The organism is Rossellomorea sp. DUT-2 (assembly GCF_052665285.1).
In genome coordinates, this window is record NZ_JBQPEO010000001.1 from 977,657 (window position 1) to 1,092,482 (window position 114,826).

Here is a 114,826-nt window from a genome sequence, read left to right on the forward strand (position 1 = left end):
AGAGGCTTATCTTGTAGGAGAACCGAACCGGGGCATCTACTATATGATGGAAGCCCTCAATTTATCCCGTGTCTGTAATGCGATTGCATCGATTGGCATTATGAGGAGAGCCTACATGGAAGCTCGGAATTATGCTTTCTATCGGGAAGCATTTGGGCAGCCATTGACTCAATATCCGATGATCAAAGAGACACTGTCTCGTCTTGCAGCCAAGCAAGAGGTAGAAACAAGTGCAGTATTTCATCTCGTCCACCTGTTCGATCGTGTCGTTTCAGACGATACCCCGACGTCAGAAGAAGAAATGATCCTAAACAGATTACTTATTGCAATTTTGAAAAAGGAATCAGCAGAACAAGCGATTCATTTCTCACACGAAGCCATTGAAATGCACGGAGGAAATGGTTATATCGAGGATTTTGTTTTGCCTCGCTTACTTAGGGATGCCCAGGTATTGACGGTGTGGGAAGGAACAGCAAATATTCTAGGACTCGAAGTACTAAGATTAATGAATAAGCACCGGGCTCATGAGTACTTTTTGGTCAAAATGAAAGAAGAGTTATCCAATTTGCCAGATGAGCTCCTGTTGTTTAGCACCCCAGTTACAGAAGGTATCGAAAAACTAGAACAATTGTTGGAAAAAGTAGCAGTGGGAGATATCGACACGCAAACGTATCATTCAAAACGAATCGCTGTGTTAATGGCCAATATATTCGAAAGTGTCATCGCACTTAAGGATGCCCATACAATGGGTGGAGGTAGGAAGCGAATGATCGCTGAAGTGTTTATCGAGCATACATGGAAACAAACCGAATGGATTGATGAGGAAATGAAATCAGTACAATATTTCGATGAAATTGTTGGTGTAAGTGTAAGAGTGTAACAAATAATTGGCCCCTAAGCTCGGTTGGAGTTTAGGGGCTTATATTATTTTTCGCAACAGCAGGGACAATCACATTCTTTTTTCGTCTTGCATGTGCAGCGTTCACATGAACACTCTTTTTTAACCAAGAAAAGCACCCCCGATATGACTTTTGTTAATAATCATCGTAACCAAAAATTTAATATTAATACATTCAGGTTGGGAATAGGGTGAATTTAGAATGAGTTTTAGATATTTTATGTAAATCAGGTTATCTCTTTATCTCTTACTATAAATTAGATCATAGATTGAAATAACTCACTATACTATTGTTATGGTAACTAATCATTCTGACAATAATTGAGTTATTTACAAATAATACAATTTAATATCCATATGTTTACATATTAAATTAATTAAGGTAATATATGTAATTGGAGTGACTCATAAAAAAAGGGGAGGAAATGTCGATGAAAAAATTATTGTTACCATTTATCTTGTTATCTATGAGTTTATTTATTGCTGCCTGCAACAGTGATGAAGGTAGTACAGAGGAAACAGACAATGAAACGAACACTGAAGCAACAGAAGAAACAACTAAATCAGATGAGATGGAAATGAAAAGCGCTCTATTAGATTATCAAATGGAGATCATCAACACAGTAAATGCGAATGATTCGGCTATTTATGCCTTTGAAGCTGCTAAAGCAAAGGAAGAAGATAAACCTTCTGATGAAGAAATTGCAAAACTTAAAACTGATGCAGAAGCTGCAGCTAAAACCGTAGCAGAAGACGTTCATGCTCTTGAAGTTCCTGCTGCACTTGATGCTAAAAATGAAGAAATCCAAGGGGCTTTGGATGATCTTGCAAAATCTTATGAAACTAGAGCTGCTAACCTTTCAGATGAAGCAAACGCGGAATATACAGAATCAGATGAACAATTCGCTGCGTTTGAAGAAAAAATGGCCGCAGTTTATGAAGAAGCAGGCTTAACGAAGCCTAGTTTTTCAGCGGATATTGTAGATTAATAACGAAAGATTCATAGGCAAAACAATTTCAAGACCAAAAAGGACAGCACTCGCTGTCCTATTTTTTATGGGTTCATAAAAGTTTGCTCAACAAAACATTTTTAACCTGTTCACAATAAGATAGCTGAACTAAAGAAGGTTGCTATAGACCCACATGAATGTGGATTGATATGATAAACACAATTAAAGTGTGGAGGATTTAACCAGTGGATCAAGAAAAATATGAACAGTTAAAATTAGGTGAACGCGGAGCTATCATCAGTATCCTTGCATACATCGTATTATCCATAATAAAGTTTATCATTGGCACCACGGCCCATTCAGAAGCATTGCAGGCAGACGGCTTGAACAACGCAACAGACATTGTGGCTTCTGTCGCTGTACTTATTGGACTGAAATATTCCAGAAAGCCTGCAGATCAGGATCATCCTTATGGTCACTGGAAAGCAGAAAGCGTAGCGTCTCTAATTGCCTCACTCATCATGATGATTGTAGGGCTTCAAGTACTATATAATGCTATACAGTCTGTATTTGATGGAAAAACTCAATCACCTGACCTTCTTTCAGCATGGACTGGGGTAGGTGCAGCTATCGTCATGTACCTGGTTTATCGCTATAACAAAAGATTGGCTGAAAAAATAAACAGCCAATCCCTTATGGCTGCTGCAAAGGATAACCTTTCAGATGCATGGGTGAGTATCGGAACAGTAGTCGGAATTCTTGGGGCTCAATTCTACCTTCCCTGGTTAGACCCTCTGACGGCCGTTTTTGTAGGTCTCTTAATTTGTAAAACCGCATGGAATATTTTCCGGGAAGCTTCACACTATTTAACAGACGGATTTGATGAACAATTGATTCAAGCCTACGAAGAGACCATTCAAACCATACAGGGTGTAAAAGGGGTTAAGGATATTCGCGCGAGAAACTACGGTAACAACACTGTCGTGGATGTGGTTATTTTAGTAAGGTCAACACTTGATATTAAACAGGCACATGACATTTCAAGCGTTGTAGAGGAAGAATTGATGAAGAAGCATGAAGTGTACGATGTGCATGTACATGTGGAGCCGAATTAAAAGGTAGAAGGATTTACTTATGTTATTTATAAGTTGCAATTAAAAACTCCTGGATGAATTAGTAATCACCAATTGAGAATCTAAAATCCAGTTGAGTCTGTCCGGCTAAAAATACATTTCCCAAACAGAAAAAATCCAATTAATTTGAAAATTAGGTAAAACACCTATTGCATAAAATAACCAATTGATGTTAAAATTCATTCACACGGTAAAAATAATTTTACCGTGTGAATCCACATAACAGGTGATACAAAATGAAACCAATGTTCATCATTAAAGAATATGATCAACTCAAAGCACTCAGCGATCCGTTTCGAGTCAAACTTATGATTCGATTAGTTGAAAAGCCCTATACCGGTCAACAATTATCAGAAATTCTCGATCTCTCCAGAGCTCGCATTCATTATCATCTAAAAGAATTAGAGAAGCTCGGTTTGATTGAAATTGTTAAAACGGAAGAAAAGAACGGTATCGTCCAAAAATTTTATCAGTCCGTTGCCAGTGGTTTTTATCCGGATTCAAGCATGCTTCCGCATAAAGAAGAAATTACCGAAACGAAGAGGCATTTAATGTATGGAATGCTTGACAGAACAATGGCAAGGGTATTATCAGCACCACCAGAAGCCTTTGAGCAAGCAGGTCCCGAAGATCCGTCTGAATGGAATATTCTTGCTACTTCCTTAGAACTAAAAGTGACAGAAGAACAATTTAAGTCTTTTATTCATGGATATTTGAAACTAATAAAAGATTATCAAATCATCGCAAAAGATAATAAATCGAATCCTGATGCCAACTATTATTATCTCACAGCTTTTGGATTCCAAGTTGATGAATCTGAGTTTGAAAAGAGAGTAATGAAAGAAGAAAAAGACCGTTAATGGTTTTTTTTTAGACTAACGGTAAAATTAATTTTACTGATTAGGAATATTTTTTGCTTAGGCGGTTAAAAAAAATTTACAGTCTGAAGGAGAGAATTAGTATGAAAGAATTATTAATGAAAAACCGTAATTTTGCCTCATTGTTTTTTGGGAGATTGGTGACGAATATGGGGGATAGTATCTATTATGTGGCTGCCATGTGGCTTGTTTATGAGCTGGGAGGAAGTGTCTTTTACACAGGGTTAGCCGGATTCCTTACCTTATTGCCCGGAACATTACAGTTTCTTGTAGGTCCTCTGGTTGATAAATGGCCGATTCAGAAAATGCTGGTCAGAACCCAAATCATTCAAGCATTCCTGGTTATGTTAATTCCATTGACACATTTTATGGGGCTTTTAACTGTTTCGTTCATACTCATCATCATGCCGATCATTTCTGCTCTTAACCAATTCACCTACCCTGGGCAGGCAGCCATCCTTCCAAGAATCGTCAGAAAAGATCAACTTGTCAAAAGTAATTCCCTGTTTTCCTTTGCTTTTCAGGGGGTGGATCTTGCCTTCAATGCCCTTGCCGGAATCCTCATCACCATATTTGGCGCCATTACACTCTATATGATCGACGTTGTCACGTTTATTGCAGCAGCCATATTGTTCAGTCTTCTCCAAATGAAATCCGAAACGAAATCAAAAGAAAAACAAACTGTAGGCGTAGCCTATGCAGAATACAAGAAAGATCTAATAGAAGGTTTTTCAATCGTATTCAAATCCCATCTCGCAAAATTTTTATTGGGGTCAATCGTAGCAAATTTTGCCATCGGGTCCATCTATGCCATTTTGCCGGCATTTGCTGATGACAGAGGTGGCTCAGAATTATATGGTCTTTATTTAGCAGCCATATCAGGAGGTGCGTTGATCGGAGCCATTGGAGCAACCTGGTTTGAGCGCTATCCATTAGGAAAGCTTACGATTGTATTATTCTTCTTGGGTGGCACTACTTGGATGATTTCAGGTTTAATTCCTATGAATAGCTTAAGTATTATATTATTCGGCTTGTCATGGATTCCCATTGGTGCCACCAATGTCATCATAGGGGCCGCTCTTCAATCAATCGTTCCACAGCATCTGCTCGGAAGAATTTTCTCTGTCACATCATCTTTAGGGGCAATGGCCATGCCGTTCGGATCCCTTATTGGCGGCTATCTTGCTGAAATATTCAGTAGCACGTCTGTATACATCGGGAGTGCTGGGGGGATTTTATTTATTTCGCTCGTATGGATCTTAAACAAAACATTACGTTCCCTTCCACACACCTCAATGCTTAATCCAGAGGAAGTAGGCTTGGCAGATGAGAATGTAACGGCTTCCTCTTAATAAAAGCAAGATCCCTTCACAAAGAATTTCTATGAGGAGGGTTCTTGCTTTCTGATAAAATACTTTAGTATTACATGAAAGTATTGGATGATAATGGTAAACTAGAAGAGTAGTACATTCTATGCCGGCAATCAGATTAAATTCTGGCATATTCGTATTCTCTTTGGATTCCCAGGGTGAACCAATTTGGATTTTCCAATCATGCAGGTCATTATGCTGAAAGTCAAAAAACAGTAAATAAGGAGATGAACATATAATGAAATTTCGTTCTAAGATTGATCGATTTTTTATTTCTGTGATTTTCATATCATTGCTTCTTATCTCTATTGTGTATTTGATTCCACTTATTTTATTAGGTCGTCCCACCATATTAAACATCATAGTCGTTGTAAGCTTATTTGCTATTTCAGCAGGCATCATAATATGGACAGGATTCTTTCAGCATTATGAGATGTGCGAAGACTTCCTATATATTAAAGGAGGTCCGTTCAGGAGCCGAATTTTCTATGGTGATCTTACCAGAGTGAGAGCTACCCGGGATATTTCCACTGGATACAGAGTCTTGTCTTCCAGGGATGCCCTTGAGATCTATTACCGAACCGGGTTATGGGGGAGTGTTAAGATATCACCTCGGGAAAAGGAGCTTTTTTTATCTGAGCTGGATAAACGCTGTTCCCATTTGTTCATTCAAAGTCCACCCCAAATCAATTCTAAATAATCTGAAACCTTCTGTAAATCAAAACCGTATACAATAGCAAGAGGTGATGAACTTGACAGGAATATTATTCATTATACTAATCCCAATTGTCTTTACAATCATTGCTTTAAATCTTTCCGATTCGTCAAAAAGAGGCTACAGAAGTGGGGATGGGGGCTATTATGGTCCTTATGACGGAGGGCATGATTCAGCAGGCAGCTGCGACACCGGGTTTGGCGGTGGGGATTGTGGAGGTGGAGGAGGAGGCGAATAACTCGCTTCCTTCTGTTTTTTTGCTCGTGACGACATTCGCAACACATAGGAGATGAACACCTTTGAAGCGTTATTTTATTCAGCACCGGAACCTGGACATTCATATTACAGAATGGGGAGCCACTACTGATCCCGTAATCTTTTGCCTGCATGGACTTGGAAGTACCAGTCTCAGTTTTATGGAAGCGGCAGAGGAATTAAAAGAGGATTACAGGATCATTTCAATTGATGCACCTGGCCATGGTAAAACCCCTCCTTTTGATAAAGGTGAAGACTATGAAATGGCTAAAATGGCAGATTGGATAAATGAAGTAATTGAACTTCTTGAAATAGATTCTTTTTACTTCTTATCTCATTCATGGGGGAGCTTTGTCGCTCTTTACTACGCTGCAAAATACCCCAAAAGGGTACGCGATATCATATTAATTGATGGAGGCTACCAGGGGAAACGTCATTCGAACCAAACCGTAGAAGAGGAAGTCGATTTTTATAACAAAGACTTTGAACAGGTTTGGGAATCATGGGAAGACTTCCTGGCCCTCGTCAAAAGTGAAACATTAAACTGGAACCCCATTAAGATGGAGGCTGCGAAAGATCTATGTCTTTATAAAGATAACCGATATTATTGGCATGCACGTGGTAGTACTTCCGGTCACATCATAAGGGCCATGCACAAGGATGAAACAGAGGACATCTATCATATGCTAGACAGTTCCATTTTATTATTAAAAGCTACTCTTCCTCAAAGCATGGAGGAAAGCCGAAATAAGACCGCGGCCATTTTCAAGGAAAAAACCAGGGGTGAGGTAAAGTCGATTCCCGAAACCACTCATCTACTGCATTGGGACCGTCCTGAGACTGTAGTGAGGGAAATCAGGAACCGCTGGAAATAGAAAAAAAGAGGAGGCACTCAATCAATGATTCGATTACAACCAATGCAAGACTACGAATATACTCTTTGGATCCAAGAATCCATTAAAGAGTACGCAGAGGAAAAGACGAAAGCCGGTAACTTCCAAAAAGAAACTTCATTAGAGCAAGCCGAAAAAGAATTTAATCAATTACTGCCGGATGGACTGAAGTCAAAGGATCATTATTTATTTACTTTAATTGATGGTGAAAACCAGGAAGACGTAGGGACATTATGGATTAATGTACAGGAGGATGGTAAAGAAGCATTCATTTATGATATTAAGATTCATGAAAGCAAAAGAGGGAGGGGGTATGGAAAAGAAGCCTTAAAGTCCCTGGACTCTTATGCGAGGGAAAAAGATATATCAAAAATATCCCTGCATGTTTTTGGTCATAACAAAGTCGCTCTTTCCTTATACCAGAATACAGGGTTCGAAGTGACTAATGTCTTAATGTCTAAGACTCTTTAAGTTCAAACAAAGGGCACCACTCCAATCCGGTGCCTTTTTCTATGAAAAGGAGGACATGCAATTTGACTGCATCAAGTGAAAAATACAGTTATTATGACAGTTATTTTTCAATAGGAAATACAGGAATACTAATCATTGGAATGGTTGTACTAATCCTGATCATCGTATTCCATTCCATATTTTTAAAGAAAAGAAAGTAGGAGCCCTATGAGAATCGTAGGATATGCACAAATAGACGATTTGGAATCACTTATACAAATAGATTGTCAAGTGATGGGAAACGAAAGCAGGTATGAACAAATCCAGGAGGCAATAGTAGAAAAAAGATGTTTAGTCGTTAGAGAAGGAGAGACTACTGCCGGGTTTCTTATATTCAACAACCACTTTTTCGGAAACACTTTCGTTTCTCTCATCATTGTTTCACCAGAGGAAAGAAGGAAGGGCAATGCCTCTTTACTATTGAAACATGTTGAAGAAATTTCTCCGTCAAATAAAATTTTCTCGTCCACTAATCAATCAAATCGGCATATGCAAAAAACCTTTCAAGTAAACGGCTATTCTCAAAGTGGAAAGATCGAAAACCTGGACCCAGGGGACCCGGAGATTGTTTACTATAAACAAAGAAGATAAGAAAGGGAGGTCATGGTGTGGTTATCATTTTAGCCATTTTTCTATTAATCTTTTCATTTGATTTCACCAAATTCAGAAAGCAAAATCAAACCATGATTGAGCAAAATGAGAGAATTATCAAGCTTCTCGAGGAAATCAAGAATAAATAATACATATGGAGGAAGGCTCCCTAATAAGGAGCCTGGCTTCAATCGATTGTAATGTAATCCTCATCCAGGCTTTCTACACCCTGATCGAACGTCAGCTTCGTTTTAAAAAGGTAGCGAACCCCGTTTTCTTCAGAGTATGGCAGAGATTTAGGAATCCGGTAGGTGAAGGATAATTTGTTTCGTTCCTCAGCCTTAATGCTATCTGATTTTAAAACCGTAGTTGAATCAATGATTTTTTCTTCCTTTCCGTTATTATCAAGCATCACCAAGTCACATTCCACCCGCCTCAGCTTTTGTTCGATAATACCCCCTTCTAAAAAGAAGTATCCTTGTAAAAGTTCTCCTTGCTTGAACGAGTTTTTAGGTAAAACTAGATCAATCTTGGCAGATCCTATACCAAAGAGAGACATATATTTACGTAAAATCATTAGGCATTCTCCTTTTTTGATGAAGTATATTTATTATCTATTTTAGCTTCGATTTTGTTCATCTCTTTTTTATCGTTTAAAATTTCATTTTTGTTCTGTTCTATTAGTTGAGAGAGGTTTGTTTTTAATTTTTTCATTGTTGATTTCTTCCTTTCAAATTAGAGTGATATAGAAAAAGACCTTTACCGGAATTGGTAAAGGTCTTTTTAGACATATATAAACCTTCACCAACTGGTAAAGGTCTCGCTAACAACATGGTTGTCAATAAAGCCGAGAGTGAATCACTCTGTAATGACGACTTTACTGTTACAGCTACTCCCCTTTAGGAGAATATTAAATTATGAGACTATCATAATCGATGGGTGGAGAGTTGTCAATGAATTTGGATGTCGGGGTGAAGTCGCGAAATTTTATGTCCCCTTACCTAGTCAATGTTTTTACTCAACTCTTCATACCACTCCTTGGTTTCCCCAGGGTTTCCACCATTCAAAAAGATATGTTGATCATTTACACGGATATAAATATAAGGAGCTTCCTTGTGTATAAACAACAAGCTTTTCCCATAACCTTTCACTTTGAATTGTCCTTTAGACATGGTGGAAAGACCGAATCCGTTGATTTTCCAGGTGACTTCAGGCATATCTTCCATTAACTCAACCTCTTCAACCTCTTCAAGTGGCCACTCTTCTCCATACAAACCAGTGACCTCAAATTCCTCATCCTTAACAATCAGAACATATTTTTCATACCCGAGATAAGTGAGCACACTCACAAATCCTAAAACGACCACAAACAATGTAGAACTAATCCAAAAACTTCTTTTACTTTTCCCTGAAACCTCATATTTAGATAGATATATGAAACCACCCATTAAAAAGACAAGCATAAAGACAAATTGAACTTCAATTACAAATGGAAAAGAGGTGAAAGCAAGGGGAAGAAGGATAAGCATTCCGACAGCTGTATAAATCAATAGGGATCCTGTCTTTTGAGGATAACCATTTTTGATCAACTCTTCTTGTTCTGTCATACTTCGCGCCGCAAACCCCGAAATAAGCCCATAATTTTTTTTAATTCGAATTGCCCACCCTAATAATGAAAAAAGAACTATTACAATTAGTTGAATCCCAATCAGGATTCCCATGCTCGTACCTCCACTCAGTTTATTAATAGTATATTTACGATTATTTATTGGAATGGTTTCAATTATTTGGTGATTATCTAGTCGATAAAAGAAGTATTGTCTAATGAATTCCTTTTTTACTTATCCAATCCCGTGCATGATATATTCTTAACTTAACGCAGGAATCAAGCTGTAAAATAGAGAACTATGTGGGTAGAATAAAATATGATAATCAGAAAGGGGCAGTCGAATGTATGAATTGAAAACAAGACAAAATGACAGTAGTGTGATTGAATTTATCGAAGCATTAGAGAACGAAAAAAAACGCGAGGATGCCTACAAATTGCTGGATATTTTCACAGAGACGACGGGGTTTGAAGCGAAAATGTGGGGACCGAGTATTATCGGGTTCGGTTCTTATCATTACAAATATAAAACCGGGCACGAAGGGGATGCACCGTTAGTCGGATTTTCACCGAGGAAAGCGAAAACAAGTCTATATTTTGCCCCAGGGGACCCAGAGAGGGAAAAGGTATTGGATTCATTCGGTAAACATACAACAGGAAAAGCTTGCGTGTACATAAACAAAGTAGCAGATATCGATCAAGACGTGTTGAAACAGTTGATTAATCAATCTGTGAACTTTCTTCAAAAAACATATCCCAATCCTTAATGAGGATAATAAGGAGGAATTAGTCTAATTTCTATGACTAATTCCTTATTTTTTTTTGTTGAAGCTTTATATTTGATATTAAAGAAAATATCCTATAATATTAATCTCGAATTAAAAATATTTCAGTTCGAGGCAATCAAGTTGGTATCATTGAACTGGATGAAGAAATTCACAATCAGAAAGGGACGATTCAACATGACAAAGGTTTTATACATTACAGCACATCCGCATGATGATACACAATCCTACAGCATGGCAGTAGGAAAAGCATTTATTGACACATATAAAGTGTCAAATCCAACTCACGAAGTTGTGAATGTAGACTTATACAAAGAAAACATTCCACAAATTGACGCTGACGTATTCAGTGGCTGGGGAAAATTGCAATCCGGGCAAGGATTTGAAGAACTTTCACAAGAAGAACAGGCAAAAGTTGGCCGACTTGGTGAATTATCAGATCAATTTGTTGAAGCTGATAAATATATCTTCGTTACTCCATTATGGAACTTCTCCTTCCCTCCAGCAATGAAGGCATATATTGATTCTGTGTCCGTTGCCGGAAAAGCATTTAAATATACAGAACAGGGACCTGTTGGGCTATTAACTGACAAAAAAGCTCTTCATATTCAAGCTCGCGGAGGCATTTACTCTGAAGGCCCAGCTGCAGCAATGGAAATGGGGCACCGCTATCTTGATGTGATGATGCAATTCTATGGAGTTCCTTCATTCGAAGGCTTATTCGTTGAAGGACATGCAGCAATGCCTGACAAAGCTGAAGAAATCAAAGCAAATGCGATTGCAAGAGCAAAGGATTTAGCACAAACTTTCTAATAGTAAGAAAGAGTCGACTGCGGTTGGCTCTTTTTTATTTCTTTTAAAAATGAAACTATATTCCCTTTAAATTCGTATGAGAGCATATAGAAGTAAGAATAGAGGAGGAAAAAGAATGAAAGAACAATTTTTTATCGATATTGAGGTTACTGATTCATTATCAGCAACCTTACAAAACCTTGTTGATACCAAAAGAACTGAAACGGGCTCTCACAATGTTTTCATTCAAAATGTCATTCCATTAGGGGACACATGTTTCACGGTTATTTTAGAAGTCGTTCAGGAAATCTATTAATTTTATCTGTGAGAACTTCATCGTATTGCTCTGCTGAAAAGTTGTAAAAAATAGAGAGAGACCCTCGACTATCGAGGGTCTCCTTGCTTTATCTCTTTATAAACATTTGCGTCCAATAATGACCGTACGACCCACCCTTCACATAACCTACTCCGATTTCTGTATATGTCGGAGAAAGGATATTTTTTCTGTGTCCTTCGCTGTTCATCCAGGCTTCAACTACTTCAGCAGGTGTCCTTTGCCCTGCGGCAATGTTTTCACCTGCTGCTTGATAGGAAATTCCGAAATCCTTCATCATTTGGAAAGGAGAGCCGTAAGTTGGGGATGTGTGGCTGAAATAGTTCTTCGCAATCATGTCTTCTGACTTGTAACGTGCCACACGTGATAATTCCCAATTTTCCTTCAGTGGAGGTAAACCAACTTTTGATCGTTCCTGGTTTACCAGCTTCACCACTTCGTATGTATAACTTTCAGCAGTGTGGTTTGCTCCTGGTATGTTAAGGGTTTGTCCAGGATAAATCATATTCGGGTTGCTGACATTCGGGTTCGCCGATATCAACTCTGATACACCAACCTGATGCTTTACGGCAATCTTCCACATTGTGTCTCCATAGCTCACAGTATACGTACCTGCTGCGGAAACCTGAGAAGCTTGACCAAAACCAATGACAAAAGTGACAGACAACAATAAGATAGATAAAAGTTTTAAAGTTTTCATAGTTCTATTGAAATATAATTCTGTTAATTTTGAAACAGGTAGTTGTTACCACCTTTCCACTAATCCCATAAAACTAACATCTAGTAAATATTACTAGGATATTTTCTAAGTAAAAAATGGTGACTATATATTCAGACCTCATTAAACACCAAATTACCGTCGTTTTTCTGTATAATGGAAAATAGTTACTATTAGAAGTGCAATCAATCGAAAAAATATTCTTTGAAACAAAATCAAAATGAGAACGAAGTCAAGATTATGGAAAAAAATGAAACTATATACTACATTTGATCGTAAAATAGAAAAGGAATAAATCAAAATATCGATCCTTATTTTTTACTTTCACTACAAAGGGGCCATCATTATGTGGATCAACTTATTCTTCAGCGCTATCTTCATCATCGGCATCGTGTATCTCATACGGTTTCGATTAAACCTAAAATTTTCCGCCGAAAAAGCAGGCAATGCCCTGTATCCAACCAATGAAAAGGATATGAACAGTATTGTGATTCCAAGCGAGTTCAAGGTGATGCAGCCTTTAACAAAGGGAACAAGATCTTACCGGTGGGTGAAATGGGGGACGGTGGGTGTCATTACCCTGTTAACTGCCCTATTAGCGGTTGTATACTGGACCGATATGCTTCATCAATCTATTTTTAGCATTGTCTATCTTTTTTTCATTTTGATCAGCTCCATTAAACACCGCGGGAATTTTTATTTGTTAGCGGAAGGCCTTATACTGAATGGCTATTATGTTCATTGGAGCAGGGTTAAAGGATATAAAGTAGAAAAGATTATTAAGTGGCACGAGCTGTACGGACTGGATGACAAAATCAATCAAGGCTACAAATTAGGGGTTAAGGTAAAGAACAAATGGATTCAACCACAATTTGTAGTGATTAGAGATCATGATCAATTGGATCGAATTTTAACACTGCTAGAAAAGCATGGAGTGGAGGACATCACGCCCAGAAAAAATAGAGCCACTTCCTATTAAAAGTTCTTGCCGGAATCTGTCCAGTATATGTTAACAAAATTAACAATTTAGGAGATGACAAGATGAGCTGGTTAAACTGGAATGACTTTTTAGCACCATCTAACCCATACGCTGCAGTGTTCTTTGGTATAATCCTCACCCTCGTGGTTGCATGTAGTATCTGGTATGAAACCAGACAAAAACGAATATTGTTCATTGCCATCGTAACAGGTGGTTTAACAACCGTAATTGGAGTGGGGCTGCTCACCATGATTGGATTCTATTAGAAAGGAAGGCGCATACATATGAAATCACTTATTTTTGTTATTGTAGGTGCACTACTAGGATGGGGGGTCACCGGCTTTTTCACCAATGGGTTTGAAACGGATTATTTATTCATTCTTATTATCGGTATTGTTATTGGGTACAGCATCGGGCGCAGAAAGGAAAAAGAAGAATTTACAGAATCGGTTAAAAGAGAGTGAATGGTTCGGTAGGAGATGGAACCGAATGGGATTGTTTATTTATGGTTGTTGTTGTCCCCAAGAATGGCCGGATTATTCACTAAACTGTCTCTTAAATTTGAAAGAATTAATAATGAAAGTGGGATAAAAATGAATAGACTGCCTGCAATGGAAGCAGCCAAGAGATTTATATTAGAAACATTTCCAACATGTCAAGCAGCACTTCTTAGTGGCAGTGTTGTCAGGGGAGAAGAAACAAGTACATCCGATTTAGATATTGTCATCATTGACGAGAGCCTCCGTTCAGAATACCGGGAATCTTTCAACTTACATGGATGGCCAATTGAAGCCTTCGTCCACAATAGACAAACAATTCAAGTCTATTTCAAAAAAGACTGCCAAAGAGCCCGGCCTTCATTGCCAAGAATGGTATCAGAAGGAATCCCTATCATTGATCACCCCATCATTCCACGCCTCAAAGAAGAAGCAAATAAACTTTTGAGGGACGGACCTCCCAAATGGAACAGGCAGACGATTGATATGAAGAGATATTTCCTTACTGATGCATTGGATGATTTTATTGGATCAAAGGAAAGAGGAGAAAGCATCTTTATCGCGGGCTCTATTGGGGAATCCCTTCATGAGTTTGTTCTCAGAACCCAAGGTCATTGGATCGGTGCCTCGAAATGGATAACACGGGCATTGAAGGAATATGATGAAAGCTTTGCAGAAGATTTTGTGGAAGCTTTCGACCTGTTTTATCAAAAAGGGAACAAACAAACCATTGTAAGATTGGTGGACTCTGTATTGGAACCACACGGAGGACGATTGTTCGAGGGATTTTCTTTAGGGAAAAATAAAATATAAAAGCCCTTCATAAAAAAGGGCTTCATTTCAATTCTGACATTATACTACTATCTGAAACTCATCATGATCGACACTGTTTACACCATCGTCGAATACCAGTCGGGTGACGAACTTATAAGAAACATTGTCACTACTCGGTGGAAAAGAATCTGAAAGTCTGCACGAAAAGTGAATGGTGCGTTGTTCGTTTGCTTTCATCGTTGATGAGCTTAATATAGTATTGTGATGAAGAACAGATGAGCGGTCACTATTCTGATCATACTGTAAAAGGTCGGTCTCGATCCTTTTTAATTTCTGCTCCACTCGTCCGCCAGTAAGTTCATATTCCCCTTTAATGACGTCTCCTGGGCAAAACTCTTTTTTATTCAATACCAAATCAATCTTTGTTGCACCAATACCGAACCTGCACATCAGTTTACTAAACATAACAGCCATTCAACCTCTCATTCATCTAGTTACCAATTCTACGCAATAAGGAGAGCTTTGGTTTCACTTTTATACACCTTTTCTACGACTATATTCTAAAAGAAAAGAAGCCCTCTTGTCTATAAGCCTTCTTCGACATATTTCGCGAACCTTATTATCCATATGATATTTCCCAATGTCCGACCCCCACACATTATTCTTTAGATTATGAAATATACCCCATATGAGTATGTTAATTGGGAATTATTCCATAAAGAGGTAGAAATATAGTCTGAATTTCTATAAAATAGAACTAGAACATTATCATATTTTGGTAAAATACTAGCTTAAGAAGGGGTCATTCAATTGAAGGAAAAGAAGAAAAAGAAAAAAACCCATGTCCCATTGAGAATGAATTTACTTTTTATTTCGGTCTTTTTTCTATTCTCCCTTCTGATTCTTCGTCTTGGGATTGTACAAATCGTGCAGGGGAACCATTATGAAGCGGAAGTGGCAAGAACGGAAAATGTCAAATCTCATAATGGAACACCACCTAGGGGAAAAGTCTATGATCGGTATCGGAATGTAATCGTGGACAACGTACCATTAAACGCAATCACCTATACCAGAACACAAACGACGAAGCCCGAGGATATGCTGAAAGTAGCAAGAAATCTGGCAGAGTTGATCGAAATGAAACCAGACAAAATTACAGATCGGGATCGGCAGGATTTCTGGCTTCTGAGTCATCCTGATAAAGCAGAAAAGCTGGTGTCAGAGGATGAATTGAAGAAACTCGAAGATGATGAAGATCTTACAAAAGATGATGTAAACAAAAAGGTTTATGAGATGCAGCTCGAAAGAATAACCAAAAAGGACATCAGTTCTTTTAATAAACAAGAAGAGGAAGTTCTGGCGATATTCCGCGAATTTAACACAGGGTACGCCCTTACTCCTCAAATCATCAAAAACAAAGATGTTTCCATGGAAGAAATGGCCAGAGTCAGCGAACGCCTGTCAGAGTTACCTGGCGTGAATGTTACAACGGACTGGGAAAGAAAATATGTGAATGATAGCACGTTGAGAACTATACTCGGCAGAGTTTCCTCCTCACAGCAAGGTCTGCCGAGTGAGCTTGTCAACGAATTCAAAGCTCAAGGATATGCCCTGAACGACCGCGTTGGAACGAGTTATTTCGAATCCCAGTATGAAAACGTCCTAAAAGGTCAAAAGGAAGAAATCGAATACATCACAAAAAACGGAAGCGTTCTTGATACACAACTCGTCAGCGAGGGTCACAGTGGGAAGGATGTCGTATTGACCATCGACCTTCAACTTCAAAAAGAAATCGAAAAAATCGTGGAAGAAGAGCTAAGCAAACAGGCATCTCAATATTGGGAATCCCCATTCCTGGATCGTGCATTTGTTGTCATGATGGATCCCCATACAGGGGAAATCCTTTCCATGGTCGGAAAGAAGTATGGCAAGGATGCAGATGGAAAGACGGAGATGCAGGATTATGCTTTAGGGACATTCACATCTGAGTATGGGGTAGGGTCTGCTGTTAAGGGGGCTACTGTTTTGACGGGGTATATGGCTGGAGCGTTGAATGTTGGAGATGTGCTTTATGATGAGCCGATCAAGATAAAAGGAACTGATCTTAAGAAATCTTGGTTTAGCGGTTCAAGGTATTTAAGTGATATACAAGCACTAGAAATCTCCTCTAACGTTTATATGTTTAAAACAGCAATTGAAATTGCTGGTGCTACCTACCGGAGAGATCAACCAATAGATATGAACCCGGAAGCATTTGATATTATGAGAAATTATTACAGTCAGTTTGGTTTAGGAGTTAAAACGGGAATCGATCTCCCTGGTGAAGTAGAAGGGCTAAAGGGAAACGAAATAGAACCGGGTAAACTCATGGACTTTGCCATTGGTCAGTACGATTTGTACACACCGTTACAGCTAGTGCAATATGCTTCAACCATTGCAAATGGGGGTTACCGGATGCAGCCCCATATTATGAAAGAAATTCGTGAACCTAGCCAAGAAAGGGGAAAAGTAGGTCCCCTTTTATATGAAAACCAATCTCAAGTATTAAACCGAATTGATGCAACGGAAAGAGAAATACAACAAGTACAAAGAGGGTTTTATCAAGTCACTCATGGAAGTAATGGTACTGCGACTAACTTTAGAAATGCACCTTACGACGCTGCAGCAAAATCAGGAACCGCAGAAGCTTTCTATTATAGCCCGGAAGAAAAAAGACAATATGAAACATTCAACACCACTCTAATCGGCTATGCACCATACAACAACCCGGAAGTAGCCTTTTCAGTCGTGTTACCCTATTCACACCAGAACAAAGATCCTTACGTAAACAAAACCATCGCCAAACGGGCAATGGACAAATACTTCGAGTTGAAGAAGCAATACGAAAAAGACGGATACTTTGACTCATCGACTGAAGAAGAAGTGCGTAATGCCGATCAACTTGAAGATACAGCAGAACAAGAATCAGAAGGGGAATAATCAGAAACGCAATCCTTTGTACTAAAGGGTTGCGTTTCTGATTTAAGACCTCTTGTACTTACTTTTATATTAAGCTAAGTTGTTTGGAATGAACCGCCAAGATTTTTGTTGGAATCCCAAATTGAGTAAAGACGAAACTTATCCATTTTTCAAACGTACATATATATAAAGAAATCTATATAAAGACATCCTCATTTAATGGGAGGGAAGCGTATGCTATGGTGGATCATCGGTATTGCCGTGGGATTCGGAGTACTCAATGGGCTTCTAAAAAGGAAGTTTTCAAAGAATTCCTTTGAAGCAGGAAATGAAAACGAAAGACAAATACAGGAAGAAGAACGTGTGAAAGCTGGCAGCTGGTTCACAGGTGGTCATTAAGAAGAAATGTCAGGGGGATCCTCCTGACATTTCTTTTATGAAAACAACCATTCAGCTAATATAATTGAAGGAAAAGAGAGATTTTCAGCTTCTCACTATGGTGAAATTAGTTAAAAGAGGGACGGACCTCTTTTCAATCTGTTTTCTGAATTAAAATACATTGAACACAGGATCCCTCATTTGAATATAGAAATAATTTGAGGTCCGTCCCTCTTAAATGAGAAAGGAGAATATTAATGTCAATTAAGTATTGGTCTCAGATAGGTGTTGGTTTGTTGGTCTTTGGGTTCACGGCATTGTTTTCTTGGTATGAAGGGAGTGCGTTGTTGGATAATCCCTGGGAATGGAAGTATTCAACTCCGTTCAGTGAGATGATTCACGGCAGCGTCTTAACCCGGGAGCAGATAGTGGATCTTGATTTTTTTGTGTACGCTGTGAAGTATTCACCACTGTTTCCAAGCGTTATGGTGATGAGCCTCAGTTACCTTTTAGTTCTACTGGGATACAGAATTCTTAAACATCGGGGATTTCCATTATTTCTAACTCTGTTTGGAGTGATGCATCTTTTGATGAGTGCATTTATCGCGTCCTCCCCCACAACAGGTGGGAACATTCTTTTTTGGCTATTTATCTTAATAGGGATTCTTCTAATCATTCTCGCCTCTCTTTTTCACTTTTCTCCATCTTTACGAATGAAGGGGCAATCCAGACAAGCATAATAAGGGGTAGGTTCTCTTTATACCTTTTACATAAAACCATAACGTTTAACTGTACGGTTTACCTTAAATAAAGTATACTACTCTAGAGGTGATGTCCTTGGGAAGTTGTATCGAATAGGAGAACTATCTAAGCAAAGTCAAGTGTCCAAAAGGACGATTGATTATTATACAAAAATAGGATTACTGGATTGCGATCGATCACACAATAATTACCGGTACTATCACGAAGAAGCGTTAGCTGACTTAAAGATGATCGAACAATGTCAGCAGATGAACATGACGTTACATGAAATTAAAGATCGATTAACGGTAATGAAATCCTTGGAAGTAGATCCATCGATTCTTGAAAAACAAGTAGACCATATTCGAAATGAAATGAATCACTTGCATAACGAATTACATGAGGTTTTACACGCGATGGAAACGCTCGGGGATGATGAGCGCAAACGAATGTTAAAGCAGGTATCCCCACAGGCTTTGGCCTTATTTCAAACATTAATGGTTTTTTCTGGTTAATCCAGCATAATAGATAAACAACTACAGGAGAGTGACTTTTTTTTGGACGATATACCACTGAATTCATTAGTATTATTAGGAGCATTAATTCTTTTATCTGCCTTTTTTTCATCGGCAGAAACGGCTTACTCAAGCGTGAATAAGATTAGACTTAAGAATTTTGTAAGTGAAGGAAGAAGAGGGAGCATTAAAGCTCATTATATTGCTGAAAACTTTGATAAAGCATTGTCCACGATATTAATTGGAAACAATATCGTGAACATCGCCGCAGCCAGTATTTCAGCAAAACTTGCGACAGATATTTTCGGAGGAAACACAGGGCTTGTCATCAGTACTTTTGTTATGACATTATTAATTCTGATTTTCGGTGAAATCCTGCCGAAATCATTGGCAAAAGAAAATGCTGAAACCTATTCCTTGACCATATCAGGCGTTCTCTTTTTCTTAATTAAAGTTCTTACACCGATCAACTTCTTTTTTATCAAATTAAAAGAGTTGGTATCGAAGTTCTTCTCAAAAAATCACGAGATGCCGTCAGTCACAGAGGAAGAGTTAAAAGTGATGCTGGATATTAGTGAAGAAGAAGGAGTCATTGATAGAGAAGAAAGAGAATTGATTCACCGCTCGATGGACTTTGATGATATCCTTGCAACCGAGGTCCTGACACCCCGGATCGATGTCAAGGCAGTTGAGGTGAATCAACCGATTGAAGAAATTAAGGAAATGTTCTTTGAAGAGCGATTTTCAAGAATTCCGGTTTACGAGGATTATATTGATAATGTGATCGGAATTCTTTCAGAGAAAGAGTTTTTCACTCATTTAATCAAATTCGGTGAAGTAAACATCCGGGAATTGATTCGGGAACCAATGTTTATATTTGAGTCTGCCAAAATCTCTTCACTTCTTACTAAGCTTCAAAAGAACAATGTGCATATGGCCATTGTAGTGGATGAGTTTGGCGGAACAACCGGAATCATCACCCTTGAAGATATCTTGGAAGAAATTGTAGGGGAAATCTGGGATGAGCAAGATGAAAAAACACATTCCATGAGAAAAATCAGCGATAAAGAATATCGATTCGATTCGCAATATCAGTTGGATGAATTTACAGAGTTACTCGATGTACCAGAGCCTGAAAGTTCTTACCATACAATTGGCGGCTGGGTCGTTGAAAGCTTTGAAGATCTTCCATCAGAAGGTGACAGCTTCGACTATGAAAACTTAAAAGTGAGCGTAGAAGAAGTTGATAATCGTCGGGTACGCACGATTAAAGTTGAAATACTAGAAGAAAAAACCGAAGATATTGTTCAATAAATATGAAATAACAGGCTCTTCATTGCCTGTTATTTTTTTGGTTTACAAATGATGGAAGGAGGGTGCTTTTATATGCACGAATCAGAAACAAGGGAAGCTCTTTTACGGGAACTTGAAGTTGTAAATAAATGGGCAGATGATCAAAAAGGGTTATGGTTTTGGGAGAAGCTCGGCCGTATTCCATTTATGATTCTAGACCGGATCACTCCTCAAATGGTGCATAACAAGATTGGACAAGCACTGGATGAAATAGGGAGCTATATACAAAAAGGTGGAAGCTACCTTACCAGTGAGAAAGAAGTAGTTAAGCGATTTACTAAGAGAACAGACAATCCTCATTTAACTGTAGAGGACATCGCCAAGCTGGCCATTTCAGATATGGATGAAGTAAGTGAAGGGATCGTGGGTATGAGAAAGAAAGTTGCGATGACCCAGGGGGCGACTACGGGAATCGGTGGGTTCCTGACTCTAAGTATTGATATACCTTTCATCCTGGGCATATCACTTAAGACTCTTCAGGAAATCGCCATAAGTTATGGGTACGACCCAAATGATCAGCAGGAGCGTATTTTCATTATTAAATGTCTACAGTTCGTTTCTTCAGATATTGTAGGGAAGCAAGCAATCCTTCAAGAGCTTTCGGACTTCAACAAAAAGGATATGGAGAGAAGAGAACAAACCCTTTCACAGCTTCAAGGATGGAGGGAAGTGATGGTCAGCTTCCGCGACAACTTCGGCTGGAAAAAACTATTCCAAATGATTCCCATCGCAGGCATCCTGTTCGGCTCCTTCATCAACAAATCCATGATCTCAGACATAGGAGAAACCGGCCGTATGCTCTACCGTAAAAGAAGAATCCTGGAGAAGCTGGAAGAGGGACGGACCTCTGAAATTTAATTTTTCTGGAGAAAAGACTAAATATCAATCTTTATAAATGATGAATGCAGATCAGAGGTCCGTCCCTCTTATTTGTATTTAATATCAGATAGGGAGCCAAAGTTAATGAAACCAGAACTTGAATTCCTGAGAATCATTCGTCAGTAAAACAAAAGGGACCTCCAGTTGGAAGTCCCTTTCATATTATTCTTCTTCGTTCTTATCTTTATTAAACCAAAGTGGTTCATCATTATCCACTTCGCCATTATAATTAATCAGCAATTCTTCGCCAGCTTGAATGTCTTTATAGGCAAAAAAGTCGAAGGTATGATTATCAAAATTTATTTCATAAGTTGTATTAGGTGTATACGAATGATTAAACAACATTCCATAACCTAATAGAAGTGCTGTATGGTTGATTCCGTATTCAAATACATAATCCGCCAGGAACGTTTTCTCAATATGTTCATGTTCCTCATTGGGATAGGGGATGACTGGTGCTTCATGAACCAGCTCTCCTTTGGCTATATCTCTTTTTGCAAAAACGCCACGATTAAGATCACCGTCACTAAGGGACGATATTTTCACTTCGATCATTATGCCACCTTCTTTCTAAATCCTTTAACTTAGTAAGCTTGACACGAACTGGATAGAAAATCAACATCAAATCTTTATTGGAGCCAGCTCAATTAAAACAAATTCCCAAAAAATCCTTGAATGCTTCGTGCACTTCGTACTAGCCAGCTAGCCTTCTCTACTGACTCAGCTGCGTAAATGTCCACTTTATAGGGAGGTTGTTTTTTATCAAAAATATACTCGTTCTTCTCCGGGGTTTCGATCATCATTTCTCCAATTTTTTCACCCTTTTCAATTGGAGCTTGAAGAGTACCATCGTCGTTAAGCTTATCTTCATCCAATTTGACTGAAGCTTTCACTTTATCCTTCTCTTCTTTTGTTACTCGAATAGATAAAGGCTTGTCTATCTTGACGGCAACCGATTGTTCCTTACCGTCTGGAACGTCTAACGTGTGTTCCTTTTTCTTTTCAATATCATTCAAGCTGTACTTTACCGTCTCAAACTCATCAAATCCATAATCAAGAAGTTCTGTCGTTTGAATAAAACGCTCTGCACTGCTGGGCTGACCATATTCATCTTTGGCATCTAAAATGACTGAAATATATCGGACTCCATCCCGCTCTGCAGTCCCTGTAAAAGTCGAACCTGCAAAGGGTGTCGTACCTGTCTTTAATCCATCTGCCCCTTTATAAAAATAAGATTTATCTTTTAATAGGCCGTTTGTATTCTTCATGAGGAGTTCCTCCTCTGTACCCGGCCTAAAAATTTTGGAAGAGAGACCCGAAGTCTCTAATACTTCAGGAAAATCATGAATGAGGTAATATGCTAAAGTAGCCATATCTTCAGCAGATACCATGTTTTCATCATTCACATCGGTTCCTTTTGGAAACATGCCGAGCATATCGTAGTTACTAAGCCCTGAAGAATTAACAAATTGAAAATTCTCAAATCCAAGTTCTTTTGCTTTGGCATTCATCTGCTTTACAAATTCACCTTCAGTACCTGCCACCACTTCTGAAAGAGCAATCGCTGCACCATTTCCTGATTTGATTACCATGGCATCATACAGTTCTTTTACCGTATACTCTTCGTCCGCTCGCAGGGGAACATTGCTCAGTCCTGGTGCATTCGCTAATTGATAGACTTTGTCACTTACTTTATACGTTTGATCCCAATTAATCTTTCCTTCTTCAATGGCTTCTAACACAAGGTATTCAGTCATCATTTTCGTCATGCTGGCAATCCCGAGGAGCTGATCTTCATGTTCTTTATACACAATCTTACCTGTATCTGCTTCCACTAAAATCGCAGCATCTGCATTTATATCTAATTTCATCTTACCATGCGCCGTTTGTTGAAAAGGCGTCATAGCCATAAGGGATATCATCAAAACCGACAGGCTTTGCTTTACCGTATTCTTTTTCAAATCAGTACCTCCAAAAAACAATTTTACGCAACCAAATTATTTTACCATACAAGCCTCCCAAACACCCCAAATCAACACAACCTTTTCAAATCGTTCATATTATTGTCAAAATGAGGGACGGACCTTACTTTTTTGAGAATCCTTAATTTTATTGGGGGATGTGATAGGATGAGGTCCGTCCCTCTATTAAAAATAGGAAAATAATTCTTGTTTCAAACCTTCTAATCTGGTAAAATCATTTAAACTGTTTGGAGGGAAAGATTATGATTACATACCCACTATTGAAAAATGACGCAACCATAGGCGTGACCGCTCCTTCATCGGGAGTTCCTGAAGAACTACATGGTATGGTCAAGCAATCCATTGTAAAAATGGAGAGTAAAGGTTACTCCGTAAAATGCGGAGAGACCGTGTGGACGCAGAATAAAGCTAAATCTTCCTCAGCTCAAAAAAGGGCCACAGAATTGAACCAAATGCTGCAGGACGAAAAAATCTCCCTTATCATCCCACCATGGGGCGGTCAACTTCTCATAGAAATCCTGGACCTCATTGATTATGAAAATATCAAAACGAAATGGGTGCTGGGTTATTCCGACATCAGTGTGCTTTTACTGGCACTCACATTAAAAACCGGAATCGCCACTGCACATGGAACCAATCTTGTTGATTTAAGAGGTGAATACTCCGATCCAACGACGGCACAATGGGAATCCGTTCTCTCAGCGAAAGTAGGATCATCTGTAAGTCAATATTCATCCCTACACTATCAAAAAGAATGGAATCACGACCAGCCTTCTCCAACAGTCTTTCATTTGAATGAGCCAACTATTTGGAAAACTGTAGGAAATCAAGATGTAAAGGTCAATGGCCGTCTACTCGGAGGCTGCATAGATGTCATCAGGCACTTGGTCGGAACGCCTTACGGAAATATAGCAGATTTTAGAGAGGAGCATATAAAGAATGAACCCATCCTCTGGTATTTTGAAAACTGTGAATTAACGACAGCTGATCTGCGCCGTTCACTTGTACAGATGAAATTAGCCGGCTGGTTCGACCATTCTTCCGGTATTCTGTTTGGAAGAAGTGCCGCCAACACGCCTGTTGGTGATTATACGATTGAAGATGTCTATCAAGAGCTGTCAGACGAGATGCAGATTCCAATCGTGTATGATATTGACTGTGGGCATCAGCCTCCTCAAGTTACTTTTATCAATGGAGCACATGGAGAGGTAGAAGTCTCAGGTGGAAAAGGAAAGGTCATTCAAACATTCAAATAATCAATAAAAAAACGTCCTACTCCCAGGACGTTTTTTCTGCTTATTTCTTTGAAACATTATACCGCTTTTCATTTAACATCCACATGATGTATCCCCATACCCATCCGCCTGCTAAACAGCATACGATTAAAAAGGGAAGGTAGTCTCTAATCACTACATACAGAATCACTGAAAATACCAATCCAGTAATCAACGACCCATATACAACTGAAAAGAACCACTTCCCCTTTTCCCGAATGGTATCCCAACGTCTCCAGTAGGTGCCATCCGGCTCCCTGCTATTGATAAAGAAAACACAGGCATTCAGAAAAAAGATAAGACTGATGACCAAATACATGTAAGATTGCGGATCTAACCAAAACACTAGAAAATTAATCAAAGAAGTGAAGGAGAACATGATATATATAAGTTTATTTTGTTTTATTTTTTCCATTTCTGCGCCCCCAATCTTCTGTATTATATCAAACCAATTCCGACATGGACCAACATATTCCAACATAATAAAGGAAAACCCCTCCATCTTCTAGAAGACTAATGAAGAACAGAATTCGTTAAGGAGTTTTTATTAATGAAAGCAAATGTAATGACCATTCGAAAAAAAGGGATCTATGTCGAAACCCATGGTTCTAAGGAGAATCCCGCCTTACTCTACTTGCATGGTGGCCCCGGTGAAAGTTGTTATGATTTCTCGTTTCATCAAAGTGAACGATTAGGGAAACATTTTTATCTTATTGCGATCGATCAAAGAGGTGTTTGCCGTTCAGAAGCCATTCAAGAAAATGAAGAGTTTGGTTTTCAAGATCTGGTCGAGGATTGTGAAGCACTCAGAAAAGAATTAGGAATCGATAAATGGTCTGTAATAGGGCATTCCTTTGGAGGGTTTCTGGCTCTTGCATACGTCTCCCAGTATCCTGAATCCATCGAGAAAGTCATTTTCGAATGTCCCACCTTCGATTTCACCCTGACATCTAAGGGACTACTAAGAAAAACCGCTCGATTATTCGGAAAATACAATCGATATGAGTTACAAGGGAAGGCCATGAAATTGGCAGAGGAACACCTTTCTCCAAGAGATTTTACAGAAATTTATATGAAGCTGAGTGATGAACTTGGAGAACACCGCATGCAAATCTATACACATAATTTTGATAACCCTACTGATTATTATGCTACTTACACAGACGAAGAATGGGACACCTTATACGACCGTTCAGATCATCACTATCATCTTCTCCGGGAAGAGGGAGTCATTTTCACCAGTTTGCTAGATAGAATCAAGCTAATAGAAACACCGATGCTTCTTCTTACAGGAGAATACGATCCCGTTACATGTGAAAAACATGTAGAAATATTTAAGAGAGATGCAGCAAATGGGGAGATCGTTCATTTTAAACATAGTGGTCATACCCCCCATTACGAGGAAGCCGACTGCTTTAAACAGGTGATCTTGGATTATCTATTAGTCAAAGACCGGCAATTCTCATGAACACAGCTAAAAAAATTCACATCATAGGCTCCGTCGCAAGCGGAAAATCCACACTCGCTCGCCAGCTTTCAAGCGAAAGAGGGATCCCCTATTATGAGCTTGATCATGTGATGTGGAGAATACACCCCGATGGTGATAGTAGAAATACGGAAGCCCAACGAAGAGACATACTTATCTCAATACTAAATCGAGAATCATGGATCATCGAAGGCGTACATTATCAAGAATGGATGTACAAATGTCTTGAAGAGGCAGAGCTTATCATTTTTCTTGATACACCAAAATGGAAGCGGAACTACAGGATACTCAAACGCTACGTAGAAGAGAAATATGGATTCAAAGAAGGGAACTACAAGCAAACCTTCACGATGCTAAGAAAAATGTATGGATGGAGTCGTCACTACGAGAGGAAAGAAAAGCCGATCGTCATGCAAATCCTCGATTCATATCAAGACAAAGTCATCATCCAAAAAGGATAAAGGAGCAATCAACATGTTTACTTATAAACTAAACGGCGAATTAGAATTAAGACTTCTCGATATACAGGATGCTGAACGAATCCACGAATTGACTGATCAGTCCAGATCGTATTTACGTGAGTGGCTCCCATGGGTGGATTACTCAAAAACGGTTGAGGATTCAAAGGAATTTATTAAAAGTACACGTTTAGGCTTCGCGAATAATAAGAGCTTAGCTACCGGCATCATTTATCAAAATGAAATAGTAGGGGTAGCAGGATTCAACGTACTTGATTGGTCAAACAAAGTGGCGTACATCGGCTACTGGTTAGGTGAAGGCTACCAAGGAAAAGGAATTATGACGACAGTGGCAAAGGGACTCACTAAATACGCATTTGAATACTATAAAATGAATAAAGTCGAAATAACCGCTGCAGAATTCAACCATCGCAGTCGAGCGATACCCGAGCGTCTTGGTTTCAAGGAAGAAGGGAAGCTGAGGCAAAGAGAATGGATTTACGATCATTTTGTGGATCATATTGTATATGGGATGCTTGCAGACGAGTGGAAGAAGTCTTGAAACAGACCGTCCAAGAACCATTAAAGGAATTGATCTCCTGGGTTGAAGACATTAAACATAAAAACGGGAGTTCAGCTGCATCCCTTTATATTATAAAAGATGACCAGGTCGTTTTGGAGCATTATAGCGGCAGGTACTCCCATGAAAAAAATGCAGCTCAAATCACAAAAAAGTCTCAATTTAATGTTGCCTCTGCCCGTAAAAGCTATTTAGGCCTTACGATTGCCTACGCTTTACATGATAAATATATATCGAGTCTGGACGATCCCATCACTCAGTATTTCCCTGAGTTTGATAAGGATTTGTTTGAAGGCACAGCGATCCGTCATCTTGTAACTCATTCCCACGGACTCGATACCGACGAAAAAGGATACATGTTTCGGGAATTCAAGCCCGGTAGCAGCTGGGCATACCGTAACGTGGGTGTGGACATTATGACAAAATTAATTCACCGACTGTATGGAAAAGGGTTCCCACAGCTTTTAAACGAGAGGGTTTTTACTCCCTTGGGGTTTAGTGAAACGGGATGGAGAACGGAATCAGGTGAAAATCTTGTACCTATCATCGGCCACATCGATAAACCTGCGCTACCTGGACTGGGGTCAGCTTCAGATGGAACGGAGAAGAATTTATTTGCATCTACCAGGGAATTTGCTCTCTGGGGGCAGCTACATGTTCAGAAAGGCATGATGAATGGAAGACAAATCGTTCCCTCTAAAGTAATTGAGACTGCCACTTCCATTCAAAATGTTTCGTATTCTGACTCCACCCTTCCTGAGAACGGTCTGTTTTGGTACGTTCAAGATGTTCCAAGGGATAAAAGTGAATTGGGGGAGAGGGTACCTTCAGGATCTTATCAAATTTTAGGTGTCACCGGCCCAACGATTCTTGTCATACCTGCTTATAATGTGGTGGTGTCAAAAATGTATAACAAGCGATACAACTATGGGGGAGACCAATACCTTTATTATTTACGGGAGTTTAGTAACAAAGTGGCAGATCTATTTTCATGAAGAATGGTGCACTCCAATAGAACGGAGAATGAATTACCAAATATTTGGTAACACTAATATCTATATTATGAGTCGGTCTATGGGGGGATCCCATGTTTCATATTGTAGTCATAGTAGTGATTATTCTCAGTTCCTTGAAATGGGGTTCCTGGAATAGATGGAGAGAATTTCTTCCCACGATCTATTATTTTAGTTTTTTCAATATGTTTTATCAGTATATCAGCTACACCATGAAGGCGGTTTGGGAACTAGATGGCTTTTTCATCAATATGTTTGTGACGGATTCACTTTACACGATGATCGCTTATCCTTGCCTTGTGGTTCTCTTTTTGAGCCACTATCCAGAGGAGATCAGAATGAAAATCTTCTATTATTTTAAGTACATAGGTGTTGCCATCTTGATTGAATGGGCAGCGTGGAGAATGGATTCCATTGAATATTTTGAAGGCTGGAATCTTTGGTGGACCCTCCTGTTTTATTTTATTATGTTTCCCATGCTGCGCCTTCACTTCAAAAACCCGGTTCGGGCATTGATGGTTTCAGTCTTTGTCATTGCGTTTTTACTTATTAGCTTTGATTATCATGTACTATAAAAAACGGTGAATCCACATCTTGGGACTCACCGTTTTACAATGTGAAAAGAGTTTTATAAGAACAAAACCATCAGTTCTTCATCGAAATATTCATCGTTATATTTCAATGCCCGCTTTTCTGTCCCGTATGGCTTGAATCCACAAGAGTGATAGAGGCCCTTCGCTGTTTCATTGGTTGTCACAACAGTAATCATAACTTGTTCAATGCCATCTTCAGCTTTTGCTTGAGTGATGGCAGCTTGAAGCAGCCCTCTTGCGAATCCTTTCCCACGATGGGCAGGGGAAACATACATGGCAAAGATAGAAGCTTTATGCTTCATTTTTAATGCTCCTTCACGTACGAGGGTCACCGCTCCGACTAGTTTCCCGTCATCAAAGTAACCAAACGTGTAGCTGCCATTTTTCGCAAGTCTCTCGGCTGTCACTTCAATTGGATTGGTACGGGCAATGGCTTCTTCATAGCTGCTTCCGAAGCTTGAAGGACTCTGCTGCAACATTTCCAAACGAAGCTGCCAATAAGCTTCAGCATGTTTTTCATTGAGTAATTGAATTTCCATTATTTTCTGACCTTCTTTCTGTTCCATGATATGATGAGAGGAGCTTTTATTTTATTTTAGCTATTCAAACAGAATTCGACATTATTGATGGAATCCCTTTAAATTGGAGGTATATGTATGGAAGATTGTCTCGGCTGCCGCCTTGCAAATGAAAAAGAGAGAGTATTTATCATATACGAAAATGATCATGTGGCCTGCTTTTTGGACCATGTACCGCATCACCCCGGACATACCCTGATTCTCCCTAAACGACACAACGTGGAAGTAACGGAATTCAGTGAAGAAGAAAGTCTCTCCATAATGAAGGCTTCACAACTCGTTGCACAAGCCGTTCAGGCTCTATATAAACCCAACGGGATTACCATCTGCCAGAATGGGGGCATCTACAACGAGTTAACGCATTATCATATGCACGTTATTCCGCGAAATGAAGAGGCAGATCGATTCGGCGAACTGTTTTATGGAGAGGCTGAGGTTGAACAACACAGTGAATCACTGGAAGAAACTCAAGAAAAGATGATTGCTTGCATTAATAGACTACTAGAATAGGAGTTAACAAAATGACAATACATAAAGATTTCGACCAAAAAATAATTCAATACGCAGAGCTCGCGATTAAAGTGGGAGTAAATGTTCAGCCTGATCAGCCCCTTTGGATTTCTGCACCACTCGGAACTGAAAAATTCGTACGCATTGTTGTAAAAGAAGCATATCTTGCCGGAGCAAGAAACGTGCATGTTCAATGGTACGACGAGGAAATCATGAGAACACATTATGAACTGGCCCCGGATGACACTTTCTACGAATTCCCAAGCTGGCTGGCTGTTGCGCATGAATGGGTTGTGGACAATAAAGGAGCCTTTCTTCAAATAGAAGCTAATGATCCGGACCTGTTGAAAGGAATCGATCCAGACCGAATCCTTAATTTTGAAAAAGCAAGTGGAGATGCCCTGGACCGTTTCTATGAAGCGATTGAAAAGGATCAGATCAGCTGGTCTATCGTGGCTATCCCTTCACAAAAATGGGCAGACAAGGTTTTTCCTGACTTACCAGAGAAAGAAAGAATCCCAAGTCTTTGGGACCGTATCTTCACATCCGTTCGTATTAATCATGAAGATCCAGTCCTCGCTTGGCAAACACATATCGAAACCCTGACCAACAAAGCAAGCGAACTCAATCACCTAAAGCTCAAATCCTTGCACTACCAATCGGAAGGGACGGACCTTACCGTTGAACTCCATGAAGATCACTTATGGCTGACAGGAGCAAGTAAAACACCAGATGGAACCCATTTTATTGCCAATATGCCGACAGAAGAAGTATATACTGTCCCTGTAAAAACCGGAGTCAATGGCATAGTTTCAAGTACCAAACCACTCGCTTACAATGGGAACGTGATCGACGATTTCACCCTTACGTTTGAAGATGGGGAAATTAAGAAAATCACAGCCAGAGAAGGGGAGGAAATCCTGAAAAAATTGATCCTGACAGACGATGGAGCGGCCTACCTTGGAGAGGTGGCCCTTGTCCCACATCAGTCTCCTATCTCAGATTCTGGCGTTCTATTCTTTAACACCTTATTCGATGAGAATGCATCAAATCATTTAGCGATCGGTTCCTCTTACCCGACTTGTATAAAGGATGGAGACATCTTATCCGATGAAGAACGGGAAGAAAAAGGACTCAATGAAAGTGTGGTTCACGAAGATTTCATGATTGGTTCAGAACATATGAATATAGATGGAGTGTGCCATGATGGAAGAAAGATCGCTATTTTCCGTAATGGGAACTGGGCTATCTGATTTAATATTTATTAGTCTTGGTCAGTTGTTGTATTGCTAAATCAAATCACCCTAAAGCACTCTTCCCTAAAAGGAAATAGATGATTAAATCACCCTGCTTAAAAAAAAGGAGAGATTCTATGATTTATGAAATGACGGTACAAGTCCGGGTAACTGATATGCAAAAAGGGCAAAAATGGTATGAAACTCTATTAAACCGCACTCCTGATTTCATTCCTCACGAAGGATTTGCAGAATGGGAACTCATTCCCGGCTGTTGGCTACAGGTAGCAGAGGGCACACCAACGCCTAATTCCGGTCCCATCCGTTTGGGTGTTGAAGATATTAGCAGAGAACGGGAAAGACTGTCATCCCTTTTAGGTACAAAGTACTTTGACATCCATGAAAGAGAGGAAGTTCCAGTCAAGTGGGCAACCTTTCAGGATCCATGGGGGAATGGAATCGGTATGTTCGAGTATCACAGTAAAACTGAAATGCAAGCTCGTATCCAGTCCCTTTTAGGAAATGAAAAATAAGGTCCCGCTATCAAGATCCTGCAATACAACGTATAATACATGGAAAAGCAGGAACAATTCCATCAACCTATTTGATTTAAAAGAAGACAAGGCTTGCAGATCCTATTGGTGTAAAATTATTAACTTACTTCCGACTTATATCACGAAAAGAAGAACCCTTCATGTCAGTGAAGGGTTCTTCTTTTGCATAATACTTATTCTACAATTTTCATCTCAAGCTCATGTTTTTTCACATATGCTTGAGGAAGCAAGATTTTTTCAAAGTCGAACTCCTCAAAATCCAAGTCTTTTTCAACCTTATTCGGAAGATCCGGGTTCGCAAGGGCACTTGTACCTAAGCTGATAAACTCAGCCTGTTCTTTTTGTAGAAGTACTTCTGCTTTAGAAGGATCACCGAGTTGACCATTGGCTATTACCGGTAATCGACTAAAGGAAGTAGCAGCCTCGGCAAGTGTCTGACTGTTCTCACCGAAGGAAGGTTGTGCACCATCTCCGTCAGTTGTATGAATATAATCAAGTTCTGTTTTTCCTAAAGTGGTGAAGATTGTCTGAGCGGCAGCTTGTCCTTCTGGCCATTTATAACTTTGATCTGCCACTTTCCCTTGAGAAATACGAATCCCTACCACAAAGTCATCGCCGACAGCACTCCGGACATCGTGGATGATCTCGGTTAGTAGACGAAGTCGATTTTCAAGTGAGCCACCGTATTCATCTTCTCGTTTATTTAAATAATCCGTCAAGAACTGATCTAGTAAATATCCATTGGCACCATGAATTTCTACACCTTCAAATCCTGCTTCTTTGGCATTAACAGCACTTTCTACGAAGGACTTTTTGACAGCTTCAATATCGTCCACCGTCATTTCTTCCGGCACAGGGAAGGGGCCGGACCCTCCGTAGAATCCGAGTTGATCACCCTTAGGTGCAATGGCAGAAGGTGCTTTAGTATTGTCTTTATAGGCATTACCTTGACTTTGTCCTCCTGCGTGCATAAGCTGAGCGATCATCAAGGATTCGTGGTCGTGAACCGTTTGAACAATTTTTCTCCATGCTTCTATTTGCTCTTTATTGACAATGCCCGGCTGGTTGAAGTATCCCTGACTGTATTGATTATCTGTGTATATTCCTTCTGAGATGATGACACCGAAACCGCCTTTTGCAAAGCGTTCATAATACTTTTCCATCGTTTCATTTGCCACGCCGTTTTCTTCTGCACTCACCCGGGTCATGGGTGCAACTATATAACGATTCTTAGTTAAGCTGGCTCCGAGGTTTCCTTTTGAAAATAGTAGAGTATATGGTGAACTCATTTTGAACACTCCTTTAATGTATTTTACAGATGATTATATCTCTCACCTTTAACGGAATCTAACTTTACGCCTGATGAATATGCCAGTCCCATAAAATGTAATATTGTGGTAAAATCAATATGGCTGCTACTATTTAAAACATACTGTATCATTTATGGTATAATTTCTCCTTGTGAAAACATACATGCTACATCAATAAGGGGGTAAAATAATGAGTTTTGAAGGTCAAAAGATAATGCCTGCCATCCGCTCTATGAAGGACTTTGATAAAATGCTTGAAACCTCTTTTCAATATGGTGTGTTTCTCGATCTCCATGTCGGGATGCTGAAGAGCGTCTTCGACTATGCGCGAAACCAGAATCGAAAGATGTTTTTACATTTAGATTTAATTCACGGCTTATCAAGTGATGAGTATGCTGCGGAATATGTCTGTCAGGAAATCAAACCCTATGGCATTATATCCACTAAAGGAAATGTGATAAAAAAAGCAAGACAAAAAGGTGTTTTTGCCACTCAACGAATGTTCGTGATTGACTCAAGTGCCATGAATCGGAGCATTGAACTTATACATAAGACAGATCCCGACTTTATTGAAGTGCTGCCTGGTGTGGTTCCTAAAATTATAAAAGAAATAGGTGAAAAGACGGGCAAGCCCATATTTGCAGGAGGACTGATTGACACAGTGGAGGAAGTGGAAGCAGCAATCGAGGCAGGCGCAACGGCGATTACGACTTCTGATCGGGTACTCTGGAAACATTTTGACAGATGAAAAATCACAAAAATTCATTGACACCGCTTTCATTGTGAAGTAATATAGTTCACAAGTTAATACGTTGTGAAAGAGATGAAGAGACTCACGTGAATTGCCTGCTATTGATGGGCATATTCCGTGAGTTTTTTTATTTTTTTCCACAGGCTCTGTTATCGATCGATTAACAAGATTACCACTGGCATTTATGGGGTAAACGAGCTAAAAAGCCCCGTAAAAACCAGAAAATGGGTAGTGCCGCAAGTTCTCTTTTTAAGGACAGGTGTTACACACATGTTTGTTAACGTTCAGCAGCATAGGAAAACAAAGCAAAATCAAATTGAAATGAGGGATGAAACATGAATGCATTTTTAGGAGAAGTGGTAGGGACAGCATTGCTCATCATTTTCGGTGCGGGGGTTTGTGCCAATGTGAATCTCAAGAAGTCATTCGCTTATAACGCCGGATGGATCGTCATCACATTCGGATGGGGGTTGGGTGTCGCCATGAGCGTATACGCCGTTGGGCAGTTTAGCGGGGCTCACTTAAATCCGGCTGTCACATTAGGACTTGCATTCAATGGGGACTTCCCATGGAGCAATGTACCTGAGTATATCCTGGCTCAAATGATTGGAGCAATCATTGGGGCCACGGTTACTTATTTACACTTTTTACCCCACTGGCACGCAACAAAGGATCCCGGTGTAAAATTAGGGGTTTTTGCTACGGGTCCGGCCATTCCACATTATTTTTCTAATTTATTGAGTGAAATCATTGGAACTTTTGTTTTAGTAGTAGGATTATTATCCATAGGGGCGAATACCTTTACAGACGGATTGAATCCATTTATTGTCGGTTTCCTTATTATTGCAATCGGGATCTCACTTGGTGGAACAACCGGCTATGCCATCAATCCAGCTCGTGATCTTGGACCGCGGATCGCACACTTCCTGCTTCCGATTCCGGGAAAGGGTCCATCCAACTGGGGATATTCATGGATTCCTGTAGTCGGCCCAGTGTTAGGCGGATCATTTGGAGGCGTTTTTTATAAAGCGGTTTTCCTTGGACAAGTCACGACAAGCTTCTGGGTCGTCCTGGTTATCACACTTGCTGTTCTTGGACTTGCCCATTTGAGTGACAGAAAGAACAGTTTAGCCCAAAAAGTACATCAATTATCAACTGAAAATTAATCTTTGGAGGGGTTATCAATGGAAAAGTACATTTTATCTTTGGATCAAGGAACAACAAGCTCAAGAGCCATCCTTTTTAATAAACAAGGGGAAATCGTTCATACTGCACAAAAAGAGTTTACTCAGCATTTTCCTAAACCGGGCTGGGTAGAGCACAGCGCAAATGAAATTTGGGGATCCGTTCTGGCCGTCATTGCAAGTGTTTTATCGGAATCAAGTGTGAAACCTGAACAAATAGAAGGTATCGGAATCACCAATCAACGTGAAACAACCGTCGTGTGGGATAAGGAGACCGGTGACCCGGTTTACAATGCGATCGTGTGGCAATCCCGTCAAACTGCCGGAATTTGTGATGATTTAAAATCACAAGGATTAAACGAAACCTTCCGTGATAAAACCGGATTACTGATTGATGCTTATTTCTCCGGTACGAAAGTCAAATGGATTCTGGACAACGTCGAAGGAGTAAAGAAAAAAGCGGAAGAAGGAAAGCTTCTGTTCGGAACGATTGACACCTGGTTAATCTGGAAAATGACTGGTGGAACCGCACACGTAACAGATTACTCTAACGCATCACGGACACTTATGTATAATATCCATGACCTGAAATGGGATGAAGAGCTGCTAGATATTCTTGGTGTACCAGCAAGTATGCTTCCAGAGGTCCGTCCCTCATCGGAAGTGTATGGAAAAACGGTTCCGTATCATTTTTTTGGGAGAGAGATACCGATCGCAGGTGCAGCGGGGGATCAGCAGGCCGCAATGTTTGGACAGGCCTGTTATGAGAAAGGCATGGCTAAGAATACGTATGGAACAGGCTGCTTTATGCTTATGAATACGGGTGAAAAAGCAGTGAAGTCTGATAATGGACTATTAACGACACTTGCCTGGGGAATCGACGGAAAGGTCGAATATGCTCTTGAAGGCAGCATTTTCGTAGCCGGTTCTGCGATTCAGTGGCTTCGCGATGGACTGCGTATGCTGAAGGATGCAAAGGACAGCCAGGGCTACGCAGAAAAAGTGGACTCAACCGATGGAGTGTATGTTGTCCCTGCCTTTGTAGGATTGGGAACTCCTTATTGGGACAGTGATGTTCGCGGTGCTGTGTTTGGTTTGACCCGAGGCACTTCGAAAGAGCATTTTGTAAGAGCCACATTGGAATCACTTGCCTATCAGACGAAAGATGTCTTGACTGCCATGGAAGCGGATTCCGGAATCTCCCTTAAGAAACTTCGAGTCGATGGAGGGGCGGTCAAAAATGATTTCTTAATGCAGTTCCAGAGCGATCTGCTATCCGTACCGGTCGAACGTCCGGTCGTCAATGAAACAACCGCTCTTGGTGCTGCCTACCTTGCAGGACTTGCTGTCGGGTTCTGGAAAGATCGCGAAGAAATCTCCAAGCAATGGAATAAAGACAAACAATTCGAACCGGATATGGCCACTGAGACACAGGAAGAACTATACAACGGCTGGAAAAAAGCTGTGAAAGCAGCTATGGCTTTTAAATAAAAGAAACATATGATATAATGAGCACAAGTTAATAAAACGGTTAGAGACCAAGAGAGACCAAACTTGCATTATGGCACACTACACCCATGATGTTTGTTTCGGTCTCTTTTTTTATGGTTAAACAGTAGAGTGAGAGTTTGAATTATTTCTTTAATCCTAGGAGGAACCAACTATGACATTTTCAAGTACTGCCCGACAAGAAGTGAAACATACATTGTCATCGAACCAATTCGACCTGATTGTAATCGGAGGAGGAATTACCGGTGCAGGAATCGCCCTCGATGCATCCAAACGGGGGATGAAGGTTGCCCTGGTCGAGATGCAGGATTTTGCGGCGGGTACGTCCAGCCGTTCAACAAAATTAGTCCACGGAGGCTTACGTTATTTAAAACAATTCGAAGTGAAAATGGTTGCAGAAGTAGGAAAAGAACGGGAAATCGTATACGAAAACGGACCTCATGTCACCACACCTGAATGGATGCTATTACCCCTTCATAAAGGAGGAACATTCGGTAAATTCAGCACCTCGATTGGCTTGAAGGTATATGACTATCTCGCTGGTGTTAAGAGAAGTGAAAGACGATCCATGCTATCGGTATCTGAAACGTTAACGAAAGAGCCCCTCGTCAAAAAAGATGGTTTGAAAGGCGGAGGTTACTATGTAGAATACCGTACAGACGATGCACGTTTAACCATCGAAGTCATGAAGGAAGCAGTCGCTCATGGAGCAACGGCTTTAAACTATATGAAATCCCAGCGATTCCTCTATGAAAATAAGAAAGTAGTCGGAATTGAAGCTGAAGATCTGGTAACGGGGGATACGATCGAAATCCGCGGTTCAAAATTCGTCAACGCCGCAGGTCCTTGGGTAGATGATGTACGCGGAAAGGATTACAGTACGAATAACAAACAGCTTCGCTTAACTAAGGGTGTTCATCTTGTCATTGATCAAAGCAAATTCCCGCTTCAGCAGGCGGTTTACTTTGATACTCCTGATAAAAGAATGGTATTCGCGATTCCCCGAGATGGCAAAGCTTATGTCGGAACAACTGACACATTTTTCGATCAGGAAAAATCATCTCCTCATATGACATCTGAGGACCGGGATTATATCCTGGATGCGATTCATTTTATGTTTCCCGATGTATCTGTAGGGAAAGAGGATGTGGAATCGAGCTGGGCAGGTGTACGACCCTTAATTTTTGAAAAAGGGAAGGACCCTTCTGAAATATCCCGTAAAGATGAACTTTGGGAAGCAGAAAGTGGACTCATCACTATTGCCGGGGGAAAGCTTACTGGTTACCGTAAAATGGGGGAAACAGTGGTTGACCTTGTATCAAAAAGATTAAAAGAAGAGAACAAGAAGAAGTTTCCCGCTTCTTCTACGAAGCATATGCCGATCTCTGGAGGTCATGTAGGAGGATCGAAAAACTTCCGAGCATTTATTGATCAAAAAGCAGATGAGGCGCATCAATTTGGATTAACAGAGGAAGAGGGAAGAAAGCTTGCAGCCATGTACGGTTCAAACGTGGATCAGCTCTATAAGCTTGCTCATGCTTATAGTGGAACAAGTGATGAAAGGTCCGTCCCTCCTTATTTATATGCGCAACTGATTTATGCGATTCAGGAGGAGATGGCCGCGACGCCGGTTGATTTCTTTATTAGACGGACTGGTGCTTTATTCTTCGATCGTGAGTGGGTGGAGAAATGGAAGGAGCCTGTAATCGAGATAATGACGAAGCTTCTGAAGTGGAATACAGAGCAGGAACAGCAATATAGAGCAGAATTAAATAGTGAGCTTAAGAGTGCAGTAGTCCCGGTAGATTTGCAGTCGTAAGCAGGAAACCGGCAGAATGAATTTTCTGCCGGTTTGTTTGTATACATGAGGAATTTATGTAAGAATCATGATAAAATCAGGATAAATATGTTAATTTTTCGGAGGGATGCTGGTTGGAAGAAAAAAAGAATACCAGGGGAAGGTTCCTCCTATCACTGTTAGTGTCTTCACTAATTGCCTTTGCAATCACTCTCTATTTTGAAAAAGGTGAATTTATCACAAGAAAGGGTGCATTTAGGCAACACCTTGAACAATTAGAGTTTAAGGGCACTTACCATGATCTGAAAGTTGTTTCAGAAAAAGAATCCGGGCAGCAATACCTCCTTCTCTATACCTATATGAATAAGGACGGGGAAAAACAGATCGGACTGGCCATTTATAAAAAAATGAATGTTCTACCCCTTTATGAACTGTACAGTATTAATGATTCTCCTCTATTATCTGCCGGAACAGAATTTCTTCATACTTATCAGTTTATTGTTTACGGTGACCGCGACGAAATGGGTGCTGACTACTTTACATACCGGGAAAATATCCAGTTTAAACGTATAGAGCTTGAAGAGAATGACTACTTCATTCACATCCAACCTTACGAGGGTATGCTCCATGTTCCTCAAGTGAACTTTTATTCTAGTGATGGAAAAATAGTTGGATTCACGCAGGCAAAATAATGATCCATAAATATGCTTACAATTATATAAATATATGAATAGTTGATGAAATTGACCATAGATGACTATTCGTTTCCCGAGAGAACTGTTCATCCCTTCTTAGAGATGTTGAATATACTATGGGGTTGCTGTAGATTAAGAATAGAAATTGACACGACTTCCTCGTTAAAAGGGTGGCTTCAATGGGATGAAGCCACCCTTTTTTTGCATTTTTTTGATAAAAAGCTCAGTGGATCAGAATCATAATTGCTATACTGATAGAAAGAAAAAATGGGGAGGAAGCTGGGATGAATCATAAAATAGCAGTGGTGACGGGGGCGAATAGCGGGTTTGGTTTTCTCTCGACGCTGGAGCTTGCACAACTTGGATATAAAGTAATCGCCTCCATGAGAGACCCACAAAAAGGAAGGGCATTGCTACAACGGGCTGAGGAACTAAAGGTGGGGGATTTAGTGAAAGTGCTTCCATTGGATGTAACGTCGGAAGCATCCATCAAGGAATTCTCTACCGCCCTTAATGATTTGGGCAAGGTGCACATCCTCCTGAATAATGCTGGGTTTGCCGGTGCGGGATTTGCAGAAGAAGTTACAATCGATGAGTTTCGTGAACAATTTGAAACGAATGTTTTTGGTGCCATGAGAATGACTCAAATTGTTCTCCCTTATATGAGAAAGCAAGGAGAAGGGAAGATCATCAATATGAGTAGCATTAGCGGCAGATTCGGCTTTCCTGGACTTAGTCCTTATGTATCTTCTAAGCATGCATTAGAAGGATACACGGAAAGTCTGAGATTGGAGCTTAAACCCATTGGCATATCTGTGCATCTGATCGAACCCGGTTCGTATCAAACGAATATCTGGACATCAGGTAAGAAAATCACTCCACTTTCGATGCAAGAAAACTCTCCTTACTTTCGTTACATGAAAGCCATCAACTCGGAAATTCAAGCTGGTGCAGATACACTTGGAGATCCAAGGGAAGTTGCCTCGATCGTACGGGAAATAGCACTAAACAAGAAAAAATCATTTAGAATTCCCATAGGCAAAGGAGTGCGATTAACCCTATTACTAAAAGCAGTCCTTCCATGGAGCATAATGGAAAACATCATCTTAAAGAAACTCGGAATGAGAAAGACCAAAGAGGGACGGACCTTATAGCACGATCGGAAAATGTCTGAATATAAAGAATTTAATTATGTAGAAGGAGAATTTTGTCAAAAGAGAGAATATGCTAAAGGAGACATAAGCTCATTCATTAAATAATTGAATGAGCTTGAATGCTTCCACACGAAATGAGGTGATTAATTGAATGAATGGATTGGTGCATCCGCTCTTTGCATGCATGAAGGTCGTTTATTGATGGTATTACAAGGGAAAGAAGAAGAAGAGAAACGGTGGTCTGTTCCATCAGGGGGGATGGAATCGGGCGAATCCCTTCAGGAGTGCTGCAGACGTGAAGTTTGGGAAGAAACAGGCTATGATGTTGAAGTAGGAAATCATTTGTATACAAAGTGGGGGAATGAAGGAAGTATTTCTATAAGAATTCATTACTATGAAGTCCAGCTCCTGGGAGGTGCGGCCACCATACAGGACCCTGATCAATTAATACATAATATCGAATGGTTTTCACTTCAAGAGTTAAAGAACCTGCCCCTGGGATTTCCAGAAGATCATTCCATCCTGGAAGCCTACATGAGTAAGAAGCTAAACACACTATCCTTTTAAAGGAATAGTATCGTTTTAGCACAATATATTATAAAGTATTTATCTATAAAGGAGAGAGTAGAATGGTGAAACGAACAGGAGAAGTAGTGATGGGAGTAATCGGAATTATCTTATCCGCATTATTTTCCATAATCGGAATCGTACTTAATATGGGGATGAGTAATCCTGAGGTCATGTCCCAACTCGAAGAAGGTATGGAGAGTGATCCAAATATACAAAATGCAGAGATGACTGCAGGAGATTTAAGTTCCATTATCAACGCTGCTGAATCAACTGGATCGTACCTTGTTATCTTAGGAATCATTGCGTCCATCCTGGGGATTATTGCTGTAGTGACCATTGTGAAAAATAAAAAACCGGTATTGTCCGGAATCATGTTTATCATCGCTGCCCTAGTCATCGGACTTGGCACGATAGGATTTGGTTTCGTACCAGGCCTTCTGTTCCTGATCGCAGGAATCATGGCACTTGTTCGCAAGCCTAAGAAAACAGACCCTGTGTATTAATAAAGCATTTAGAGAATTTCTTCTCCAGGCTATATTTTTCGTGAAGTTTTGCTTGTACCCATCTTGCTTTCCGACTGGATTTATACTATCTTAAAAGTAGAGCATAATGATAAAACAAGAGACACTGGCGGCAACCAATGTCTCTTGCTACACAGCAAACTGCAAGGAAAGCAGTGGCCCAATAGAGAAAGGAACATAACTCTACCCTTCAAAGTTTAGGCGCTTCATGAGGGTGGGGTTATTTCTTTTTGTCGTTTGAAATAACTATGGCAATGATGGAGACAATTAAAGAGCCAAAGGTAATCATTAGCGTTAACGCCTCATACGTTGTCACTATAAGCACCACCTCCTTCTATAAGGAAGTGGCCACTCCCACCCTACATTCACTGTATGCTTCAAATTATATCACAAACCCCGCCCGTACTTTATAGGCAAGAGGTAGGAAAAGCTTACCCCTATCAAAAAAACAAACAACCCCATTAAGTACCTTCCGATTCAATACGATTATTTCAAACTTTCTTCAAAATGTGATAGCATAGATATGCTCATATTAATCGATTACATAACATCACGAAATTCGAGGAGGAACTAACGATGAAACAACGTATAGAAATGCTGAAAAATTGGTTAAAAGAAGAAAATATCGATGCCGCATTCATCAATTCAACTGAAAATGTATTTTACTTAACGAATTTCCACACGGATCCACATGAGCGGTTGATGGGACTGTTTGTATTTCCAGATGCCGATCCATTTGTGGTGGTACCTGGAATGGAAGCACGTCAAGTGAAGGATGCCGGTTGGGATAACGAAGTGATCGGCTACTCTGATCACGAAAATCCATGGGAATTCATTCAACAAGCCATTCAAAAACGAGGAATTGATGGACGCAAGGTGGCTTTCGAAAATGAAGTCGTAACGTATGGCCGCAGTCAGGCATTTATTAACATGTTCAACTCACCGAATATAGTGAATGTTGAAGATAAATTAAATGAGATGCGTCTAGTAAAGGATGAGGGTGAAATCGCCATCATGCGCCGTGCAGCTGAAATGGCAGACTTCGGGGTTGAAGTAGGTATAAGTGCACTCCAAGAAGGCATTACGGAGATGGAAGTTCTTGCAAAGATCGAGTATGAATTAAAGAAAAAAGGCATTCGTGAAATGTCTTTCTCTACGATGGTGCTCTTTGGCGAAAAAGCTGGAGATCCGCACGGAAACCCAGGAGACCGGAAGCTGAAGGCAGGAGATTTAGTCTTGTTTGATCTTGGTGTTGTCCTTGAAGGATATACCTCTGACATCACCCGTACATTCGCTTATAAATCGGTTTCAGACAAGCAAAAAGAAATCTACAATACCGTTTTAAAAGCAGAACTGGCATCCCTGGGTGCAAGTAAGCCCGGAAACCGTATTGGTGACCTGGATCAAATCGCAAGGGATATCATTACAGAAGCAGGGTATGGAGACTATTTCCCCCATCGGATCGGTCACGGACTTGGGATCAACGTACATGAATTCCCATCAATGAGCCATTTAAATAATGGGATATTAAAAGAAGGAATGACCTACACCATCGAGCCGGGAATTTACGTTCCGGAAATTGGCGGCGTAAGAATTGAAGATGATGTACTAATAACGAAGGATGGTTACGAAACATTGACCAAATTCCCTAAAGAACTGCAAATCATTAAATAAGACATGGAGAAGGCTAACGGTGTGTTAGCCTTCTTTTTATGAAATGAAATGAAACCAATACGAAGGTCATTCGTATATATAGGGAGAGAAAGCTAGGGAAGGATGAAATTCAATGAAAAAATTAATCATATTACTCAGCTTTTTTATGCTGACAGGCTGCGGAATCCTCGAGGAAGCAAATAACAGTTTGACCTATGTTGAGGAAATGACCGATTATTTAAATGAAGCAGAGCAATTCGCAAACGATTTTCCTGGATTAGTGGAAAATGCAGCGGCAGATTCATCCAACATACCGGCACTTGAAACAAGATTAAAAGACATGAAAACAGAAATACAAGAGATCAATGATCTGACCCCGCCTCAGCTGGCAGAAAGCATCCACAAAAAAGTGGAAGGGTATAATGAACAAGCGCTGGAAGGAATTGATCGTGCCTTAGTTGAAATTGATAAGGGAGAAGTCCAAATTTCAGAGTTACAAAACCTTGAGATCGTAAACACCTTTAATCAGCTACAAGAGATTAAAGGGAATCTGGAAAATTTAGGTCAATAAGGAAATGGTGTTACAGATATGGCTTCTAATCTGTAACACCATTTCACTATAACATTACACCACCCACGATCACTCTTCGTACATTCACGCCCACCCTTGGTACCGCAAAAAAAAAAATCAACCCTATTCTATCAAGTAGATTTGTATTAAACTAGTTTCGAATATGACTGATAAAAAACAAGTATGATTTCTCCACATACATAGAACAAGAGTTCTGAAAAACATGCTATAATAAAGGAATCATAAAGCTGGACAGGAGAATGATATGAAAGTTGTTATTGCCGAAAAACCCGATCAAGGAGCTACCCTCGCTAAACCTTTTCCTCATCGAAAACGCCAAGGATACATTGAAGTACATTCTAATGATGTGTTCCCCAATGGGGCTTATATCACATGGGCTGTAGGTCATCTTTTTCAACTTCAAGCCCCTGAAAAATATGAAAGCAAATGGAAGAAGTGGACGTTGGAAGACCTCCCCATCATTCCTCAACGATTTCAATATGAGCTTCAACGGGCAAAAGCGAAACAATTCGCAGTCATCAAAGACCTTCTAAAAAAAAGGGAAGTCACAGAAATCATCCATGCAGGGGATGCCGGGCGTGAAGGTGAGTTGATCATCCGGAATATTATTTCAATGTCCCGGGTGCAAAAACCCATGAAAAGATTATGGATTTCATCCCTGACAGAGAAAGCCATCATTCAAGGGTTCACCAGTTTAAAAGAAGAAACGGAAATGCGGAGCCTTTATTATGAAGCCTATTCCCGCGCTTGTGCCGACTGGCTTGTGGGAATGAATGCATCGAGAGCGTATAGCATTCTACTAAAGCAGCAAGGCATGTCGGATGTTTTCTCTGCAGGCAGGGTACAAACTCCGACTCTTGCATTGATTGTGAAAAGAGATGAAGAAATAGAGCAATTCAAAAGCGAACCCTTCTGGGAAGTGAAAGCAGCCTTTCAAATGGGAGAACACATGTACGAAGGAGTTTGGCAAAAAGATGGAGAATCTCGAATTCAAACAAAGGAACTGGCAGAGAAGATTGCTTCGTTCTGCCAAGGGAAGGCTGCAAGCGTACTAGAGATGAAAACAGAAAGAAAAGAATTTGCTCCTCCATTACTTTTTAATCTATCAGCTCTTCAGGCAACGATTAACAAAATGTATAAATTTTCACCTAAAAAAACATTGGATGTCCTGCAGAAGCTTTATCAAAAGGGAATTGTTTCTTACCCAAGGTCAGATTCACAATATGTAACCAAAGGGGAAGCAGAAACCTTCCCGGAAATATTGTCTAAGCTTCAGGAATACAGTCCTTACAATAGCTGGATCCCCACTCCTCATAAGAGCCTGCTGAATAACAAACGTTTTGTAAATGAAGCGAGGGTTTCTGATCACTATGCGATTATTCCAACTGAACAAGTAACCGACCCTCAATCGCTATCAGGAGACGAAAGGAAAATATATGATGTAGTGGTTAAACGTTTTATCGCTGCACATCACAACAAAGCTGTGATCAATTACACTACTATCACTACCGTCGTGGACGAACGGGCTGAATTCATTTCTAAAGGAAAGCAAATTCTCCAAGAAGGATGGAGACAGGTTCTGATGCAGAATGAAAAGGATGACGAACCGCTCCTGCCACCTGTTAAGGAAAGCGACAAGGGCATTGTCAAGAGTGTCCATACCAAGGAAGGAAAAACCCAGCCACCTAAGCGTTACACAGAAGGTCAACTGATTACCTTAATGAAGACAGCGGGTAAATACATGGATAATGATGAGCTCGAGAAAGTGTTAAAGCAAACAGAAGGTCTCGGTACCGAGGCAACACGTGCTGGAATCATAACCATGCTTAAAGATCGGAACTACATTGACATCCAAAAGAACATTGTCTATCCAACCGATAAAGCAAAAGTTTTGATTCGGGCAATTGGTGAAAATGTCTTGGCATCAGCTGAAATGACAGCAAAATGGGAGCAGCGACTTCAGGAAATAGGAAAAGGGTATGCGTCCGCACCAGAGTTTATGGAGCAAGTGAAGAAATTAAGCGATAAACTTGTTCAAAACGCTCTTCAAGAGGCAAACACATGGAATTTCGAAGATCTTGATACTGATTCCATCCAACGGTCGAAAGGGAGCAAAGGTAAAAGAATATCGAAAACCAGCGTCGGCACATGCTTGAAGTGTGGCGGAAAAGTGGTTGACAAAGGAAAATTCTACGGATGCTCCAATTATCAAAAAACAAAGTGCAGCTTCACCATTTCTAAGACCATTCTCTCAAAGCGTATGACCCAGGCAATCGTGAAAAAAGTTCTCGCAGATGGAAAATCCGAACGCATCGACGGTTTCAAAAAAGGAGAAAAAGAGTTTTCAGCTTACCTTAGTTGGGATCCTGTTGAAAAGAAAATTCAATTCGTATTTGATATACATTAACCCATCGAAACGACTCTCATTAGGGAGTCGTTTTTTTATCCTTACAACCTTGCAAAAGAAAAATAATTGTAATACATAAGTTTAATTTCAAGATAAGAGGATAAAACAAAAGAGTAGGATAACTGATATATAAAAATGGAGGGTACACATTGAAAAAGATATTAATGGTGTTAACGAATGAAAGCAAAATTGATGATGAACACGAAACAGGTCTTTGGTTATCGGAGTTCGCTGAGCCATATGAAGAATTTAAGAATCAGGGATTCGATGTAGATGTGGCTAGCTTAAAAGGAGGCCGTATTCCTTTAGATCCTAACAGCCTTGATGATGAACAGGTGGAAAAGTGGAAGGGTGTCACCAAAGAATTGGATCAAACGATGGTCCTTTCACAATTGAACGTTAACGAATATTCAGGGATTTTCTTACCAGGCGGACACGGAACGATGTTTGATCTCCCTGACAGTCCGGAACTTCAACAAGCACTGGCTCACTTTGCTGAAAACAACAAAGCCATTGGATCTGTATGCCACGGTCCTGCTGGATTTGTTGGAACGAAATTGTCAAATGGAAAATGGCTGGTTGAAGGAAAAAGCATGACAGGATTCACCAACGAAGAAGAGCAGCAAACGGGCCTCGATTCATTAATGCCTTTCTTATTAGAAACAAAATTAAGAGAGCAAGGAGCTCAATTTGAAAAATCTGAAGCATGGAGTGACCATGTCATCACCGATGGGAAATTCGTGACTGGGCAGAATCCACAATCCAGTCAGTCAACTGCAGAAGCGTTCGTTAAAATAATTTAAAATAAATGATTGAATGAAAAGAAGCTCTTTAAGGAGCCAATCCATACTATTCTTTCTAAATGAGCATGGGGTGAGAACCTCGTGCTCTTTTTTTGAGTTCAACACTATTCTCTATTGACCTGCCATTTGTGATAAAATCGTGAGAAGACTATAAAGCGAGGAGAAAATTATGCAGGTTGTTCGGATCATCATTCAAATTGCCATTCTATGCTTATTTTTCGAGATTGGAAAGTGGTGTACAGACTTCTTTCATTTACCCATTCCCGGAAGCATTATCGGGATGCTTTTTTTGTTTCTACTACTATTAACGGGAGTAGTAAAAGAAAGATTATTAATGGACGGTACAGGATTCTTTCTAAGACATTTTTCCTTCTTTTTTCTTCCATTGTCTGTTAGCGCAATGGTTCTGGGGCCATATTTTATAGAATTTGGCTGGAAACTCATTGTCATTCTGGTTATTAGCGGGATAACCGGATTTGTAGCGACCGCCATATCAGCAGAGAGTTTAATAAGATTGAAGGAGAAACGAAATCATGATCCATCTCATTAGTTCACTGATGGCATTAGGCATTACAGTATTGTATTTTATCTTTGGCGTAAAGATTCACCGACTTTGGCCAAACCCCGTAACCATTCCTATATTTATTAGTACGATAGCTCTCATTGTCACATTATTGATCATCGATATGCCTTATGAACAGTATGCAGACTTCACTTCGTTCATAACGTATTTACTTGGACCTGCTACTGTGGCCCTTGCGTACCCCCTTTATCAGCACCGAAAGTTATTAGTACAGCATGTACAGCCTATACTTTTCGGTATTCTGTCCGGAAGTGGAATGTCTATGCTTATTTCTTATTTCTTCAGTATGTGGTTGGGGATCCCATCTGAGTGGAGCCGCTCCTTGCTTATTAAAACCATTACAACTCCGGTAGCAGTTGATATAGGGAAGGTGATTGAGGCGAATATAGAAGTCATTCCCACGGTCGTCATTGTGACGGGTATGTTCGGAGCTATGATCATACCATCTATTTTAAAGTGGCTGCATGTAAAGCACCCCATCGCAAAAGGACTTCCATTTGGAGTGATTTCCCATGGAGTAGGGACGGCACAGGCTATCAAAGAGGGCGAAAGGGAAGGGGCAGTAAGTGGTGCCGCCATGGCATTAACCGCCACGATCATGTCCTTTGTCATCCCCATCCTATTTCTTTTTGTTTGATAGAGTAATTGAAGGAAGCGAATCCCATAATAATTAACCACCATACTAAACAACAGCTTTCCCTTTAAAAACAGAGTGTGTTTCGGTATAGTAAGGGAAGGTAAAATTTCAAAAGAGAAGGAAGATAATATGATTGTCAAAACTGATGAAGATTTAAAAGCGTTAAAAGAAATCGGCCGCATTGTGGCAATGATCCGTGATGAATTACGCTCTCTGACAAAGCCTGGAGTAACAACTAAAGAGCTTGACGATATTGCTGGGAGACTGTTTGAAGAAAACGGAGCCATTTCAGGACCTAAAGGAGAATATGATTTTCCTGGTTTCACATGTATCAGTGTGAATGAAGAAGTGGCTCACGGGATACCCGGTGACCGTATGATCAAGGAGGGAGACCTTGTCAATATTGACGTATCCGGATCTAAAGATGGCTACTATGCCGATACAGGAATCTCATTTGTTGTTGGGGAGGGAGACCCGAAGCTTACAGATTTATGCGAGGCGGCATTAAATTCATTCCAAGCAGGACTCCTGAAAGCGAGAGCAGGATCTAAACAAAACGGTATCGGCAAAGCGGTTAATAATGAAGCGCGAAAAAATGGTTATACGGTGATTATGAACTTAACCGGCCACGGTGTAGGACGGTCTCTTCATGAGAAACCTGACCACATCTTAAATTATTTCGATCCATGGGATAATGCACTGTTAAAAGAAGGGATGGTCATCGCATTTGAACCCTTCATCTCAACCAAAGCACAAAACGTAATCGAAAAGGGCGACGGATGGACCTACATCACACCCGACAACAGCTTCGTTGCCCAAATCGAACACACCATCATCATAACCAAAGACGAACCAATCATTTTAACACAATAAAGTATTGAGGGACGGACCTTGATTCCTAGGAGTAGCTCCTAGGATCAAAGGTCCGTCCCTTTTTTTGTATATGTTTTGTACAACTAAATACGACTACGATACATATGAGGAATGGGAGGGGGGGACCTGGACTTTGGGCATTGTTCGCTTGTAGAACTAACAGGGCCATGCTTCATTGAATTATTTAAATTTTACAAACAAAATGATTGTCATAGGAAAAAAGTTGGGGTAAAGTAGATATATTAAAGTTATACAAAGTTTATACATATAACATTAAAATTTTCATTATTTATCGGAGGAACCCCCCATGGCTGTTTTGTTTTCAAGAAAACCCAAGACTGAACCTGTAATCGTCCCTACATCCAACATCATTGTCCTGCAAGACAAGAAACTGAATGAAAGATTGCATTATATGCAATTTCAGGAACACCATTTGAACGAATTAAAAGAAGTTCTCCCCGTATATGAGCAGTTATCCGATTCCTTGCTTGATAAGGTATTGGATCATCTCTACAAACATCCGAGTTTAGTAGAGATTGCTGTGAATCATTCCAGCCGAGAGCGATTAAAGAAGGTTTTCCATGATTACTTTCGTTCTCTATTCTCTGGTGAATTAAATGAAGAATATTTCTCCATGAGGGAGAGGATGGGGAAAACCCATAACCGGAATGGCGTTACAATTGATTGGTTTATTTCCACCTACACAACCATTCAGCATTTATTGATTCCTAAGATTGTAGAACTTTATCAAAACGACCCATCTAAACTCGCTTCCGTACTGGTCGCTATTGACCATGGTATTCATTTAGACGCAAGTATTGTATCTGAATACTATATCCAAAGCAGAATGGATGAGCTCGAGAAACTTCATCAGGAAAACCAGGCCCTGCAAGTAGAAATGCTCAACATGAATACAGAACTCGGCTCTTCATTAAGCCAAACAGAAAAAAGTCTAAATGAGACCGCTACGAAAGCGGAACGTATCCGTGCAGAATCCGAAAACACAGAAAAGAGCAGCAAAAATCTCCTTCAGCTTTCCAAAATGAACAAAGATCAAACAGATAATATGATCGACAGCTTTGGTATCATAACTGAGCAAATCAAAACGCTATTAAACGAGATCCAAGGGGTAAAGACAATAGCCGAACAGATTACACCTCTTTCTAATTCGATTCAGCAAATAGCTGAGCAGACAAATCTTCTTGCACTAAATGCTTCGATTGAAGCAGCTCGGGCCGGTAATGAGGGCAGGGGCTTTGCAGTTGTTGCTTCTGAAGTGCGAAAGCTTGCCGAAGACTCAAAGGAACTGAGCCACTCCATCCATCAGCTCGTGAATGAAAGCAACAAGCAAATCGGAGTTGTTTCAAACCGAGTTCTTAACATGACTGACTTAACGGAGAACTCCCGCAAAGAAATCGGGAATGTACAAAACGGCATTATGACCGTTCAAATGGAAATGGAAAACTATATGGGTATGTTCAAACGAAATCAAACTGAATTAAATCATATTGTGGAAGCCATCAGGCAAATTAATCATACAACTGATGAATTGGTTCAGTTTGCTTCTACGATCATTCATAAAATGAATAAATAGAAAAAAGGGAAACCGGCATCAAAAACCGGTTTCCCTTTTTTCTATTAAACGATTTTCGTTTTACCACACTCTTGACACTTTCGATAAAACTTTCCATCTAATACACGTGATTTAAAAATATTGTTCCCACATTCGCAGCGACCACTGTGTTCGTCGGGATCATCTTTATAAAGTACGATATTTTCTTCCTGATTATCCAACCTTGTCATCCTCCAGTTCAACCATTCCTCCTTATAGTATAGTAGGAATCTTCCAGCTTGTTAAGATTAAACTTCCTTCTTTTTTAAGATTAAAACTTGTTTAATTTAACGATATAAAGAGCATTCCCTAATTATTCACCTACGAAAAAGACCACTTAATCTCTAAAATCGGTGTCAAAATAGAATAAAGCCCTTTAACTTTTTATCCATAAATATCCTTTATACCTATTATTTTCATCTATTATTACCATAATATTCATCTACATGATAGTTTATACAGGAAATCGCTTTCTATTACAGTCGTGAAATATTCTTGACGCACGATATTAAAGTTCCTGTTATTGAATTGAGATTTTACTATGTTAGTATTTTCCCTGTTAGCAAAAATAAATAAACCGCTAGCTACATAAGGAGGAATTTTTCTATGAAACTAAAAAAATCGATTATTTCTGTGGCTGCATTTACTACACTTGCAGTGTCTGGTGGAGCTAGCGCTTCAGCACAAGACATCGAAGTTAAAAAAGGTGACACTTTATGGGGAATTGCCCAGGAATACGGTACATCCGTTGATCAACTCATGAAATGGAACAATTTAAATTCACACTTAATCTATCCTGACCAAGAACTCACGGTATCATCCAAAGAGTACTATACAGTAAAAAAAGGTGACACACTCTGGGGAATCTCTTCACAATATGGAGTTTCCGTCGACAGTTTAATAAGCTGGAACGCTCTTGAAAGTGATCTGATTGTCCCTGGACAAGAATTAGTCCTTAATTTAGAAGATAAAAAAGCACCTTCAGCTACTGCAAATACTTCTGAGCAAGCAGCAGCTCCTGCTCAAGAAGAAACAGCAGAAGTAGCTCCAGAAGCTGAAGAGCCTGCAACAGAACCGGCTGAGGCACAGCCTGCAGCAGAAGAACCAGCTGCACAAGAGGAAGCTGTAAAGGAAATCACAGTAGAAGCAACTGCTTACACAGCAAGTTGTGAAGGTTGCTCAGGTACAACAGCCACTGGTGTTAACCTTTTAGAAAATCCAGATGCTAAAGTGATTGCAGTAGACCCGAATGTAATTCCACTGGGATCTAAAGTATATGTTGAAGGGTACGGCTATGCAACTGCTGAAGATACAGGTGGAGCGATTAAAGGTAATCGAATCGATGTATTCATCCCATCAAAAGACCAAGCAGTTGATTGGGGCAGAAAATCAGTTAACGTAAAAATTCTTGAAAGTAAATAATAGATTGGAACCACTGAGATGTCATTCTCAGTGGTTTTTTATTCTTCCATACATTTTTATTAGCTTATAGATGCAAATGGAATAATTTTCTTAATAGTCTCTTCGTTACCCCTTTATTTTCTATTCATCCACGCTTTTCAACTAACATTTCCCTTCAAATGAAAGAGTTAGTAACACTTCCAGTAGAATCGACAGAAAAGAATAAATATTACACGCTTGTCATCTAATTGTTAACGGTTTATAAACACTTTGTTATGTATCTGAGGTAAGTCTATGTTACTATTTCAACTGTTGGTTTCATAGACCGAACATAAAAGGAGGAATTTCACAAGATGAAAAAAGTATTATTTTCTATTTTTTCCTTCACAGTTTTTCTAACAATCGGACTTACTTCTGCCTCTGCAGAATCAGACGATACTGCAATGAATGATTATCATAATATAGAACAAGGCGATATTCTTTGGGAGATTGCAAATCGATATCATGTTTCGATAGATGAGGTTGGTACACGCCAACAACTTTTAGAAGAAGGTTATACTGTGAATAACGGACAAGAAGAAGAACAAGCTGTTAAATCCGCTGATACAGAAACTTCCGAGGACAACGTTGTGAAAGAGGTTAACGTAACCGCTACTGCGTATACAGCTTATTGTGAGGGCTGTATCGGCATTACAAAGACGGGGGTGGACTTAATCGAGAACCCTGATGCCAGAGTCATTGCCGTCGATCCAAGTGTCATTCCACTGGGATCTAAGGTATATGTTGAAGGATACGGTTATGCCCGTGCGGAAGATACAGGAGGGGCCATTAAAGGAAAACGCATCGACATTTATATGGAAAAAGAAAAAGATGCCCTTAAATATGGTGTACAAGATGTCAAAGTGAAAATTATTGAAGAGTAACCAATTGTCAGGACGCCGATTTAGGCGTCCTTTTTGTATCAAAAAACTATTCTCCTTGAACTTTTGAACCTTCTCTAGCAGAAGGAGCTACGGATTTTATCTCAATTTCCTCACCCATTTGTTGTTGAGCTAATTTTTCAGCTGTTTCATGTTGCGATTTGTTTTGTTTATTTTTCATGACTAGACCTCCTCCCATACATTCTTTTCTTAACATTCACCGATACATGAAAATTACTACAAGAACTTCACCCAGTATTTCCAGTTAAAGCTTCAAGTAAATTTAGAAGACACCTTGTATTCTATCCATCAAAATTCCTGTTCTTCCTATATAAAAGTTTAATCATGACTGTCAATTATATTTAACTTACCGGGGTTATAATGCGTATTCATTTCCAATTTCTCATGCTGAAAAATCCCTAAATGGACTTTCAGGTCAAAAAAAAAGAATAGGAATGAAAACGGTTAAATGACAAACACTATAAAAAAATATAATGGTTATCACTTGCAAAGTTAAACTTTTTTCTGATAGGGTAACAAATGTTGGTTTTATGAGAGTGTGGTGAGGGAATAGGTAATAAGTAATTATTCCTCCACAATCCTCAGAATGCACATATTCCCATCTGCATTAACTGAGACTCTTTCAAATTGAAGATGATTGCCGCTGGTGTACATACCAATATAAACACCCTCAATCCGGCTGTCGTTACCTTCATAACAGAAAAGAGCAAAAAATACATTGAAAATGGAAAGGAGAATTTTATGAAGAGGATATCAAATGTTTTCTGGATTACCATTGCATTAGTTGCAGCTTGTGTTGCCTACGGTGTCATCGCGCCAAAGTCATTCGAAAGTGTAACAGCTGATATGCAAAGCTTTATTACCTCAACATTCGGTTGGTATTATCTTATTTTAGTCACAGTGATTGTTATTTTCTGCGTATTCTTGATCTTTAGTCCAATCGGAACGATAAGATTAGGAAAGCCAGACGAGAAACCTGAGTACACGAAAGGAACATGGTTCGCCATGTTGTTTAGTGCAGGGATGGGAATCGGTTTAGTATTCTGGGGGGCAGCCGAGCCGCTGTCACACTATTTGACGCCTCCACTTGCTGAAGGTGGAACAAATCAGGCGATTAAAGAATCAATGCGCTATACGTTCTTCCACTGGGGAATACATGCGTGGGCGATCTATGCGATTGTCGCTCTAGCACTTGCTTATTATAAGTTCCGTAAAGATGAGCCCGGCTTAATCTCAGCTACATTGAAACCGATCTTTGGAGATAAAGTGAACGGTCCACTGGGAACGATCATTGATGTACTTGCTGTATTCGCCACTGTTGTCGGTGTTGCCACAACCCTTGGTTTCGGTGCAGCGCAAATTAACGGAGGACTTTCATACTTACTGGGAGTTCCAAATAATTTCACCGTTCAGTTCATTATCATTGCGGTTGTAACCGTCTTATTTATGATATCTGCATGGTCTGGATTAAGTAAGGGAATTAAATACTTATCTAATACGAATATGGTACTGGCAATTGGACTGTTCGTGTTAATGTTCTTTATCGGACCTACATTGCTCATCCTGAATATGTTCACTGATACAATCGGTGCTTATATTCAAAATATCGCTGCCATGAGTTTCCGGATTGCACCATTAAATGAAGAGCATCGCGGGTGGATCAATGGCTGGACGATTTTCTATTGGGCATGGTGGATTTCCTGGTCTCCATTCGTTGGAATCTTCATCGCACGTGTATCGCGAGGCAGAACCATTCGTGAATTCTTAATCGGTGTACTCCTGCTGCCTGCTTTAGTCAGTTTCATTTGGTTCGCTACTTTTGGTACATCTGCCATTGAAATTCAACAAGCAGGAACAGATTTATCAAGTTTGAATACAGAAGAGGTATTATTTGCTATATTTAACGGTTTTGAATGGTCAACGATCCTTTCAGTCATTGCCATCACGTTAATCGGAACCTTCTTTATAACGTCTGCTGACTCAGCTACATTCGTTCTGGGAATGCAAACAACCTATGGATCATTAACTCCACCTAACTATGTGAAGTTAACTTGGGGGATTGCTCAGTCTACTGTTGCATTAATCCTACTCTATAGTGGAGGATTACAGGCCTTACAGAATGCATTGATTGTTGCGGCTTTACCATTCTCGGTCATTATGGCCCTGATGATGGTGTCTCTGTATAAATCACTGAATCAAGAGAAAAAAGAGCTTGGATTATACATCAAACCTAAGCCAAGAAAACCGAAAGAACCGAAAGGACATATGTAAGAATCGGTTTAGCGCCTGGAATTTTTCCAGGCGTTTTTTTTTGCATATCGAGCACTTCCTATCTAGACATTTTACTCATTTTTCCCTCCTCCATGATATGCAAAACCCACTGTTCATAGGTAATCTGCTGCAGATGTATTTCATAGTCAAAAAGTAAATGCTGATTTTAATTAACCTACAATTTGTCCACTACATACATTAATATCGTAGTAAGATAACTGGAGGTGACTGATGATGTATGGATACCCTGGATATGGATATGGCTGCGGTGGTGGTTACGCTGGTGGCTTTGCGTTAATCGTAGTTTTATTCATCCTATTAATTATCGTTGGAGCAGCGTTTGTTTGTTAAAAATAAATAAATAATGGTTAGATGACCTCAAACCAAAGTCAATGATTCCTCCACCAATATCCGGTGAAGGAAGAACCGACTACAGGGGTCATCTTTTTTTATACATAATGATTGTCACAGAGTGGTTCTCGTATTAGAATACAAGAGGAATCAATATTCTTGTAAAGGATCGAGCCTCGATGACTAAAAAATCCGCCACAAAAAAGCGTCCCAGTAAGAAAAAACGGTCATCACCATTTACGATCGTCCTTATACCCATCATCGTTCTAGCTATTTATTATGCCGTAAATAATGGAGAAGCCACTTATACCCTGTCCTCATTCGGTAAAGAGGAGGTACCTCCCGAATATATTCCCATTTATAAAGCAGCTGAAGAGGAATACGGGGTACCATGGTATTTACTGGCTGCCCATCACCGGGTCGAAACGAAGTTCTCCACCATGAGGACTCTTGTGTCTCCTGTGGGAGCTGAGGGACACATGCAATTCATGCCATGTACATTTGTCGGCTGGTCACACCCCAGTTGCTCAGGCTTAGGGAAGGGGAGTATCCCGCAAAACCAAAAAACAGACCCTGACGTCATTGAAAAGTATGGTGGATATGGTGTCGATGCAAATGGAGATGGAATAGCCGATCCATTTCAAATTGAGGATGCCGTGTATAGTGCTGCAAACTATTTGGAACGAAATGGAGCAGCAGATGGAAAAATCGAACAAGCCGTATTTGCCTACAATCATAGCGAAAAATATGTAGAAGATGTTTTGTACTATGCAGAGCGATTTGTAGAAGATGAAGAAGAGTAGTCAAGCAGGGCTATGTGTATTCTTAATATTGTCACTAAATCTCTAAAACACCCATACTCACCAGGGTGTTTTTTTGTTATGGTAGTAAAGTATCATTACCAAAAAAGGAATTTTTTTCTTAGAAAATAACAAAGAGGGGTAACCATGCTGCTATTAAAGAGGAAATCAAAACAAGAGAACGTTAACAGATTAAACGAAGAATCGAGATTGCCTGAAGTAAGCATAACAGTTTCACCGGGTGTAAAAAAACAACTAGAAATGATCCAATTGTCAGAAGCAGATTTAGCTGTGTTACGTTCAACGAAACGGTATTTAGAGGAGAATATACAAGAAATTATCGATGGTTTCTACCATCCAATCGAAAATAACCCAGTCCTACTAGCAATTATCGAAAGATACAGCTCCATCGACAGATTAAAACAAACACTTGCCGTCCATATTGCTGAAATGACGAACGGAATCATTGATACGCCGTTTATAGAAAAACGAAGAAAAATTGCAACTATGCATATCCATATAGGCTTACCTACAAAATGGTATATTGCTTCATTCCAAAATCTTCAAACCACCCTTTTTAAAGTAATGTACCGACACGTTACCCATATGGAAGATTACAACAACGTCATCAATGCATTCACTAAGATTCTAAACCTTGAACAGCAATTAGTTTTAGAGGCATATGAAGAAGAAATAGAAGAAATCAGAGCCACCTCACTGCGTTTAAAAGAAAAGATGACGGAAAGGGTTCATGAAGCATCGACAAGTTTATCTGCTATTTCAGAAGAGTCGATGGCTTCTTTAGATTCAATTAATGATCGAATGAGCGAAGTTAGTATTTTAACTACAAAAGGAACTCAATCTATCGAAAAAATCAGTCATTTCTCTACTGAAGGAAAAGATAAGATGGGTGTTCAAAAAGAACATATGAGTAAAATTCTTTCAGATATGAGAGAAATGCTGAAGGAAATCTATCAATTGCAACAAATTTCGAATCAGATTTTTGATATTGTTGCCATCGTTCAAACCATTGCAGAGCAAACAAATTTACTATCTCTTAACGCAAGTATAGAGGCAGCACGCGCCGGAGAACATGGAAAGGGATTTGCTATAGTGGCAGAAGAGGTTCGGAAGCTTTCAGATCAAACGAAAAGTTCGGTCACCAATGTATCAAGTCTAATTTCAGGCACGAAACAGCAAGTTGATAAAATTTCCGCTTATATCATTTCAGTTGAAGAACTTGCTAAAAATGGTATGGGCTCAACAAATAAAGCCCATATCTTCTTTGAGGAAATAGTAGAATCCATTGGCTCGTCTAAAAGCCAAAGTGAACAAGTTGAAGTAGAAATGAAAGAAATTTCCTTAGCTGTGGATGAGATATCAAAAGCCATTTCTCAATTAACGATATCTGCAGAGCAATTAAATCGTTTAACATCTGAACTATAATAAGCGCAAGAACCGATTGCATAGATCGGTTCTTTTTTACATTTAGTGTGATTTTATACGCTTGCTATTCCTTATTCGAAAATTATGCAAACTGGGAACAACATCACCTGAACTCTAACTATCCCCAATAAGAATTTCCCGAAAATCCAATCCATTTACCATATACACTCACGTAATAAATTGTTATGATAAGGTTCTTGATTTTTTACGTATGGCAAAGGTGATTCAGATGAAAACGACAAAAATGATAGAAGAGTGGCAAACCGCTCTGGACATGGAAATTCTCCAACTAAAAAAACGGGAAACATCTGGAGTTTTGATAGAAGAAGGCAGATGTATCCGAAAAGAAGAAAATGCCTATATTTATTGGTTCACCCTTAGTTATCCTGCGTCTTTACCAGAAGGAGGAGGCGTAGTTTATAAAAGGAAGCAAACAAGGATCACAGGGGTGGTGATCAGTTCAGAGGACCGGGAGTGCATGATTGAATTCGATCAGTTCATAGGAGATACCATTTCTTATGGTCAAATATTGCATGAACCATGGGAAATATTAGAGAAGTTAATAGAAAGATTAGAGGAAGCAAAAGAGCGCCACGGAAAAACACAGCGTATTCACCATGTGTTGAATCCAATGAAAGAAACAAGGCATCCTAAGACTACGTTTAAGAACCCTTTACACGAAGCATATGTGCGCAGTAAGTATAATCCTGTCACGTACCTATGGGGACCACCTGGAACAGGAAAAACCTATACGCTTGCCAGAGTCGCCGCTTATCATTATTCTGAAGGAAAAAAAGTGCTGCTTCTTTCCCATAGTAATGCTGCAGTCGATGTCTTAATAGAAGAAATGCATCACTTTCTCAGCAGCCACAATCGGTGGAAGAGAGGGGAAGTCATCCGCTATGGTACCAGCCGGAAAGCGTATAGTGAAGGTGTCACAGATTTAAGCGTGCTTCAATTATTAGAACAACTTGATCCCAGTCTTGCAGAGGAAAAAGGAAAGGTCGAAACCTACCGGAGAAGGTTAAAAAATAAACTGGCTAAAACGTATTCAAGTTATGATTCAGATCGGTTGTCTCAACTTGAGGTTCATTATCAAAAAATCAAAGAAAAGTTTAAACGAAGAGAAGGTGAACTTGTCACAGACGCAAGGGTCATCGGTACGACTCTCTCTAAAGCTGCGATTGATGGCATTCTTTATGAGGAAGAGTTTGACCTTGTTATCGTGGATGAGGCAAGTATGGCGTATATACCTCAGGTAGCATTTGCTGCCTCCCTTGGAAAAAAGATCATTATTTGCGGAGATTTCAAACAGCTCCCGCCTATTTCTACGTCCTTTCATCCGATGGTAACCAAATGGCTGAGGGAAGACATCTTTCATTCGGCACAGGTAGCAAACGCCGTTGATGAAAGCAAGGACCACCCTCAATTATTATTACTTCCAGAACAGCGGCGAATGCATCCAAGTATTTCGGCATTTACCAATCACTTTATTTACCATTCGAAGGTTGGCGATCACCATTCAGTAGGACAGATGAGAGCGGAGATTACGAATAAAATGCCTTTCCCTTCTTATGGAGCGGTGTTATTTTCACTCAAAGAAGGTACGGAATGGGCAGAGACGCAAAAAGGCTCCCGTTGGAATGTCCTATCCAGCTTAGCGACGATCAACCTTATTTCCGAAGCAATCGAGGATGGTATTCAATCAATTGGGATCGTGACCCCCTACCGTGTGCAAGCGAAATGGTATAACCTTTTACTGACCGAGTTGGTAAAGACCACACATCCGCAAACGAATTTATATGCCGCTACGGTTCATGGCTTTCAAGGATCGGAAAATGACATGATTCTATTTGATCTTGTTGATGGAACTTCCCATGGGAAACCAGGGGCACTACTTACTCGGAAAGGAAGCGATAGGCTACTGAATGTAGCGATTACGCGAGCGAGGGGAAAGTTCGTTCTTATTGCGAACGATCAATTTATTCAGGAGAAGACCCATTCTTCCCAACCCATTCATCAATTCATACGTCATCTTCAACAGGAAGGGCATAAGGAAACAAGTTCATCACTCACCCCTTTCTCGACCAAGAAAATGAAGTGGATGGATGTGAGTGAACTAACCAGACTCGCGAAAGATTTTAAGGCAGCCAAACAAAAAATCATAGTGAACGTGGGACTTGTGACAGATATCCCTGAAGAGATATTGAGCATATTACACACAGTATCCAGTGAGAAAAACGTCATACTTCAATGTAAAGACAGCAGAGCTTCGCAACCGGGAAACAGGATCAAAATAGGAAAAGCAACAACGGATATTCCATTCATCGCGTTAGATGAAAAAGTCATCTGGTTCAATTCTTTTTCCAAAGAAAGAAACCGATTTCCTTATCATGTGAGGATTTTATCAAAGAGGATCACTGGCCAATTCCTCAAAATGATCGAAGAAAAATAAGCGGGGGGCCTTTGAAGATTAGTAGCTCTCTTAAATAGGTTAGGCATAATAACAGCAGAAAAAAGAGACTCGATTATTTTGCATGATGTAAAACGATAAACCGAAAGTCGTGAGTTTCTTGTAACATCGATTGACCCCCTATAAACATGTTTAAAGGTCTGAAGTGAAAACTCAGACCTTTTCATCTATTTAGAGAGGATGATTACTCATTAGATAACCCCTGGACCCGGATGACGAAGGAAGTGGGGGAGGGACATTCCTTTTTAGGGACATTGATTTCGATGGTATGATGCTCGATTGAATAGGTGATTGCCCGTTGCTTTAAACAAAAGGGAAAACGAATGGTTCGGTTTCTCACCTTGATTTCGTCTTTCATCAGTATCGATACTACCAATTGTGTGTCATTTTTCTTAATGATTAATTCCTCTGGATGAATATCTGCTGTTTCAATTTCTACGATGAACGATTCCGTTGTATCGAGGAAGTCGACTCTAAATTCTTGTTCATCCAATTGAACCGTAGCAGGATCCAATAGCCAATCCTTCATATTCTCCTCCCAGTTCTCTAAATAGAAACCCTCCCTTTCCTTGCTCATTTACACCTGACCCCCAACTTATTCTTTTACACATTGTATTCTTTCTAATTTAATTGGTGAGGGTGTTATAATCAGTATAAAGAATAAATGGGTTTCATTCTGAAACAACTTGTCAGACAAATAGAGGGAGTGCGGGAAATGTGATATCACATTTCCCGCACTCCCATATTGTTCGCTTACATATCGTGATGGCTATGTTGTTTTTGTCGGGTGTGATTGCGATTCTTCACTTTATGTGATCCACTTAAAGGCTCCTGTTGCCCAGACTGCTTCGGAGCATTTTTACGCATATCTTTGCTATCATTTTTGTTCATATGGCATCCCTCCTGTTCTTAGAATGCTTTGCTCTGAAACAGTTTATACATGGGTATAATTTTCAGCCGATCTGACCATACTAAAAAAGCTAATTTCAGAATAAGGAGAGATTATCCATGTCTTACCATAAGAACAAACAACAAGCTTACCAAGCTGCTGAGCAAAGTGTTACTGAAATACAGAATACAATCAATGAACTTGTTTTAGATGGAGCAAGTTACGGTTCACAACTGGCTCACTTGAAGAATGAAGTGAACGAAGCGTATCAACAAATTGAAAATGCACTTGAAGTGGCATCTGAGACACAAAGGGCGCAGCTCCAACAATTCAAATCAGACCTTTCTTCAATCGTCAGTGAAGTAAATGGGCAATCGTAAGGAATAAGAAGAAATAAAACCCGTTCTGCTATACATTCGCAGAGCGGGTTTTATTTTTGAACAAACAGGGTAGGAGAAAAGAGATGAAGATATTTTACATAAATGAGGTGACTAAACCAAACTGAGTATTTTCATGAGCCTCGATTGGTCAATCACACATCATTTCAATTACTGATTGGTTTTACGTTTTTTGTTAAATTGACGTTGAGCTTCAGTTAACGGTTCATTTGAATACTCTTCATTGTAACCGGCACCTTTTCCTTGTGCCTTCGCTGCATTCATCCCGTTAATTACATGGTTTGCTTTACGTTTAGCCATTGTAGAACACCTCCATAAGGATAGAATGCCACCATCATCAAGCCTTTATAAGAGGGAAAGGCTAGCAGATTTATTTTCTCACGATAATAATTTCATGCAACTGACACGTTTTGACATGGGGGAAAATGTTGTTATACCAATATTTTTCTAGAAACTTAAAGGAGTTTATTATTTTAGATAAGAAAAACTTATCAAAAACAATAACTTTATTGTTATTTACTTATGTAATCGCTTGTATTAAGATGTAAATGTGAGAAAAGTTCGTTAGTTTTTAGAACGAAAACTTTTCGACTTATTGTGTGATGTAGTTTAGAGGGGGAATCGAAATGGCAAAGAACGATGTATTTAATGCACGATCTTCTTTCGAACTAGAAGGAAAACGTTATCATTACTATCGTTTAAAAGCGCTTGAAGAAGCAGGAGTAACAAAAATTAATCGCTTACCTTACAGTGTAAAGGTATTGCTGGAGTCTGTACTTCGTCAGTTTGACGGACGCGTGATCAACAAAGACCACGTTGAAAATTTAGCAAACTGGGGCTCAACTGAAGTGAAAGATGCGGAAGTTCCATTCAAACCTTCCCGTGTCATCCTTCAAGATTTTACTGGAGTACCAGCAGTAGTTGACTTAGCGTCTTTACGTAAAGCAATGGCTGATATTGGTGGAGATCCACAAAAGATCAATCCTGAAATTCCAGTTGATCTTGTTATTGACCACTCCGTACAAGTAGATAAATATGGTACAGTTGGGGCCCTGCAAGCAAATATGGATCTTGAATTCGAACGAAACGCTGAGCGTTATCAGTTCCTTAGCTGGGCTCAAAAAGCATTTGAAAACTATCGTGCTGTACCACCAGCAACGGGTATCGTACACCAAGTTAACTTAGAGTATTTAGCGAATGTCGTTCACGCTGTTGAAACAACAGATGGCGATTTTGAAACATATCCAGATACACTGGTCGGTACTGACTCTCATACTACTATGATCAACGGTATCGGCGTGTTAGGCTGGGGCGTAGGTGGAATCGAAGCAGAAGCAGGAATGCTTGGTCAACCTTCATACTTCCCAATACCTGAAGTTATCGGGGTAAAAATGACAGGTGAACTTCCAAATGGAGCAACAGCTACTGACTTAGCTCTTAAAGTTACACAAGTATTGCGTCAAAAAGGTGTAGTAGGGAAATTTGTTGAGTACTTCGGAACAGGAGTAGCAACATTACCACTTGCCGACCGTGCAACAATTGCCAATATGGCTCCTGAATATGGCGCTACTTGTGGGTTCTTCCCGGTTGATTCAGAATCATTAGATTACCTTCGTTTAACTGGTCGTGACGAAGACCATATCAAAATGGTTGAGGAATATTTAAAGAAAAATGATATGTTCTTCACACCTGAAAAGGAAGAACCAACATATACAGATGTAGTAGAAATTGACCTTTCTGTAGTGGAACCTAACCTTTCTGGACCTAAACGTCCACAGGATTTAATTCCTCTTTCTGATATGAAAGAATCTTTCAATAAGTCAATTACAGCTAAAGAAGGCGTTCAAGGCTTCGGTTTAGATGCGTCTGAAATTAATAAAACGGCAAAGTATTCAACGGAAGATGGTAAAGATGTGGTTATGCCTACTGGAGCGATTGGTATCGCTGCCATTACATCTTGTACAAATACATCTAACCCATATGTTATGCTAGGTGCTGGTTTAGTAGCGAAAAAAGCAGTGGAGCTCGGAATGAACGTTCCTGATTACGTAAAAACTTCCCTGGCTCCAGGATCAAAAGTTGTAACTGGTTACCTTAGAGATTCAGGCTTACTATCTTACCTTGAAGATATCGGCTTTAACCTTGTAGGGTATGGTTGTACGACTTGTATCGGTAACTCTGGACCACTACGTCCGGAGATTGAGAAGGCTGTATCAGATGCTGACTTACTCTTAACATCTGTGCTTTCAGGAAATCGTAATTTCGAAGGTCGTATTCATCCATTAGTGAAAGCAAACTATCTTGCTTCACCACCACTGGTTGTTGCATATGCATTAGCTGGTACAGTGGACATTGATCTTCAAAAAGATTCTCTGGGTAAAGATAAAGATGGAAATGATGTATTCTTCAGAGACATCTGGCCTTCTCAAGATGAAGTCAAAGATGCTGTGAAATCTACTGTTACTCCAGAGTTATTCCGTAGAGAATACGAGCATGTTTTCTCTGAAAACGAGCGTTGGAACCAAATCAAAACAAGTAATGAGCCACTTTATAGCTTTGATGATCAATCAACATATATCCAAAATCCATCTTTCTTCACTGGATTAGCCACTACTCCAGAAGATATCCAAGGATTAAATGGACTGCGTGTTGTAGGTAAATTTGGTGACTCAGTAACAACTGACCACATTTCTCCTGCAGGTGCTATCGGTAAGGATACGCCAGCTGGTAAATACCTGCGTGCTAATAATGTTGAGCCACGTGATTTCAATTCATACGGCTCTCGTCGTGGTAATCATGAAGTCATGATGCGCGGTACGTTTGCAAACATTCGTATTCGTAACCAAATTGCTCCAGGCACAGAAGGTGGTTTCACAACGTACTGGCCTGACAATGAAGTTATGCCTATGTATGATGCGTGTATGAAATACCAACAAGATGGTACCGGATTAGTTGTTCTGGCAGGAAAAGATTACGGTATGGGATCTTCACGTGACTGGGCAGCAAAAGGTACAAACCTTCTTGGTATAAAAACGGTCATCGCAGAAAGCTATGAGCGTATTCACCGTTCGAACCTTGTAATGATGGGAGTGCTTCCACTTCAATTCAAAAAGGGTGACAGCGCTGAATCTCTAGGTTTAACAGGTAGAGAATCGATTTCTGTCAATGTGACAAACGATGTTAAACCTCGTGATATCTTAACAGTTACAGCTGTAGCTGAAGATGGAACCAAAACAGAGTTCGAAGTACTGGCTCGATTTGATTCAGATGTAGAAGTGGACTACTACCGCCATGGTGGAATTCTACAAATGGTTCTACGTAATAAATTAAAGGCGTAATGCCGGCTGCTAGCCTCGGGTCCTCCCGAGGCTTTTTTTATTTTTCTTTAGCAACCAATAAGGCGAAAGTTCACTTGAAATTCCATGACTAAATAGAGACAAGCTAACATAAGATGATAGTAATATCATTCCTATGAGAGGAGCACACTCCTTTGAAATCTATCTTTGGCATTTTGCTTGTGGCTTTATTAGTCTTCACGTTCTACATGGAGAATAAGTCAGAGCCCACTTCTATATCTGAAAGCACGTTCGGGCAAGCTGAGGAGTATGACCAATTAATCGATATAGAAGAAGGAGAGGTGTCGGAAACTACTCCTGTAGAGAACTACCCTGGTCCGAATGTCGGGGACAAGGCCATCGACTTCAAATTGGATACTTTATCCGGGGAATCCGTCACTTTATCTGAATTGAAGGGAAAGAAAGTAATTCTCAATTTCTGGGCTACCTGGTGTCCACCGTGTAAAGAAGAAATGCCGATCATGCAGGAGTTCTACACGAAATACGGTAAGGACATTGAAATACTGGCAATCAATATCGATCCCCAGTACAACGTAAAAGAATACCAAAAAGCAATGGGACTCACATTCCCGATCCTATTAGACAAAGACGACAAAATCAACAACGCCTACGACATCCTAACAGTCCCAACCACCTATATCATCAACGAACAAGGAATCATCACCAATAAACAAATAGGCGCCATCACCAGCCTTGAATCCTTCACCGCGCTAATCAAGTGAGGGACGGACCTCACTAATACAGAGCTTTCGATATTCAATCGTCCAAATCCCATAATCCGTCCAGAAATACAGCTCTACTATTGTGACCTTTGTTTAAAATATCTGACATTTGGATATACTATTTATAACAAACCACAATTGAGAGTGAGGGGATTGGATTGCGAAGACCGAGAAAAAAATCATTTGCAGACCTTGTGAAAGAAAACAAAAAGCAGCTTCTTCTGGATCAGGATGCCATTGATGCCATTGAAGAACGAATCGATGCCAGACTGGAAATTAAGCGCCCAATAAGCAAAGCCGAGTAAGGAATTACGAGGCTTATTTTTTTTGCCCCAGAAATAATTCTGCCAATTATTACGCCTTTTCTTCCTTCCCATTTTGGTAATGATACTAATAAGGAGGGGAAGTTAATGAGCAATTCAAAGGGAAGTCCGAATCATTTTGCACCAAACCATATTGGTACTCAATCAAGAGCAGCAGGCGGAAACAAGGGAAAACAAATGCAAGATAAGTCAGGTAAGCATGCGCAAGTCATCCAAACAAAGGGTGAATAACGCTTGTGACAAAAAATGAAAAGGGAACGGCCTTAAGGTCCGTCCCTCATTACACTCATTACAAATAGCAGGAGGAATGAAGGATGGCATGGGATAAACCGAATCCGGATGATCGCAGTGATAATGTAGAGAAGCTTCAAGGTATGGTACAGCATACGATTGAGAATATGGATAAGGCTGAGGAGTCAATGGCTTTCACAGACAGTGAAGAGCAGCTTCAGTCTATTAAAGCGAAGAATGAGCGTCGCAGAGAAAGCCTTGAAGCTTTCCGTAATGAAATTAAAGATGAAGCACATCAAACAGAACAATAAATCCGCAACCCGAACGGACAAGGCTCTTTAGAGTACCTGACTGTTCGGGTTCTTTCATCAATAATAGGTTAGCAGGCTCCACACTCTTAAGCCTATTTATTCAATGCCTTCTCCATCTATGTTAAAATGAGGAAGGATACTGACTAGATGAAGAGGGTGTAGAGGATGCATATTGCTGAAAAAAACATAGAGGTACGATACGCAGAAACCGATCAAATGGGTGTTGTGTATCATGCGAATTATCTTGTATGGATGGAAATAGGAAGAACGCAGCTTATTGAAGATCTCGGCTTTAAGTATGCTGATATTGAAAAAGAAGGGATTCTTTCTCCAGTTATCGATCTGAATATCAGCTATAAATCACCGGTTCGTTACGGGGATAAAGCATTTATTAAAACGTGGGTTGAAGAATATGATGGTCTCCGCATTACATATGCTTATGAAATTTATAATGGTCAAAACCAGCTGGCCATCACGGGACAATCGAAACACGTTTGCGTCAAGAAAGAAAACTTCCGTCCGATTTCTATACGTAAAATGTTTCCTCATTGGCATGAAGCATACGAGAAGGTAAAAAAGTAATTTCTACATATTGAAATATCTCTTGAAAACTACTTTACAGAAGCATGACAGAAAGGAAAATCTCCATGGCATTCGGGTTAACCAAACGTGAATTACTTGCATGGAAGCAGTGTGTGAAACGGGGAGAAATTGCATTTCTTACTCATTATTGGCTTGATGATCGATTCCCTCATGCCCGATCTGTCACGAAAGTGGGCTGTTGTGACCTTGATACATTAACACAGTGGGGAGATAAGTACGGGTTGAAGAAAGAATGGATTCATGAGAGGGAAGACGGTTTTCCTCATTTCGATCTACTGGGAGATATTCAATATGACATTCTTCTTAAAGAGGGGCTCCACGACCATATCTCACGCTTTATAAACCGAAAATGAAAAGGCTGGCGAATGCCAGCCGCTTCCCATGCTACCTTACTTTTTGTACTCATATGAAGGTTCTTGAAGCTTATCGTCAAACTCGACGTATAAATCATGACCATCAAAAAACCATAAATCTCTCTCTTCAATAAAAAATTCCCTTTTCTCGATTTCAATTCGTTCGCCGAGATCAACCGGTTCGTCTTTGTTCACTCCTAATGAAAAACTATCATGCAGAGGACTGGAACCTCCATAGCGTACATAAAAACGAACTTGATCGCCTTCCTCTACAAGCATTTCGTTCTTAAACCACGTTAGAGCTTCTTTTGAAATATGTATCTTCATTGATGAGACTCCTTTCTCTACAGGTATTCCTCCAGAGTGTTTCATGTTTCTTTACAAAGAAGGTTTCATTTCATATTATATACATAGAAATGAAGGAACATCTACTAATACGCATAAAGGATGAGATGGATGAATACACAAGCATTATTATATTACATAGGTGCATTTATATTTGCCGGATTAAGTGTATTGACTTTCCTGCAATTACACGATGCGAAATATCAGATAGAAGCCGGCACCTTTATTATCATTGCTGCCCTCATTTATTATGGGATGGTCACTCTATTCTTTAAGAGCAGCCGCAAAACTTTCTTGATTGCCAATGCCTTATTGGCTGTATTAGCACTTGGAGGCATTTTCTTTAATTCAGTGCTATTCGGTGGACATTAAAAAAACGAGCTTCCCGTAGTGGAGGCTCGTTTTTGTATACGTTAGAAAATTCAGGATAATACATGGGCAGATGGCTTTAGTAAATCAGCTTCAGCCGGCATTTTATTATTCAGGCAGGCCATTCACCATATGGGAAACCATTTCTTCTTCTGAATAACCAATCAGCCCATTCTTCTTAGCAAATTCAAGAGGGTAGATTCGGTAATTATTGTAATGATTTTCTGAAACAAAGGTTGGCTGGAATTCAATGGAAGGGTACGTAATTTTAGAACCGCCCGGATTCATCCTTTTTTCTACTTGAACCGTAACCATTCCTCCAATATCTTTGAAATCATCTTTCTGTCCTGAAAGAAAATTCCCTAATGAATAGATGACTACAGCATCACGGCCATCGCTCGTTTTATATGTTTGGATTGGCTGCAGAACGTGTGGATGATGGCCAAAAATGATATCAACACCATTTTCCGTTAACACATTTGCCAGTCTTTCCTGTTCCTCAGTAGGGAAGCGTTGATACTCATTTCCCCAATGCAAACTCAATACGACTAAATCAATGTTCATACTTTTAGCTTTCTTGACCTCTTCTATCATGTTTTGCTCGTCGATCAGATTGACTAAGTAGTCTTTCCCCTTTGGCACAGGGATCCCGTTCGTTCCATATGTGTATGAAAGCAGGGCAAACTTGATACCGTTTACATTGAAGGTGCGAATTATCTCCTTGTCTTCCTGACTTTTAAAGGCACCCACATATGGCATGGATATCTTCTCATAATAGTCGATTGCACTCAGAAGACCTTTTTCACCTTGATCCAATGAGTGATTATTGGCAGTCGTGACTGCATCCACTCCCACGTCCTGTAAGGATTTCACGATTTCTTTCGGACTATTGAAGAGCGGGTAACTGGAAACGCCAAGTTCCACACCAGCCGGGGTTGATTCCTGATTGGCAATCAGGAAATCAGGGGCAGCCAGCATGTCCTTGATTGGTGAAAACATAGGGGTGAAGTTATACCCGTTTTCATCTTTCGCATCATTATATACGGTATCATGGAGAAGAATATCTCCGATGGCGGCAAGTGTTGCATTTGACTTTATCGATTTCCCCGAGGCTTGAACTTCTTTCGTCGTATGGAGCAAAGGGTAGAGCTTCTCATTCTGTTTTCCTTCAGCAGAGGTGTTCCAGTCTGCGTATTGCTTATTTACAAGAAACCCGATCACTAAGAGTAAAGGAACACATAGGAATACTCCTGTCATTAATCGCTTTTGATTCATATTCATCATCCTTTATATTTACACTACCTCTATTTTACAAAATAAAAGGGAAAAGCGGGGCTTATTTATGAAAATACTGAAGTATATTATCATATTTTTGTGAATAATAAACTATTTTGTTTAATCAATATGTTGTTTACCTTTTGATATCCATCATCTTTCTCAAACGAATGGAAGGGTATACCTATTTGATTGAATTAAAGCCATAAAAAAAAGCCACCTCTGCAGCCAGAAACTCTCCTATAGAATAAGGAGGAGCCTGTTGCTTAGGTCGCTTTTTTACTAGAGCCACTTGATTTTAGGTTCCGTTTTATTTTTGATGCGGGTAATATTCGCACGATGTCTGTAAACAACGAAAATGGTCAGGATTCCTACGACAATAATGAGTGGAATATCTCCTGTGAAGATCGAGTACGTAAAGGCGAGCACCGCTGCTATCATAGAAGAGAGTGATACATACTTGGTTGCATACAAGCAAATGAAAAAGACAGCCAATAAAATTAAAAATAAGATGTAATTATAGCCTAGAAGAACACCCGCAGAGGTTGCTACTGCTTTTCCTCCTCTAAAGTTTGCAAACACGGGATACATATGACCAATCACAGCAAATACGCCTGCCAATAACATATGTACATCACTTGCAAATAGCAATGGTAAGAGAGTGGCTATCGTTCCTTTTAAAATATCCATGATTGTGACAATCATCCCGGCCTTCACACCCAAGGTTCTGAACGTATTGGTTCCGCCAAGGTTTCCACTTCCATGCTCACGGATGTCTTTTCCGTAGAACGTCTTCCCAATCAGTAATCCTGAAGGGATGGAGCCTAATAAATAAGCTAATACAAGTATAAGGGCAAAAATCATCATCACTGCTCCTTTTAAAATAACTAATCCGTTCTTATTTTAACATGTTTTCCATAGGATGGGGAGAAAATAAACGAAAAAATTAGTACCTGTTCATAAAAGTAGATAATATCTTTTATTCCTCATAAATCTGATTCACAAGGAGGGAAGTATGTTAAAATAGACACACTTTACATAGTTGAAATGAAGGTGTACACATATGCAATTATTTTTATCGGGCTTTCAATGGGTGGCCTTTATGGTTGCAGGCTCAATCGCAGCTCCTATTGCCATAGCTGACCTGTTTCAATTGTCTCCGGCAGATACGGCAGGGTTCATTCAGAGGACCATCTTTGTGTTAGGAGCCGCCAGTCTTATCCAGGCATTGGCTGGTCATAAACTTCCCATTAATGAAGGACCCGCCGGACTGTGGTGGGGGGTTTTCGCCATCTATGCAGGTTTTTCAGGAACCCTGTACAGCAGTCACGAAGAAGTGCTGACCGTTTTACAGGGGGGGATGATTGTTAGTGGTGTGATTTTCTTTATTCTGTCTGCAACAGGACTATTAAAGAAGTTATCAACTTTATTTACACCCGCGATAACATTTGTTTACTTAATGCTATTGATTCTCCAATTAAGCGGATCTTTTATCAAAGGGATGTTCGGGATACAACACGATGGACAATCTCTTCAACCGTTTGTCTTATTAGGAAGTATCCTAACCATCCTTTTGGCATTATACTTTTCAGGTCATAAACGAAAGTGGATCCAACAATACTCCATTATTCTTGCCCTACTATCGGGGTGGCTAGTCTTCATTCTCATGGGATTGGGTGAAAGCGTGACTGTTTCTGACAGCTGGTTTTCACTACCGGATGTGTTCGTCTTTGGAGCACCTGTATTCGATACAGGAGTCATTGTGACATCCATCTTCATTACATTCTTGTTAACGACCAATATGATTGCTTCCATTCGAGTGATGGAAGAGGTTATGAAGGCAAAGGGACAGCCCACATATGAAAGATATACGAAGAGCGGCTTTGCTTCGGGATTGAATCAGCTGTTCGGTGGAGTATTCTCAGCCATTGGTTCTGTACCCATTTCCGGGTCTGCCGGTTTTGTTACCGCTACAGGGATGTATTCCATTATTCCCTTTATCCTTGGAAGTGCGCTCATTATGATCATCAGTTTGATCCCGAAAGTGATGAATCTATTCGCAAGTCTTCCGGCTCCAGTTGGCTATGCCGTTACCACGGTCATCTTCATCAAAATGGTCGGGCTTGCTCTCGGAGAGTACAGAAAAGAAGATAACGTCGAAAGAATCCATTTTGTCGCCGGCATTTCTCTCATTGTAGGGGTAGGAGCCATGTTTGTGCCCCCGTCCGCTTTTAAAGACATGCCTGTAGTGGTTGCCTCCATTTTAAACAACGGTTTGATACTCGGAACCATCACAGGAATCATCGTAGAACAATATATTCTGTTAAAGAACAAACAACACCCTGAAGCCGGCAGACAATAGTTTGCCGGCTTTTTAATGTCTTGTACAGCCAAGAAGTATCTTGTATGAGGAATCCACATTATTCATAAACTAAGGCCACAAAGGCAATTCCCTGGACAACATGTTTACCTTTTGTATAATGAGGGTATCCCTTCTATGTTTAGAAAAATTTCTCAGTTCATAAAGCAGGTGGAAAAATGATTGAATTTAAGAATGTCACGAAAGTCTACGAAGATGGTACAGAAGCCATAAAGGGTATTAACCTGACGATTTCAAAAGGAAAGCTTGTTGCCTTGATCGGGCCTAGCGGATGTGGAAAAACGACCACGATGAAAATGATCAATAAGCTCATTTCACCTTCCAGTGGAACGATTCTGATTAATGGTAATGATACATCAAAAACCGATGAAGTGGAGCTCAGGCGTAATATCGGCTATGTCATACAGCGTATCGGATTGCTTCCCCACATGACAATTGAAGAGAATATCAGCCTGATTCCACGTTTAAAAGGATGGAAGAAGGAACAATATGAAGGCCGTGTAGATGAGCTTCTAAATCTTGTCGGACTAGATCCTGAAGTATATCGTAAACGATACCCGCTTGAGCTCAGCGGAGGACAACAACAACGGGTGGGCGTCATTCGTGCCCTGGCAGCTGAGCCACCTATCATACTAATGGATGAACCCTTCAGTGCCCTCGACCCGATCAGCCGGGAGCAGCTTCAAGATGAATTGAAAAGCATACAAAATACGATACATAAGACGATTGTCTTTGTCACACATGATATTGACGAAGCGTTAAAGATCGCAGATGAGATTGCAGTGATGCGTGATGGAGAAATTGAACAGATCGCTACACCATCAGAGCTTTTGTCCCAACCTGCAAATGAATTCGTTCGGGCATTTATCGGTGAGGACCGCCTGAACGCCCGACAAACTCAGATTCAAGTAATCGACATGATGGAAGACAACACAAATTATGTGCACTATGAAGAATCGGAATATACTTCAATCCCTTATGACGCAACGGTCCAAGAAGCGGCAAGAGTAATACTTGAGGCTGGAAAACCCTATCTCATGGTGACTAAAGACGGCCAAAAGCTAGGAAGCGTCACGGCCAGCGGGATTCTTCGTGCAGTAGCCTCAGAAGGGAAAAAGGAGGCACGTTCGGTATGAATACATTTTCACTAGTGTTTATCAACACCATTTCAAATCGCTCGGACGCCATCTTAAACGGATTATTTGAGCATCTGTACTTATCATTCGTATCCATTTTCATAGCGATTGCCATCTCTTTGCCGCTGGGTATATACATATCACGAAAAAAGCAAACAGCTGAATTCTACATCGGAATAACAGCCATTTTCCAAACCATCCCCAGCTTAGCACTATTTGGTTTCCTCATTCCCCTATTGGGTACAGGCAGTATCACAGCGATTATTGCCCTGACCGTATATGCACTCTTACCGATTCTCAGGAACACGTACACAGGGATCATCGGTGTTGATGAGGGAGTCATAGAAGCCGGCAGAGGGATGGGGATGACAAACTCACAGCTGCTGTTTAAAGTGGAGCTTCCTCTCGCACTGCCGTTCATTATGGCGGGTATCAGAACCGCAACTGTCTTAACGGTGGGAGTCGCGACGCTTGCAACCTTTGTAGGCGCGGGGGGACTAGGTGATCTCATTTACCGGGGGCTATCCACCTGGAATAATTCTTTAGTACTTGCAGGGGCCATTCCTGCTGCCTTACTTGCACTTTCTTTCGACTTTTTATTAAAGCTTCTTGAAAGAATGACAACACCTAAAGGATTAAAAGCACGGAAATAAAGCACATTCAAAGGAGAGTAAGAATGAAAAAGATATTAAAACCATTTATATTATTAATTGCCCTATCCTTCGTGATCGCAGGTTGCGGAAACGGTGGGGGGAAAGACACCATTACGGTTTCAGGCAAGATGTGGACTGAACAGTTTATATTAACACAAATGATGGCTGAACTTCTCAAAGAGAAAACAGACCTGGATGTTAAAGTGGAAGAAGGACTGGGGGAAGTATCGATTTTGACACCCGCTCTTGAAAAAGGCGACATCGACGTATATATCGAGTACACAGGAACCGGACTCGAAGCGGTGTTAAAAGAGCAGGCGAAGGAAGGGGCTACAGCTGAAGAAATTCTATCTCAAGTCCGTAAAGGATACGAAGAAAAGTTCAATGTGACATGGTTAAAGCCACTGGGATTCGAGAACACGTATACCCTTGCTTATACTCAAGATCAGGACTTTGATGCCAAAACGTTCTCTGACCTTGTTCCCCTTTCGAAAGATTTAAGCTTTGGAGCGCCGCATCAATTCTACGAACGTGAAGGTGATGGGTACGATGCATTTGCCGAGGCCTACGGTTACGAATTCAAAGCGAAAGAAAGCTTTGACCCGAACATTATGTATGAAGCAGTGAAGAACGGAGATGTAGATATTATTCCGGCCTTTACAACCGATGGAAGAATACAACGTTACAATCTGAAAACGACAACCGACGACAAAGGATTCTTCCCACCATATGATGCCGCTCCTATCATCCGTCAAGAAGTTCTGGAAGAGCATCCTGAAGTAGAAGAAGTCCTGAATGAATTAGCAGGACAAATCTCTGAGGAAGAGATGAGTGAGATGAATGCCAAGGTGGATATGGATAAACAAGATCCTAAAGACGTAGCGCGTGAATTTCTCCTATCCAAGGGATTAATTGAAGAGTAAAATTTTTAAGAAGTGTCAGATGGATAAAGGAGTAGCAACATCCCTTATCCATCTGACACTTCATTCTGTTAAGGTATATTTATAAAATTTTGATAAATTAGAGGGAAATATGGTATAAAAGAAGAATAGGACTTAAGGAACAGTTTAAAGAATGAATGAAGGAACGATGAAGGAGTTGTAATCATCTATGGAAAACCCATCCCGACAAGAAATTGGAAGCATCCTTAAACAATCAAAACGCATTGCCGTGATTGGATTAAGTGACAATCCTGCACGAACATCTTATATGGTATCAAAAGCGATGCAGGATCAAGGTTATGAGATTATTCCTGTAAATCCAACCATTGACACCGCATTGGGCGTTAAAGCGGTATCTTCTCTTAAGGAGATTGAAGGACCGATTGACATTGTCAATGTATTTCGCCGCTCAGAATTTTTGCCACAGATCGCGGAGGAATTTGATGAAATCGATTCTAACGTGTTTTGGGCGCAACAAGGTGTAATGAATGAAGAGGCTTATCGCTTTTTGAAAGAACGTGGGTATACAGTCATTATGGATCGCTGTATTAAGGTTGAACATGCTTTAACCAAATAACTCTCACTCGTAACAAGCGGCTCTTACCGCTTGTTTTTTTTTGGATGGGCTTGTCTACTTTCATTATTAAAAAATCCGGTCCATACACAAGAAAACAGTCCGATATCAGAGCCGTTCAAGGAAATTACATTTGCGAAAATCAAATAAAACGCTACAATAAGCAATAGTGGTTTACCTCAGAAATGATCAAAACAGGTAAACGAACAAATGTTCTTGTGTTATAGTTAACATATACATAACCAATACTACCGTACAAGCACTATATACGGTTAGAGAAGTTTTGAAAGGGGAATGTTCGTGGCCAACCAGAATAAGACCATGGATTACAATGATGATGCCATTCAAGTATTAGAAGGCTTAGAAGCCGTTCGTAAGAGACCTGGAATGTATATAGGTTCTACAGATTCAAGAGGATTGCATCATTTAGTATACGAAATTGTCGATAATTCGGTGGATGAAGCATTAGCTGGCTTCGGAAATGAGATTATTGTTACAATACATAAGGATAATAGCATCTCTGTCCAGGATAAAGGACGCGGGATGCCTACTGGAATGCATAAGCTTGGTAAGCCCACTCCTGAAGTCATCTTGACTGTGCTGCACGCAGGAGGCAAATTCGGACAAGGCGGGTACAAGACCAGTGGCGGATTGCATGGTGTAGGTGCCTCAGTCGTAAATGCCCTATCTGAATGGCTTGTGGTGACGATTGAAAGAGATGGAACGAAGTATGAACAGCGTTTCACAAAAGGTGGAAAACCGGAAACCACTCTTGAGAAAATAGGTAAAACAAAAAAATCCGGAACGTGTATCCATTTCAAACCTGATCCGGAGATTTTCAGTAATATCCTCTATAATTATGAAACGATATGTGAGCGTCTAAGGGAATCTGCATTCCTTCTTAAAGGATTAAAAATAGAAATCATTGATGAGCGTCATGATCAGAAGGAAGTCTTTCACTTTGAGAGCGGGATCCAGGCCTTTGTTCAATACTTAAACGAAGAAAAAGATGCGCTTCATAATGTAGCTTTCTTTGAAGGTGAAAATCATACAATCGAAGTGGAGTTCGCCTTTCAATTTAATGACGGGTTCTCTGAAAACATACTGTCATTTGTAAACAATGTTCGTACCAAAGACGGAGGTACCCACGAAGCCGGAGCAAAGACAGCCATGACCCGTGTCTTTAATGAGTACGCCCGAAAAGTTGGGATTCTAAAAGATCGGGACAAAAATCTTGAAGGGACCGACATTCGTGAAGGGCTGGCCAGTATCGTTTCTGTACGTATACCAGAACATCTCCTTCAATTTGAGGGGCAGACGAAAGGAAAGCTTGGTACGAGTGAAGCACGTTCAGCTGTGGATGCAGTTGTTTCGGAGCACCTTCTATATTTCTTAGAAGAAAATCCCGATACAAGCTCCCTTCTTATTAAAAAATCCATTAAAGCCGCCCAAGCCAGGGAAGCGGCACGTAAGGCAAGGGAAGATGCGCGTAACGGAAAGAAACGAAAGCGATCTGAAACCGTTCTATCTGGTAAATTAACACCTGCTCAATCGAGAAATCCTCAGCGCAACGAGCTCTATCTCGTGGAGGGGGATTCTGCGGGAGGTTCAGCGAAACAAGGTCGTGATCGTAAATTCCAAGCGATTCTTCCACTTAGGGGGAAAGTCATCAATACGGAAAAAGCCAAGCTTCAGGATATCTTCAAAAACGAAGAAATCAACACCATCATACATGCGATCGGTGGCGGAGTCGGTCCGGAATTCAACGTCGGCGACATCAATTATGACAAAATTGTCATCATGACCGATGCCGATACGGATGGAGCCCATATCCAGGTTCTGCTATTAACCTTCTTCTATCGCTACATGAAACCATTATTAGAAGCAGGGAAAGTTTATATTGCACTTCCTCCTCTCTACAAAGTAAGCAAAGGGACAGGAAAGAAACAAAAGCTTGAATACGCATGGACGGATGAAGAGCTTCAAGGAGCCATTTCTAAAGTTGGTAAAGGCTATATGATCCAGCGCTATAAAGGTCTTGGAGAAATGAACGCCGATCAGCTGTGGGAAACGACGATGGATCCTGAAACACGTGCACTGATCCGTGTCCGCATTGATGATGCTGCCCGGGCTGAGCGTCGCGTGACGACTCTTATGGGAGATAAAGTAGAGCCGCGCCGTAAATGGATTGAAAGCAATGTAGCTTTTGGTTTAGAAGAAGAAGGAAGTATTCTTGAAAATGAAAACATTACGGTCGCAGAGGAGGGGTAATACATGACAACTGTAGAAAGATATCAAGACTTACCTCTGGAAGAGGTACTTGGCGACCGATTTGGACGTTATAGTAAATACATTATCCAAGAGCGTGCATTACCTGATGCACGTGACGGGTTAAAGCCCGTACAAAGACGTATCCTTTACGCCATGTACGTGGATGGAAACACCCAGGAAAAAGGGTTCCGGAAATCAGCGAAAACCGTGGGTAATGTTATTGGTAACTATCATCCACATGGTGATACATCTGTGTATGATGCCATGGTGCGTATGAGTCAAACGTGGAAAGTGCGTAAATATTTAGTCGAGATGCACGGAAATAACGGAAGCATCGACGGAGATCCGCCAGCTGCCATGCGTTATACAGAGGCTCGTCTTTCTGCCATCTCCATGGAGCTCTTGCGTGATATCGATAAAAAAACCGTGGACTTTATCCCGAATTTTGATGATACATCCAGTGAACCAACTGTTTTGCCTTCACGTTTTCCGAACCTTCTAGTCAACGGATCCACTGGTATCTCAGCAGGATATGCAACTGACATTCCACCTCATCACCTTGATGAAGTCATTGATGCGACAATCATGCGTATGGAAAAGCCACAAAGCACTGTGGATGAATTAATGACGGTCATAAAAGGACCTGATTTTCCAACAGGTGGCATCATTCAAGGGGTAGACGGCATCAAAAAAGCCTACGAAACCGGAAAAGGAAAAGTGGTTGTTCGTGGAAAAGCTGATATTGAAAACATCCGTGGAAGCAAACAGCAGATCGTCATAACGGAAATTCCTTATGAGGTAAACAAAGCGAACCTCGTCAAGAAAATGGATGAATTCCGTGTAGATCGCAAAGTGGAAGGAATTGCAGAAGTTCGTGATGAAACAGACCGCGATGGAATGCGCATTGTCATTGAGTTAAAGAAAGATGCAGATGCTACTGGCGTCTTACACTACCTCTATAAAAACAGTGATCTTCAAATCGCCTATAACTTTAATATGGTTGCGATACATAACCGTCGTCCTAAACTAATGGGACTGCGTGAACTATTGGATGCTTATATTCACCATCAAAAAGAAGTAGTGACAAACCGTACCAGACATGATCTAAATAAGGCGAAGGATCGCCAGCATATTGTCGAAGGTTTAATGAAAGCTCTGTCAATATTAGATCAAGTGATAGCAACGATTCGTGCTTCGAAAGACAAACGTGATGCGAAGGATAATTTAATTCAGCAATTTCAATTTACTGAAGCACAGTCAGAAGCAATCGTCAGCCTGCAACTATACCGCTTAACGAATACAGACATTACCGCACTGCAGGCAGAAGCTGAAGAATTAGCGAAAACGATTGCTGAGTTAACGGCTATCCTGGAAAGTGAAAACAAACTTTACAGTGTAATCAAAAAAGAATTAAAAGGCATTAAAAAGCAGTTCTCTGATGCTCGCCGCACTAAAATTGAGGATGAGATTGAAGAAATTAAAATCAACCTTGAAGTACTGATCGCCAGTGAGGATGTCATGGTTACCGTTACCCGTGATGGTTACATGAAACGAACAAGTCTACGTTCGTATTCTGCTTCAAACGGGCAGGATCTCGCCATGAAAGAAACAGACAGGCTCCTAGGTCAGTATGAGATGAATACGACGGATGTACTGTTAGTCTTTACGAACAAAGGGAATTACATTTATTGCCCTGTACATGAACTTCCGGATATTCGCTGGAAAGACCTTGGTCAGCACGTTGGAAACATCGTGCCGATTGATCGCGATGAACAGGTTCTAAAAGCGATTCCGATTAGAGAATTTTATCCATCCCATTATTTATTATTTGTAACGAAGAATGGAATGATCAAGAGATCTGAGCTTCCCCAGTACAAAGCACAACGATACTCCCGTCCTCTTGTAGGAATTAATTTAAAAGGAGACGATCAGCTGGTAGATGTACACTTAACCGATGGTTCCTATGACATTTTCATCGCTACAAATCTAAGCTATGGTCTTTGGTTTTCCGAGGAAGACGTGAACATCGTCGGACCACGTGCAGCTGGTGTAAAAGGGATTAACCTTAAAGATGAAGATTATGTTGTATCTGGTAAGATCATTAAAGACCCAGTGAAGGATTATATTTTCTTAGCAACCCAGCGAGGGGCAGTAAAGAAAATGAAATTAGCCGAATTTGAAAAGACATCCCGTGCCAAACGTGGAGTCATCATGCTGCGGGAATTGAAATCAAACCCACATCGTGTGGTAAGAATAGAAGTGGTTAAAGATACAGATAAGGTAGGCCTGATCACGAAAAAGGGAAAAACAGAAGAAGTGCTCCTTTCAGACCTTAGACCAAATGACCGTTACTCGAATGGATCATTTGTAATTGATGAAGGAGTTAGCGGATCTGTTTGTGAAACGTGGGCAGAATCACTACTACCTGAAACAAAAGAATAGCAACTCAAAGAAACGATCAGAAACATTTCTGGTCGTTTTTATTTACGGAAGACGAATAATATATGTATATTCATTCAACATTGTTGTACAATACCCGTGAAAAATTGTACAACAATTAATATTATTTCAAAAAGGTGAATTTATCAGTTGAATAGGCATTTATTTTTTGATAGATTAAGAAAGTGTCTGAATGGGTATACATACATAGATTCATACATTATTTGTCATAAATACAAACATCTAGGGGGAACAATTATGGATTTATTCACAAGTATAATAGGCAGCTTGAATGATTTTATGTGGTCATACATACTGATTGTGGCGCTTATCGGCCTTGGTTTATATTTCTCATTACGAACTAAATTCGCACAATTCCGTTACTTAGGAGAAATGGGAAGATTATTAACAGATAAAACCACGATTTCAGCAGAAGGAAAACGAGGCATTTCTTCCTTCCAGGCTTTCACGATCAGTACCGCATCCCGTGTCGGTACAGGTAACCTGGCTGGGGTTGCAACAGCGATTGCCGGCGGTGGACCGGGGGCTGTGTTCTGGATGTGGCTGATTGCCCTTCTAGGAGGTGCGACAAGCTTCGTGGAGAGTACACTTGCTCAAATCTATAAAGTGAAAGACGGAAAAGACGGCTACCGAGGTGGCCCTGCTTACTATATGGAAAAGGGATTGAATGCCCGTTGGATGGGAATCCTGTTTGCCGTTATCATTACATTCTGTTTCGGTCTTGTATTTAACTCGGTCCAATCCAATACGATTTCTCTTGCCATGGAAGAAGCGTATTCATTTGACCGTATGACAGTAGGAATCATTCTAGCGGTTCTAACAGCACTTGTTATTTTCGGTGGGGTAAAAAGAATCGCCAGTGTAACTCAAATTGTCGTTCCAGTAATGGCCGTTCTTTATTTGATTTTAGCCTTCTTTATTCTTATTACGAACATTACCATGCTGCCAAATATGTTTGTGATCATTTTTGAAAATGCATTTGGTATTCGTGAAGTGGCAAGTGGCGGAGTAGGGGCAGCCATCATGATGGGTATCAAACGCGGTTTATTCTCAAATGAAGCCGGTATGGGTAGTGCCCCAAACGCAGCGGCATCTGCGGGTGTCACTCACCCCGTTAAACAAGGACTTATTCAAACTCTTGGTGTGTTCACTGATACACTGCTTATCTGTACAGCAACTGCCTTCATGATCATCCTGTCTGACCAATACACAACAGGGATCGATGGCATTCAGCTGACGCAGGCAGCCTTAAGTTTCCATGTAGGGGAATGGGCAGATACATTTGTCGCTGTCGCTATATTCTTATTCGCCTTCAGTTCAATTATCGGAAACTACTACTACGGGGAAACCAATATCGAGTTTATCAAATACAGCCCGATCACTCTATTCATCTACCGAATGGCCGTTATCGGCATGGTGATTTTCGGAGCGGTTGTCAAACTGGATATTGTATGGAGCCTGGCAGATTTATTTATGGGTCTAATGGCAATCATCAACTTAATTGCGATCACGTTATTAGCTAAAATCGCGATATCTGCACTAAAAGATTACCGAGAACAAAAGAGACAAGGTAAGGATCCTGTTTTCTACTCCAACTCTATTAAAGGGTTAAAAGGAATTGAGAGCTGGGAAGCAAAACCTGAAACGACAACAGAACCAAAATAATAGGAAAGTGGACCAACCTTTTTGATGGGTTGGTCTTTTTTAACTTGTTTGATGTTAAGTAAGATAAAAAAGAATCGATAATCATTACATAGATTTTCCTTCTTTGGTGAAAATAAAAGTGAATCATTTTTTCTAACGAGGAGAGAGAATCATGAGAAAAGAATTACTATTTGCTTTCGGTGCTTTCTTTGTTATGTCCCTTAATGCCATTGCAGGAAACTTTTCCACTGAACCACTGGAAAAACAGCCTGTGAATGAAATGACTGTCAATGTGTATAAAAAAGATGTAACCGGCGATGGTAAAAAGGATATGATTACGCTTAAGGCGGTTCCATTTTCTCCTGATGCCCTATTTCTGAAACAAATTTGGGCGGATATTAAAACGTCTGAAGGCAGTGAGATTCGAATTGATTATGAAGGTGGCTATGAGCCGAAAATCCAATTCGTTGATTTAAATCATGATGGAATAAAGGATATGCTGTACTCATCAGCTACAGGAGGAAGCGGTGGACTCTATAATGTAGCGCTCCATACGTTAGCAGATAATAAACTGGTTGATATTGGATTACCTGAACCCTTAACGATTCAAGCTCAGTTTGAAGATGACTACCAAGCTTCTATTTCATTTGTGGATACAAATCAATCCTACACAGTCGATTTACGTGACCGAAAAGAAGACTATGATCGATTGGGGATATACACGGACGGAACCTTAAATGAACCTATGGAATTAATGGTTTTACCGTATGCATTTTTTGAGCCAACGAAAATAATCGGCAAACCTGGTAAGGGATTAAAAGGTTATCAGCAAATAAGCGGTGCCTATAAGGCAGATGGAATCGGAACGGCCACATCTTATTGGTATTACGAAAATGATCAATGGAACCTGATTAAGATCAAGTGGAAAGCAAATAAGTAGCGGAACCGTTTCTAGGCTTTTATCATACTCTGTTGTAAGCCCATTTTTTGTAAAGGAGGCTTACACATGAGTGAATTCAAGCCTGAAAAGCTAACTGTCACGTATTTACCACCAGCTTCAATCTTCAATCCCATTGATAATCGAAAATACACATTAACTCATTCTGATACGACGGGTGAACTATTTTTAAGCGTTGGTTGTCACTTTGATTTGGAGAAGATCAATGCCTCTATGAGGGACGAAGTGTTAGGAGAATGGAGAAGAGACCTTGGTCAATACACTCTTGCAGGAACCGTGTATGTGAGTGGGGGAGAATTTGATCAACAGCTTTCCAACGTACGGTTTATGATCTTCAAAAAAGAGTTGCCATTGGCATTAGCAGCAATGGTGAACGGTGATAAAGGATTCTACACGTACTATCCCTGGCTTTTGGATGCACCCATCATCATCTGCTTTGAATCTGTATTCCCGGAATATCAGCAAACGCTTTATTTCGGGACACCAAGACAATATTTATTGAAATAGTGCTTAGGCATAAAGAGGTTTAATCTGAACTCTTTATGCCTTTTCTTTATGTATCCTGAAGTCATTTATAAAGAAGAGGGGCAGTGATAGGTATAATTTGATCGGGGTTAAGTAAGTTGGGTTGAATATTTTAGTAAAGGAAAAAAAAGACGGCAGACAAAAAGTCTCATCAGGGAATGTTATGTAAACTAATAAACAACTATGAACGCAGCAGCAAACAAATGGTATGAAAAGATACTTATAAGAATTAAGGAACAAAACCGTGTTAAAATCAACTAAATAAATTATCAGATAATAAGATGGGAAATTCGTTAAAATCTACAAATCCAAATCAAATTTGATATACTGAATGGATCATGAGCAAATTAAATTTCAGGATCTGATTATTAAACCTAAAAAAATTAATAGTATTAACCAGATTTAAGTATTGATGTAAATTATCTCTCATTTTTTCTTCCGTCTCATTGTTAACAGTATACTTGTGATACGAGACTGAAATTAGTTATTTCATTCAGGTGCCGATAATAAATATTAGAAGTTACAGATGTTCGAAATTACATTTAGTTCCTATAATTATAAGGATGGGATAGGTGTTTATTGGATTACGTCCTTGGCTGTTATGTTCAATTTTTACGTGAACATAACCTTATTTAGTTTAAGCAGTTTTAATCTTTATTAAACATATTACCAGTTTTGATAAACAAATAAATTGTGGTAATAATGATGGTTGAAAACTCCCGCTTTTTTCATTTTTTATGGATGAGTCTCTATATTCATCTTCCATTAAAGGGCCAGTTAATGGAATAACTCTGAATTTCAGAGTAGACCTATACTACGAAACTAAGAACTTAAGTTGGGTGACTTTGTGAAAATAAACTCTAGCTAACGATTCTCTATTAAGTGATTTTAATGAAATTAATATCAGATAAGAGGTTTTTATTGAATTAGTAACATTTTCCATATTTAATATGATATAGTAGGAATGTATGTTCGTGAAAAGTGGAAAATACTTATTCGAGAAGTTTACAAATGGAGAAATTAAGCTATTTATGTATAGGGAATCTAGATAATGTTTTTATGGGGAGGGAGCAATTCAAGTCAATTTGTTATATATTTCAATTAATTAGAAAATCTTATTAATAAAGACAATCGATTAGCTATCATTTATGTTTTGTGAGGGGGAGAACATTGAAGAAAGCACTACTTGTTATAGATGTTCAAAATGGTATGTTTCAAGAAGGAAATGTTGTACATAAGGGGGATGATTTACTTCAAAACTTAAAAGGTTTAATTACTCAGGCACGATCTAGTAAAACGCCGATTTTTTATATACAGCATAATGCACCAACTGGTAAGCCATTAGAATATGGCACAAAGTGGTGGGAGATTCATCCAGAAATTACTCCTGACGCTCAAGATGTAATCATTCAAAAAACTACTCCTGATTCATTTTTTCATACTAATTTAGATGAAGAACTGAAAAAACAAGGGGTTGAACATATAGTAATTGGGGGAATTCAGACAGAAGCGTGTGTTGATACAACTTGTAGAAGAGCTTTTAGTATGGAATATAAGGTTACTTTAGCTTCTGATACACACAGCACTTGGGATTCACAAGATATTACTGCCCAGCAAATTATTAATCATCATAACGGAGTATTGCGTTGGTTTGCAGACGTTTATCCGAGTAAAGATATTACATTTTAGTGATGTGAAGTTGTGTAATTATAGTAAAGACGGCATTAACTGAAGGTCAGCTAACTGGATTCGGTTATTGCCCTTCTTCAATTATTGAGCAGGTTAGTTAAACATCAATAACAATAGCAATTGTACAAAAAGTAATTTCTAGGTAGTAATAAATAGGAAATTTAAATTTAGGGGGAAATCATATGTCGGAAAAGAAAATGGGTTTAATTATAGTTGATGTACAAAAAGCATTTGATGATAAAAAATGGGGAGAACGAAATAACTTAAATGCAGAAGAGAATATTAGTAAGATACTTCAACTATGGAGAGAAAAAGGTTGGTCAGTAATACACATACGACACACTTCTGATGATCCTAATTCTGTATTTTATTCAATGGATGAGGGGTTTGCTATAAAAGAGATAGTTGAACCTATTGATGAAGAAGTAATTTTAACAAAGAAAGTAAATAGCAGTTTTATTGGTACAAATTTAGAAGAGTTTTTAAAAGTAAATGGAATAGCAACAGTTGTTATAACTGGTTTAACTACACCTCACTGTGTATCAACCACAGCAAGAATGAGTGGTAATTTAGGATTCGCTACATACCTGATCTCAGATGCAACAGCAGCCTTCGGTATGAAGGATCACAATGATACATATTATGATGCAGTAACAATACATAATATATCGTTAGCTACATTGCACAATGAATTTGCAACAATACTGACAACAGAGCAATTAATAAATAATTTTTTATAAAAAAAACTTTTTGAACTAAGGGGGGCTATAGCTGAAGATCAATAGGGCAGCAGATCTTCAGTGTTTTTTCTATGTTCAGTTAAAGGGCAGGTTAGTTTAAGAAGAAATCGTTGTTATTAACGACTTCAAATTAAAGGTATGAGACTATTTATTGTAGAACAATTAAGAAATTCGAGTGGCAACCGAATCAAATTCCAAGATACCTTTAAATGAGGTGAATATGATGAAAAGAAATAGGCTGTTGAGGTCCAATTCGGATTATGTATTTTTAGGTGTATGTGGAGGAATTGCAGAAGCTCTTTTGATTTCATCCTTTATTGTGAGATTAGTATTTGTAATCGTTCCAATATCGCCAATACTCTATCTTATTTTAGGAGCACTTATGGAGAAAGATGATTCATTTTACCGAAATAGTGTAAGAAAAAAGAACACTTTTAAATCTGCATTATTAGCATTTATTTTTACTGTAGTAGTATTTGTAGTCTTTTTTAACTTGGGTCTCCTTTAAGGAAGTAAAATGCAATCTGAATTAGTAAATATTCTTCTTCAACTATAGGGGCGTTTACTTAATAAGCAGCCGCAATTTGTTCAAGTAACGGGATAGAAAAGTTATACAATACTTAAGTGATGGATGTAATTGGAGGTAAAGGTTGAAGAAAAAAACTAAAAAGAAATGGTTATACTTTCTGATTGGAATCGCTTTGTTAATTTACTTTTCATATTTTCAAAACAATTCTATTGTAATAAGTAAATATACAATTAGCTCAGAAAAGATTCCGCAAAATTTTGATAAATACAAAATTGTTCAATTATCTGACCTACACAATAAGTCTTTTGGAAATAACCAAACCAACTTAGTAAAAAAAGTAAACAATTTAGAACCAGATTTAATTGTATTTACAGGTGACTTAATAGATTCAGATAGGTATGACGAGGAGACAAGTCTAATATTGATGGAAAGATTGGTTCAAATTGCACCAGTTTATTATGTGACTGGTAATCACGAATGGTGGTCTGGGAAATTTGAGCCATTAGAAGAAAGATTAAATAGCATTGGTGTAAAGGTGATGAGAAATACATTAGAAGAAATCATTGTTGGCCCTGACAAAATTAATATTATAGGAATTGATGACCCAGCGAATATAGGAGAATCTTATGGGGAAAGAGCCAAATCGGAAGAGAATATCGTAAAGTCAATTGGTGAAATAGAAGGAGATGACCATTTTCAAATTCTATTATCGCATAGACCCGAAATGCTTTCTCTTTATAGTGAATATGGTTTTGATGTAGTTTTTTCAGGTCACGCTCACGGCGGACAATTTAGAATTCCTTTCGTCGGAGGTTTAATTGCTCCAAACCAAGGCTTATTTCCAAAATATACATCTGGTAAGTATGAGTCGGAGAATACAACAATGATTGTCAATAGAGGACTGGGAAACAGTATAATTCCTATCAGGATTTTTAATCGTCCAGAAATTGTTGAAGTGACATTGAATTCAGCTAAGTAGTCATCTAAATAAGCAGTTTGTGAGTTATCTCACTTAAAGTAGCAAAGATTATAGCCAAAGATCGATTGGACAACTGATCTTCAGTGATTTTATCTTGTTCAGTTAAAGGGCAGGTTAATGGAATATTTGTGTAAAGGTCAAGAAAATACTAAGTAGGTGAAAAAATTGAATAAAGTTATAGAAAAACTTAAAGAAATAGATGTTGGGGAAGTAGGGATAACTATATATTCCACTAAAGAAAGGAAACAAATTATCGCTTTAAATAGTGAACTAATAAGCCCCCTCGCCTCAGTAGCAAAAGTAGCAATAGCATTTTGTGTAGCAAAATGGGTAGATGATGGTTTGGTTAATTGGGACGCTACTGTTGAAGAAGTATCATTTAATCCAGAAGAAGATAGCAAAGAACTTTATCCTCATCTACAAAACAGACGTACGCTTCCTTTGAGGGAGGCGGTAGAAGTAATGATTGCGTGTCACGATAGCTATATAGCTAGATGTATTGTTAATTTTTGTGGAGGCTGGGAAAAGTTAAATCAGTCCATTCAGTCTTATTATCCTACAATAAATGTTACTGAAAACCCAAGGGATGTTAAAAATAAGGCTCAAATAAACGAAATGATCGATTTGATTATACATATCTATCAAGGTTACAAAACTCAACCTCTGTTATGGGCACCTATTATTAATGGATTAGTTAGACAAAAGGGAGATATAAAACATATACCAGCACATCGCCTGAACCATATGACTGGTGGATTAGAGAATGTTGCTGTTGATATCGGAGTAATGGGTGACTTTAATGAGAATCCTTATATCTTTGCATTAGGTGCGATTAATTTACCTAATAGATTTAACAGTCAAGTTGCTGACAGTAAGATTATTGAAGCTATGGAGTTATTATATGATGAATGTTTGAAGCAGTAAGCAGCTTTATTCAATTATAGGGGGCAATAACTGAAGATCATCTAATTGATCCGGCTATTGCCCTTTTTAAATATTGGGCAGAATAACGGAAAAGGCAGCCAATAAACTTTGGCTGCCTTTTCTGTATCTAATTACATTGTAACATTAATTTCCAAATAATATCAGTCTTTATTTATTTCAATTAATTGGTAACCTTAAAATATATTTGTTAGGAGGTAGTTGCGTGATTGATTATCGGATTAAAACCATTGAAAAGTTCTCACCAAAGATTGGTGAACTTGCATCTATGTTAGAACATACGAGAGCAGTTACTTTAGAAGAGATAAGGGAATTAAGTCAAGAAGAATTAGATTATTTGGTAGATGAAGGTTCGAATTCTATTGGTTCGCTTTTACTTCATATCGCATCAATAGAATTTGTTCATCAGGTTATATCCTTTGAAAACCGAGATATTAATGAGTTGGAGCTTAAACAATGGAAAACTGCATTAGAACTAGGTCAAGGGGCAAGGCAAACAATTAAAAAGAATTCAGTGGATTATTTTATAGAGGAAATGTCCAAAGTCAGAGAGAAGACAATAACGCAATTCAAAGGTTTAACTGATGATTGGTTATGTAAGGAAAAGGAATGGGATGATGGTGTTCCTTATAATAATTATTACCTCTGGTTTCACGTATTTGAAGATGAAATCAACCACCGCGGCCAGATTAGAACTATTAAACGTATGCTTAAAAATAACAAGTAAGCTTTCGTTAACTTAAGGATGAAGATTAGTTAATTGATCCGGATATCGTCCTTATTCAATTATTGGGCAGGTTAATCGGAAAAAGTACTGGTTTAATATGGCGCGCAGGTTTACGCATCTTTTTGTTGAATAGATAGTTAAGTAGCACATTTTAGGGACGAATAAAAAGAAGTAGGTGGTAAATTTGAAGGGATTATCCAATAAGACGACCTTTAAAAATATAACTAAATATACTGAAGAAATTAAAGAGAAGATGCACGCGTCTGGGGCAGGGTTAGTCATTATGAAGGACAACGAAATCGTACACGAGTGGTATTCTGGTACCCATCATTTTGAAACGGGAGCTAGGAATATAGATAGCTCCTCACAATTTAACGTATATTCAACTAGGGTTACATACGTAGGTTTAGCAGCTGCAATAGCTGTGTTTGAAGGATTCTTAAAACTTGAGGATAAAATCAGTGACTATTTTAATGAATTGGATAAAGAAGTTTTAGGTGAGACGACGGTTAGACATCTGATAACCAGGTGTACTGGTTTAAAGATTAAGGATGAACAGGTTCAAAGGGTATTTGATTTAGGAACCAACATTGAAGGGAAACGTCCTGACTTATTAGCTAAAATCGTCAGGCAAGCTACCGGAAAAACAGTTAATCAAATACTTACTGAGAAGGTTTTTAAACCTTTGGGCTTGAAAAGTACAGAGTGGGCGACCGAGGGGAAAAGCTCTTTAGTATGTGACATACATACTCCAGGCAGTTATCCTTCTATTAGGATTGGGTCAAACATTGGGGATGAAAGAAATTTATATGTTAGTAGTAGAGAACTGGCTTTATGGGGGAGTTTTCATTTGAATAAAGGGTTTATGGATGGAAAACAAATCTTGCCGAAAGAAGTATTTTACCTTTCTACCACAACTCAAAGTCCTGAATCAGTTGAACTGAAACTGCCTAAGTTTGGTTTCTTTTGGTGGTTGAAAGATAATAAAGTTTTCTGTGACTATAATGAACTAGGATCAGAATTACCAGAAGGGAGCTATCAAATACTTGGCGCTTCTGGTTGTGCTTGTCTTGTCATTCCACAATTTAATGTTGTTGCTGTAAGAATGTATAACAGTTTATATACATATGAGAATAAAAATTTTGATTACATACAGGATATACAAACGTTTGGGAACTTGGTTGTAAAGGAAATTAAATTACAACAATAAATGAAGTACAGCCATTGACCTCATGTTACTGCAGTTACAAGCTTATTCAACAATCGGGCAGGTTTATTGAAGAAACAACATATTGGATTGAAACTTTATTTCGAAAAATCCGTATAGTTATTAAAGTATTACACAAGGGGGTGTCATTTTGGAAATTAATGTCCAAACATCTCAAACGTTCGAGTGGTGACCAAAGAAGAAATGAGTATGAGGAAATTACTAAACGTAATAGGCATTTTCAGTTTCGCTGGATTAGCATTAACTAATCTAACAAATCCACTCCCTTCATCCGATTACACCAAAGAATTTTCACTATTTGTTGGTGGGAGTGCTATAACCTATTATATTTTAGTGAATGTCTACTTCATTGGAGAAATAGGTAGAAGAGTAGTCCTTACAATTCTTTTTGTATTAGGGTCTTTTAGTATATTTATGGCTATTTACCTTGCAACTAACCTAGTATCACACTAATAACTATTTTTAATTATAGGGTGTGTTATCTGAAGATAAGGCAGCAGATCTCCGGCTTTTTTCTTTATTCCGTTATCGGGCAGTGTAATGTAAGAAAACTATTCCTTAAAAAGGAGTTTAAATATGGGTATTGGTCTGATAATATCAGCAATTATTATATTCTTCTTTGGGTACTTAACTCCTATAAATGACTTGTACACTCTTCCTATTTCTCTAATAATAATAGTCTTTGGTGCTACTCGAGTTTCTAAAAGAAGAGGTAAATAAATCAATTCGTAACTAATAGGTGTTGTTTTTTCTATATTCAACAATCGGGCAGGATAGTTTAATAAAAATAGAACTATTCTATTGAGAAAACTTCTAATTTTATGGAGGTGTAGAAATATGAAAAAAATAATGAGCATTATTTTGCTTTTTGTAATCATCTTTTTAGCCGCTTGTTCTGGACAAGAAAAAGGAGAACTAACAAGAGTGGATGTTCAAAAGGTTGTTAAAGAAGGAGATTACGAAGAAGTTCTAATGATAACAGATAATGTATCGATTGAGTTGTTAAAGAAAAAATTTGAAGATATTAAATGGGAAGATCAAGTGGTTAACATGGCTAGAAATCCAGAAGTAAAAGCGACATTGTTTTATGAGTATGATAAAAACATGCCTGAAAGATTAGTTGAATATGAAATTTGGTTTAATGAAAATACAGGTACAGCAACGATTGTCAGCAATAATGAGAACCAGAGTTATGGCGAGTTAGATAAAGATAATACAAAATCCCTTAGAAAAATTTTGTTAAAGTAACGAGGCACAACTTAAGGTCAGCTATAGATCCGGTTCTTCTTCAATTATTTAGCAGTTTAATTGAACAAATGATTGTTATTAAATCCGATGTGCACCCAATACAAAGTATATTATCTGTCGATTGATAGGAGAGAATGTCAGAGGAGATATGTTAAATGATAGGCTTGTATATTTTATGCTTAATTTTTATGTGCCTTATGGTAGGGGTTATATTTATTCGTAAGCATTTTAACAAAGCGGGTTATAATCATGGGCAAAAAAGAAATGCTATGATTGTACTTGGTTATCCCGCAAAAAAGGATGGAAGAATGAATCCAATTTTACGAGAACGAATCAATAAAGCAGCGGACCTCTATCACACTGGAATTGCTGAAGTAGTTATTTGTTCGGGAGCATCTGTCGCAAATAACCATGTTGAGGCAGAAATCATGGCAAGAGCCTTAGTGGAATTAGGCGTGGATGGTAGCCAAATTATACGAGAAACAAAGGCGAGGGGCACTTATGAAAATTTGGTGAAATCGCGAGAAATCATGCATGAGAGAGGGCTGAAAAAAGCTGTTATAGTCACCTCACCTTGGCATTTGCGAAAAGCTAGTTCATATGCGTTTCGGCTAGGAATTGACCATACCTTGGAAAAGTCTAAAGTGCCAAAAGAGTTCGTCATAGGATTAGGAATCATTTACGTTTACATATACATACAGATGTTCATAATTTATTTGCGTTTTTATAATGGAAGACAATGAAACTTACTCCATTAAGAACTGTGAAAATGTCTCTGTTTTAGTAGTAAAAGATATAGTCAGGATTGGTGATTATTCAACTAACGGGGGCGTTAGTTTAATAAAGAAACAGAAATTGAAAAAGGTTTAGAGAAACTTCATCTCTAAGCCTTTTTAACTGTGAATATATAGTGTGAATTGTGGTGTGGAAGTCTTGGTGAGTATTGTCTTTTGAGATTTAACCTGTAATGTGTAGCTTGGCACCTCATAAGTAAACCCTGTATTTTTATAACTTAAAGTTTTCTCATTTTATTTATATTCCATGTACTACACAGTCACCAAAAAGAATTCAAGATAAAATAATATCCCTAAGACTTAGAAAAAGATCACTATACAATGAATTCATGAGTGTCTTATAGATTATAAAAAAATTAAAAATATATTATTTTTTGAAACAATTTATTACTGTTGTCCGTCTAAAAGGCGAATATTTTTGCAAAGAGGGCGAGTTATGGAAAGCTGGAGAAAAGAAATTATTTTAGAAGAGATAATGATTAAGTATGGTAGTGAATTGGTAGGATTAGCTTTTCATTATGTTAAAGAAAAGGAAGCAGCAAAGGATGTGGTCCAAGAGGTATTTATTAAATGTTACGAAAATCTAGGTGCTTTTCGGTATGAATCTTCAATTAAAACGTGGCTTTACAGAATTACAATTAACAAAAGCAAGGATTACCTAAGGAGTTGGAATTATAAAAAAGTTTATATAAAAGATTACTTAGGGTCTTCTATTAAATCTCTTCTGCCCTCTCCAGAAGAGAAAGTGCTCAACCAGGAAAAACAAGAGGCAATAAAGAAGATCATTTTTTCATTACCTACAAAGTATCGAGAAGTCATATATTTATATTATTATCAATCCTTAACAATTAACGAAATTTCAGAGCTAACTGAAAATAATATTAATACTATTAAAACAAGGTTAGTTAGGGCTAAAACTCGTTTGAAAATAAGAATGGAGGAGGAAAACCAAATTGAATAAGTTTAATAAGAAAACATTTTCTTATATGAAAGATTCAGAGTTAACTTATACAAAAGAAGATAGGGAGAAAACATTAAAAAAAATTAAGAATAGAACACAAAACAAAAATCGTTTTTTTAATTATAAACGAAAAGTAATGCCCATTTTAAGCACATCACTAATAATAGTCTTAGTAACTATCCTTTTATCCCCTAACCTTCAAGTTAGTAATGAGGCTAACCAAGAGAATTCAACTATACCAGCAACTTCTCCAAAGGAGGAAGTCTCATTTTCGGCACTTTTAATAGGGGAAGATTCAACAAATCACAGAAATAATCTCACAATCCTTTTAACATTTAACAGCCATAATAACAGTATGAAACTGGTACCACTTCCTCCGGACCTATATATCAATATATTTAACGGAGAAGGAGATATTGTTGAAAAAGACAAGATTATTCATGCTTTACCTGTAAATTCTAATCCTGAAGCTGTATTGAATACCGTATCTCATCTATTCAAGATACCAATAGATTATTATTCGATTGTTCCTAAACAAGATATATATAACGTAATGGGTCATAGCATAGATGATGAGGGAAAATTCATCTCTCCTAAAGAGCTTGTAATTTCGTTAGAGAAAGTGTCTTTTAAACAATTTAAAACTCTAATGGAAAAGGGAGAAAACAATTTAGACGAGGAAACTTTAAACTATTTGGCTCCTTTAGGAAATAGACATGAATCTATACGAGCGATAGATATAGAAGCTGGGACTGAAGAAAAAAATATTAATGGAATTTACTATAAACAAATAAAAAAAGAAATACTGGAGAAAACATCAAATATTTTAAACGAACATATTGGAAAGAATGAACCTACTATTAAATGAGGGGCTGAATTGTATTACTGGAAATTCATTATTACTAGGAATATGGTCCTGTAATGACTGAGTACCTTTCATGATAAATGGTTGTACCTGAAAAATATGGAATCATGGTTTTGGAGGAATTTAATAATAAGTAAAAAGGTGATTTTTTATGAATTATAGCAGATTTGAATATACTGAATTAAGGAAAAATAAAAAGAAGAAGAGAGCAAATAAATTCCTTGTCTCTTCTTTCCTTATCTCTTTTATAATTATACTTGCAGTTTCAATTTACATCCTTATACAGTACCAAATTGGGAGTAGTAGTGGCGAATCGACCCTTTCAAGTGAAGAAATAGAATTTAATGGAGCGGATGTAAACTCAGACTTGAAAATAGCCAATGTTTTACTGCTTGGAGTTGATGCAAGAGGGCATCAGTCATCATCGAGAACTGATACCATTATGCTTGCTCAGCATAATCTGGAAACGGGTCAGTCGAAATTAGTGTCTATTATGCGAGATTCTTACGTTAAAATACCTCAACATGGATATAACAAAATTAATGCAGCATATGCTTTTGGAGGACCAGAACTATTAAGGAAGACTATAAAGTACAATTTTGACATTGATGTACAATATTACGCCATGATAGATTTTAATGGATTTATTGAAGTAGTTGATGAGATATTTCCAAAGGGGGTAGAGGTCAATGTAGAGAAAGCGATGTCAAAAGGCATTAGCCCACCTTTGTCTGCTGGACCTCAAAATTTACATGGAGATCAGTTGTTAAGCTATTCAAGATTTAGAAAAGATATTGAAAGTGATTTTGGAAGAGTACGGAGGCAACAAGAAGTTTTACAATCATTAGTTAATGAATACACAGATATTAATGGACTTTTGAAAATTCCCAAAACTATTGGGATCACGCAAAATTATGTGAAGACAAATATTAAGAAACAGTTATTATTATCATTGGCCACTTCTACAATAACCGAAGGAAGGAAGAATGTAGAAACATTGAGAATACCCAATGATAATACATTTACCAATGAAAGATATTCAGGTGTTGGAGCAGTATTAGAGTTAGATATGGAGATAAACAGGAGATTGATACATGATTTTCTAGAGTGAATATTATACACCTGGCATGATGAACGGAATTATTCATTATAAAAGGACAATGTGGGGTTACTGCATTAGTGGTACAAGATATTTTGGGAGGGGAAATAAGGAAAACCCAAGTTCTAGATGGGATTGCATTATTATAACTATTTATTATTTATTATTTCATTAAATTGAGAAGCTGTTAAATCGTGTCGTTCATTATTTATGGATTTACTTTCAACTAGAGAAGAAGCATTTGCTCATACAAATGCTGAACAGTATATCTTCTTAAAACAAAAAGTGTCGGCTGCTTAATCCATTAAAAGGGACAAGAAATAAAGATTAGCCAATCGATCTCCGGCTGCTGCCTTCTTCATCGAAACGGAGTTTTGTTGAAGAAGGAAATTATGTTTCATAAGGAGGAATTATTCAATATAGAAAAGGGGTGATTATAGTGATTATTTGGATGAATGGAGCATTTGGGTCTGGAAAAACTCAGACTTCATACGAATTACAAAGAAGGATTCCTAATTCTCTTGTCTATGACCCGGAAAATATAGGTTATTTTATTAACAGGAATATACCCAAAGAAATTAGAAAAGGAGACTTCCAAGATTATTGTATCTGGCGAGAGTTAAATTACACTACATTAAAATACATAGATAGTGCATATGACGGGGTTATCATTGTTCCTATGACCTTAGTAAATCCACAGTATTTTGAAGAAATTGTAGGGAAACTAAGGGAAAATGGAGTGATAGTCAATCATTTTGTACTTTGGGCTTCTAAGGGCACATTACAAAAGAGATTACGAAGCAGGGGTGAGAGAAAAAATTCATGGGGAGAAAGACAAATAGATAGATGTATTCAAGGGTTATCAAATGATATATTTAAACATCGAATAGAAACTGACAAATTGACAATTGAAAGTGTAGTGGAAACAATTGCATCCCTGTTAGACATTCAATTACTCGATGACAACAGAAATAGATTCAAGAAAAGATTGGATAGAATTAAAACACAAATAAAACAGATGCGACTTATAAATTAAATAGTTTACTTTCTTCCACTAACGGGGCAAAAGCTGAAGAATGGCAACTGATCTTCAGCTTTTCGTTTATTCGATTAAAGGGCCAGGTTAATTGAAGATTGATTTAGGGGGCAAGTCGAGGAATTTTCACATGCTAGTAAAATAGATGGATCTTTCAATGTTGAATTGAATGAAACCTATAAAGCACAGTTACCAATACAATTGGTCTAGTTTAAAAAAAAGTGTAGGTTGATGGTTGAGTGTACAGGATGTCTTGAAGGACAGAGATCTTGCCCCATTCTTAAAGAGGGGAGTGGCATTCCCTCTCATTTTAACCTTTTCGCCAAAAAGAACTAATCCAGCTAGATTCCTTATTTACAACTACTACTGAGCCAACATATCTTTTTGAATGGATTGGGAATCCCCCTCTGTTAACTACATTAAGGATAAGATGTTCTTTACAGAATGAGGATTTTCAAGGTTCTTTAATGTAAATATATATATTTGGTGGGAAGGCAGTTCATAGTCGAATTGATACTCTATAGGGTACAGATGACCGTTCTGAATGGAAGGTTCCGCTATCTTGGAGGGCATGATTGTAAAATAGTTATGATCTTGAAGCATTTTCAGTATAATCGAGGTCTGGTTCATTAAAATTGCAGGTGAATAGTTAGCGCCGGTAAAGTTTATAAACCAGTCTATAAATGATTCTCCCCAATTGTTTAAAATGAAATCCCTGCTGACTAAATCTTCAAATGTTTTGATACCGCTATCCTTACATTTGGATACAAATATGTATTTATCCTCAATTTGCTTATGAATTTGTAAATTTAAGTGTGTTGGCTTGGTATAAGATACTCCAACATCAATAATTCCATCCAGTACTTTGCTGATTGTGTTTTCTGAAGAATGAGTTTTTAGCTCTAAAGCCACGTCTCTATGTAAAGAGGTGAAAGTAGATAGTGCATCTCCGAAAATATAGTTCCAAGCAGAGGATGGTCCTCCCACAACTAATCGTTCTGAGAAATGATCATTTGACGATACTTTCTTCTTACTTTCCTCAAACAACTCATACAATCTCTTTGCATAAGGTAAAAACGTATGGCCAGCAGTGGTAAGCTGAACGCCTCTATTAGTTCTGTTAAATAATGTTTTGCCAATATCAGTTTCTAGATTCTTGAGTCTTGCTGAAATGGTTGATTGGGCAACGTGCAGCATTTCAGCACTCTTTGTGAAATTTTTATATGTAACCAGAGTGATAAATGTCTGGATCTGTTCTCTATCTATATCAAGCAACTCCTTTACTATCGGAAACTCCGATTATTGCAATTTGAATTATTCATTATACAGATAATACCATAAAGTATATAATTTATACGAATCTTTGGAAAACAATAATGAGAAAAGAGAATAAGAGTTTAAGGTTAATTCAGGCCGATTAAACTAGTTAATTCGTATATGAATATAGAAAGGAATGGTGAATATGGTGTTCACAGAAAGATGCGAGTTACACATATTAAATGATAGTGATACCTACTGTATTAAAAAATTATATGACAATGAGCATGTACGAAAATATTTAGGTGGAACAGTTAGTGAAGAATCATTTAAACATAGATTTGAAGAAATGCAACATTCACCTAACAAGGAACATTATTGGACTATCTTCAATAAGAGCACCCAGGAATTCATGGGGATGGTTTTCCTTGATACATATCATGATGGAGTTCAAACAGAAATCGGATATCAATTTTTACCGGAGTTCTGGGGGAAGGGGTTTGCGAGAGAAGTGGTTAGTGAGGTAATGCGATATGGGTTTCAGACCATGGGATTAGATAAAGTAGTGGCTGAAACACAGTCACAGAATCAAGCATCTTGCAGGCTATTAGTTTCGGTAGGTATGAGATTCGAGGGGACCATCGAACGTTTTGGATATGAACAATCCATATTTAGCATATTAAATAATCAGAAATGTGAAATATTATCATAAAGTGTTTTATTGGGTCGAATCACATTGTACAGTGTGTGTGCATAGATGGTAAAAGTATTCTGCCCCACCAAAACAAACAACAAAACCTATCATTAAAATTTTTTGAAAGGAGCTTTTATGAATAGAAGAGATGTTTTGAATACCATAACAGAGACAATTATCGCAACAAAGGGGAGTCTCCCTTTTAGAGTCGGGATCAGCGGTATTACTTCTTCAGGCAAAACTACTTTGGCTAATGAACTTACTGAACAATTACAGCAGAAGGGCGTGAACGTGATCAGAGCTCTGATGGATGATTTTCATAATCCAAAATCCATTCGATATCAAAATGGAAGAGGATCAGCTAAAGGATATTATGGTGATGCTTATGATCATCAATCCTTACTTTTGAAGCTTCTTGCGCCTTTGGGGCCAAGAGGAAATCGACAATACTGTGTAAAGTCCCATGATTTGTCTACTGATTTATATGTAGATACGTCTTTTAAAGTCGCACAAGAAAACTCAGTATTAATGATCGATGGTACGTTTTTATTTAAGGAAGATTTGAGAGAAGAACTTGATTTCATGATATTTGTGAAGACTGACTTTGACATCGCACTGGAGAGAGGCAGCTTAAGGGAACAACATGCTTTAGGGGGATTGGAATGTGCTAAGAAGATTTTCCTTGAAAGATATCATCCAGCTTCACGCATGTACTTGGAAGAATGTGAGCCTGAAAAATATGCGGATATGATTGTACTAAATAATGACCTAAAGGAACCTGAGTTGATCATCAACCACAAGCGGATAAACGATTAGATGGCCGGTGAAAATGCAAACGTTCGTACTGTAGGGGTTCAATGGTTACCGAATTTCCAGACAATAGATTTTAGTGTTCAACCAGATGAAACGGTTAATCATGTGTAGGAATTAATTGAATTACTTGCAATTGAACTTTCGTAGTTTAATCAGATATGTAACGCTACTTTTTTATGATGTGAGAAAGGAAGATATTAATTGAAACGAATCGCTATAGACATGGATGAAGTAATAGCTAACTTCCATAAAAAACATATAAATTTATATAACGTAGAGTACAATGAGAACCTCACTGAAGACGATTTGTCAGGTACACGATTATGGGAAATTCGTCCCAATGATGCTGATGACATACTTGGCTATGTGGATGACCCTGCATTTTTTCGTGATTTGGAAGTCATGAAAGGGAGTCAGGAAGTAATAAGAGAGCTTAGTAAATCGTTTGAAATTTTCATTACGACCGCTGCAATGGAACACCCGAATTCTTTCACGGCAAAATATGAATGGCTAAAGGAACATTTTCCATTTCTGTCCGAAATGCACTTTGTCTTCTGTGGGAACAAAAGCATTATCCATGCAGACTATTTGATAGATGACAGCCCAAGGCATTTCAAGGATTTTAAGGGGGAAGGTATTCTATTCTCTGCTCCTCATAATAAATATGAGACTGGTTATGTTCGTGTGGAGAATTGGGAGGAAGTAAGAGAATATTTTCTTAAATAGTTTCTAGGTGCAAGTAAGCTTTCTCCAGTGTTTGTTGGATTACAATAACCGGAGTGATTTACCGATATTTATGGGACATCAAATAAGTATTCGAAGGAAGTGCTGATAATGAACAAAAAAACTTTTTGTATTTTGCTGACTGTATTGGTGGTACTGTCAGGGGCTTGCTCAAACTCTGATCAAAGTGTTAAGTCATCTACTGTATCAACTAATAAGGGAGAGAGAAACGCAGTTGACCCAGACCAATCAGAAAGTACAAATGACAATGAGTATAGGGATGAGAAAATTCAACCGTTAACTAAAGCTGAAAATAAATCCGAAACCAATAAAAATCAAAGTCCTACTATACATGAATCTAAAGGGGATAAAAATACACCCTCCAAAAATTCTCATAATCAATTGGATACAGTGAGAGAACCAGAAAATGATGAGACAGGTTTTGATGTATCGAATTATTTGAATAAGAATTATCCGATTGGTGACGCTCATTATAAAACGAGTACTTGGGAAAATGAAGACATTGGAAGAAAGGAATTAACAGTCAATATACTCCCTAATACGAAAGAATACGGTGAAGAAATCGATGATGTTTTTAAGAATGGTTCCCCTTTTGTGGATGATGAACGAACCATCGCCATGAAAGAGGTCGCTGAAGACATCATGCTTGAACTGCCTGAAGCGTATGATAATATTCATGTTGATTCTGTGAGTTGGGTTTCCTATGATGGTGAATTCGCTGTGACGTTGATACAAGATTATCGTTAATAGTTAATAAACAATGGATATATGAATGTTAAACACAAATTTCAAATATTTTAACGGAAAATGAATTTTGTAATCATTAGTGATATTCAACTGATAAATAGAGAGCAGGTAAAAGTGTTATGTCTAAAACTGCTGGATGTTTTACTATAGTTATTAATCAAAAGGGCTACATTTTGTTAGCCAAGCGAAAAGATTATCCTCTATGGGATCTCCCTGGAGGGACTCTAGAAAAAGGTGAAGATACAACAATTTGTGCTATTAGAGAAACTGAAGAAGAAACGGGTTATATTATTTCTATTAAGCAGAAAATCGGGGAATATTATAAACCCCAATACAACGATGTGGAACATTTATTTTTAGGGGAATTAGAAGGTGGTTCCCCGATTGACGGTGGCCCGGAAACAGAAGAAGTAAAGTGGTTTCATCCTCGTAAACTACCGTTTTATATGATACCGAACAGAAGGCAGCAAATTAGGAATTATTTTAAATATAAAGGAGAAATAGTGGAAAAATCACTAAGAGTTTCTCCTACAAAAATTTTCTTTTTTAAAGGGTTTTTAAGAGCCTTTGGTAAGTTCCTATAATGCTTGTCCCTCCTTATTTGATGATAAGAGTAGTTTATCGGGTTGCTGTAACTCTATGTTTTTGAAACAATTGGTAATGAGGATAGGTGAGAAATGAGATAAATTTTTCTTCTAATAGTGAGTTGTTACTGAAAGAACCTAGGGAGGATGAATATGGAAATAGTTAAGTTAATCAGAATTCTGATATCTCAGTATAAATGTCGATATTCGCAAGACCGGCCGTTTATCATAGGGATTGATGGATTAGGTGAATCAGGGAAGACCACACTTGCCTTACAGCTCAAAAATGAATTAAAGGTAGCTAATTGTGAAACTGTAATTTTGCATATCGATGATTATATTGTTGAAAGAGAGAACCGTTACCAGACCGGCCATCAATAATGGTACAAATATTATTATCTGCAATGGGATGTTGATTTGATTCAAGCAGAATTGTTCAAAAAGTTGCATAGTAATATTAATCTTTTAACTTTACCTTTTTATAATAATTCAACTTACACTATGTTTGATAAAAAAGTGACGGTTCCGCCAAGTGAAATTGTGATTCTTGAGGGGGTATTTTTACAAAGAAAAGAATGGCGAAGTTACTTTGATTTTATGATTTTTCTTAATTGCACTCAAGAATTGAGATTTAAGAGAGTTTTAGGACGAGATGTGTATCTGGGTGACTATCAAGTAAGGCTTGAAAAATATAAAAGAAGATATTGGTTAGCAGAAGATTTCTATCTTAATGAAGAAAAACCAATAGATAATGCAGATTTCATATTTAGCATCATATAAAAAAAGACGCATTGCTTTTTTAAAAAAATAATGAGGTGTTAAGTGATTAAGTATTTTGGAACTTCACATATAGAAACTGATAGATTAATACTAGAAAGATTTCAGCTCAAAGATATCCAAAAAGTTTTTGATCACTGGCTATCTGATTAAAGAATAGCAGACAACAGAGTTAATGCAGCCCATAAAACATTCTCAGAAACCCGAGAGAGAATGAACAAGATTGTTTCAGGATATAAAAGTTTTAAGGATGAGAAAGGAAGGGTAGGTTTGAAAAAATTTAGAGCGCTATTTTATTGTGCAGCTCTGCTATTAATGGTGTTAGCAGTCACTGGGTGCAGCTCTGGGGATAAAGAAGCAAATAAAGAAGAAGATACATCCGCAGTGGATTCTGAAACGGATGAAAATTCGTCAGAGACAGATGCAGAGGATCAGGTCGAGGGTCAATCGGAGGCTTCAAAGGAAACGGATAATTCGAAGCAAAATAATTCCAGCAATGATTCTTCAAGCGAATCAGCTGACGATCAATCAAATGATGACTTATCCCTTAATAATGATAATGGATCTAAGGAAGATGGTGTCGATTTATCCAACTATTCTTCTGAAGAAATTGAATATGCAAGGGTTTGGCATCAACTGGGGCCAAATCAACAGATAGACACATTGTATGTGACAAAAATCCCTGCGGGTGCTCCGATTAACCCTAATCACGAAGATGTCAGCGTCACATACCCCGAAGATGTAGTCATGTTGAAGGGTACCCGTGTGGTGGACGGAGCCGTCACATACAGCGGAAATGGAGACGGTACGATTAAGGTATACAAAGTACCTGCACGCTGGGATGAAAAACTTGGCACCAAGGTGGATAAAAACGATATAAAAAAATCCACTGAAATGATAGCCAAAGAGACAAAGACAGTAACCATTAAACCATTCGCCAATGAGAAAATCGTTGAGTTTATCAAGAAAATTAAAATGAACTAAAAAAAGTGGAGGTACAACCTAACGGGTTCGGTTTTGGAGTACAAAACTCCAAATAAAAGCACTATTCGCTATCTGATTAGGTATATAACTTTCAATAAATTCACACTAAAAAACGCACAGTAATTGGTTATCTGTGCGTTTTTTATTCATTTATGAGAACTTCCTTAAGGTTTTGTGGAATTTTATGTTAATTTATAGATAAATGGTTTATTCCATTAACGGTCAGTTTAGTGGAAGAAGGGTTTTTAAATTCTTTGAAGAAGACTTTTTTCAATAACTGTAAGTAGAATGAAACCTTATTCATTAAAGGGTCGTATATATTTAGAGGATTAGAATGGGGGATAATATGACTCTAAAACGTTTAAAAGTATTTATATTTACTTTTTTAGTGTGTACCATTGTGCTGTATTCAATTGGCTTTGTATTTAATATTGATTTCTTAAATTTTGAGTTAGATAGAAGTAATAGCAATACAATTCCGCATTTTGAAGGTTCGTCCTTACCTTTGATTTTATCTCTTCCAATTAGTTATTTAATGCTAAGAATTTCGGTTCTAAATGAAAGGAAATAAATGATAAGAAGATGATATTGTAATTCAACAAACGGGGGCAATAACTGAAGATAAGCTAATGATACATTATGAAACGGGTTTCTAAATCGAGCTGGTATAAAGAAGAGCATTAACCCTCATCAATTAAGACATAGCTATGTCACTTATTTAATTAATAACGGTGCACCTCTGGAACCCATAGAAAGCCTTTTTGAAATGAGAAAGTGATATGACAAAAATCTATGCTCAACTTAGTGCGAAGCTGTGCCAGGCCTTCTATTACAAATATTTTTGAAATATCGAAGCTTCGGCCCTCATTGGGTATGAGGCTCTTTCTCTTGGATCGGGGCCCTTTATTTGAAAATTAGGATTGATTAAAATCTGAGTATTTGAAATAATTGGAAGTGCCTCAGGTTTAAAGGTAAAGGAGAAATAAAGTTTTGCAAACAAACTAACAGAGCCATTAAAAAGGAGTTATAAAAGAAAGGATGGTTTTTTGAAACGAATTGCTATAGATATGGATGAAGTGATAGCTGACTTTCATAAGAAACATTGAATATGTATAGCTAGGAAGTAATAAAAGAGCTTAGTAAAACATATGAAATTTTCATTACCACCGCCGCAATGGAACATCCGAATTCTTTTACAGCAAAGTATGAATGGCTCAAAGAACATTTTCCGTTCCTATCCGACTTGAATTTTGTTTTCTGTGGTAACAAAAGTATCATTAACGCTGATTATTTAATTGACGACAGCCCAAGGCATTTTAAAGACTTTAAGGGGCAAGGGGTTCTATTCTCTGCCCCTCATAACAAATATAAGACCGATTATGTTCGTGTGAATAACTGGGAAGAAGTAAGGGTGTATTTTCTTAAATAGATTTCGAAGAAAATAGCTGGAGAGTTTGGAATGAATATGGAAATAGTTAAGTTAACCAGAACTTTGTTATCTCAGTATAAAAGTCGAAATTCGCCAGACCGGCCATTTATCCTGGGTATTGATGGACTAGGTGGATCAGGTAAGACCACACTTGCCTTACAGCTCAAAAATGAATTGAAGGCAGCTAATTGCGAAATTGTAATTTTGCATAACGATGATTATATTGTTGAAAGAGAGAACCGTTACCAAACAGGCTATGAAGAATGGTACGAATATTACTACAATGGGATGTTGATTTGATTCAAGCAGAATTGTTCAAGAAGTTGCATTGTAACATTAGTTTTTTAACTTTACCTTTTTATGATAATTCTAGTAACACTATACTCGATAGAAAAGTGAAGATGCCGTCTAGTGCAATTATTATTGTCGAGGGTGTATTTTTACAAAGAAAAGAATGGCGGAATTACTTTGATTTTAAGATTTTTCTTGATTGTACTCAACAATTGAGATTTAAGAGAGTTTTAGGACGAGATGAGTCTTGGTGACTATCAAGCAAGGCTTGGAAAATATAAAAGAAGATATTGGTTAGCTGAAGATTACTACCTTAATGAAGAAAAACCAACAGAAAATGCAGATTACATATATAGCGTTACATAAAAAAGAAAAGACGTTCTGTTCAAAAAATATTAATGAGGTGTAATGTGATTAAGTATTTTGGAACCCCACATATAGAAACTGATAGATTAATACTAGAGAAGTTTCAGCTTAACGATGCCCAAAAAGTTTTTGATCACTGGCTATCCGATGAAAGAATAGCAGACAACCGCATAAATGCAGCCCATAAAATAATCTCAGAAACTATAGAGAGAGTGAACAAAATTGTGACGGGATATGAAAGTGAAGAATTTTGTTACTGGGCTATAAAGTTAAAAGATAGTGGAGAACTAATTGGTGAAATAGACTTGTATGATTTTGATGAAATGACCGAAAGTTGTGAAGTGAGTTATTCACTAGGATACGAGTGGTGGAACAGGGGGTATGGAACTGAAGCATTGAGAGCAATTGTAGAATTTGGCTTTAGACATATGAACCTTCATAAGATTTCAGCCGCACATAACACAGATAATCCAGCATCCAGAAGATTAATGAGTAAAGCCGGTATGGAACAAGAAGGAATCATTAGAGATATGGTTCGCAATTCAAAAAGGCTATATAAGGATTGTGCGGTCTATGGAATTCTACAAGAGGAATATAATAACAAGAACTTTGGAGTGCAAATTTTAAAATTAATACTATAACTCATGAGAATTTAACCTTATTCATCAAAAGGGAACTTAATAACTTAGTTTGAATCAACCTATTGGGAAAGAAGGCTATATATGGAGAAAAAAATGATACAAGTAGGAGAAGTAAAGAAGGTTTTGTTTGAATCCTGGTCTTTAGAGTCAAGTTCAAATTGGAGTAAGGACAATCCTGCCAAAGGACAATGTGGGGTAACTGCATTAGTTGTACAAGATATCTTGGGTGGGGAGATAAGGAAAACCAAGCTACCAGATGGATGGCATTTTTATAACTTCATTAATAAGGAACGACACGATCGAACAGCTTATCAATTTAAAGAGGTCATCGCTTATAAGGACTTACTTTCAACTAGAGAAGAAGCATTTGCTGATACTAATGCTGAACAGTATATCTTCTTAAAACAAAAAGTACTAATTGCTTTATTCAGCTAAAGGGCAGTTTAATGGAGTAATTTGAATCCAAAGTGACTTGGCTTCCGTCTAATTTAGAAAGGAAAAACAAAGATAAAACTCAAGAGAATTGAAGAGGGGGAATGAAAAGATGAACAAATACGGTCTATTATCAGCATTAATGGTACTAATTAGTGCAACTGTGTTTCTGATACTAAGAGGACCAAACGCTGATTTGTCGTTGGCGATTACCATTTTGGGAATTCTTTCGGTATTAGGAATCGTTTTTGCTGTCATTTCTAAAAAGTGGTTATCAGGGATTATAGGCTTATTGACGAATGGAGCAGTTCTTATTTTTGCATTTTTCTTATTATTAGCAAAGGGGATAGGCGGTTGAGTCAATACAATTTCTTTAATTTTCTCAGGTAATAAAAAGCTAAATGGATAATTAGGGGGAGATTGTTGTATGAGGGATTTATTGGGGGATGCGGTAACATCTTTGGAAGTCTTAGGTGCCATTGTGATCTTGTTTTTTGTTCACTTTTTGTTTACAAAGTTTAAAAAAGTGTTAATTACTCCCTTCGTCGTGATGCTTCTCGGTTACATCGCTTTTATTATAGGGATTGTCTATATTAGAGGTTGGACTGGAATGGGGTGGATGGTTTGGGGAAATATCATAATGGCCATTGGACTTCTTTTTTACCTTGGATTGGAGATATTTTGTATTTTCCGCAAACGGGCGTATAAATGGAAATCAGCTAAATGATTTTCATTTATACCAATATAAATATGCCAGCTAATAGAAGATAATCATTCCATTAACGGGGGCCTTTGCTGAACAAGCAGCCGCCATTTGTTCAAGTAAAGGACAGGAATGTTGAACAACGTTGATTAATGGAGGGATTAGATGAGGGAAGGGAAACAAAGATTATATCTCAATATGATTTTTGGCTCAGTTGGATTGTTATTGGTTGCTTTAGCAGCAATGAGATATATTGCAGAAGGACTCAATAGTGGTAATAACCGTGGATATCTAATAGTATTATTTGGTTTTATATTTACAATGAACTATGTTAATTTCCTTGAAGAAAAAGCTGGAGTAAGCAAAAAGATTACGTGGATTAGAGCCATCATCTCCATAATTTTGTTATTTGTAATATCATATTATTTATTTTTCTAGTTATTATACATACGGGGGCAATAACGGAAAATCAGCTAACTTGATCCGCCTATTACTCTTATTCAATTATTGGGCAGGATAATTGAATAAGGTTGTTGGATTTTTATGGTAATATATACAATGTATATTTTATTTTTATGGTGAGGATGTGTTTAGTATTTTATCAACTAATTTTGACTCTTATTATATAAATAATGGAAAAACAGTCACTGTTCGGCAAGCAACGATACTGGATGCAGAAAGAATGTTGGTTGCTGCTACGAAAGCATTGGTAGATGCTCCATATATGCTAAGTACCGTTGAGGATACACAGAAGTTAACACTTGAAGATATGGAGAAGGTGTTAAGTATGATTGTGAAAAATCCAAATTATGTACAATTTATTGCTGAAGTTGATGGAAGACTTGTTGGTGCTATCGATTTTAGAAACGGTGACAAAGAGAAAATTAGCCATCAAGGTGCTTTTGGAATGACAGTGCTCCCTGAGTACCGTAATTATGGTATTGGAAGAGCATTATTAGAAACATTAATCAATTGGGCAAAAAATAATAGCAAAATTGAAAAAGTTTGTCTTGAAGTAATGGAAGATAATATTGGGGCAATTAAATTATATAAAACAATGGGATTTGTTGAAGAAGGAAGAAAAACAAAAGGTGTAAAGATAGAAAACAGTTATCAGGATTTAATACTAATGGCTTTATTTGTTTAAAGTTATCTTGTTGAACTAACGGGGCTTATCCAGAACAGGGGAAGCTCCTCTTTTAATGAAAACTTTCCTTGAGTAAGCTGCTCTTTTTTGAAATGATTGGTATTAAATTAAAGGGCAGTTTAGTGGAAGAAGAAGTATTTTAATATAAGAAGACAGGAGGGATAAAATGGCTCTAATTTGTTTTGAAGGAGCAAGTGCAGTAGGGAAAACAACAACGGCTAATGAAATTGCAAGAAAAACGAATACATATATTATTCCAGAGGTAAATCTTTTATTCAAACGTCCTAAAAATGAATCAAAAACTTGGTATTTAGAACGCCAAGTAGAACGTTGGCATATTGCACAAGAAAAACTTAAAGAATATGATACGGTTATTCTCGATGGTGACATATTTCAACCGATAAGTTACAACTGGTGTTTTGACTTTAAACTATTTAATCAAAATTTGGATTTTATTTATGATTTTTATCTAAAGGAGATTAAAGCAGGTAGAATAAAGTTTCCAGATAAATATTTTTATTTATACACTAGCAAATCAAATCTAAAGTACCGTAAGGAAAATGATGTTACAAGAAAAAGAGGGAATTTTGAAAAACATTTAGAAATTGTAGAACCACACCGACTTTATTATGAAGCGTTAAATCAATTTGTACCTAATTATGTTCAACCGATGGAAGCAAAGAACATAGAAAGAAACATAATAGTGATTATTGATAATTTGCCTTCATCTTCTTTAAGTTGGAGTTCAGAAAAGTTACTTCATAGCATTACAAATTGGTTAAAAAATAACAAGGCATAACTTATTCAACTATCGGGGGCAATTGCTGAATAAGGGAAGTCACTTTTTTCTAACGAGTAGAATAGTTCTATTACATTTTCTAATTATTAACCAAGCTAAGGAGATGAGTATGGAAGTGTCTTGGGAAGGTTTTCTAGATCAAATTGGTTTAAATCAAGATATAAGACAAAAAGCTGATTTAAAGGTATTGATAGAATTTCCATTAGCAGAACCAAAAACAGATTTGTTAATAAGCTTATTTGACTACATATCAAGTATTTATGGTTCCGAAAAATGCACTATTCTTTGGTGGTATGAACCAAACTGCATTAATGGCAAAAACATAAGTAAACCATATACTAAAACCATTAGCCAAGATGAATTGAAATATTTACAGGATTTATGGGGAAGAATTGCTGGTGATTATATATTGTTCTTGCCTGAAGAATTCAATTTAAAAGTTGATACCAGCGATGAAGAAGAGTTTATTGGAGTATGTTTAACCAAATACAATCAACTGCTATTAAAAACTCCTGATGCAAATGAAGTATTGTATTTACGTCTAAATGAATGAATTTTCTTATTCAGCTAAAGGGGGCAATAGCTGAAGATAGATCCGATAGCTACTCAACTTATTAATAACGGAGCACCTCTATAATTGATTCAAAGCCTTTCGGGACATGAGAAAAGAGAGACGATAAAGATCTAAAGTTAATGGAAAGCTTCGACAGTACTTCTATTGTAAATATTTTTAACCTATTAGAGCCTCGACCTGGTATGGGATGGGGCTCTTTATTTTTGTACAGGGTCATATAGTTGATGTTCATCAGATTGTGGTTTTGATCGCCTATGCTGTAGTCAATATACGCCGTTCACAAATAGATTTATCAAACAGATCACCGACTCTGTCAGGTTCCTCGTCCATCCTTTAGATAACCTAAATGTTTTCTTACTTTTATCATCCCCCAAATAGGGTATAGAAGTACTATATCCTATTTTCCTAGTTCAGAGGAAGGTAGAAGACTAATAGAAAGGGTTGATAATTGGTGGAAGAATCAAATGATCAAAAAAAGTATAGGAAGAAAAAGATCACGCCTCTTAAAACAGGGATTGTCTCCTTTATATTAGGTGTGTTGGTCATGTTTCTCGTTGTGGAAGGTTTTAATTTTCCAATTGGGTCTGAAATGAATGGATCTGAAGGGGCCTCATCTCAACCAAAGGCCGTGAAGGTTAGCGCAGAAGGGAATGACGATAATCGATCCATCGCAGAAGCAGTGAAGAAGAGCCGTTCGTCGGTTGTCAGTGTTGTGAAGTTCGAAGGTGGTAATATGTTTGAAGGGTCTGATCCGAGGCCTGCTGGCTCTGGTTCAGGGGTGATTTATGAAAAACAAGACGGTAAGGCTTATATTGTCACCAATCATCACGTGGTAGAAGGAGCAAGTCAGCTTGAAGTAACGTTGAACGATGGTTCTAAGATTCCTGCAAAATTGTTAGGTTCGGACGCTCTCTTGGACCTGGCCGTTCTTGAAGTGGATGCAGAAAAAGTGAAGCATGTGATTGACATAGGGGAATCCTCCAGCCTGGAGCCTGGTCAACGTGCCATCGCGATCGGAAATCCTTTAGGGTTCCTGGCAGGTACCGTCACGGCAGGTGTTATAAGTGCCGCCGACCGTTCTATGCCCGTGGATGTGAACAAGGATGGAGTAGTGGACTGGCAGTCTGAAGTCATCCAAACCGATGCTTCCATTAATCCTGGAAACTCTGGTGGTGCCCTTATTAATTTGGATGGAGAATTGATCGGGATCAATTCTTCTAAAATCGCCATGGAAAACGTAGAAGGAATTGGCTTTGCCATTCCAGTGGACATCGCCATTCCGGTTTTGAAAGATCTAAAGGAGTTTGGGGAAGTGAAGCGTCCTTACATCGGCATTGTTCCTGTTTCGTTATCCGAAATTCCGTCGCAATACTATGATACACCTCTCAATCTTCCGGAAGAAGTGAAGGAAGGAATCGTTGTGAGACAAGCGGATCCGGGTTCACCTGCCGAAGAAGCCGGTCTGCAGCAATATGATGTCATCACCATGATCGATGGTGAAAAAGTAGAAAAGGTTAGTGACCTTAGAAAGTATTTATACAATGAAAAAGAAGTAGGGTCAAAGGTTGAAGTGACTTACTATCGAGATGGAGAAAAGGTGAACTCGACTTTAACGTTGAGTGAACAAGAGGAATAGACCATATATGTTAAAATGGGTCAGCCCCAAGTATTATGCAGTGCTACTTGGGGCTGACCCTTTTCTGTTATTTATCCTGCTTTTTTAATTCAAAGTATTTGTCCATCACCCGTTTGGAAATGATCTTATTAATATAGGGGTCGTGTTTCTGGTGAGACCATGGTACGACGGTGGAAAAGGCGATTTCAGGATGATCGAACGGTGCGTATCCAACCAGAGAAGTGTTGTAGGTTGGTTTCGCCTTCTCCATATTCGGTCCCTTGTAAAACGCCTCAGCTGTTCCTGACTTTCCGGCTGCATTATACGGTGCATCTTTGAAAAGGTTTGCCGTCCCTTCTGCACCGTGAAAGACACGGTAGAAGCCTTTCTGAATATGCTGGATCTCCTCTTGTGTGGCATCGATCCGGTTCAATACTTCCGGTTCCTTCTTATAAACGATGCTTCCTAGGGCAGGGGATTGGTTGGAAGGTTCCCGAACCTCTTTTAACAGATGGGGTTGTACGCGTTCCCCACCGTTTGCGATGGCTGATACGTACTGAACCAGCTGCATGGGTGTGTAGGTATCGTATTGTCCGATCGCAAAGTCTAGAAGTAAACCAGGATGTTCGGCGGTTCCTTCATATCCAGGTGATTCCCCGGGGAGATCAATTCCTGTCGGGACACCCAGTCCCATTTGGGCAAAGTGTTCCCTGAATGTTCGGAATGGTTCACCATTCAGTTGAATCGGTGCTTCTGGAACATATCTGTTTCCTGCAATCCGGAGTGCGACTTTCCACATGTAGGAGTTGGAGGATTTCTCCAGTGCGTATAGATCACTGATTGGTTCCGAATTTTGGCCCCATTCGTTGAACCAGGATGATTTCTTAGGCGTTCCTTTAATATAAAGAGGTTCATCCACAATCCTTTCCCCCGGCTTAAGATGATTCGTCATATAACCGGTTAAAAGGGTGGCACCTTTGACAACAGATCCGGACTCATAGGAAGAAGTGAAGGTCCCTAATGAATAATCCTGAAACTTGATCTTCCCATTCGGAAGAATTTCCTCCATTTTTTGACCGACCATCGCTTCGATTTCCCCTGTGTAAGGATCCATCATGACGACGAATGCCCGATCTAAATAAGGAGATCCTTTTGTCCCGATATGTTTGGTCAGCTCTTCCTGGATGATCTCTTCAATCGCTTTTTGCAGTTCGACATCGATGCTTAACACGAGGTCTTTCCCGCTGTCTCCTGGTTGAATGACCTTAGTGTCAACGACTTCCCCGTCTTTGATGACATTTTTCACCTTCTTTTTCTGCCCTCTTAACAGGTCTTCATATTCAAGCTCCAGGTAGCTGGTTCCAACACGGTCATTACGATTGTAGCCTTCAGCTAAATATTCATGAAGCAGGTCTTTAGGAAGTCCCGCCCTCGTCGAAGACACGTCACCAAGCACGGAACGCAGAGTATGATCCAATGGATAAGACCTGGTCCAATCCGTTGTGACATTCACTCCTGGCATTTCGTCGAGATGAGCACTCACTTGTGCATATTCCATGATGGTGACCCCTTTATTTTTTATCATTTGGGGGGAGAGTGCATACCCACTTGACATGTTTTGATAGATGGCCAGTGCTTCAAGTTCTTCCTTCGAAAAAGAGGAGAACTCCTTTTCACTGATCCGGTCCAACGTTAATTGATAAATCCTCTGATCGGCTTCCTTCACTGATACACCCTGCTCGCTTTGGATACGGTCAATCTCTGAAGGGGATACTTTCTGATCGGCCTTGGAAGGGTTCATCCGTATCCAATAATCCTTTTTATCCCTTTCGGTAATTGACTCGGTGTTCACGTCAATCAGGTTGGCCAACTTCCTTGATACTTCTAATCGCTCTTTCTGAGTCGAATCCGATGTCCGGATAAAGGTGATCGCTCTCTGTGGTTTATTACCGACAATCAGCTTCCCGTTTCGATCATATATATTCCCTCTTGGCACAGGAGAATTCACCATCAGGCTTTCATTTTTCTCAACGGTTTTCTCATAGGACTGGCCATTGGCAATCTGGACCACTCCCAATCTCACGATCAACGCACTGAACAGAATGAAAACCGTAACAAATAGAATCCTCATCCGCTTAGGAAGAAAGGTCCTGGTCACTCGTTGCGTCCTTACTTTTTTCTTCATTTCAATCACCATTTGTATTTCTGACTTCATTACAATTAAAACAAACACATGACAATAACCCAAGAAATATGCTAAATCGTTCATAAAATTGTTTCATGTTTCTTAATGGTTTGAAATAATTGGGATATATATGGAATGGAGTAGGGATTAGAAAAGTAGCTAGGGAGGTTGCATTATGAATCGTACACAATTTGCTTATTTAGAAGTCATCAAGCAACAATTTGAACACATTAAAAAATGTGTAGAAGAGGCTATTGAACAACTGACAGAATCAACCTTACATTGAAAATCAAATGAAGAATCGAACAGTATCCAGATCATTATACAATACCGTCATGGAAATAAGAATTCACGTTGGATCGACTTTCTTACTTCTGATGGAAAAAGCAAACCAGGATAAGGAATGTGAAATTCATGTATAGGGGGGCATTAATTGAATAGTAAAAAAAATGGTCAGGGGCACGATTTTCTGACCATTTTTATGCAAATATGATTGTTTTTCTGCTACAAATAGTTCTAAAATTTCGTTTGTTAATTAGAAGTTTGTACTTCAAAACAGAACCCGTTATGCAAATGCATGCCTTTTTCATTGGTTACCTCTGGAATTATTTTTTTAAAACACTCATTTGTTTATCATTATATATTCGTGGTAAACAAGAACTAAGTACTTACAGACTACACTTACAAGGGAGAGAGTTATAATGAAAGTAAGAAATTTATTACTAACATTACCGCTGAGTGCAGGACTGGTTTTAGCCGGTTGTGGAAATGATGAAGGTGCCGAAGAGGAAGACAATAATATGGAACAGCAGGACACTTCACAAGGTGAAAGCAATACGGATCAAGGATCAGAAAACGAAGATTCTATGAATGAAGATAAAGCGGATGAAGAAGATAATGAAGGTATGCTCAATGAAGATCCTTCAGGTGAAACATTGAATGATGATGAGGTGGATAAGGACGATAAAGCATCAGAAGAACAATAGAACTCATTCTAAAAAGGGCTCAGCTGATAACGGGTATTATGACAACTAATATGCACTATAAATTGAACAGAAGAAGCTCGGATGACAAAAGGTCTCCGGCTTTTTCTTTTTGAGTTGAGTGGAGGACTATATATTTTTTTGCCGTGAAGATCTTCCCTGTTTTTTTACATCTAGATGTTAAAATAGAAATATAAGTATTCCATTAACGGGCAGTTTAACTGAAGAAGTATAATAGAGTCATTAAGTAAAGTTAACCTATTGGCACCATTTTGTAGAATTGAGAATAAAGTAGAAAAGATATTACATTGAAAATAAAAAGCAGATCTTCTTGCATTTATTGGATAATAGCGTTACGATATTATAATTTGCAAAATTACAACAATTTTATAAAGAGGGTTTAATAATAATGGAAGAACTCATTTATCGATCTATTCAAAGAAAAAAAATTGCACTAAAGATATTAAACGAATTAGACCTCATTGAAAAATGGGGAGAAGTTGGTGAAGTCCATCTGGTTGGAGCTACAGCATATAACCTCATGGTAAATCATGATATTGATATAGAGACTTTCTGTGACATCCCATGTCCCCAAAACGTGTTTAAAGTACTCGGAGACTTGGCTAACCATAGTGGTGTGGTAGAAATTAAGTTTCATAACTATATGAATTCTCCATTTAAAGGTTTATATTCAAAATTAACGTATCGTTATCCAGATAATACTGAAGGAATCCTCTGGAATGTAGACATGTGGCTATTTCCTTCCAACCATACCGGTCCACTATCTAGGGACTTGGTGGGGTTTATGAATAAAGTGATAACAGATAAAAGTCGTAAATCAATCTTAGATATCAAGGAACACCTTGTAAGATTGGGATTGAACTATCCTTCTGTATTTATATACCGAGCTGTTTTGGTTGATGGTATTGAGGGGATTAATCATTTCTTAGACTGGATTAACAATCAGGATTTAAAAGAAACGTTTAAATTAGAGACGTTGACCGGAGTAATTAAGGAATGAGATTTGAAAGGTGAGATGATCATGAAAGGAAATAAAGGTATATGGGAAAGACAATATGATCAGATAGAAGATAACTTATGGGGATTGAGGCCAATACAAACATTGGTTGATTACTCCGCATTAGTAAAAGAAGGAAAGGTCTTAGACCTGGGAATAGGTGAAGGAAGGAATGCTCTCTACTTTGCCAACAAAGGGTATGAGGTTGTAGGTATTGACATTTCAGATACCGCAATCAAGCGCTCATTAACTGCGGCTAAAGAAATAGGAGTAACAATCAAAGCAGAAGTAAAGGATTTGACGAGCTTTCAAATAGAAGAAAATACATATTCTTTAATCATTCTTGCAAATGTCCTCAATTTTTTTAACGATAAAGAGATAAAAGAAAT

Annotated in this window: 135 protein-coding genes and 1 pseudogene (2 of these 136 cut by a window edge); 115 read left to right on the forward strand and 21 right to left on the reverse strand. The window is 38.7% G+C overall.

The genetic code is table 11. The features are described 5' to 3' along the window. The 12 genes from ACOSV2_RS04855 to ACOSV2_RS04910 form a co-directional block, all read left to right on the forward strand. On the forward strand, positions 1–880 hold the 3' portion of the coding sequence (locus ACOSV2_RS04855) for an acyl-CoA dehydrogenase family protein (protein ID WP_428974146.1). 803 nt of this gene lie to the left of the window's left edge; 880 of the gene's 1,683 nt are visible here — the last part of the coding sequence; its start codon lies off the left edge, out of view; the stop codon is at positions 878–880. A gap of 449 nt (positions 881–1,329) precedes the next feature. Continuing rightward, positions 1,330–1,887, forward strand: coding sequence for a hypothetical protein (locus tag ACOSV2_RS04860; RefSeq protein WP_428974147.1), 558 nt, complete (start codon positions 1,330–1,332; stop codon positions 1,885–1,887). Positions 1,888–2,093: 206 nt separating this feature from the next. Beyond that, on the forward strand, positions 2,094–2,963 hold the full coding sequence (locus ACOSV2_RS04865; protein ID WP_428974148.1) for a cation diffusion facilitator family transporter: 870 nt from the start codon (positions 2,094–2,096) through the stop codon (positions 2,961–2,963). A 254-nt stretch (positions 2,964–3,217) separates the two neighbouring features. Continuing rightward, positions 3,218–3,841 carry an ArsR/SmtB family transcription factor gene (locus ACOSV2_RS04870; RefSeq protein WP_428974149.1) on the forward strand — a complete coding sequence of 208 codons (624 nt, stop codon included), beginning with the start codon at positions 3,218–3,220 and terminating at the stop codon, positions 3,839–3,841. Between the two features lie 101 nt (positions 3,842–3,942). Beyond that, entirely contained in the window at positions 3,943–5,211 is a 1,269-nt protein-coding gene (locus ACOSV2_RS04875; protein ID WP_428974150.1) for an MFS transporter, read from the forward strand. Between the two features lie 256 nt (positions 5,212–5,467). Next, positions 5,468–5,929, forward strand: a complete 462-nt coding sequence (locus ACOSV2_RS04880) for a PH domain-containing protein (protein WP_428974151.1) — start codon at positions 5,468–5,470, stop codon at positions 5,927–5,929. A 52-nt stretch (positions 5,930–5,981) separates the two neighbouring features. Further along, positions 5,982–6,182: a hypothetical protein gene (locus ACOSV2_RS04885; protein WP_428974152.1), complete on the forward strand. Its 201-nt coding sequence runs from the start codon at positions 5,982–5,984 to the stop codon at positions 6,180–6,182. 61 nt (positions 6,183–6,243) lie between these two features. Continuing rightward, positions 6,244–7,074 (forward strand): alpha/beta fold hydrolase, encoded by an 831-nt coding sequence (locus ACOSV2_RS04890; RefSeq protein WP_428974153.1) that lies wholly within the window; start codon positions 6,244–6,246, stop codon positions 7,072–7,074. A 24-nt stretch (positions 7,075–7,098) separates the two neighbouring features. After that, positions 7,099–7,563, forward strand: a complete 465-nt coding sequence (locus ACOSV2_RS04895) for a GNAT family N-acetyltransferase (RefSeq protein ID WP_428974154.1) — start codon at positions 7,099–7,101, stop codon at positions 7,561–7,563. A gap of 62 nt (positions 7,564–7,625) precedes the next feature. After that, positions 7,626–7,763: a hypothetical protein gene (locus ACOSV2_RS04900; RefSeq protein WP_428974155.1), complete on the forward strand. Its 138-nt coding sequence runs from the start codon at positions 7,626–7,628 to the stop codon at positions 7,761–7,763. A 7-nt stretch (positions 7,764–7,770) separates the two neighbouring features. Then, on the forward strand, positions 7,771–8,193 hold the full coding sequence (locus ACOSV2_RS04905; protein ID WP_428974156.1) for a GNAT family N-acetyltransferase: 423 nt from the start codon (positions 7,771–7,773) through the stop codon (positions 8,191–8,193). 17 nt (positions 8,194–8,210) lie between these two features. Then, the gene (locus ACOSV2_RS04910; protein WP_262371695.1) at positions 8,211–8,342 is read left to right on the forward strand and encodes a hypothetical protein; all 132 of its coding nucleotides are present in this window, start codon (positions 8,211–8,213) and stop codon (positions 8,340–8,342) included. A 38-nt stretch (positions 8,343–8,380) separates the two neighbouring features. Here ACOSV2_RS04910 and ACOSV2_RS04915 read toward each other — a convergent pair whose 3' ends face one another. The 3 genes from ACOSV2_RS04915 to ACOSV2_RS04925 all read right to left on the reverse strand — a co-directional run bounded on the left by ACOSV2_RS04915 (position 8,381) and on the right by ACOSV2_RS04925 (position 9,914). Then, on the reverse strand, positions 8,381–8,770 hold the full coding sequence (locus ACOSV2_RS04915; RefSeq protein WP_113967807.1) for a sporulation protein: 390 nt from the start codon (positions 8,768–8,770) through the stop codon (positions 8,381–8,383). Further along, positions 8,770–8,907 (reverse strand): FbpB family small basic protein, encoded by a 138-nt coding sequence (locus ACOSV2_RS04920; protein ID WP_428974157.1) that lies wholly within the window; start codon positions 8,905–8,907, stop codon positions 8,770–8,772. Before ACOSV2_RS04920 ends, ACOSV2_RS04915 begins: the two co-directional genes overlap by 1 nt. A gap of 287 nt (positions 8,908–9,194) precedes the next feature. Continuing rightward, on the reverse strand, positions 9,195–9,914 hold the full coding sequence (locus ACOSV2_RS04925) for a DUF3784 domain-containing protein (protein ID WP_428974158.1): 720 nt from the start codon (positions 9,912–9,914) through the stop codon (positions 9,195–9,197). A gap of 229 nt (positions 9,915–10,143) precedes the next feature. On the opposite strand from ACOSV2_RS04925, the gene ACOSV2_RS04930 reads away from it, so the two are divergent. The 3 genes from ACOSV2_RS04930 (at position 10,144) to ACOSV2_RS04940 (ending at position 11,692) form a co-directional block, all read left to right on the forward strand. Beyond that, positions 10,144–10,566: a DUF1801 domain-containing protein gene (locus ACOSV2_RS04930; protein WP_428974159.1), complete on the forward strand. Its 423-nt coding sequence runs from the start codon at positions 10,144–10,146 to the stop codon at positions 10,564–10,566. A 195-nt stretch (positions 10,567–10,761) separates the two neighbouring features. Beyond that, positions 10,762–11,397, forward strand: coding sequence for an FMN-dependent NADH-azoreductase (locus tag ACOSV2_RS04935; protein WP_428974160.1), 636 nt, complete (start codon positions 10,762–10,764; stop codon positions 11,395–11,397). Between the two features lie 115 nt (positions 11,398–11,512). Continuing rightward, positions 11,513–11,692, forward strand: coding sequence for a hypothetical protein (locus ACOSV2_RS04940; protein WP_428974161.1), 180 nt, complete (start codon positions 11,513–11,515; stop codon positions 11,690–11,692). An 88-nt stretch (positions 11,693–11,780) separates the two neighbouring features. Here the strand turns inward: ACOSV2_RS04940 and safA are convergent, their stop codons facing one another. Beyond that, positions 11,781–12,410, reverse strand: coding sequence for a SafA/ExsA family spore coat assembly protein (gene safA / locus ACOSV2_RS04945; protein ID WP_428974162.1), 630 nt, complete (start codon positions 12,408–12,410; stop codon positions 11,781–11,783). Positions 12,411–12,774: 364 nt separating this feature from the next. Between safA and ACOSV2_RS04950 the strand changes: the two genes are divergently transcribed. The 4 genes from ACOSV2_RS04950 to ACOSV2_RS04965 all read left to right on the forward strand — a co-directional run bounded on the left by ACOSV2_RS04950 (position 12,775) and on the right by ACOSV2_RS04965 (position 14,717). Further along, entirely contained in the window at positions 12,775–13,407 is a 633-nt protein-coding gene (locus ACOSV2_RS04950) for a hypothetical protein (RefSeq protein ID WP_428974163.1), read from the forward strand. Positions 13,408–13,469: 62 nt separating this feature from the next. Continuing rightward, the gene (locus tag ACOSV2_RS04955) at positions 13,470–13,673 is read left to right on the forward strand and encodes a hypothetical protein (RefSeq protein WP_428974164.1); all 204 of its coding nucleotides are present in this window, start codon (positions 13,470–13,472) and stop codon (positions 13,671–13,673) included. Positions 13,674–13,691: 18 nt separating this feature from the next. Further along, complete coding sequence (locus tag ACOSV2_RS04960) at positions 13,692–13,871, forward strand: tRNA U-34 5-methylaminomethyl-2-thiouridine biosynthesis protein (protein ID WP_428974165.1); 180 nt, start codon at positions 13,692–13,694, stop codon at positions 13,869–13,871. A 129-nt stretch (positions 13,872–14,000) separates the two neighbouring features. Then, complete coding sequence (locus ACOSV2_RS04965) at positions 14,001–14,717, forward strand: nucleotidyltransferase domain-containing protein (RefSeq protein ID WP_428974166.1); 717 nt, start codon at positions 14,001–14,003, stop codon at positions 14,715–14,717. Positions 14,718–14,756: 39 nt separating this feature from the next. On the opposite strand, the gene ACOSV2_RS04970 is transcribed toward ACOSV2_RS04965, so the two are convergent. Then, complete coding sequence (locus tag ACOSV2_RS04970; protein WP_148969021.1) at positions 14,757–15,152, reverse strand: sporulation protein; 396 nt, start codon at positions 15,150–15,152, stop codon at positions 14,757–14,759. A 381-nt stretch (positions 15,153–15,533) separates the two neighbouring features. Between ACOSV2_RS04970 and ACOSV2_RS04975 the strand changes: the two genes are divergently transcribed. The 6 genes from ACOSV2_RS04975 to ACOSV2_RS05000 all read left to right on the forward strand — a co-directional run bounded on the left by ACOSV2_RS04975 (position 15,534) and on the right by ACOSV2_RS05000 (position 21,481). Then, positions 15,534–17,657, forward strand: coding sequence for a peptidoglycan D,D-transpeptidase FtsI family protein (locus tag ACOSV2_RS04975; RefSeq protein ID WP_428974286.1), 2,124 nt, complete (start codon positions 15,534–15,536; stop codon positions 17,655–17,657). 213 nt (positions 17,658–17,870) lie between these two features. Then, entirely contained in the window at positions 17,871–18,035 is a 165-nt protein-coding gene (locus ACOSV2_RS04980; protein WP_428974167.1) for a hypothetical protein, read from the forward strand. 236 nt (positions 18,036–18,271) lie between these two features. After that, positions 18,272–18,754 carry a YjdJ family protein gene (locus ACOSV2_RS04985; RefSeq protein ID WP_428974168.1) on the forward strand — a complete coding sequence of 161 codons (483 nt, stop codon included), beginning with the start codon at positions 18,272–18,274 and terminating at the stop codon, positions 18,752–18,754. Between the two features lie 105 nt (positions 18,755–18,859). Then, complete coding sequence (locus ACOSV2_RS04990; protein WP_181778023.1) at positions 18,860–19,270, forward strand: MerR family transcriptional regulator; 411 nt, start codon at positions 18,860–18,862, stop codon at positions 19,268–19,270. Positions 19,271–19,312: 42 nt separating this feature from the next. After that, positions 19,313–20,584 carry a hemolysin family protein gene (locus ACOSV2_RS04995; protein WP_428974169.1) on the forward strand — a complete coding sequence of 424 codons (1,272 nt, stop codon included), beginning with the start codon at positions 19,313–19,315 and terminating at the stop codon, positions 20,582–20,584. Between the two features lie 72 nt (positions 20,585–20,656). Next, positions 20,657–21,481: an EcsC family protein gene (locus tag ACOSV2_RS05000; protein WP_428974170.1), complete on the forward strand. Its 825-nt coding sequence runs from the start codon at positions 20,657–20,659 to the stop codon at positions 21,479–21,481. A gap of 183 nt (positions 21,482–21,664) precedes the next feature. Here the strand turns inward: ACOSV2_RS05000 and ACOSV2_RS05005 are convergent, their stop codons facing one another. Continuing rightward, entirely contained in the window at positions 21,665–22,057 is a 393-nt protein-coding gene (locus tag ACOSV2_RS05005; protein WP_113967823.1) for an SET domain-containing protein, read from the reverse strand. A gap of 92 nt (positions 22,058–22,149) precedes the next feature. After that, on the reverse strand, positions 22,150–23,463 hold the full coding sequence (locus tag ACOSV2_RS05010) for a D-alanyl-D-alanine carboxypeptidase family protein (RefSeq protein ID WP_428974171.1): 1,314 nt from the start codon (positions 23,461–23,463) through the stop codon (positions 22,150–22,152). A 263-nt stretch (positions 23,464–23,726) separates the two neighbouring features. On the opposite strand from ACOSV2_RS05010, the gene ACOSV2_RS05015 reads away from it, so the two are divergent. Then, complete coding sequence (locus ACOSV2_RS05015) at positions 23,727–24,740, forward strand: S66 family peptidase (protein ID WP_428974172.1); 1,014 nt, start codon at positions 23,727–23,729, stop codon at positions 24,738–24,740. 40 nt (positions 24,741–24,780) lie between these two features. Here the strand turns inward: ACOSV2_RS05015 and ACOSV2_RS05020 are convergent, their stop codons facing one another. Continuing rightward, positions 24,781–25,173 carry a hypothetical protein gene (locus ACOSV2_RS05020; RefSeq protein ID WP_428974173.1) on the reverse strand — a complete coding sequence of 131 codons (393 nt, stop codon included), beginning with the start codon at positions 25,171–25,173 and terminating at the stop codon, positions 24,781–24,783. Positions 25,174–25,308: 135 nt separating this feature from the next. On the opposite strand from ACOSV2_RS05020, the gene ACOSV2_RS05025 reads away from it, so the two are divergent. The 5 genes from ACOSV2_RS05025 to ACOSV2_RS05045 all read left to right on the forward strand — a co-directional run bounded on the left by ACOSV2_RS05025 (position 25,309) and on the right by ACOSV2_RS05045 (position 28,870). Further along, entirely contained in the window at positions 25,309–26,226 is a 918-nt protein-coding gene (locus ACOSV2_RS05025; protein WP_428974174.1) for an alpha/beta fold hydrolase, read from the forward strand. After that, positions 26,223–26,705, forward strand: a complete 483-nt coding sequence (locus ACOSV2_RS05030; RefSeq protein ID WP_428974175.1) for a DNA topology modulation protein FlaR — start codon at positions 26,223–26,225, stop codon at positions 26,703–26,705. Before ACOSV2_RS05025 ends, ACOSV2_RS05030 begins: the two co-directional genes overlap by 4 nt. Before the next feature lie 13 nt (positions 26,706–26,718). Beyond that, positions 26,719–27,264, forward strand: a complete 546-nt coding sequence (locus tag ACOSV2_RS05035; RefSeq protein ID WP_428974176.1) for a GNAT family N-acetyltransferase — start codon at positions 26,719–26,721, stop codon at positions 27,262–27,264. Further along, entirely contained in the window at positions 27,249–28,277 is a 1,029-nt protein-coding gene (locus tag ACOSV2_RS05040) for a serine hydrolase domain-containing protein (protein WP_428974177.1), read from the forward strand. The genes ACOSV2_RS05035 and ACOSV2_RS05040 overlap by 16 nt, the downstream gene beginning before the upstream one ends. 92 nt (positions 28,278–28,369) lie before the next feature. Next, positions 28,370–28,870: a CBO0543 family protein gene (locus ACOSV2_RS05045; RefSeq protein ID WP_428974178.1), complete on the forward strand. Its 501-nt coding sequence runs from the start codon at positions 28,370–28,372 to the stop codon at positions 28,868–28,870. Positions 28,871–28,923: 53 nt separating this feature from the next. On the opposite strand, the gene ACOSV2_RS05050 is transcribed toward ACOSV2_RS05045, so the two are convergent. Next, the gene (locus ACOSV2_RS05050) at positions 28,924–29,427 is read right to left on the reverse strand and encodes a GNAT family N-acetyltransferase (RefSeq protein WP_428974179.1); all 504 of its coding nucleotides are present in this window, start codon (positions 29,425–29,427) and stop codon (positions 28,924–28,926) included. 117 nt (positions 29,428–29,544) lie between these two features. On the opposite strand from ACOSV2_RS05050, the gene ACOSV2_RS05055 reads away from it, so the two are divergent. The 3 genes from ACOSV2_RS05055 to ACOSV2_RS05065 all read left to right on the forward strand — a co-directional run bounded on the left by ACOSV2_RS05055 (position 29,545) and on the right by ACOSV2_RS05065 (position 31,744). After that, positions 29,545–29,976 carry an HIT family protein gene (locus ACOSV2_RS05055; RefSeq protein ID WP_428974180.1) on the forward strand — a complete coding sequence of 144 codons (432 nt, stop codon included), beginning with the start codon at positions 29,545–29,547 and terminating at the stop codon, positions 29,974–29,976. An 11-nt stretch (positions 29,977–29,987) separates the two neighbouring features. After that, positions 29,988–31,229, forward strand: a complete 1,242-nt coding sequence (locus ACOSV2_RS05060; RefSeq protein WP_428974181.1) for an aminopeptidase — start codon at positions 29,988–29,990, stop codon at positions 31,227–31,229. Positions 31,230–31,348: 119 nt separating this feature from the next. After that, a complete protein-coding gene (locus tag ACOSV2_RS05065) occupies positions 31,349–31,744 on the forward strand; it encodes a VOC family protein (RefSeq protein ID WP_428974182.1) in 396 nt (131 codons plus the stop codon). Between the two features lie 194 nt (positions 31,745–31,938). Here ACOSV2_RS05065 and ACOSV2_RS05070 read toward each other — a convergent pair whose 3' ends face one another. Next, positions 31,939–33,054 carry an oxidoreductase gene (locus tag ACOSV2_RS05070; protein ID WP_428974183.1) on the reverse strand — a complete coding sequence of 372 codons (1,116 nt, stop codon included), beginning with the start codon at positions 33,052–33,054 and terminating at the stop codon, positions 31,939–31,941. A 211-nt stretch (positions 33,055–33,265) separates the two neighbouring features. Here ACOSV2_RS05070 and ACOSV2_RS05075 point away from each other — a divergent pair, with 211 nt between their 5' ends. From ACOSV2_RS05075 to ACOSV2_RS05110, 8 genes are all read left to right on the forward strand, one after another. Further along, the gene (locus tag ACOSV2_RS05075; RefSeq protein ID WP_044337019.1) at positions 33,266–33,823 is read left to right on the forward strand and encodes a glycerol-3-phosphate responsive antiterminator; all 558 of its coding nucleotides are present in this window, start codon (positions 33,266–33,268) and stop codon (positions 33,821–33,823) included. 338 nt (positions 33,824–34,161) lie between these two features. Beyond that, a complete protein-coding gene (locus ACOSV2_RS05080) occupies positions 34,162–34,992 on the forward strand; it encodes an MIP/aquaporin family protein (protein WP_428974184.1) in 831 nt (276 codons plus the stop codon). A gap of 18 nt (positions 34,993–35,010) precedes the next feature. Then, entirely contained in the window at positions 35,011–36,501 is a 1,491-nt protein-coding gene (gene glpK, locus ACOSV2_RS05085; RefSeq protein ID WP_428974185.1) for a glycerol kinase GlpK, read from the forward strand. A gap of 172 nt (positions 36,502–36,673) precedes the next feature. Continuing rightward, on the forward strand, positions 36,674–38,338 hold the full coding sequence (locus tag ACOSV2_RS05090) for a glycerol-3-phosphate dehydrogenase/oxidase (RefSeq protein ID WP_428974186.1): 1,665 nt from the start codon (positions 36,674–36,676) through the stop codon (positions 38,336–38,338). 113 nt (positions 38,339–38,451) lie between these two features. Then, positions 38,452–39,009 carry a hypothetical protein gene (locus tag ACOSV2_RS05095; RefSeq protein ID WP_428974187.1) on the forward strand — a complete coding sequence of 186 codons (558 nt, stop codon included), beginning with the start codon at positions 38,452–38,454 and terminating at the stop codon, positions 39,007–39,009. A gap of 287 nt (positions 39,010–39,296) precedes the next feature. After that, on the forward strand, positions 39,297–40,166 hold the full coding sequence (locus ACOSV2_RS05100; RefSeq protein WP_428974188.1) for an SDR family oxidoreductase: 870 nt from the start codon (positions 39,297–39,299) through the stop codon (positions 40,164–40,166). 147 nt (positions 40,167–40,313) lie between these two features. Further along, positions 40,314–40,733, forward strand: coding sequence for an NUDIX hydrolase (locus tag ACOSV2_RS05105; protein ID WP_428974189.1), 420 nt, complete (start codon positions 40,314–40,316; stop codon positions 40,731–40,733). A gap of 62 nt (positions 40,734–40,795) precedes the next feature. After that, a complete protein-coding gene (locus ACOSV2_RS05110; protein ID WP_428974190.1) occupies positions 40,796–41,239 on the forward strand; it encodes a DUF4064 domain-containing protein in 444 nt (147 codons plus the stop codon). 238 nt (positions 41,240–41,477) lie between these two features. Here the strand turns inward: ACOSV2_RS05110 and ACOSV2_RS05115 are convergent, their stop codons facing one another. Continuing rightward, positions 41,478–41,573 (reverse strand): putative holin-like toxin, encoded by a 96-nt coding sequence (locus ACOSV2_RS05115; RefSeq protein WP_224940763.1) that lies wholly within the window; start codon positions 41,571–41,573, stop codon positions 41,478–41,480. 260 nt (positions 41,574–41,833) lie between these two features. Between ACOSV2_RS05115 and ACOSV2_RS05120 the strand changes: the two genes are divergently transcribed. The 8 genes from ACOSV2_RS05120 to ACOSV2_RS05155 all read left to right on the forward strand — a co-directional run bounded on the left by ACOSV2_RS05120 (position 41,834) and on the right by ACOSV2_RS05155 (position 50,399). After that, entirely contained in the window at positions 41,834–42,931 is a 1,098-nt protein-coding gene (locus tag ACOSV2_RS05120; RefSeq protein WP_428974191.1) for a M24 family metallopeptidase, read from the forward strand. 112 nt (positions 42,932–43,043) lie between these two features. Then, positions 43,044–43,481: a DUF6376 family protein gene (locus tag ACOSV2_RS05125; RefSeq protein ID WP_324743856.1), complete on the forward strand. Its 438-nt coding sequence runs from the start codon at positions 43,044–43,046 to the stop codon at positions 43,479–43,481. A 265-nt stretch (positions 43,482–43,746) separates the two neighbouring features. After that, positions 43,747–45,909: a DNA topoisomerase III gene (locus tag ACOSV2_RS05130; RefSeq protein ID WP_428974192.1), complete on the forward strand. Its 2,163-nt coding sequence runs from the start codon at positions 43,747–43,749 to the stop codon at positions 45,907–45,909. A gap of 149 nt (positions 45,910–46,058) precedes the next feature. Then, positions 46,059–46,712 carry a type 1 glutamine amidotransferase domain-containing protein gene (locus ACOSV2_RS05135; protein ID WP_309472422.1) on the forward strand — a complete coding sequence of 218 codons (654 nt, stop codon included), beginning with the start codon at positions 46,059–46,061 and terminating at the stop codon, positions 46,710–46,712. Positions 46,713–46,881: 169 nt separating this feature from the next. Continuing rightward, a complete protein-coding gene (locus tag ACOSV2_RS05140; protein ID WP_428974193.1) occupies positions 46,882–47,262 on the forward strand; it encodes a CidA/LrgA family protein in 381 nt (126 codons plus the stop codon). Further along, complete coding sequence (locus ACOSV2_RS05145; RefSeq protein ID WP_428974194.1) at positions 47,246–47,932, forward strand: LrgB family protein; 687 nt, start codon at positions 47,246–47,248, stop codon at positions 47,930–47,932. Before ACOSV2_RS05140 ends, ACOSV2_RS05145 begins: the two co-directional genes overlap by 17 nt. Positions 47,933–48,061: 129 nt before the next feature. Beyond that, entirely contained in the window at positions 48,062–48,805 is a 744-nt protein-coding gene (gene map, locus ACOSV2_RS05150; protein ID WP_428974195.1) for a type I methionyl aminopeptidase, read from the forward strand. 307 nt (positions 48,806–49,112) lie between these two features. Then, entirely contained in the window at positions 49,113–50,399 is a 1,287-nt protein-coding gene (locus ACOSV2_RS05155) for a protoglobin domain-containing protein (protein ID WP_428974196.1), read from the forward strand. A gap of 44 nt (positions 50,400–50,443) precedes the next feature. On the opposite strand, the gene ACOSV2_RS05160 is transcribed toward ACOSV2_RS05155, so the two are convergent. Then, a complete protein-coding gene (locus tag ACOSV2_RS05160) occupies positions 50,444–50,620 on the reverse strand; it encodes a hypothetical protein (RefSeq protein ID WP_397551358.1) in 177 nt (58 codons plus the stop codon). 403 nt (positions 50,621–51,023) lie between these two features. Between ACOSV2_RS05160 and ACOSV2_RS05165 the strand changes: the two genes are divergently transcribed. Together ACOSV2_RS05165 and ACOSV2_RS05170 are read left to right on the forward strand one after the other, a co-directional pair. Continuing rightward, a complete protein-coding gene (locus tag ACOSV2_RS05165; protein ID WP_428974197.1) occupies positions 51,024–51,839 on the forward strand; it encodes a 3D domain-containing protein in 816 nt (271 codons plus the stop codon). 332 nt (positions 51,840–52,171) lie between these two features. Beyond that, positions 52,172–52,741: a 3D domain-containing protein gene (locus tag ACOSV2_RS05170; protein ID WP_428974198.1), complete on the forward strand. Its 570-nt coding sequence runs from the start codon at positions 52,172–52,174 to the stop codon at positions 52,739–52,741. A gap of 46 nt (positions 52,742–52,787) precedes the next feature. Here the strand turns inward: ACOSV2_RS05170 and ACOSV2_RS05175 are convergent, their stop codons facing one another. Continuing rightward, complete coding sequence (locus tag ACOSV2_RS05175; protein ID WP_428974199.1) at positions 52,788–52,919, reverse strand: hypothetical protein; 132 nt, start codon at positions 52,917–52,919, stop codon at positions 52,788–52,790. A gap of 581 nt (positions 52,920–53,500) precedes the next feature. Between ACOSV2_RS05175 and ACOSV2_RS05180 the strand changes: the two genes are divergently transcribed. The 5 genes from ACOSV2_RS05180 (at position 53,501) to ACOSV2_RS05200 (ending at position 60,082) form a co-directional block, all read left to right on the forward strand. Continuing rightward, positions 53,501–55,030 carry a glycine betaine uptake BCCT transporter gene (locus ACOSV2_RS05180; RefSeq protein WP_428974200.1) on the forward strand — a complete coding sequence of 510 codons (1,530 nt, stop codon included), beginning with the start codon at positions 53,501–53,503 and terminating at the stop codon, positions 55,028–55,030. A 234-nt stretch (positions 55,031–55,264) separates the two neighbouring features. Next, positions 55,265–55,381: a YjcZ family sporulation protein gene (locus ACOSV2_RS05185; protein WP_220154053.1), complete on the forward strand. Its 117-nt coding sequence runs from the start codon at positions 55,265–55,267 to the stop codon at positions 55,379–55,381. Between the two features lie 179 nt (positions 55,382–55,560). After that, a complete protein-coding gene (locus tag ACOSV2_RS05190) occupies positions 55,561–56,184 on the forward strand; it encodes a lytic transglycosylase domain-containing protein (protein ID WP_428974201.1) in 624 nt (207 codons plus the stop codon). A 144-nt stretch (positions 56,185–56,328) separates the two neighbouring features. Continuing rightward, entirely contained in the window at positions 56,329–57,627 is a 1,299-nt protein-coding gene (locus ACOSV2_RS05195) for a protoglobin domain-containing protein (RefSeq protein WP_428974202.1), read from the forward strand. A gap of 229 nt (positions 57,628–57,856) precedes the next feature. Further along, the gene (locus ACOSV2_RS05200; protein WP_428974203.1) at positions 57,857–60,082 is read left to right on the forward strand and encodes a DEAD/DEAH box helicase; all 2,226 of its coding nucleotides are present in this window, start codon (positions 57,857–57,859) and stop codon (positions 60,080–60,082) included. A gap of 202 nt (positions 60,083–60,284) precedes the next feature. Here ACOSV2_RS05200 and ACOSV2_RS05205 read toward each other — a convergent pair whose 3' ends face one another. Next, positions 60,285–60,629, reverse strand: a complete 345-nt coding sequence (locus ACOSV2_RS05205; RefSeq protein ID WP_428974204.1) for an Hsp20/alpha crystallin family protein — start codon at positions 60,627–60,629, stop codon at positions 60,285–60,287. Positions 60,630–60,853: 224 nt separating this feature from the next. Continuing rightward, positions 60,854–60,991, reverse strand: coding sequence for a small acid-soluble spore protein P (locus ACOSV2_RS05210; RefSeq protein ID WP_148968976.1), 138 nt, complete (start codon positions 60,989–60,991; stop codon positions 60,854–60,856). Between the two features lie 117 nt (positions 60,992–61,108). On the opposite strand from ACOSV2_RS05210, the gene ACOSV2_RS05215 reads away from it, so the two are divergent. Further along, a complete protein-coding gene (locus ACOSV2_RS05215) occupies positions 61,109–61,369 on the forward strand; it encodes a hypothetical protein (protein WP_428974205.1) in 261 nt (86 codons plus the stop codon). A 168-nt stretch (positions 61,370–61,537) separates the two neighbouring features. On the opposite strand, the gene sspO is transcribed toward ACOSV2_RS05215, so the two are convergent. Beyond that, positions 61,538–61,687 carry a small acid-soluble spore protein O gene (gene sspO, locus ACOSV2_RS05220; RefSeq protein ID WP_113967856.1) on the reverse strand — a complete coding sequence of 50 codons (150 nt, stop codon included), beginning with the start codon at positions 61,685–61,687 and terminating at the stop codon, positions 61,538–61,540. A 326-nt stretch (positions 61,688–62,013) separates the two neighbouring features. On the opposite strand from sspO, the gene acnA reads away from it, so the two are divergent. The 7 genes from acnA (at position 62,014) to ACOSV2_RS05255 (ending at position 67,286) form a co-directional block, all read left to right on the forward strand. After that, positions 62,014–64,725 (forward strand): aconitate hydratase AcnA, encoded by a 2,712-nt coding sequence (gene acnA / locus ACOSV2_RS05225; RefSeq protein ID WP_397551347.1) that lies wholly within the window; start codon positions 62,014–62,016, stop codon positions 64,723–64,725. A 152-nt stretch (positions 64,726–64,877) separates the two neighbouring features. Then, positions 64,878–65,465 carry a peroxiredoxin family protein gene (locus ACOSV2_RS05230; protein ID WP_428974206.1) on the forward strand — a complete coding sequence of 196 codons (588 nt, stop codon included), beginning with the start codon at positions 64,878–64,880 and terminating at the stop codon, positions 65,463–65,465. A 158-nt stretch (positions 65,466–65,623) separates the two neighbouring features. Next, positions 65,624–65,770, forward strand: a complete 147-nt coding sequence (locus tag ACOSV2_RS05235) for an FbpB family small basic protein (protein ID WP_428974207.1) — start codon at positions 65,624–65,626, stop codon at positions 65,768–65,770. Positions 65,771–65,875: 105 nt separating this feature from the next. Further along, positions 65,876–66,019: an acid-soluble spore protein N gene (locus ACOSV2_RS05240; protein WP_044336998.1), complete on the forward strand. Its 144-nt coding sequence runs from the start codon at positions 65,876–65,878 to the stop codon at positions 66,017–66,019. Between the two features lie 83 nt (positions 66,020–66,102). After that, positions 66,103–66,330: a small acid-soluble spore protein Tlp gene (tlp, locus tag ACOSV2_RS05245; RefSeq protein WP_113967860.1), complete on the forward strand. Its 228-nt coding sequence runs from the start codon at positions 66,103–66,105 to the stop codon at positions 66,328–66,330. Between the two features lie 165 nt (positions 66,331–66,495). Then, entirely contained in the window at positions 66,496–66,912 is a 417-nt protein-coding gene (locus ACOSV2_RS05250) for an acyl-CoA thioesterase (protein ID WP_428974208.1), read from the forward strand. 65 nt (positions 66,913–66,977) lie between these two features. Then, positions 66,978–67,286, forward strand: coding sequence for a hypothetical protein (locus ACOSV2_RS05255; protein ID WP_397551343.1), 309 nt, complete (start codon positions 66,978–66,980; stop codon positions 67,284–67,286). A 36-nt stretch (positions 67,287–67,322) separates the two neighbouring features. On the opposite strand, the gene ACOSV2_RS05260 is transcribed toward ACOSV2_RS05255, so the two are convergent. Then, entirely contained in the window at positions 67,323–67,613 is a 291-nt protein-coding gene (locus ACOSV2_RS05260) for a HesB/YadR/YfhF family protein (protein WP_428974209.1), read from the reverse strand. A gap of 129 nt (positions 67,614–67,742) precedes the next feature. Between ACOSV2_RS05260 and ACOSV2_RS05265 the strand changes: the two genes are divergently transcribed. Further along, positions 67,743–68,003 carry a hypothetical protein gene (locus ACOSV2_RS05265; protein WP_428974210.1) on the forward strand — a complete coding sequence of 87 codons (261 nt, stop codon included), beginning with the start codon at positions 67,743–67,745 and terminating at the stop codon, positions 68,001–68,003. Positions 68,004–68,108: 105 nt separating this feature from the next. Here the strand turns inward: ACOSV2_RS05265 and ACOSV2_RS05270 are convergent, their stop codons facing one another. Then, complete coding sequence (locus tag ACOSV2_RS05270; protein WP_428974211.1) at positions 68,109–69,275, reverse strand: CapA family protein; 1,167 nt, start codon at positions 69,273–69,275, stop codon at positions 68,109–68,111. A 282-nt stretch (positions 69,276–69,557) separates the two neighbouring features. Next, complete coding sequence (gene plsY, locus ACOSV2_RS05275; RefSeq protein ID WP_113967866.1) at positions 69,558–70,139, reverse strand: glycerol-3-phosphate 1-O-acyltransferase PlsY; 582 nt, start codon at positions 70,137–70,139, stop codon at positions 69,558–69,560. A 199-nt stretch (positions 70,140–70,338) separates the two neighbouring features. Between plsY and ACOSV2_RS05280 the strand changes: the two genes are divergently transcribed. From ACOSV2_RS05280 to ACOSV2_RS05395, 24 genes are all read left to right on the forward strand, one after another. Next, the gene (locus ACOSV2_RS05280; protein ID WP_428974212.1) at positions 70,339–71,637 is read left to right on the forward strand and encodes a purine/pyrimidine permease; all 1,299 of its coding nucleotides are present in this window, start codon (positions 70,339–70,341) and stop codon (positions 71,635–71,637) included. A gap of 176 nt (positions 71,638–71,813) precedes the next feature. After that, entirely contained in the window at positions 71,814–72,791 is a 978-nt protein-coding gene (locus ACOSV2_RS05285; RefSeq protein WP_428974213.1) for an ABC transporter ATP-binding protein, read from the forward strand. Next, positions 72,788–73,444: an ABC transporter permease gene (locus tag ACOSV2_RS05290; RefSeq protein WP_428974214.1), complete on the forward strand. Its 657-nt coding sequence runs from the start codon at positions 72,788–72,790 to the stop codon at positions 73,442–73,444. Before ACOSV2_RS05285 ends, ACOSV2_RS05290 begins: the two co-directional genes overlap by 4 nt. 23 nt (positions 73,445–73,467) lie before the next feature. Beyond that, positions 73,468–74,367 carry an ABC transporter substrate-binding protein gene (locus tag ACOSV2_RS05295; RefSeq protein WP_428974215.1) on the forward strand — a complete coding sequence of 300 codons (900 nt, stop codon included), beginning with the start codon at positions 73,468–73,470 and terminating at the stop codon, positions 74,365–74,367. A 187-nt stretch (positions 74,368–74,554) separates the two neighbouring features. Continuing rightward, positions 74,555–74,962: a CoA-binding protein gene (locus ACOSV2_RS05300; protein WP_113967870.1), complete on the forward strand. Its 408-nt coding sequence runs from the start codon at positions 74,555–74,557 to the stop codon at positions 74,960–74,962. A 297-nt stretch (positions 74,963–75,259) separates the two neighbouring features. Continuing rightward, positions 75,260–77,230 (forward strand): DNA topoisomerase IV subunit B, encoded by a 1,971-nt coding sequence (parE, locus tag ACOSV2_RS05305; RefSeq protein WP_428974216.1) that lies wholly within the window; start codon positions 75,260–75,262, stop codon positions 77,228–77,230. Between the two features lie 3 nt (positions 77,231–77,233). Then, positions 77,234–79,672 (forward strand): DNA topoisomerase IV subunit A, encoded by a 2,439-nt coding sequence (parC, locus tag ACOSV2_RS05310; RefSeq protein ID WP_428974217.1) that lies wholly within the window; start codon positions 77,234–77,236, stop codon positions 79,670–79,672. A 255-nt stretch (positions 79,673–79,927) separates the two neighbouring features. Further along, entirely contained in the window at positions 79,928–81,355 is a 1,428-nt protein-coding gene (locus ACOSV2_RS05315; protein ID WP_397551332.1) for an alanine/glycine:cation symporter family protein, read from the forward strand. Positions 81,356–81,506: 151 nt separating this feature from the next. Beyond that, on the forward strand, positions 81,507–82,274 hold the full coding sequence (locus tag ACOSV2_RS05320; RefSeq protein ID WP_428974218.1) for a hypothetical protein: 768 nt from the start codon (positions 81,507–81,509) through the stop codon (positions 82,272–82,274). Between the two features lie 66 nt (positions 82,275–82,340). Next, positions 82,341–82,799, forward strand: a complete 459-nt coding sequence (locus ACOSV2_RS05325) for a staygreen family protein (protein ID WP_397551330.1) — start codon at positions 82,341–82,343, stop codon at positions 82,797–82,799. Positions 82,800–83,987: 1,188 nt separating this feature from the next. Further along, positions 83,988–84,506, forward strand: coding sequence for a cysteine hydrolase family protein (locus ACOSV2_RS05330; RefSeq protein WP_428974219.1), 519 nt, complete (start codon positions 83,988–83,990; stop codon positions 84,504–84,506). Between the two features lie 182 nt (positions 84,507–84,688). Continuing rightward, positions 84,689–85,246, forward strand: coding sequence for a cysteine hydrolase family protein (locus tag ACOSV2_RS05335; RefSeq protein ID WP_428974220.1), 558 nt, complete (start codon positions 84,689–84,691; stop codon positions 85,244–85,246). A gap of 220 nt (positions 85,247–85,466) precedes the next feature. Next, positions 85,467–85,754, forward strand: coding sequence for a PspC domain-containing protein (locus ACOSV2_RS05340; protein ID WP_428974221.1), 288 nt, complete (start codon positions 85,467–85,469; stop codon positions 85,752–85,754). A 142-nt stretch (positions 85,755–85,896) separates the two neighbouring features. Further along, the gene (locus ACOSV2_RS05345; protein ID WP_428974222.1) at positions 85,897–86,754 is read left to right on the forward strand and encodes a metallophosphoesterase; all 858 of its coding nucleotides are present in this window, start codon (positions 85,897–85,899) and stop codon (positions 86,752–86,754) included. Positions 86,755–86,919: 165 nt separating this feature from the next. After that, positions 86,920–87,678 carry a serine hydrolase gene (locus ACOSV2_RS05350; protein ID WP_299741946.1) on the forward strand — a complete coding sequence of 253 codons (759 nt, stop codon included), beginning with the start codon at positions 86,920–86,922 and terminating at the stop codon, positions 87,676–87,678. Positions 87,679–87,901: 223 nt separating this feature from the next. Further along, positions 87,902–88,423 carry a DinB family protein gene (locus ACOSV2_RS05355; RefSeq protein ID WP_428974223.1) on the forward strand — a complete coding sequence of 174 codons (522 nt, stop codon included), beginning with the start codon at positions 87,902–87,904 and terminating at the stop codon, positions 88,421–88,423. 184 nt (positions 88,424–88,607) lie between these two features. Continuing rightward, positions 88,608–89,633 carry a serine hydrolase domain-containing protein gene (locus ACOSV2_RS05360; protein WP_428974224.1) on the forward strand — a complete coding sequence of 342 codons (1,026 nt, stop codon included), beginning with the start codon at positions 88,608–88,610 and terminating at the stop codon, positions 89,631–89,633. An 855-nt stretch (positions 89,634–90,488) separates the two neighbouring features. After that, positions 90,489–90,899 carry a hypothetical protein gene (locus ACOSV2_RS05365; RefSeq protein ID WP_428974225.1) on the forward strand — a complete coding sequence of 137 codons (411 nt, stop codon included), beginning with the start codon at positions 90,489–90,491 and terminating at the stop codon, positions 90,897–90,899. Positions 90,900–91,054: 155 nt separating this feature from the next. Next, positions 91,055–91,642, forward strand: coding sequence for a YdcF family protein (locus tag ACOSV2_RS05370; protein ID WP_428974226.1), 588 nt, complete (start codon positions 91,055–91,057; stop codon positions 91,640–91,642). Between the two features lie 487 nt (positions 91,643–92,129). After that, positions 92,130–92,654: a sigma-70 family RNA polymerase sigma factor gene (locus ACOSV2_RS05375; RefSeq protein ID WP_428974227.1), complete on the forward strand. Its 525-nt coding sequence runs from the start codon at positions 92,130–92,132 to the stop codon at positions 92,652–92,654. Next, positions 92,647–93,522, forward strand: a complete 876-nt coding sequence (locus tag ACOSV2_RS05380) for an LCP family glycopolymer transferase (RefSeq protein ID WP_428974228.1) — start codon at positions 92,647–92,649, stop codon at positions 93,520–93,522. Before ACOSV2_RS05375 ends, ACOSV2_RS05380 begins: the two co-directional genes overlap by 8 nt. A 148-nt stretch (positions 93,523–93,670) precedes the next feature. Further along, positions 93,671–94,630 (forward strand): LCP family protein, encoded by a 960-nt coding sequence (locus ACOSV2_RS05385; RefSeq protein WP_428974229.1) that lies wholly within the window; start codon positions 93,671–93,673, stop codon positions 94,628–94,630. Positions 94,631–94,698: 68 nt separating this feature from the next. After that, positions 94,699–94,767, forward strand: coding sequence for a hypothetical protein (locus ACOSV2_RS05390; RefSeq protein WP_428974287.1), 69 nt, complete (start codon positions 94,699–94,701; stop codon positions 94,765–94,767). A gap of 290 nt (positions 94,768–95,057) precedes the next feature. Beyond that, the gene (locus tag ACOSV2_RS05395) at positions 95,058–95,654 is read left to right on the forward strand and encodes an AAA family ATPase (RefSeq protein ID WP_428974230.1); all 597 of its coding nucleotides are present in this window, start codon (positions 95,058–95,060) and stop codon (positions 95,652–95,654) included. 414 nt (positions 95,655–96,068) lie between these two features. Here the strand turns inward: ACOSV2_RS05395 and ACOSV2_RS05400 are convergent, their stop codons facing one another. Beyond that, entirely contained in the window at positions 96,069–96,929 is an 861-nt protein-coding gene (locus ACOSV2_RS05400) for a LysR family transcriptional regulator (RefSeq protein WP_428974231.1), read from the reverse strand. Between the two features lie 187 nt (positions 96,930–97,116). Between ACOSV2_RS05400 and ACOSV2_RS05405 the strand changes: the two genes are divergently transcribed. From ACOSV2_RS05405 to ACOSV2_RS05505, 21 genes are all read left to right on the forward strand, one after another. After that, positions 97,117–97,623, forward strand: coding sequence for a GNAT family N-acetyltransferase (locus tag ACOSV2_RS05405; RefSeq protein WP_428974232.1), 507 nt, complete (start codon positions 97,117–97,119; stop codon positions 97,621–97,623). Between the two features lie 117 nt (positions 97,624–97,740). Continuing rightward, entirely contained in the window at positions 97,741–98,421 is a 681-nt protein-coding gene (locus ACOSV2_RS05410) for a hypothetical protein (RefSeq protein WP_428974233.1), read from the forward strand. Positions 98,422–98,619: 198 nt separating this feature from the next. Further along, the gene (locus ACOSV2_RS05415) at positions 98,620–99,144 is read left to right on the forward strand and encodes a 5' nucleotidase, NT5C type (RefSeq protein ID WP_428974234.1); all 525 of its coding nucleotides are present in this window, start codon (positions 98,620–98,622) and stop codon (positions 99,142–99,144) included. Positions 99,145–99,252: 108 nt separating this feature from the next. Next, positions 99,253–99,909 carry a hypothetical protein gene (locus ACOSV2_RS05420; RefSeq protein ID WP_428974235.1) on the forward strand — a complete coding sequence of 219 codons (657 nt, stop codon included), beginning with the start codon at positions 99,253–99,255 and terminating at the stop codon, positions 99,907–99,909. 119 nt (positions 99,910–100,028) lie between these two features. After that, positions 100,029–100,493: an NUDIX hydrolase gene (locus ACOSV2_RS05425; protein ID WP_428974236.1), complete on the forward strand. Its 465-nt coding sequence runs from the start codon at positions 100,029–100,031 to the stop codon at positions 100,491–100,493. A 153-nt stretch (positions 100,494–100,646) separates the two neighbouring features. Then, the gene (locus tag ACOSV2_RS05430) at positions 100,647–100,874 is read left to right on the forward strand and encodes a hypothetical protein (protein ID WP_428974237.1); all 228 of its coding nucleotides are present in this window, start codon (positions 100,647–100,649) and stop codon (positions 100,872–100,874) included. Positions 100,875–100,910: 36 nt separating this feature from the next. Further along, on the forward strand, positions 100,911–101,273 hold the full coding sequence (locus tag ACOSV2_RS05435; RefSeq protein ID WP_428974238.1) for a hypothetical protein: 363 nt from the start codon (positions 100,911–100,913) through the stop codon (positions 101,271–101,273). A 267-nt stretch (positions 101,274–101,540) separates the two neighbouring features. Then, positions 101,541–102,254 carry a hypothetical protein gene (locus ACOSV2_RS05440; protein ID WP_428974239.1) on the forward strand — a complete coding sequence of 238 codons (714 nt, stop codon included), beginning with the start codon at positions 101,541–101,543 and terminating at the stop codon, positions 102,252–102,254. A gap of 679 nt (positions 102,255–102,933) precedes the next feature. Next, positions 102,934–103,032, forward strand: a complete 99-nt coding sequence (locus ACOSV2_RS05445) for a hypothetical protein (RefSeq protein ID WP_428974288.1) — start codon at positions 102,934–102,936, stop codon at positions 103,030–103,032. 348 nt (positions 103,033–103,380) lie between these two features. Then, positions 103,381–103,683 carry a 5' nucleotidase, NT5C type gene (locus ACOSV2_RS05450; protein WP_428974289.1) on the forward strand — a complete coding sequence of 101 codons (303 nt, stop codon included), beginning with the start codon at positions 103,381–103,383 and terminating at the stop codon, positions 103,681–103,683. A 30-nt stretch (positions 103,684–103,713) separates the two neighbouring features. Continuing rightward, the gene (locus tag ACOSV2_RS05455; RefSeq protein ID WP_428974240.1) at positions 103,714–103,983 is read left to right on the forward strand and encodes a hypothetical protein; all 270 of its coding nucleotides are present in this window, start codon (positions 103,714–103,716) and stop codon (positions 103,981–103,983) included. Positions 103,984–104,084: 101 nt separating this feature from the next. Further along, on the forward strand, positions 104,085–104,228 hold the full coding sequence (locus ACOSV2_RS05460) for a hypothetical protein (protein WP_428974290.1): 144 nt from the start codon (positions 104,085–104,087) through the stop codon (positions 104,226–104,228). A 156-nt stretch (positions 104,229–104,384) separates the two neighbouring features. Continuing rightward, positions 104,385–104,981, forward strand: a complete 597-nt coding sequence (locus tag ACOSV2_RS05465; protein WP_428974241.1) for a GNAT family N-acetyltransferase — start codon at positions 104,385–104,387, stop codon at positions 104,979–104,981. Positions 104,982–105,062: 81 nt separating this feature from the next. Beyond that, on the forward strand, positions 105,063–105,416 hold the full coding sequence (locus tag ACOSV2_RS05470; protein ID WP_428974242.1) for a YunG family protein: 354 nt from the start codon (positions 105,063–105,065) through the stop codon (positions 105,414–105,416). A 109-nt stretch (positions 105,417–105,525) separates the two neighbouring features. Beyond that, the gene (locus ACOSV2_RS05475; protein WP_428974243.1) at positions 105,526–105,771 is read left to right on the forward strand and encodes a hypothetical protein; all 246 of its coding nucleotides are present in this window, start codon (positions 105,526–105,528) and stop codon (positions 105,769–105,771) included. Positions 105,772–105,840: 69 nt separating this feature from the next. Next, positions 105,841–106,140 (forward strand): hypothetical protein, encoded by a 300-nt coding sequence (locus tag ACOSV2_RS05480; protein WP_377108979.1) that lies wholly within the window; start codon positions 105,841–105,843, stop codon positions 106,138–106,140. A 141-nt stretch (positions 106,141–106,281) separates the two neighbouring features. Next, complete coding sequence (locus ACOSV2_RS05485; protein ID WP_428974244.1) at positions 106,282–106,554, forward strand: hypothetical protein; 273 nt, start codon at positions 106,282–106,284, stop codon at positions 106,552–106,554. Positions 106,555–106,702: 148 nt separating this feature from the next. Then, positions 106,703–107,263 (forward strand): GNAT family N-acetyltransferase, encoded by a 561-nt coding sequence (locus ACOSV2_RS05490; protein WP_428974245.1) that lies wholly within the window; start codon positions 106,703–106,705, stop codon positions 107,261–107,263. Between the two features lie 166 nt (positions 107,264–107,429). Then, the gene (locus ACOSV2_RS05495) at positions 107,430–108,062 is read left to right on the forward strand and encodes an AAA family ATPase (protein ID WP_428974246.1); all 633 of its coding nucleotides are present in this window, start codon (positions 107,430–107,432) and stop codon (positions 108,060–108,062) included. Positions 108,063–108,171: 109 nt separating this feature from the next. After that, entirely contained in the window at positions 108,172–108,615 is a 444-nt protein-coding gene (locus ACOSV2_RS05500; protein WP_428974247.1) for a hypothetical protein, read from the forward strand. Positions 108,616–109,087: 472 nt separating this feature from the next. Continuing rightward, positions 109,088–110,272, forward strand: a complete 1,185-nt coding sequence (locus tag ACOSV2_RS05505; protein WP_428974248.1) for a S1C family serine protease — start codon at positions 109,088–109,090, stop codon at positions 110,270–110,272. A gap of 67 nt (positions 110,273–110,339) precedes the next feature. Here the strand turns inward: ACOSV2_RS05505 and ACOSV2_RS05510 are convergent, their stop codons facing one another. Then, on the reverse strand, positions 110,340–112,520 hold the full coding sequence (locus ACOSV2_RS05510; protein WP_428974249.1) for a peptidoglycan D,D-transpeptidase FtsI family protein: 2,181 nt from the start codon (positions 112,518–112,520) through the stop codon (positions 110,340–110,342). Positions 112,521–112,737: 217 nt separating this feature from the next. Between ACOSV2_RS05510 and ACOSV2_RS05515 the strand changes: the two are divergent. The 4 genes and pseudogenes from ACOSV2_RS05515 to ACOSV2_RS05530 form a co-directional block, all read left to right on the forward strand. After that, positions 112,738–112,836, forward strand: a pseudogene (locus tag ACOSV2_RS05515) (DUF1572 family protein); the annotation flags it as partial. A gap of 301 nt (positions 112,837–113,137) precedes the next feature. After that, positions 113,138–113,422, forward strand: a complete 285-nt coding sequence (locus tag ACOSV2_RS05520; protein ID WP_428974250.1) for a hypothetical protein — start codon at positions 113,138–113,140, stop codon at positions 113,420–113,422. Positions 113,423–113,828: 406 nt separating this feature from the next. Continuing rightward, positions 113,829–114,440, forward strand: coding sequence for a hypothetical protein (locus tag ACOSV2_RS05525; RefSeq protein ID WP_428974251.1), 612 nt, complete (start codon positions 113,829–113,831; stop codon positions 114,438–114,440). 21 nt (positions 114,441–114,461) lie between these two features. Next, on the forward strand, positions 114,462–114,826 hold the 5' portion of the coding sequence (locus ACOSV2_RS05530) for a class I SAM-dependent methyltransferase (protein ID WP_428974252.1). It continues 289 nt past the right edge of the window; only the first 365 of its 654 coding nucleotides appear in the window; the start codon lies at positions 114,462–114,464; its stop codon lies off the right edge, out of view.

Excerpts from the sequence above, each read along its gene's own strand:
- ACOSV2_RS04860 (WP_428974147.1), top strand. The coding sequence starts at position 1,330 with ATGAAAAAATTATTGTTACCATTTATCTTGTTATCTATGAGTTTATTT.
- ACOSV2_RS04870 (WP_428974149.1), top strand. The coding sequence starts at position 3,218 with ATGAAACCAATGTTCATCATTAAAGAATATGATCAACTCAAAGCACTC.
- ACOSV2_RS04875 (WP_428974150.1), top strand. The coding sequence starts at position 3,943 with ATGAAAGAATTATTAATGAAAAACCGTAATTTTGCCTCATTGTTTTTT.
- ACOSV2_RS04880 (WP_428974151.1), top strand. The coding sequence starts at position 5,468 with ATGAAATTTCGTTCTAAGATTGATCGATTTTTTATTTCTGTGATTTTC.
- ACOSV2_RS04895 (WP_428974154.1), top strand. The coding sequence starts at position 7,099 with ATGATTCGATTACAACCAATGCAAGACTACGAATATACTCTTTGGATC.
- ACOSV2_RS04905 (WP_428974156.1), top strand. The coding sequence starts at position 7,771 with ATGAGAATCGTAGGATATGCACAAATAGACGATTTGGAATCACTTATA.
- ACOSV2_RS04915 (WP_113967807.1), bottom strand. The coding sequence starts at position 8,770 with ATGATTTTACGTAAATATATGTCTCTCTTTGGTATAGGATCTGCCAAG.
- ACOSV2_RS04920 (WP_428974157.1), bottom strand. The coding sequence starts at position 8,907 with ATGAAAAAATTAAAAACAAACCTCTCTCAACTAATAGAACAGAACAAA.
- ACOSV2_RS04925 (WP_428974158.1), bottom strand. The coding sequence starts at position 9,914 with ATGGGAATCCTGATTGGGATTCAACTAATTGTAATAGTTCTTTTTTCA.
- ACOSV2_RS04930 (WP_428974159.1), top strand. The coding sequence starts at position 10,144 with ATGTATGAATTGAAAACAAGACAAAATGACAGTAGTGTGATTGAATTT.
- ACOSV2_RS04935 (WP_428974160.1), top strand. The coding sequence starts at position 10,762 with ATGACAAAGGTTTTATACATTACAGCACATCCGCATGATGATACACAA.
- ACOSV2_RS04940 (WP_428974161.1), top strand. The coding sequence starts at position 11,513 with ATGAAAGAACAATTTTTTATCGATATTGAGGTTACTGATTCATTATCA.
- safA (WP_428974162.1), bottom strand. The coding sequence starts at position 12,410 with ATGAAAACTTTAAAACTTTTATCTATCTTATTGTTGTCTGTCACTTTT.
- ACOSV2_RS04950 (WP_428974163.1), top strand. The coding sequence starts at position 12,775 with ATGTGGATCAACTTATTCTTCAGCGCTATCTTCATCATCGGCATCGTG.
- ACOSV2_RS04955 (WP_428974164.1), top strand. The coding sequence starts at position 13,470 with ATGAGCTGGTTAAACTGGAATGACTTTTTAGCACCATCTAACCCATAC.
- ACOSV2_RS04960 (WP_428974165.1), top strand. The coding sequence starts at position 13,692 with ATGAAATCACTTATTTTTGTTATTGTAGGTGCACTACTAGGATGGGGG.
- ACOSV2_RS04965 (WP_428974166.1), top strand. The coding sequence starts at position 14,001 with ATGAATAGACTGCCTGCAATGGAAGCAGCCAAGAGATTTATATTAGAA.
- ACOSV2_RS04970 (WP_148969021.1), bottom strand. The coding sequence starts at position 15,152 with ATGGCTGTTATGTTTAGTAAACTGATGTGCAGGTTCGGTATTGGTGCA.
- ACOSV2_RS04975 (WP_428974286.1), top strand. The coding sequence starts at position 15,534 with ATGAATTTACTTTTTATTTCGGTCTTTTTTCTATTCTCCCTTCTGATT.
- ACOSV2_RS04980 (WP_428974167.1), top strand. The coding sequence starts at position 17,871 with ATGCTATGGTGGATCATCGGTATTGCCGTGGGATTCGGAGTACTCAAT.
- ACOSV2_RS04985 (WP_428974168.1), top strand. The coding sequence starts at position 18,272 with ATGTCAATTAAGTATTGGTCTCAGATAGGTGTTGGTTTGTTGGTCTTT.
- ACOSV2_RS05000 (WP_428974170.1), top strand. The coding sequence starts at position 20,657 with ATGCACGAATCAGAAACAAGGGAAGCTCTTTTACGGGAACTTGAAGTT.
- ACOSV2_RS05005 (WP_113967823.1), bottom strand. The coding sequence starts at position 22,057 with ATGATCGAAGTGAAAATATCGTCCCTTAGTGACGGTGATCTTAATCGT.
- ACOSV2_RS05015 (WP_428974172.1), top strand. The coding sequence starts at position 23,727 with ATGATTACATACCCACTATTGAAAAATGACGCAACCATAGGCGTGACC.
- ACOSV2_RS05020 (WP_428974173.1), bottom strand. The coding sequence starts at position 25,173 with ATGGAAAAAATAAAACAAAATAAACTTATATATATCATGTTCTCCTTC.
- ACOSV2_RS05025 (WP_428974174.1), top strand. The coding sequence starts at position 25,309 with ATGAAAGCAAATGTAATGACCATTCGAAAAAAAGGGATCTATGTCGAA.
- ACOSV2_RS05030 (WP_428974175.1), top strand. The coding sequence starts at position 26,223 with ATGAACACAGCTAAAAAAATTCACATCATAGGCTCCGTCGCAAGCGGA.
- ACOSV2_RS05035 (WP_428974176.1), top strand. The coding sequence starts at position 26,719 with ATGTTTACTTATAAACTAAACGGCGAATTAGAATTAAGACTTCTCGAT.
- ACOSV2_RS05045 (WP_428974178.1), top strand. The coding sequence starts at position 28,370 with ATGTTTCATATTGTAGTCATAGTAGTGATTATTCTCAGTTCCTTGAAA.
- ACOSV2_RS05050 (WP_428974179.1), bottom strand. The coding sequence starts at position 29,427 with ATGGAAATTCAATTACTCAATGAAAAACATGCTGAAGCTTATTGGCAG.
- ACOSV2_RS05055 (WP_428974180.1), top strand. The coding sequence starts at position 29,545 with ATGGAAGATTGTCTCGGCTGCCGCCTTGCAAATGAAAAAGAGAGAGTA.
- ACOSV2_RS05060 (WP_428974181.1), top strand. The coding sequence starts at position 29,988 with ATGACAATACATAAAGATTTCGACCAAAAAATAATTCAATACGCAGAG.
- ACOSV2_RS05065 (WP_428974182.1), top strand. The coding sequence starts at position 31,349 with ATGATTTATGAAATGACGGTACAAGTCCGGGTAACTGATATGCAAAAA.
- ACOSV2_RS05070 (WP_428974183.1), bottom strand. The coding sequence starts at position 33,054 with ATGAGTTCACCATATACTCTACTATTTTCAAAAGGAAACCTCGGAGCC.
- ACOSV2_RS05075 (WP_044337019.1), top strand. The coding sequence starts at position 33,266 with ATGAGTTTTGAAGGTCAAAAGATAATGCCTGCCATCCGCTCTATGAAG.
- ACOSV2_RS05080 (WP_428974184.1), top strand. The coding sequence starts at position 34,162 with ATGAATGCATTTTTAGGAGAAGTGGTAGGGACAGCATTGCTCATCATT.
- glpK (WP_428974185.1), top strand. The coding sequence starts at position 35,011 with ATGGAAAAGTACATTTTATCTTTGGATCAAGGAACAACAAGCTCAAGA.
- ACOSV2_RS05090 (WP_428974186.1), top strand. The coding sequence starts at position 36,674 with ATGACATTTTCAAGTACTGCCCGACAAGAAGTGAAACATACATTGTCA.
- ACOSV2_RS05100 (WP_428974188.1), top strand. The coding sequence starts at position 39,297 with ATGAATCATAAAATAGCAGTGGTGACGGGGGCGAATAGCGGGTTTGGT.
- ACOSV2_RS05110 (WP_428974190.1), top strand. The coding sequence starts at position 40,796 with ATGGTGAAACGAACAGGAGAAGTAGTGATGGGAGTAATCGGAATTATC.
- ACOSV2_RS05120 (WP_428974191.1), top strand. The coding sequence starts at position 41,834 with ATGAAACAACGTATAGAAATGCTGAAAAATTGGTTAAAAGAAGAAAAT.
- ACOSV2_RS05125 (WP_324743856.1), top strand. The coding sequence starts at position 43,044 with ATGAAAAAATTAATCATATTACTCAGCTTTTTTATGCTGACAGGCTGC.
- ACOSV2_RS05130 (WP_428974192.1), top strand. The coding sequence starts at position 43,747 with ATGAAAGTTGTTATTGCCGAAAAACCCGATCAAGGAGCTACCCTCGCT.
- ACOSV2_RS05140 (WP_428974193.1), top strand. The coding sequence starts at position 46,882 with ATGCAGGTTGTTCGGATCATCATTCAAATTGCCATTCTATGCTTATTT.
- ACOSV2_RS05145 (WP_428974194.1), top strand. The coding sequence starts at position 47,246 with ATGATCCATCTCATTAGTTCACTGATGGCATTAGGCATTACAGTATTG.
- map (WP_428974195.1), top strand. The coding sequence starts at position 48,062 with ATGATTGTCAAAACTGATGAAGATTTAAAAGCGTTAAAAGAAATCGGC.
- ACOSV2_RS05155 (WP_428974196.1), top strand. The coding sequence starts at position 49,113 with ATGGCTGTTTTGTTTTCAAGAAAACCCAAGACTGAACCTGTAATCGTC.
- ACOSV2_RS05165 (WP_428974197.1), top strand. The coding sequence starts at position 51,024 with ATGAAACTAAAAAAATCGATTATTTCTGTGGCTGCATTTACTACACTT.
- ACOSV2_RS05170 (WP_428974198.1), top strand. The coding sequence starts at position 52,172 with ATGAAAAAAGTATTATTTTCTATTTTTTCCTTCACAGTTTTTCTAACA.
- ACOSV2_RS05175 (WP_428974199.1), bottom strand. The coding sequence starts at position 52,919 with ATGAAAAATAAACAAAACAAATCGCAACATGAAACAGCTGAAAAATTA.
- ACOSV2_RS05180 (WP_428974200.1), top strand. The coding sequence starts at position 53,501 with ATGAAGAGGATATCAAATGTTTTCTGGATTACCATTGCATTAGTTGCA.
- ACOSV2_RS05185 (WP_220154053.1), top strand. The coding sequence starts at position 55,265 with ATGTATGGATACCCTGGATATGGATATGGCTGCGGTGGTGGTTACGCT.
- ACOSV2_RS05190 (WP_428974201.1), top strand. The coding sequence starts at position 55,561 with ATGACTAAAAAATCCGCCACAAAAAAGCGTCCCAGTAAGAAAAAACGG.
- ACOSV2_RS05195 (WP_428974202.1), top strand. The coding sequence starts at position 56,329 with ATGCTGCTATTAAAGAGGAAATCAAAACAAGAGAACGTTAACAGATTA.
- ACOSV2_RS05200 (WP_428974203.1), top strand. The coding sequence starts at position 57,857 with ATGAAAACGACAAAAATGATAGAAGAGTGGCAAACCGCTCTGGACATG.
- ACOSV2_RS05205 (WP_428974204.1), bottom strand. The coding sequence starts at position 60,629 with ATGAAGGATTGGCTATTGGATCCTGCTACGGTTCAATTGGATGAACAA.
- ACOSV2_RS05210 (WP_148968976.1), bottom strand. The coding sequence starts at position 60,991 with ATGAACAAAAATGATAGCAAAGATATGCGTAAAAATGCTCCGAAGCAG.
- ACOSV2_RS05215 (WP_428974205.1), top strand. The coding sequence starts at position 61,109 with ATGTCTTACCATAAGAACAAACAACAAGCTTACCAAGCTGCTGAGCAA.
- sspO (WP_113967856.1), bottom strand. The coding sequence starts at position 61,687 with ATGGCTAAACGTAAAGCAAACCATGTAATTAACGGGATGAATGCAGCG.
- acnA (WP_397551347.1), top strand. The coding sequence starts at position 62,014 with ATGGCAAAGAACGATGTATTTAATGCACGATCTTCTTTCGAACTAGAA.
- ACOSV2_RS05240 (WP_044336998.1), top strand. The coding sequence starts at position 65,876 with ATGAGCAATTCAAAGGGAAGTCCGAATCATTTTGCACCAAACCATATT.
- tlp (WP_113967860.1), top strand. The coding sequence starts at position 66,103 with ATGGCATGGGATAAACCGAATCCGGATGATCGCAGTGATAATGTAGAG.
- ACOSV2_RS05250 (WP_428974208.1), top strand. The coding sequence starts at position 66,496 with ATGCATATTGCTGAAAAAAACATAGAGGTACGATACGCAGAAACCGAT.
- ACOSV2_RS05255 (WP_397551343.1), top strand. The coding sequence starts at position 66,978 with ATGGCATTCGGGTTAACCAAACGTGAATTACTTGCATGGAAGCAGTGT.
- ACOSV2_RS05260 (WP_428974209.1), bottom strand. The coding sequence starts at position 67,613 with ATGAAGATACATATTTCAAAAGAAGCTCTAACGTGGTTTAAGAACGAA.
- ACOSV2_RS05265 (WP_428974210.1), top strand. The coding sequence starts at position 67,743 with ATGAATACACAAGCATTATTATATTACATAGGTGCATTTATATTTGCC.
- ACOSV2_RS05270 (WP_428974211.1), bottom strand. The coding sequence starts at position 69,275 with ATGAATCAAAAGCGATTAATGACAGGAGTATTCCTATGTGTTCCTTTA.
- plsY (WP_113967866.1), bottom strand. The coding sequence starts at position 70,139 with ATGATTTTTGCCCTTATACTTGTATTAGCTTATTTATTAGGCTCCATC.
- ACOSV2_RS05280 (WP_428974212.1), top strand. The coding sequence starts at position 70,339 with ATGCAATTATTTTTATCGGGCTTTCAATGGGTGGCCTTTATGGTTGCA.
- ACOSV2_RS05285 (WP_428974213.1), top strand. The coding sequence starts at position 71,814 with ATGATTGAATTTAAGAATGTCACGAAAGTCTACGAAGATGGTACAGAA.
- ACOSV2_RS05290 (WP_428974214.1), top strand. The coding sequence starts at position 72,788 with ATGAATACATTTTCACTAGTGTTTATCAACACCATTTCAAATCGCTCG.
- ACOSV2_RS05295 (WP_428974215.1), top strand. The coding sequence starts at position 73,468 with ATGAAAAAGATATTAAAACCATTTATATTATTAATTGCCCTATCCTTC.
- ACOSV2_RS05300 (WP_113967870.1), top strand. The coding sequence starts at position 74,555 with ATGGAAAACCCATCCCGACAAGAAATTGGAAGCATCCTTAAACAATCA.
- parC (WP_428974217.1), top strand. The coding sequence starts at position 77,234 with ATGACAACTGTAGAAAGATATCAAGACTTACCTCTGGAAGAGGTACTT.
- ACOSV2_RS05315 (WP_397551332.1), top strand. The coding sequence starts at position 79,928 with ATGGATTTATTCACAAGTATAATAGGCAGCTTGAATGATTTTATGTGG.
- ACOSV2_RS05320 (WP_428974218.1), top strand. The coding sequence starts at position 81,507 with ATGAGAAAAGAATTACTATTTGCTTTCGGTGCTTTCTTTGTTATGTCC.
- ACOSV2_RS05325 (WP_397551330.1), top strand. The coding sequence starts at position 82,341 with ATGAGTGAATTCAAGCCTGAAAAGCTAACTGTCACGTATTTACCACCA.
- ACOSV2_RS05335 (WP_428974220.1), top strand. The coding sequence starts at position 84,689 with ATGTCGGAAAAGAAAATGGGTTTAATTATAGTTGATGTACAAAAAGCA.
- ACOSV2_RS05340 (WP_428974221.1), top strand. The coding sequence starts at position 85,467 with ATGATGAAAAGAAATAGGCTGTTGAGGTCCAATTCGGATTATGTATTT.
- ACOSV2_RS05365 (WP_428974225.1), top strand. The coding sequence starts at position 90,489 with ATGAAAAAAATAATGAGCATTATTTTGCTTTTTGTAATCATCTTTTTA.
- ACOSV2_RS05370 (WP_428974226.1), top strand. The coding sequence starts at position 91,055 with ATGATAGGCTTGTATATTTTATGCTTAATTTTTATGTGCCTTATGGTA.
- ACOSV2_RS05375 (WP_428974227.1), top strand. The coding sequence starts at position 92,130 with ATGGAAAGCTGGAGAAAAGAAATTATTTTAGAAGAGATAATGATTAAG.
- ACOSV2_RS05385 (WP_428974229.1), top strand. The coding sequence starts at position 93,671 with ATGAATTATAGCAGATTTGAATATACTGAATTAAGGAAAAATAAAAAG.
- ACOSV2_RS05405 (WP_428974232.1), top strand. The coding sequence starts at position 97,117 with ATGGTGTTCACAGAAAGATGCGAGTTACACATATTAAATGATAGTGAT.
- ACOSV2_RS05410 (WP_428974233.1), top strand. The coding sequence starts at position 97,741 with ATGAATAGAAGAGATGTTTTGAATACCATAACAGAGACAATTATCGCA.
- ACOSV2_RS05420 (WP_428974235.1), top strand. The coding sequence starts at position 99,253 with ATGAACAAAAAAACTTTTTGTATTTTGCTGACTGTATTGGTGGTACTG.
- ACOSV2_RS05425 (WP_428974236.1), top strand. The coding sequence starts at position 100,029 with ATGTCTAAAACTGCTGGATGTTTTACTATAGTTATTAATCAAAAGGGC.
- ACOSV2_RS05430 (WP_428974237.1), top strand. The coding sequence starts at position 100,647 with ATGGAAATAGTTAAGTTAATCAGAATTCTGATATCTCAGTATAAATGT.
- ACOSV2_RS05455 (WP_428974240.1), top strand. The coding sequence starts at position 103,714 with ATGAATATGGAAATAGTTAAGTTAACCAGAACTTTGTTATCTCAGTAT.
- ACOSV2_RS05460 (WP_428974290.1), top strand. The coding sequence starts at position 104,085 with ATGCCGTCTAGTGCAATTATTATTGTCGAGGGTGTATTTTTACAAAGA.
- ACOSV2_RS05470 (WP_428974242.1), top strand. The coding sequence starts at position 105,063 with ATGGAGAAAAAAATGATACAAGTAGGAGAAGTAAAGAAGGTTTTGTTT.
- ACOSV2_RS05475 (WP_428974243.1), top strand. The coding sequence starts at position 105,526 with ATGAACAAATACGGTCTATTATCAGCATTAATGGTACTAATTAGTGCA.
- ACOSV2_RS05480 (WP_377108979.1), top strand. The coding sequence starts at position 105,841 with ATGAGGGATTTATTGGGGGATGCGGTAACATCTTTGGAAGTCTTAGGT.
- ACOSV2_RS05485 (WP_428974244.1), top strand. The coding sequence starts at position 106,282 with ATGAGGGAAGGGAAACAAAGATTATATCTCAATATGATTTTTGGCTCA.
- ACOSV2_RS05495 (WP_428974246.1), top strand. The coding sequence starts at position 107,430 with ATGGCTCTAATTTGTTTTGAAGGAGCAAGTGCAGTAGGGAAAACAACA.
- ACOSV2_RS05500 (WP_428974247.1), top strand. The coding sequence starts at position 108,172 with ATGGAAGTGTCTTGGGAAGGTTTTCTAGATCAAATTGGTTTAAATCAA.
- ACOSV2_RS05510 (WP_428974249.1), bottom strand. The coding sequence starts at position 112,520 with ATGAACGATTTAGCATATTTCTTGGGTTATTGTCATGTGTTTGTTTTA.
- ACOSV2_RS05520 (WP_428974250.1), top strand. The coding sequence starts at position 113,138 with ATGAAAGTAAGAAATTTATTACTAACATTACCGCTGAGTGCAGGACTG.
- ACOSV2_RS05525 (WP_428974251.1), top strand. The coding sequence starts at position 113,829 with ATGGAAGAACTCATTTATCGATCTATTCAAAGAAAAAAAATTGCACTA.